Genomic DNA, 115,343 nt, shown 5'->3' on the forward strand with positions numbered 1-115,343 from the left:
AGAGAGTTATTTTATCGTCGCCTCTCAGCGAGTCAACCGTCCGGGAGAAGTTTTTTGAAAAAGTTTTTCAACTCTCTTCGAACCGTTTTTGCCGCAAACTGTTTTGCGACAACCACTTGCGGCCAACAACTTTTGTTAACTTCAAGTGAAGGAGCGGGATCTTAACCTTTTCAAAACTGCCCGTCAACTCATGGAAACCAAAATTTCCAAAAAGTGTTTCAAATCCCTTCGGACAGTTTTCGCCGCAAATCTCTTTGCGACAACCACTTACGCTTAACAACCTTTGCCAAACCCAAGTGAAGGAGCGGGATCTTAACCATTCCGAAACCGCTCGTCAACTCACGGGAACCAAAATTCCCAGAAAGTGTTTTAGAATTTTTAAGACCCGTTTTTTAAAACCTCACAAGGTAAACGTGGTCCCCTAAAACACAAATGGAGACGACCGGGATCGAACCGGCAACCTCCGCCTTGCAAGGGCGGCGCTCTCCCAGTTGAGCTACGTCCCCTCAAAAGACGCCGACAATAGTATTGCCGGCAAATCCCATTGCGGCAAATTAAATTTGCCAGACAAGCGGGATACCTCTTAGAGAGAGAAAAAAATGGGCGTACGTGGATTCGAACCACGGACCTCAGCTTTATCAGAGCTGCGCTCTAACCAACTGAGCTATACGCCCCAATAAGAGGACGCGTATTCTGTCTTCTTATGTGTGTGCTGTAAAGTCACTTTCGGCACTACTTTTACAAAAAATCACTTTTTCTTCACCGTAGTCTGACACACCTATCTCCAGCGAGGTTCAGAGCTTCCCTGCTGTTTTCTTTTTTTCCCGGAATCATCCAACGCCTTCTGCTCCCGGGGCGTAATGTTAGCAGAAGCGTTTAACAGAGAACTTCAACTGCAGAAGCCATCAGAATAGAAAGCTCTGGCCATGTGCTGCTCGCTGTTTAAAATCAGTTTATCGCTGCTGCTGGCAGCCAGCCTGATGTTTCCCGGCAGCTGGTGCTGTCAGGCTCTGGAACAGCATAATCTGCAGGCCGCTGTCCCCCCTACACCGGAACCCCTGACCCAGACAGGTCAGGACCAAAAGCCGGCAAGTACCACGGGCAGCCACCCACACTGTGATGAAACGCTCTTTGCTTCTACGGGTAAATCCCGCCTGTCCGTCAATTCTGCTCCGTTCGTGGGCAGCGAGACCATCGCTGCCGGCACGCACTCCGCCCAGGAATTGATTCCGGCTGGCCTGGATGCCCCCGTTTCCGCTCAACCTCTGCACCTGATGCATTGTGTCTGGCTCTGCTGATCATGGGAGTTCGCTTTCCGGCGACCCACGATTATCTCAACCAACACATATAAGACCATCAACTCAGAGGAGATCCGTCATGTTGACCAAGATCTTTACCGCTACCGTATTGTCTGTCGGCGTAAGTATGTCTGCCACCGCGAGTACGCAGACCAGCACTCACCTGAAACAGAACTGCAATCCGCATCTGAAATCCTGTCAGGCTGGCTCGAATTGTTTCCAGACGCATGCCCTGCCCGACTGCTGCAAAACCAATCTGGCCTGTTGTGAGCAGGCCCTGCAACTCCGAACAGCTCAGAATACATGGGTGGAAAGCCTAAACGCGACCCGATTACCGGGAAACGGATTTCTCATCGCGCGACCACTGGCCCACGGCCCACCCTGCTGAAGCATTCTACCTCCTGAAAGATAGATCGTCTCTATCTTTGCACCGAAATCCCCTGCAGTTTTAAGCTTCCTGCAGGGGATTTTTTTATGCCCTGCGGTTTGAGATTCCCCCACTGCTGCGCTACGATAGAACCGACATTTCCCCATGACGCTCCTCCTGAAAGAAGGTCAGCCATGAAACGTTGGTCCGTTTGTCGTGTTCTGCTCCCCTTAATCATTCTCTCTGGCAGCAGCCCCCTCTTCTTACAAGCAGAACCGATCCCGCGGGAATTACAACGCTGGCTCACCCCTCAAAACTGGCAGCGCGATACCGACGGCCCGATCCTAAAACTGGGACGTCCAGGCACTTTCGACGATACACACATTTTTGCCCCCTGCGTAAGCCTGGAACAGGGAACCTATTCCCTCTGGTACTGTGGTTCGAGCGGTGCCGTGCAGGATCGAATGTTTGTTCTGGGACGGGCGGACAGCAATGACGGCATTCATTTCAACAAGAACCGGCAGAATCCGGTCTTTTCCTTCGGCGATGGCGAGCACTCCGTATTAACGCCAACCCTGCTCCGTTCAGCCAACGGCCAGACGCTGCATGAAAACGGGCGACTGCGGATGTGGTTCTCTGCGACAGACTTCCATGACGAAACCGCCCTGCACCAGTTATACGAAGCGGACAGCCTGAACGGATCGGATTGGAGCGAGGCGGGTTCTGATAATCTCAAACACGTTTACGCGCCGACCATTCTCAAAACCGGACGGACGTACCAGATGTGGTTTACCGACGTGTCGCAGGATCCCTGGTGCATCCGGCATGCGTCGAGTCTGGATGGAAGTAAGTGGCGGGTCTCTCCCGATCCGGTACTGGAACTCGATCAGAACTGGGAATCGGGGCGGCTGTTTTATCCGACGGTTCTCAGGCTGGGCGATGCTTACCTGATGTGGTACGGCAGTTACTGGACGGAGCGGGAGAATACGACCGCACTGGGATTCGCGGTGAGCATCGACGGACTCAACTGGTATAAGCATCCGCAAAACCCGGTGCTGCGTCCTGATCCTGAGCGTCCCTGGGAATCGCATTACGTCACCAGTCAGTCGGTGATGCAGCTGCCCGATGGCCGCTTTCGCATCTGGTACGCCAGCCGCAAGCAGCCCCCGTTTCTGAATAAATATTTCGCCATCAACACTGCACACTGGGCAGGTCCCGCGCAAGCAGAAACGAAACCGCCGGCCCGTCCAGCGAAGGTCGCGTTCCCCGAATGGCAAGCGGAAAGCCAAGCCGAGCTCAAAGCGATGCTGGGGATTCCGGAACAGAAAGTCGCGCTGGAAAGCGAAAAGCGGGGTGAGCTGGAACGGGATGGCCTGGTCATCGAAAAATGGGTCTTCACCAGCGAACCAGGGTCAAAAATTCCTGCGGTCGTGTATCGCCCCAAACAACTCAAAGCACCTGCGCCGGCGATTGTTTTGACCTACGGTCATGGGGGAAGCAAGAGCCAGTGGCAGTACAATTACGCGGCACAAGCCTATGCGAAAGCGGGGCTCGTCTGTCTGGCCATGGATCCGATTGGTGAAGAAGAGCGGCACATACAGGGACGACTGGGCACGCGGGCCCACGATCCGAAGTCTGTGCATGAGCGGGCCTGGAATGCCGGGCGTCCGATCATGGGGAAGCTGGTCTTCGACACGATGCGGGGGATCGATTTCCTGCAGGAACGGAAAGACGTCGATCCCAGTCGGATCGGCGTCGCGGGGAATTCTCTGGGCGGTGCCGTCGCGAGCTGGATGGCGGCACTGGAACCGCGAATCAAAATGGCAATCGTCTCCGGCTGGGCATATGACAATGTTACGCTGCGGAGCAAATATTGCACGAAAGTTCCCAATCAGCGGATGCGCGAACGGTTCACCTGGCCTGAGTTTCTGTCACTGGCCGCCCCCAACTGTGCCGTTCTGGTGATGAACGGCGATGCTGACTGGATCATCGACTCCGACAACGACGGGACCGCCTGGCGCGGCACGCGGGCTGTCGTCGAGCAGGCCGGGCGAGTCTATGCCGACCAGGGAGCTGAGGGAAAGGTGAAGGCCTGGTTCGAAGCGGGAGGCGGTCATCGTCCCTATATGGCTCATCCGGATGCCCTGCGCTGGATTCAGCAGCAACTGGGAACGCCTGCGCTGACTACGGAGCAGATCAAAACTATGCCAACCGTCAATTCCGGGCGCTGGTGTGATGCGCAGCAGATCAAACTGGAGCGATTGTACGGCACCGACCTGCATCAGCGGGGTGCCACTCTGGCGGATTTTGGGCTGACGCTCACCGATCGCAGCCAGCTGGCGTGCCTCAAACCGGAGGAACGAGGCACACCTGCATTTACGCTGGAAGGCTGGCTGTCACAGATTGAACGTAACGAATAGCTGTGATTACGGCGGCTATTCGGCCTGAGCGAGTTTCTGCTTAGCCATCTCGTGGAACTCTTTCCAGGTGATGACTTCGATGCCCAGATCCTTGACCTCTTTGATGACCGCGGGGTCGGTAAACACGCGGCGGTCACCATCGCGGCGGGAGGAACTGTGGGTGATGTTCTGCAGTTCCTGGTTGTTAAATCCACAGTGAATGATGATCTGCGTGACTCCCGGCTTGAGTTCGCGAATCTTTTCGAGGTAGGCCTGTTTCCGCTTTTCGTAGTCGGGTTCGCCATAAAACTGAACCAGTTCATCGAGCACGGGGAGCCCGTTCTTTTCCAGGACTTCCTTGAGCTGTTTGCCCTTCTCTGCGATCACGCCGTACTTTTTCGGATCGAGATTGTTCACAAACAGGACCGGCAGCTGATATTCGATGCCCAGGTTGACGTACATTTCCAAGAGGTCAGGCCGACTGACGACTGCTCCCATGTGGGTATCCAGATGTGAGAGAGGGACGCCGAATTTGCGGGCCCGTTCGATCTGTGCCCGCAGTTCCTTCTCGGCATCTTTGACGTTCACATGCTGCATCACCTGTCCGACGTTGTCCCAGAGATAATTCTCTTCATCGAGCAGACTCGGTACCTGATCCCGCGAGGCGACCGGTCCCCAGCGGTAGTTTTTCCACTCGGAATTCAGCGTCAGGTGGATGCCGAAATCCTGTTCGGGGTTCTGTTTCGCGTAGGCAGCGAATTCTTTGAACCAGGGACAGGGTACCATTATGCTGGCCGAGGAGACGATGCCTTTCTGCATGCCTTCAATGGTGGCGAGGTTCACCGAGTGTGACATGCCGGCGTCATCGGCGTGAATGATAACGTAGCGTTTCTCGGAGGGCTTCTTGTTTTCCGCCTGAACCAGGGGGAGAAAACTACAACTCAAGACCAGGAACCACAGCAGGGTCATTTTCCGTTTCATGAATCACCATACCAGTTTAGAAGAAATGAATTGAGAGATTTGCTGTCACGATTTGAATGGAATCGCTTGAAAATGCAGTCTATTCAGTTCAAGCTATAGAAGCAAACTGTTTGTTATGACTTCTCCAGTTTACTCATCCTGCAAGGAACCACAGATGAATTGTACTTCCGCGAAACGACTTGCAGCTACAGTGCTTGCACTCAGCTGTCTGTATCTGATGAATCTCAACGAGGCGCAGGCCAAAATCAAACTGCCTGCCATTATTGGCGACCATATGGTCCTGCAGCAGGGTCAGAAGAACCCGCTCTGGGGCTGGGATGAACCCGGCACGAAAGTGACTGTTACCATTGATGGCCAGTCTCACACCGCTACCGCCGATGACAAAGGGAAATGGCAGGTGAACCTGGAACCACTGAAAGTCGGTGGTCCTTACGAAATCACCATCAAGGGAAGCGACAGCGTTACCCTCAAAGACGTACTCGCCGGCGAAGTCTGGATCTGCTCCGGTCAGTCAAACATGGCCTGGTCTGTCTCAGCCGCGAATGACGCCGACCTGGAAATCATGACCGCCAACTATCCCAAAATCCGATTGATATCGGTTCCGCAGGTGGGAACACAGGAAGCCCAGGATGACTTTAACGGCAAGTGGGAAGCCTGCTCGCCCGCAACCGTACCGAATTTCTCTGCCGTCGGTTACTTCTTTGGTCGCCAGCTGTACCAGACTCTAAATGTCCCCATCGGGCTGATTGACAATGCCTGGGGTGGTTCTTCCGCCGAAGCGTGGGTCAACCGGAAGCGTCTCGAAGACGAACCTGCATTCAAAGCGATGCTGGAAAAATGGAAAAAAACGGAAGAGACCTACAATCACGACCAGGCTGTTGCCGCTTACAACAAACGGCTCGACCAGTGGAAAGCCGCTGCGAAGAACGCCAAAGCTGCCGGCAAGAATCCTCCCAACCGTCCCCGTGCTCCGCGGAACCCGCTGACCGGCAACCATCGTCCGGCCAACATTTACAACGGCGTACTGCATCCGACCATCGGTTACGGTATCAAGGGTGTGATCTGGTACCAGGGAGAATCGAATGCGAGCCGGGCTTACCAGTATCGTAAGCTGTTCCCCTTCATGATTCAGAACTGGCGTGATGAGTGGAAACAGGGCGATTTCCCCTTCTACTGGGTTCAGCTGGCTGACTTCCGTGCCGAAAAACCGGAACCGGCCGAGAGTGACTGGGCCGAACTGCGTGAAGCCCAGACCATGACCATGAGCAAACTGCCGAACACCGGTGAAGCTGTGATTCTGAACCTGGGTGAAGCATCCGACATTCATCCCAAGAACAAACAGGATGTGGCCAAACGCCTGGCCCGCTGGGCGCTGGCCAAAGATTACGGCGTTGATATCGTCCACCAGAGTCCGCAGTACAAATCGATGGAAGTCAAAGGCAACAAAGCCATCCTGACCTTCGATCATGTGGGCGGCGGACTGGATACATTCGACGTCACCACTCCCATCGGCTTCACCATCGCCGGTGAAGACAAGACGTTTGTCAAAGCCAACGCCAAAATCGTGGGCAAAGACAAAATCGAAGTCTGGAGCGATGCGGTCGCCAAACCTGCTTCTGTCCGTTACGCCTGGGCCGATAACCCGGTCTGCAACGTACAGAACAAGGAAGGCCTGCCGCTGACCCCCTTCCGCACCGACGACTGGCAGGGTGTGACAGCCGGTAACGAGTAATTCACTCAACTCTGTTTGAGACAGACGAAACGCCTCGGGATATTCTCCCGGGGCGTTTTTTTGTGGAATCATGCATCAATCCGGGGTTGTTTAAAACAATCGGGAACTCGACAATCTTGAAAGTTCCCAGATCTCAGAAACGGTTCCAGTTATGCCCGAAGAACGAACAGATCAATACGTGGCCGTCGTGGTCAGAATTCCAGAAGACTACTTCTCAGATGAGGATGAGATCTGCCTGGAGGCAGCGACGTACGTTTGCACGTTGCTGGAAGAACACCTGATCCAGGACGGACATACTGTACCGGAATCGTATCAAGGGGGATGTTCTGAGGATTGGGGCGTTTACTTCGAAACCGTGCTGGCTGATGAAAAAATCGAATACGGCATCATGTTCTTTCCGGAAGAAAAGGGAGCCGAACAGCGTTCGATCATGGTCCGCTACCTGCCCTGGCAGGGATTCTGGAAAAGTCTGTTCTTCAAACAACCTGACCTTGCGGCCGCGCATCCGCTGCATGAGTCAATGGAGCGATTCGGGAAGCAGTTCGAGTCATACCGAATGCTGACGCAATCCCAGCTTGACCAGGAATACTAGAGAGTGTTGCTTAATTCGAACGGCCCTATTTCCAACGCCTAATCCAGGCGAACGCCCTGTGGCTTATTCACCTTTACTGCTGTCAATGATTCAAAACATGATCAACAATTTATTCTTACCGAGGTGATGACAACGTTCTCTGAATTTCGCTCGGAATGATAAGTTAACGTTGCCAAACTCACCGAGTCCCCTGCCCGCTTCTTCTTTCTCTGCGCGTGATCTGCTCGACGTTCACTGCTGCCTGATATTCAGCTCGCCCGGGCTGTGCCGACGGGTATTATTCCCGGTTTGTATCGCCAGGCAGCGTTTCTTGCTTCGGATGGCTTATACCAAAATCGTTTTAACCGGAGCTGACATCATGCGTCAGCTTTCGTTTCACCGTTGATGATGTTGGGGATTGTGTGGATCGGCACGGGGAGGTCAAGAGAAAATGGAAGTTGAAATCGAGTTGAGTCATTCTGAATCTGCAGTGAGTTGCCTGCGAAATGCTCTGAAAGTGCTCCGAAATGATTTGAAATCTTACGAGACAATGCGAAGTGGTGCCGTGTGTTCCGGTGAAAACAGTCGGAAATCGACCAGGATTCAGGTGCTGCTGCGTCACTTGTTCGTGAAATTCCAGTGCACGCATCACCCGCCTCGCGCGCGAAGCACAATTGCACAACGATACGATTCGGAAACAGCGGATCAAGGTCAAACTGTTCAGCGAAATCGCCCGAAAGGGTGCGCGAAGATCAGGTGGATATGGGAAGCAGTGAACTGGAGGGGATGCCTGACTCGTCGGTTTCCCACTCGAGGAGCGCAGTACGAATGCCGTATGAAGAATTCGTGTCAAATCGCTTTCACCGGGGCCAGGGTATGCGAAAACATGAATCAATTACCGCCAGGCGGGCAGAAACATGGGTTTGCCCCTACAACGGAGGGTTGAAACTTGTCACAACCACTTTTTCTTTTTGAAATAAATCAACAGCGCGACGGGGATGGTCACGAAGAAGACCCACAACGTGGGGTAGGCCCATTTCCATTTCAGCTCGGGCATGTATTCAAAGTTCATGCCGTAGATGCCGGCGATGAAAGTCAGCGGGATGAAAATCGAGGCAAAGACAGTCAGGATTTTCATCACTTCGTTCATTTTGTTACTGATACTGGAAACGTAAATATCCAGCAGCCCGGCGAGCATGTCGCGGTAGGAGTCGACCGATTCGTTGATGCGGAGCACGTGATCGTAGACATCGCGGAAATAGATGTCGACCTTCTCGCTGAACAGGACATGGTCCGAGCGGAGAATCGCGGCGACCAGTTCGCGCTGCGGCGAGGTCGCCCGGCGGATGTCAATCAGTTCCCGCTTGAGATGCTGGATCGACGTCAGTGTGCAGGAATCAGGATCGTCGAGCAGTTCCTCTTCGATGGCATCGATCCGTTCGTCCATGGTATCGAGCAGGACGAAGTTCTGGTCGACGATGGAATCGATGATGGCGTAGGTGAGATAGTCGGTCCCAAGGGACCGGATTTTCCCGGTCTGGTTGCGGATACGCTGAATCAGGGGAAGAAAGAGTTCGTCTTTCTGTTCCTTGAAAGTGAAGACGAAGTCATTCAGGACCAGGATGCTGATCTGTTCGTAGTTGACTTCGAACTTATCGGGGGCAACGGACTCGTTAGCGACGGACTCATCTGCAACGGTCAGCCCTTTGAGGACGATGTAGAGATAGTCGTCGTATTCCTCGAACTTGGGACGTTGGTGCGTGTTGAGGATGTCTTCCAGAACCAGCGGATGAATGTCGAAGTGCCTGCCGATGAGTTCGGTGACTTCTACATTCTTAAGACCTTCCAGGAGGACCCAGGTGATCGATTTTTTGTCCCGGAACTTAAGCAGATCCTCGACGGTTTCGACCACCGGTTCTTCCAGATCGCCGGGGGAATAGTCGACGACCGAGATCCGGGTGTCTTCTTCATCAAAGTCTCCCACATGGACCAGCGATCCCGGGGGCATCCCCGCTTTTTTGGAGATTCCACTATAAGATTCCAGCATAACACGTTCCCGTTGTACGCGGACCTTTTGTCCGGATTCCATAACCATTTGAAATGCACTTTATTTCTCGGGGACAGGATTGATTTCGTTCCCCTGGATTTTAAAGGATTCCGACTTTGATCGCGAGATTAAACCCTGATTTGCAACGCACACTAGACTTCAAAGGAGTTGCCATCTTCCTGATAAACGACCCGATAGAGTTCCGTGCGGCGGTCGTGCCAGTTCTGGACACTGCCCGATTCGCGGTGACGTCTGAGCTGTTCGAAGTCGAGATCGTGGATAATCACGGTTTCGACATTGGGATTACATTCCGCGGCGACGGCGTCGCGGGCGAACTCGACATCCGCGGGAGTAAAGATCCCGGACTGAGCGTAATGGATGTCTGCATTCTCCACGAAAGGTAGGTTGCCCGTGCAACCGGAAATGGCGACATACAGATGATTTTCCACGCAGCGTGCCTGGGCACAGTGTCTGACGCGGAGATAGCCGTGGCGGGTATCGGTGTTAAAGGGAACGAAGACGATCTGCGCCCCCTTCTGAGCCGCGATGCGGGTCAGTTCCGGGAACTCAATGTCGTAGCAGATCTGAATGGCGATCCTGCCACAGTCGGTGTCGAAGACTTCGACGCGGTCGCCGGGGCTCACGCCCCACCATTTGCGTTCGCTGGGGGTGATGTGAATTTTGTACTGCTTGCCGATCGAACCGTCTCTGCCGAACAGATAGGAGGTGTTATACAGCGTGCCATGCTCGACCACGAACTGCGAACCGCCGATGACGTTGACGTTGTATTTGACCGCCATCTCGGTGAAGAAATCGAGGTACTGGGGTGTAAATTCCGCCAGCCGACGGGCTGCCTGCCCGGGCCGCGTCGGTTCCACACAGGAGAGAAGTTGCGTAGTAAACAGTTCCGGAAAGAGAATAAAGTCGCATTTATAATCGGAGGCCGTATCAAGAAAGAACTCGCACTGCTGGGCGAACTCATCGAAGCCTTTGACAGAACGCATCTGGTACTGGACGACGCAGATACGGATCTGTTCCACCGTGCTGTGGAACTTGCGTTTGGCACCGGGGACGTAATCGAGGTTGGTCCAGTCGAGATAGGTCGCGTAGCCGCAGGATTCGGTATCGGAGGGCAGGTAATTGGGAATCAGCCCTTCCACGGAGAAGCCGTTGGCCAGCTGTGCGGTGAGAACCTGATCGTAAATCGCCTTATCGACCACCTTTTCGATGTATTCGCGTGCCGAGAGGGTTTTGGCATAGTGGTGATAGCCGGGAATGCGACCGGCGATAATGATACGTGCCAGGTTCTTATTCCGACAGAGTTCCTTGCGGGCATCGTAGAGACGACGGGAAAGCTTCATGCCCCGGAATTCGGGATGGACCATAATTTCGATCCCGTAGAGCGTATCCCCCTTGGGATTGTGATTGCGGATATAGCCGTCATCGGCGACGGCTTTCCAGTTGTGCCATTCCAGTGCGGGATCATAGTCGAGGATCAGGCTCGACGAAGAAGCGGCCAGCCGCCCGTCGATCTCGACGCAGAGTTGTCCCTCCGGGAAGGTTTTGAGCTGGCTCTCGATATGCTCGCATCCCCAGGTCTGCATGCCGGGAAAACACTGTTTTTCCATTTCCACCAGTTCGTCGAAGTCGTCCATCGTCAACTGGCGAACTTTGATTTTCCATTCAAACTGCTTCAGATCCAGGGGTTCCATGATGCATCTTTCTAAAATGTTCGGCGTCAGCTATTACGGCTCTATTATCTTCTCTGAACGCGATTTTGAACAGAGGCGTTTTTGTAGATTGCGGGAACAAGGCGTCAGAATTGAAATTGAAGGTGAAAGTCTGCTACGCATCGCTGAGATTCTGTGCGGACATCTGTGGATCAAACAGGGTTCTGATTTCAGAGTCCCGCAGCAGGATCAGCGTCCAGATCCCGAGGATGGTTCCCAGGGGAACGGAGACGCAGACCAGGGCAGCCCCGACCACACACCCGGTGAGGTGACGCGCCTGCAGAATCGAGACGCCGGTCAACAGGCAGATGACGGGATAAGCCCAGAGACAGATCTCCACGAGCGTAACCGCGGTCTGCATGATCGAGCGAAACCGGGCGGAGACCTGTTCCGTCGCCTGCTTCTGTGCGGGCCGTTCAATGATCTGCTGCATCCCCTCATTGATCGCGGAGATCATCGGGTACACAGCCAGCAGCAGAGTCAGATGCAGGACGCCCCAGAGGATCAGCAGCTTACCGGCCCGCTTGAGCCGCGTTTGTTTCTGTTCGTTCAAAAGAACCTCAAGAGTTTGATTTGCAGACAGATTCACAACGGGGGAATTATGGTCGACAGAGTTGTTCTGTCAATGTTCGTGCTGCCACAGAAGCAGAAATATTTCAATCGAGGAAGTCCGTTTCCCCCAGTTCGGTCTGTTCCTGGAACAGCTGTTTTGTGTTCCGGTTACAGAGTACGAACAACGCCCAGCCGCTGAGGATGGTCCCCAGAGGAAATGCAATCAGCGTCACAATAGCCCCGACAATACAGGATCGATGACTGAACCGTTTCAAGATAAAAGCACCGGTCAGGAGACTGATTACCGTGAAGCCGATCGAGAAAATCAGCATGCCCAGCAGAAAGCTCTGCTGCACCGCACGCTGCTCTTTAAAGCCGTCATACGGTTTTCCATCGGGAGTGCGGAGATCTGCATTCGCGAGAGAGTTCGCGTTAACCTGCTCCTCAACCCGGCTCAAAAACACCAGGTTGAAGATCGAGAGCATCCCCAGGATCAGAAACAGGGTGCCAATCAGGTTGAGCTGGCTGGCCTTGGTCATGGGCATCAGAGGGATTCCTCAAACATTCAGTCCAGAAAGTCGGAGTCGCCCAGATCGGTCCGCTCAGCAAACAGGGGACGGGTGTGCTTATCATACAGGGTCAGTAACGACCAGATTCCCAGAGCCGTCCCCAGCGGAAAGGAAATACAGATCAGAGCAGAACCGACGACGCAGAACGTGAAGTGCCTTCTACGGCGGATGTTGATGCCGGTTGCCAGCAGAAAACCACCTAAGACGAGAGATAAGACACCGACCAGGACGTACAGGACAATAAATGCAGACTGCATCTCCCGGAACATTTTCCGGGGATCGGGGCCCTCACGAGGACGCGGAAAATCCATATTCATGACAGATTGCATCATCATGAAGTGGACCGGAATAAACAATACCATGAGCAGACTGAAGCCGGCCAGTACCATAAACAGGATACTGATGACATTGAGCTGTTTCTCAATCTTTTCGGTTTCAAGGGATCTCTGCATGGCGGCAATACTCCGGCAATCGGATGAACGTGGGGACCCTTTGATCTTAGTGGACCATTTCCGAGAGAGCAAATCCCAGTGTGAACATTGGATTGAGAAAGTGGATCGATATAGATTCTCTGGGCTTCATAGGACGGGTTTCAACCAGGCAAGTCCACCCCGAACTGGGCCGTCGTGCCCTGCCTGGCGATCTTGGAGGCTTCCCGTACGTAAGCGATTGTCCGAATTTGAATTAGGTATCACCGGCGGTTACCGGGTAAGACGGTCCCCAAAATTTTCCAGAAATTTCCAATTTTTTTCCGTTGCTTTTTAAACTTTGGAGTGTTTAATGTCGCGTCAGCTTGAAAAAGCAATCGCAACAGGCATTTTCTTTTCGTCCCGGCGCTCAGCTATTGGTCTCGCACAGGCTCTGTTGATACGAGTTGCTGTTCCAACACAAATTTTGCGTTCTTATCGTGAGATTTACGAACTACACAGCATCATTCTGCGAGCCCCTCCAGGGCAGGTCCCTTTAGCCTTATTTCTGTCTCAAACCTGCTGCGTATACGTTTTCGGTACCTCCGGAAACAGGATAAGAATACAAGATTCTTGTTTTCCATTTCTTTCTTTTTATCCTTGTTCGGAGACGAAAATGAGACTGCTTAACGTCAAACGTGGCTTCACCCTGATCGAACTGCTGGTCGTGATTGCCATCATCGCCATTTTGATCGCCCTGCTCTTACCGGCAGTCCAGCAGGCACGCGAAGCGGCACGGCGGAGTTCCTGCAAAAACAATCTGAAGCAGATTGGCCTGGCGCTGCACAACTACCATGAAACCCATCGCACCTTCCCGCAGATGCAGGTGGAAAGCGTCCGCACCATCGCCGGCGACATCCCCACCGAAAGCTACCTGGGCTGGAGCGTGATGCTGCTGCCCTTCATGGATCAGACCAACCTTTACAACCAGCTCAACATGAACGCTCCCTGGCGCACCGTAGCCGGTGTCGTTCTGCAGCCGACCGTGATCAATACCGTGATCCCGACATTGAACTGCCCCTCCGATCCAATGGATGGCGTCAACACCAACATCAATTCATGGGGAAAATCGAACTACCCGGCTCTGTACTCCCCTTCCCGGTACCTGACCGCGTCAACCACACAGGGTTACACGGGAGCGTTTAACAACCACGCCGTCACCCGCATGCGGGACCTGACCGACGGTTCCAGCAACGTGATCATGATCGGAGAACGTACCACCGAAGACCGTGGTTCAGGAGCGATCTGGATCGGTTCTTCTCCGCTCAACAGCGCGACAGCCGGTAACTATGGCGACTGGCCTTACCACACGGCTCTGGTCCGCAACTGGCAGGGATCTTCGACTGCACCGATTCCATCAACAATCTACCTGATCAATGGAATCAACCAGACGGACGGCCTCAAATACGCATGGAGCTTAAGCAGCTCGCACACAGGTGGCTGCCACTTCCTGCTGGGCGACGGTCGGGTGAGATTCATCAGCGAAAATGTTGATGCCGAGACGCTGATCTACCTGGCTGCCATCAACGACCACAACGTGATCGGTGATTTTTAATTCACGACACGTGATGACAAGACGATCCCGGTTTCCGCATCTGGCTGAAACCGGGTTTTGCAATATTACTCCAGCACAGGAATGCTATTTTAATGTACCAGGAAACCAAACTGACGCTTCAGGCCGCACAGCCGAGGCGCGTTCTCACACTGTTATTCTTGACCGTCCCCCTGGTCTGCCTGGGATGCTCCCGGGGTGGGGATGACATCAAACTGGCCCCGGTCTCCGGGGTAGTGACGATGGACGGAAAACCGCTGACCAACGCCGTCGTGATTTTTTCACCGCAAAAGGGGAATCCCTCGTCAGGTCGCACTGACAGCTCCGGGAACTACACGCTGACATACCGTGATCAACTGAAGGGAGCCGTTCCAGGCCCTCACAGTATCACCATCATCACTGCCCCGCCGGAAAGCCCCCGCCAGTCTGAAGACTCTGGCGTTGCGGAAGTGATTCCCGTTGACACCTTTGCCAACTCCGATCAGGGGGTTCCCAAGCTGAAACTTCCCAAGGATACTTTCAAGAAAGATTCGATTCCAGAACGGTATAACAGCAAATCCGAACTGAAAAAAGAGGTCGTCGAAGGCAAAAACAAGTTCGATTTTGAGCTGCAGTCCAAGTAGAGTTCCCCTGTAGCGGGAGACTGAATACGGTGATGCAAGACTGTTCGACTATTCCGCTGCAGTCGCTTCGCCATTGCCTTCCGAGTGCTGGCGGAGCTGCTGTGCTTCGTCAGTGGGCTCTTCGACCACGAGGTTGGTCGAAAGCTCTTCAGCGACCTGTCCTTCCAGGCTGTCCACTTCAGAGCGGGAACGCCTGATCCGGGAGAGCCTGGTCTCGGGAGGCAGTTTGCCAAGGTGACAGACCGGCTCACCGGGGCTGATCGCGGGCAGCGTGGTCATCCCGATGACGACCGAATCGAAGGGTGCATACAGCATGCTGCGTTCGCGGCCCAGAATCGTAGTGTTGGTCGCCAGGGGCTGATCTTTTTCGACAATATCACCGGGCTTAACGTGAAACTTGAGGAAGCCTCCCCGCTCGGCACGGACCCAGCTGGCCTTATCGATGATGACCTGGTAATCGGGACTCTCATGTTCCCCTTCAAGCATTTCGAGATCGCGGAGCACGTTCTTCACCCCTCGCACCGCCGACTCCACAATGCCCGGCTCGACCTTCCAGACCTCGCCCCCTTCCATGATGATGGTCGGACAGCCGATGGAACAGGCTTCACGTCGGAAAGCTCCCTGGGGTCCCTTGCCATTGATGATGACTTCGGAGCCAAATGCCTGGGCCAGCCGTCGAACTTCCTTATTGGAGAGGTCACCTCTAACGTTGGGATAGTTGGTTCGCCGCACCGACGCGGTGTGCAGGTCGATTCCATAGTCACTGCGAGAAACGATTTCGTCGAAGATGATCCGCGCCATGCGACTGGCCAGGCTGCCATTCGCGGAGCCGGGGAATGAACGGTTCAAGTCGCGTCGATCCGGAAGATAACGCGAGTGCCGGTCAAAGGCGAGCAGATTCAGTACGGGTACGAAAATCACGGAGCCCCGCAGCAGATGCAATTCTGTATCCTGGATCAGATTACGGATCGCCCCGGTGCCGTTGATTTCATCGCCGTGCAGCGCAGCCGTCACAAAGACTACCGGCCCGTCTTCCTTGGCGCGGCGGATATGAATAGGAATCTTTACATTCATACTGCTGTAGCTTTCGCTGACAGCCAGCTTCACATCACGGGAAGTGCCGGGGGGAATCGGGTCGCCATTCCACTGGTCGATCGATTTACGCGGACGGATTTTCTTCATCTAACGTCAGCCTTATTCAGTGCCTGAGGCATCGCTTGCTCCGTGCCCGGCTTCCGAGAGCACCTCTTCAGCCACCGGCAGATCCGGCAAATCCATGACTTTGGGCCGCCTCTTACGACGGGTTTTAGCAGGAATCAGATCCCGCATGAAGTCGAGTTTTCCAAAACAGAGCAGCCGGTCATTGGACTCCAGTACCCGATCTGAACGGGGGTTGGGGATCACCGTCGTCCCGCGATAGAGCGTCAGGACGTTGATATCCTTATCCCGCAGGCCCGAAGCCTGGATCGTCTTGCCCACATATTCAGAACCTTCGGGAATATAAATCTCGGTCACGCCATATCCACGACTGACGGTGAGCCGTTGCCTGAGATCGATTTCCGGGAAATCCACCTGGGCAGCGATGTAGTCAATGATCGCACCGGCGATATCCAGCTGGGTACATTTTTCGATCCCTTCCAGCCCCGGCGAGGAATTGACTTCCATGATCTGGGGACCGTCTTTGCCCTCAAGCATATCAACGCCGGCGACCTTCAGACCCATGATTTGAGAAGCCCGGACTGCGGTCTTACAATAGGTTTCATCGAGAACGACCGGTTCGGTCAGACCGCCACGGTGGACGTTGCTGCGGAACTCCTGTCCCTGAGCGACACGCCGCATGGCAGCCACAACACGATCCCCGACCACAAACGCCCGGATATCGCGTCCCTTACTTTCCGCGACGAACTTCTGGATCAGCACGTTCTGCTTCTGGTTCTGCAGCAGTTCGATGATAGCCTCCGCGGACTTCACGGATTCCGCCAGCAATACACCGATCCCCTGCGTTCCTTCCAGCAGTTTGATGACAACCGGTGCGCCCCCTACCCGTTCGATTGCGGGGAGCACATCTTTTTTATCGCGAACGAATGTCGTCTGCGGAATGCCGATCTGGTGTCGGCTGAGGATCTGCAGGCTACGGAGTTTATCGCGCGAATTGGTAATACCCGCCGAGGTGTTGGCACAGAAAATGTCCATCTGCTCGAACTGCCTGACGACGGCGGTTCCGAAGTAGGTGATCGAGGCGCCGACACGTGGGAGGACCGCATCGTAATCGGAGATCGATTTCTGTCGAAAAAACAGGTCGGGTTCGGCCTGTTTGAGATCGATGGCAAATTTGAGTGTGTTGAGAACCTTGACTTTAAATCCGCGGTGTTCGGCAGCTTCGCGCAACCGCCGCGTACTGTAACATCTCGGGCTGCACGACAGGATTGCCAGTTTCATGAGTTATCCTTTTCTAACCTGATTCTGCAGTGAATAAGGCTGCACTCAGGTTCGTTTCTCTCGAGGAGGCTTACCGCCATAGTAAGATTTACCCGCATCCACAAAAAAACGCTGACGGAACGCCTCGCGTCCGAGCAGCATTCGGAAGCCCATTTCATCCCGATTGGCCAGCGTCAGTTCCACGGGCCAGTTGAAGCCGAGAAGTTCGATATTGGTCACAATGACAGGTCGCATGGTTGCCTTGCCACTGGAACTGCGAACCGAGCGATATTCGAAGATGCGGGCCTCAGCTTCGACGACTTCGTGTGTCCGGCGCTGGACAGGGTGTACCTTGAAGCGAATCCATTCCTCCTGATCTCGCTCAAACCGATGCAGGTCATAAGCATGCAACGATGAGGAACGTGCTCCCGTATCAACTTTGGCTTTGATCAGGCCAATTCCCAGATCTGGAAGACTGATCCATTCACGCCAACCGATGACTGCGGGATCAGATTTTTGTTTTTTCTTGCTCTGCAGTGTCTTCCTCACTTCGCTGCATCGCCTCCATTGCGTTATTCAAGGGGTCAATATCGTTCGATTTTACAGGACTTTGAGTGTGATCGCCAGTAAAGCCGCCTGAATTCAGCGATTTCCGGCTTTGAATTTGTCTTTATTCACGAAAACGCTGGACAAATCCGTTGGTGAATCTCGCGCTCTGATCCTCATAGTCTCTCTGAAGTGGCTAATCGAATTCGATGTGAAGGTCCGGTTCAGACAAGTTTCTGCAGACCGGCACGAAAACAGGCGATGCCCAAGGTGAACATCGCCTGTGAATTTTTTCGATTAAGCTTAATTCGCTTACTTATCAGAGAGGCTGCCTTCGAAGTCCATGGGCATCGAAGAGTTCAGCTTGGGAGCGTACTCATAAGGAGCCGCATACTGATACTGCATGGGTGCTTTGGGATTGGCAAGATATTCATCATCGTTACCAAAGTTGGCAGCATTCGGAAACTGGGGAGTGAAAGTCCGTGGAGGATTTCCACCAGCAGGAGCGTTGATCCGCTCGGCCCAACCCAGTGTCACATTGACTTTGCTGACAGCGCCTTTTTCTCCCACCTGGATTACAGAGAGGGTCACGTTCTGCCCCGGCTGTGCCTTGGCCAGAAGAGCGTTCAACTGACGTACGGAAGCCAGACGATGCTTGCCGAACGAAAGAATGATGTCGTATTTCATCAGCCCTGCTTTGTCGGCAGGTGAGCCGGGAGCGACATGCATGATGACCACACCATACCCCGGATTGCCATCCAGGTTCGTTCCGACACCAGTCCACCAGTCGGGTGCACCATTTGTCAGATGAGCGGCCAGAGGACCGGAAGCATCTGTGGCAACAACCCCCAGGGTCGCTTTGTAATACTTCGAATAATGCTGATTCAATCGCGCTTTGTGTGCTTCACTCATCAGAGCAGCATACTTCTGGCGGGGAGACAGATTCGGATCAATACTTTGGGGAGCAGCATTGGGAGCAGATTCCTGCGCCTGTGATTCGTAGTTCACGATCAAAAAGAGTGTGAGAAGACAAAGCAAGCCCTTGCTCGTTATAGACTTCTGCAGATTCATCTTGGTAACCCTTTATCTCAAAATATGTACGAGACACATGATATTTCTGATTGCTGAGCTTCTCGACCTGAGGGCAATCAAACAATCGCCGCACTCAACGTATTTACCCTATCCTAGCTTACGCATATACCTTGTCAAACACGGATTCAGAAATATGATGATTCCAGGCAACACTCATTTATCCAGAAGTCCACTAACCGTAATTCCCCACGAATCGGCAACTGATTCTGGAAGCCAGCCCGAGGAGTGGTTAAGCTGAGAAAAGTCGGGATCCCGGCTTCCGAACATTCTTAAGACGCTCAACAGAAAGAATCATTATGCCCTCTGCTCCCCTGGAACGAATTAGCCAGTCTCTGTTCGGCTTGACCTGTCTGCTGCTGACACTGCTGCTCCCCCTGGATCCTCTGTCCGCAGCCCAGCGGCCAAATATCCTGCTGATTGTTGCCGACGATCTGGGATATTCCGACCTTGGCTGCTTTGGTGGTGAAATTGAAACACCGCAACTCGACTCGCTGGCAAAAGAGGGGGTGCGGCTGACTCAGTTCTACAACACGGGACGCTGCTGTCCTTCTCGCGGATCGATCATGACCGGGCAATACCCGCATCGCGTCGGACTGGGACACATGACTCGGAATCTGAATCAGCGTGGTTACCAGGGACATCTCGACGATCAGGCGATCACGATCGCCCAGATTTTACAGCAGGGTGGCTACCGCACGTTTCTCTCTGGTAAGTGGCACCTCGGAACAGAAGATCCGACCAAGCACGGCTTTGAAGAATTTTATGGGACGCTGGTCAGCGCCAAAACGTTCTGGGACGTCGACCATTTCACCCGTCTCCCCGCGACCCGCGATACGCATACTTATCCTAAGGGAGAGTTCTACGGGACAGATGCCCTGGGAGACTATGCCATTGACTTCATGCGGATGGGGCGACGCAATCCCGATCAACCCTGGTTCCTCTACCTCGCTTTCAACGCACCGCACTTCCCACTGCATGCCCCGAAAAAGGAAATCGAGAAATACGCAGATCGCTACCACATCGGCTGGGATCAGATCCGACAACAACGACTGACACGTATGAAAAAGCTGGGGATCGTACCTGAAGAAACAAAACTCTCGCCGCGATCCCGTTACTGGGACTGGGGAGAGGCCGAAGCACGGGTCAACCCGGCCTGGGATTCACTGCCGACTGACCGCCGCGGGGATCTGGCACGCCGAATGGCAATCTTTGCTGCGATGGTCGACCGTCTGGATCAGAATGTGGGACGCGTCTTAACCAGCCTGCGTCAGAACAACGAGTTGGAGAACACGTTGATCATCTTCACGTCAGATAACGGAGCCTGTGCAGAATGGGATCCGTTTGGCTTTGATATCCGTTCCAGTCGCAACAACACACTCTACTGGGGCGATCAGCTTGATCGCATGGGTGGCCTGGATACACATCACAGTGTCGGTTCCGGCTGGGCTAATGCCTCCAACACCCCCTGGCGTCTCTACAAGCATTATAATCACGAAGGAGGCATCGCCTCTCCAGGGATCGTCCACTGGCCTGCTGGTGTGAAGCAGTCCGGCAAAATCATCGCCACGCCCGCACACATTATCGACATTGTCCCCACCCTGCTGGAGGCAGCCCAGGTCGCATATCCGGAAAGCTGGGATAATATACCGACGATTCCCCTGCCGGGACGCAGTCTGCTGCCGTTACTTCAGGGGGAACCTCAATCCGAACGGACACTCTACTTCGAACACCAGGGAAACCGGGCGATTCGCGAGGGACGCTGGAAACTGGCCGCCACCCGGGGTGGACCCTGGGAACTGTATGATGTCTCCCGCGACCGGACCGAGCTGAACGATCTGGCGAAAGCGGAACCGGAACGGGTTCAGCAACTTGCCCGAAAGTGGGATCAGTGGGCACAGGAAAACTTCGTACTCCCCTTCCCTCAGGATTACCGCATCGATTACCTGGCACCGCTACAGAAACCGTAGTCTTTCCCAATCCAGCGCATCAAAAAACCGAACTGGCCAGGTTGACCAGTTCGGTTGCAGGTTATTCATACAGAATCCAACATCGACAGTTAGTTCCCTGAAGTAGAGGTGCTGCTCCCGTCGGTGTTCTTATCTTTCTGATCCAGACGAACCATCAGCCATTGCTCGGTCTTTTCCTTGCCAATGTGAACCAGCAGGGGGCTTCGTCTTTGGTGAGATTATAGATCCCCGTGTCGTAGACCGTGTTTTTATCGTCGCCGACAGTCCAGGCTGCCCGCTGAGTCTTTTTATCAACCGAGCCCTGAATCTGCTGTGTCTTCTTGGTCTTGGTATCGGTGAAATTCCCTCTCAGAATTCCATCCTTGTTCACAGCCAGTTCGACTACATTGTCCGACTTGGTTTCCCCCGTCGGTGAGAGTGCGAAGACCCCTAACGGCATCCATTTCCCCTGGTCACTGACGTCCGCAGAAGCACCGGCCTGAGCCAGTTGGCTGGCCTGCTGAGTGTACTCTTCAGCGGTTCCCACATCCTGATTATTGACGTAGACGCTGTTGTCCTGGTAGACCACGTTATTCCCGTAATCATAGTAGACCGGCTGCATGTTCGACCAGGCAAACCAGTCCATCATCGCCCCCCAGGTACAGACCGTCCAGGCGTAGCCAGCCGGCCAGCCGGGAGCATACCAGACACCGGGGTGAGCAGCGTACCAGCCGGGATAATACATTCCCCAGCCATAAAAACCGCCACGAATCACAGCACCGTGATAGTAACGTGTCGAAGGAGGCACATGCACGAAGCCGGCAGCATAACCGCCATTCGGTCCATGGACGATACCACCTGCGGTACCACCTCCGCCAGGACGACGGACAACACCGCCCGCGGCACCACCACCATTGGGACCGACAACCCGGCCGCCTGCAGCGGAGCCGCCATCACGACCGACAACGCGCCCGCCAGCAGCACTGCCCCCATCGGGGCCAACGACTCTCCCGCCGGCCGCGGATGCTCCACCGGGGCCGACAACGCGACCGCCGGTAGCAGAACCACCATTGTTACCCGTAATGCTTCCGCCCGCGGCATGACCACCGTCAGGACCAATCGCTCCACCGCCTGAAATAGTATTTCCCCGCGGCCCGGTATAGCTGCCTTCACCGGCGATTCCACCATTTGGTCCGTGATAGACGTTACCGGAACCAGAGCCGTTAGCAATCGAGTTGTTCACAGTGTTGCGGCCGGTAAAGTCCTGCACCTGAGGATGCGAGTTGGTGACTGCGTTATGACCGGCGTCTGAAGGGAGCCCCAGAAAATTATCCAGGCCCTGACGCGTCGGTCGCTGATTGAAATTCATGTTACTCATATTGAGCGAACCATCGTTACGCAGACCACGGCCACCGTTCAATTGATTCAGGTTACCCCGGTTGAACTGTCCGTTGTTGAAGCGGTTCAGGTTATCGCCATTCATCCGGTCACCCGAACGGACCGAGTTCATGAAATTAGAGTCGAAGCCGGTTTTATCGTTGAAGCGGCCAGGTTGATCGAAGCGACTTCCGTAATTCGAGAAGCGGCTGCCATCAAAATTACCGCCACCTAAATTGCCACCGCCAAAATTACCACCATTGAAGTTTCGACCGCCGCCCCCGAAATTGCCTCCACCGAAGTTACCGCCGCTGAAATTACGGGCACCTCCACCAAAGCCGCCTCCGCCTCCGAAGCCACCACCTCCGCCGCCGCGAAAACCGCCTCCACCACCACCATGGAAACCACCGCCACCAAATCCGCGGGCCCAGGCAACCGACAGATCAGCCGACACGAAACTCAGGGCTGTAACTGCGATGAGACTGATAAAAATTCTCATACCATTTATCCTCAACTAAAAAGTTTAATTGTCTTAAATCGAAGTGCCGTATCGAGCCTATTGTCGTCGGGAAACAACCTCGAGTGCATCGGGCAGTTCCGCACCATTCACTGTTCGATTCACAGATTGCCAGCGGCAGCCGTTTTTATCGATTTTGGTGATGACATTGTTGGCACTGGTCAGCATGCCGTCTGCAGTCACGCCCCGCGATTCAATCACCCATCCATTTTCCACGGGAGCCCAGATTCCAATCGCATGACTGCCATCGGTGTTGAAGGTCCAGGACATGATGTCCCCCGTAAGCGGGTCCACGCCGATGATCTGAGTGCCCATCACTTGCGGCTTATCGCCGGACAGGGTCTGTGCAGTAAAAGTGCGTTCGATAAATTTGTTGCCCGGCATCCAGCGATAGACGGTCTTGAGTGTCACCCCCACATCCTCAGCTTCCCAGCTGCCGATGAGCCATTCCAGATCCTTCAGGTTGACCTGCGTCGCCGGGGGAATCAGATTCGATTCCTTCACGCTGACCATTTTCCACTTCCCATTCTGCCTGACGTGGGTCGCGGTATATTGACTGTAGTCTGTAGCCCCTTCGGGAACTGCCACCATGGTGCGGCCCTCTTCAATTGCCAGGTCATCACCGATCTGGCGAACGGAATCAACCGAGATCTGAATTTGTGCCTTTTGGTTCGCTTTGAAGTACGCTGCATATGCTTTCTGAATCGCCGGGCGGCCTACCAGTCGCATGCCGCTGGCTTCCACATATTCCCCTTCCGGTGCCCAGAAGGAAGCGACTTTCTCTGCATTCCCCGCGTCAAATGCTTTCTTGAACTCCACCGCGACTTTGCGAATGGCCTGTTCGGCCGCCGATGGTTTTGACCTGGTTTCAGCAGCGGGTGCTTTCTCAACAGCCTCCGCTTCACCAGAGACGAGGGTCCGCTGATATTGCGCAGACGATACAGAACAGTCCAGCAGCAGACCGGCAGATAACACAGAGAAAAAGAGCCCCCAGCGGGCCAGGTGCGGAGAGAGATTCATCCTGATGTCTTTCAGAAAGGAGTTCGCGTTTGCTTAGATTGTGAGAGAGTTTACCCGCTGTTCAGCAACCAACAGCGCCTGGTTTTATTCTATTCCTGTCTATTCAATAATGCACGTATAATCTATGATCTCTTCGAGAAAATTCATGAGCCGTTCACTGTAACGGAGTAATTCTCTGACTCACTACGACCATGACGCCAGGATAGATAAAAATATTCTCATCTGTCGTTCTGTCGAAAGGCCTTTAAGCCAAAAATTGACATTGTTCAGACCGTGATATCAGCCCCCGTGAATAAGACCCCTTGATGCTGCATCGCCTTAAACAACTCGCTCCGTTGCTGGTGATTACCATCTTTGTGGGAGCCATCTGGCTGCTGGTCAGGGAGCTGAAACATTACAACATCCACGATATCCGCTCGGCTGTGGAGCAGATTCCCGCCTGGCGACTCTGGGCAGCCGGGGGCTTGACAGTTCTCAATTACGTCTTGCTGATCGGTTATGACTACCTGGCAGTCCGGGCCATTCAGCATCCACTTTCTCTGGGGAAAATCTCGCTGGCTTCCTTTACCGGTTTTGTCACCAGCTACAATTTCGGCGCCCTGCTGGGAGGAACCTCGGTTCGCTATCGACTCTATTCCGCCTGGGGTCTGACGGCGATGGAAATCCTGCAGCTGATACTCATGCTGGGAACGACCTACTGGGTCGGCGTGTTTGCGCTGGCCGGGGTCGTTTTTCTTTCCCGTCCTTTCCCGATCCCCGCATCGTTACACCTTCCCTTTTCCAGTGTTCAACCACTGGGAGGAATTTTACTGGCTGTTGCGATTGTTTATGCCTCGCTGACACTTATCCGCAAATCACCCATCCGGGTCAAAGGCATTGAACTACGTCTGCCCAGCACCAGGATGACCTTATTACAGCTGGCCGTCTCGGCGGGAGACCTGCTACTGGTTGCCGCGATCGTGTATACCCTGCTCGCGCATAACCTCACCATTGGCTACGGCGAGTTTCTGGGTATCTTCCTGATGGCAACAGTGACGGTGGTACTTTCCCATGTACCAGGAGGAGTCGGCGTCTTTGAACTGGTAATTCTCACACTCGTCGCCTCCCCTTCCTCGGCTCAAATCCTGGCGGGGTTACTGGTCTTTCGGGTGATTTACTACCTGATCCCCCTGTTTTTCGCCGTAATTTTAATGGGCCTTCATGAGCTCTCCCTCAATCGCGGCCTGGCACAACGTACGCTGCAGCAGGCGAATCGCTGGTCGGCGGCAATCGCCCCCCTGATTCTTTCCTGGTGCACGCTGCTGGCGGGGGCAGTCCTGCTCTTTTCTGGTGCTACGCCCATCGTCACAGCCCGCCTGGGATACCTGCAGCAAACGCTCCCTCTGCCCCTGGTCGAGATTTCACACTTCCTGGGGAGCCTGATTGGTGCGGCCCTGCTGGTCCTGGCCCGGGGACTCCAGCGGCGACTCGATTCGGCCTGGTGGCTGATTACCGGCCTACTCAGCCTGGGGATCCTGGTCTCTCTGCTGAAAGGCTTCGACTATGAAGAAGCGATTCTGCTCGGCATCATTCTACTGGCCCTGCTCCTCAGCCGACGACAGTATTATCGCAAGGGAACCCTGATTCACGACCGCTTCAGTCTTCCCTGGGCGGCTACCATCCTGAGCATCGTCCTCTGTTCCCTCTGGCTCGGACTGTTTGCCTATCGGAACATCGAATATTCCCACGAACTCTGGTGGGCGTTTACAATCAAGGGGGACGCTTCACGTTTTATGCGGGGCAGCATCGGCGCGATCTCAGTAGTGTTGCTCTTCTCCTTTGCGAAATTAACCTCCGCCCAGCGTCCCCAGGCACACCCGCCGACCACGGACGAACTGGCACTGGTCAGGCAACTCGTGACAGCTTCACCAGTCACGTCTACACGGCTGGCATTACTGGGAGATAAATCCCTGCTGTTCAATCCACAGCAGACGGCGTTCATTATGTATGGCATCCAGAAACGGTCCTGGATCAGCCTGGGAGATCCAGTCGGGGCCGAAGCGGACCGGGCCGAACTGGTCTGGCAGTTTCGCGAACTCGTGGACCTCTACGATGGCTGGCCCGTCTTCTACCAGATCAGACCGGAAAACCTCTCGATTTATCTCGACCAGGGACTGACCATCCTCAAACTGGGGGAAGAGGCACGGGTCCCTTTAACCGAGTTTGAACTCTCCGGTGGTAAACGACGAAAGCTCCGTCAGGCGATCAATCACTGTGAACAGGCAGAATGTGAATTCACCATCATCCCCAGGGAGCAGGTTCCTGCCATCCTTCCGGAACTGAAGCGGATCTCTGATGACTGGCTGCAGTCTAAGAGTACGAAGGAAAAAGGGTTTTCCCTCGGTTACTTTGACGAAACCTATCTGTCGCAGTTCCCGATTGCTGTAGTGAAACAACGGGGAACGATCATTGCTTTCACCAATATTCTGGAAGGCGCTGACAAAGAAGAACTCTCAGCCGATTTGATGCGTTACGATCAGACAGCGCCCCCGGGTGTGATGGAATATCTGTTTGTGAAACTGATGCTCTGGGGACAGACTGAAGGTTATGCCTGGTTCAATTTCGGCATGGCTCCCCTTTCCGGGATCGAAAGTCGTCCGCTGTCCCCCGTCTGGAACCGGACGGCAAACTTGATCTTCCGCTATGGCGATCATTTCTACCGCTTTGAAGGTCTGCGCAGCTACAAAGAAAAATTCGATCCGGTCTGGACTCCCAAGTACCTGGCAGCGCCCGGCGGACTGGCACTACCTCAGATATTACGAGACCTGGTTGCCCTGATTAGTAAACCCCACACTGATTCGATCCGGAGATCGCACGATGGACCACTGGGATAAAAGAGAAGGCTCTCCCGTACATCTGGGAGAAACCTGGGTTCCTGCAGAGAACGCTTACAACTTCGCCATCTATTCGAAACACGCCGAACAGGTGAAGCTGCTGTTCTTCACCGAGGACAATCTGTTCGAACCGGTCTTCGAATTTGCGTTCGACTATCTGCGGAATAAGTCGGCTGAAATCTGGCACTGCCGGATTCCCAAAGAAAAGATCAAATCCGCAAAATATTACGCCTACCAGATGGACGGCCCCTCGCCGGATGGCATATATGACTGGCATGCCTTTGATCCAGATAAGCTGCTGTTTGACCCCTATTCCCACAACCTTTTCTTCCCCCCCCTGTTTGATCGTCAGCGGGCCTGCCTGCCGGGCTCCAACATCGGACATGCCCCGCTCTCGGTATTACAGTCGATTGAGTGCGCCTTTAACTGGGATGACGACCAGCATATCCATCACACTTCTGACCTGGTCATCTACGAGATGCACGTCAAGGGGTTTACCATACGTGAGAACTCTGGAGTCTCGGCTGATGCCCGGGGGACGTTCGCGGGCGTGATTGAAAAAATCCCGTATCTGCTGGAACTGGGAGTGACCGCGGTTGAACTGATGCCCGTCTATCAGTTCGACGACGACGATGGTAATTACTGGGGATACATGCCCCTGGGCTTCTTCGCTCCGCATGATGCGTACTGCAAATCAGACGACACCTGCGAACGCCACATCGAATTTTGTGAAATGGTCAAAGCCCTGCACACGGCCGGCATCGAAGTCATTCTGGATGTGGTTTACAACCATACTGGCGAGGGAAACGAACAGGGCCCCACCTACAGTTTCAAAGGGATCGACAACACCACTTATTACACACTGACCAATAATCCCCAAGATCCGTTCGCCAATTATTCGGGATCGGGCAACACGCTGCATACCGCCAACCGGGCCGTCCGCAAAATGATCGTCGACAGCATGCACTACTGGGTTAAGGAGATGCATGTAGACGGATTCCGTTTTGATCTGGCCAGCATCCTCACCCGCCGACTGGATGGAAGCATCGACGAATCGAACCCGACCACGATTGGACAGATTGGTTCAGACAACACCCTGACCGACCGCCGTTTCATCGCAGAACCCTGGGATGCAACGGGAGAGTTTCAGCTCGGCTCCCGTTTTCCCGGTCATCGCTGGATGCAATGGAATGCCGCCTACCGAGATACCGTGCAACAGTTCGTGCGGGGGGATGCCGGAAAAGTCGCGGACCTCATGACTCGCATCTACGGCAGTTGTGACCTGTTTCCCGATGACTGCCTGCACGCCCTGCGACCTTATCAGAGCGTCAACTATATCACTTCGCATGACGGCTTCACCCTGTATGATCTGGTCTCGTATAACAGCAAACAGAACTGGGCCAACGGTCACAACAATACCGATGGCACCAACGATTACAGCTGGAACAGCGGCTGGGAAGGCGGAGACGCACCTCCCGAAGTCGAACAGCTTAGAAAGCAGCAGGCCAAAAACCTGTTTGCGCTGTTGATGGTCTCTAACGGCTCGCCCATGTTTCGTATGGGTGACGAATTCCTGCAGACCCAGGGCGGCAACAACAACCCGTACAACCAAGACAACGAAACGACCTGGCTCGACTGGGATCGACTCGAGACGCACCAGGATTTCTTTCGTTTCGTCAAACTGATGATCGCTTTCCGAAAACGGCACTCAACGGTCTGCCGTTCCCATTTCTGGAGAGAAGATGTAAAATGGTATGGAGTTACACGCTATGTCGATCTGACGCCTGCCGCGAAAACGCTGGCGTTCTGTCTGCATGGTCAGAGTGAAGCGGACGTCGATTTGTATGTCATGATCAATGCTGCCACCAACACCTGCATTTTTGGAATCCATGAAGGAACTCCCGGAGAATGGCAGCGAGTGGTCGACACGGCCCTGCCCAGCCCGGAAGATGTGCTGGAACCAGAGTCCCTGAAGCCGGTTTCCGCAGCAACCTACGATGTGCAGGCACGGTCGGTTGTGATTCTGATCAGGCAAAAGCGTATCTTATAAATAATCACTCTTCAGCTGCGAAAGACGAGACGAAATATGGAAGGTTATGCTCAAGTCATCGGCAGTCTGATGATTCTCTTCGTCATTGTGATCATCTCCCGCCGAAGCTTTAAACGGAAACCAGTGTCAGATTCACAGCCCCCACAGAATCAGGCGATCGAACAACCGCCGTCAGATTCAGATCAAAACACAACTTAAATCTGCTTCGCGCTCAGTATTACCGCCAGGATGCAATTCTTTTTACAGTAGGTTACGGGCCATGGATGAGTTTCAACCACCGGCAAGCGGTGCTTCTATTACAACTCGCTGCTGTGTTGTAGGCGGAGGGCCAGCGGGATTATTTCTCGGCTATCTGCTGGGGCGGGCCGGCGTGGAAGTCATCGTACTGGAAAAACACAAAGACTTTCTGCGTGACTTTCGTGGCGACACCATTCATCCTTCTACACTGGAGCTGATGCATGAACTGGGCCTGCTCGATGAATTCCTGGGCATCGCGGACAAACACTTCGAATCTCTGAAACTCAATTTTGAAGGCCAGGATGTCGAAGGGCCTTACTTCACACACCTGCCGACCCAATGCAAATTCATCACCTTTGCACCACAGTGGGATTTCCTGAATATGCTGGCCCGGCATGCCGCTGAATTCCCCAACTTCCAGGTACACATGCAGTCGAAAGCCACCGGTCTGATCTTTGACGGAGACCAGGTCGTGGGCGTCAAGGTGGAAGGAGTGAATGGAGAATATGAAATCAAAGCCGATCTTGTCGTCGGTGCCGACGGTCGAGGCTCGGACATGCGCCACGAAGCAGGTGTCGAAATCGTCGAAAAAGGAATTCCCATCGACGTACTCTGGTTCCGGGTCAGCAAAGCAGGCGAAGTCACCGACAACACACTGGCCCGCATTCGAGATGGGAGAATGTTAATCACCATCGACCGGGGAGACTACTTCCAGACCGGGATGATCATTCACAAAGGTTCCTTCGATGACTTGAAGCAGGAAGGCCTCGAAGCCTTTCGCAAACGGGTCGTCGATATACTGCCCGCCCTCTCTGATGGCATCAACGACATCGACTCGTGGGATAAGGTCCGTCTGCTGACCGTACAGCTGAATCATATTACCAACTGGGCTCGTCCGGGGCTGCTGTTCATTGGAGACGCAGCCCATGCGATGTCCCCTGTAGGAGGTGTTGGCGTCAATCTCGCAGTGCAGGATGCGGTCGCAGCAGCCAACATCCTGGCGGATCCGCTCTATAATGGAACCCTGACTCTGTCAGATCTGAAGCGGGTACAACAGCGGCGTGAACCACCGGCACTCCATATGCAGCGTCTGCAGGTCTTCGCACACCAACGACTGTTCGGTGGTAGCAGTGTCCCCGGTAAACCGATCTCAATTTCCTGGCCGTTACGGAAAATCGCCGGGCTGCTTGCCCCGATTCTCAGACGCAAAGCTGGAAAGATCATCGGACTCGGTTTACTGCAGGAGCATATCGAATGCCCCAGTCGGGCCCCTCGCCCTGCAGAAGCGCCCGCGAAATGAACCGGTTCTACGGGAAGCTCTCTCGTAAAGAGAAACTGCTGGAAACGGCATCGCCATGACTGCTACAATCGAGCAGTACACGATTGAAGTCCGTTTCCTGTGAAGGAGCAGCATGTACTACTCGATTCTGCAGGCATGCGTCTGCTGTCTCATTCTGAATCTCGCACTCTTATCGCCAGCCGGTGAAACCGCTCCCGATCCGGCTCGGGTTCGATCAGCCATTTCCCGTTCCATCCCCCTCATCGAAAAAGCAGCCGCCGGTTCAGCCCGTGAACGAACCTGTTTCACCTGTCATAATCAGGCCCTGGCCGTCCTGGTATTCAGTGAGGCACAGCCGCGGGGATTCAAAATTGATCAGACCATTTTTCAAAGACAGGTCGATCACACAGCAGCTGCCCTCAAGCGGGGGCTGGAAAAATATCAGGCGGGACAAGGTCAGGGAGGCGGTCCTGACATGGCCAGCTTCTCCCTCTGGACACTGGAGCTGGCAGGTAGGAAACCGGATGAAGTCACAGCAGCCGTCACCGGGTATCTGCTGGAACGCAACCGCTCCCGCGATCACTGGCTGCGTAATTCTACGCGGCCTCCGTCCATGTCCAGCGATACCAATACCAGCTATTTCGTGATCCGGGCACTGAGAAATTTTGGAACCAAGGAACAACAACCCCGGATCCAGGAACGTCTCGCTCAAAGCCGCGACTGGTTCCTGAAACTCAAACCGGCTTCCACCGAAGAAAGAGTCTTTCAGTTAAGAGCCTTCCTGGAATTAAGCGTTGAAGAGTCACAAATTCAAACGGCGGCCCGGGAACTGACACAGTTGCAGAATTCCGATGGGGGCTGGTCACAACTCCCCGAGATGACCAGCGACGCCTACGCGACAGGAACCGTGCTGGTGGCCCTTTTACGTTCGGGACAACGGAAGGCAAACGATGTGAGTATTCAACGCGGCATAAAATACCTGCTCGAGACTCAGCTCCCGGATGGCTCGTGGTATGTGAAATCGCGTGCCAATCCATTCCAGACTTACTTCGAAACCGGCTATCCGCACGGGAAAGACCAGTTCATCTCAGTCACTGCGGCCAGTTGGGCCACCGTTGCACTGCTACTGACTCTGCCGACCGATGAATAATCTGTGAGAATCATCAGATTCGATTATGTCCGCGCGCTGCAATCTGTTATAACTCTGGGGAAGTTGCCACGAATGCAAGAGTTTATGACAGCGTCGCACTGTATTGCCAGCCAGATCATCAGGAGGATTCACGATCATGTTTACCCGCATCTCAAACGGATGGGCGCTCTCAAAACAGAGTTTTCACGTCTTAATGCTGGATAAAGAATTGCTGCTGTTTCCCATCATGAGTGGCATTTCCTGTCTGCTGGTACTGGCCAGCTTTGCCCTGCCTCTGTGGAACAGTAAATATGTTGATGTCATCATGAACGATCAACAGGCCCCACAGGATCCTGTCGCTTATGTGATTCTGTTTGCCTTCTATTTCGTAAATTACTTCGTGATGATCTTTTTCAACTCGGCCCTGATGTCCTGTGCCATCATTCGACTGAAGGGGGGCAATCCAGGGATCGGCGATGGTTTTAATTCCGCCCTCAACCGCCTGCCGCAAATCGCCGGTTGGGCTCTGGTCAGTGCGACCGTAGGTTTCATCATCAAGATGATCGAGTCCCGCTCTGAGAGACTGGGACAGTTTGTCGCCGGCCTGCTCGGAATGGCCTGGTCGATTACGACTTATTTCGTGATCCCCGTCCTGGTAGTCGAACGGAAAAACCCCTTTGAGTCAATTAAACGCTCTGTCGGAATTCTGCGCGAGACCTGGGGCGAATCACTGGTCGCCAACTTCGGGATCGGCATGATCATGTTCCTGGTCATGATCCCGCTGATTGCAATGATTGTGGGTGGAGGCTTCTTAATCAGTTCAGGAAGTGTCGCCCTCGGTGGAGCTCTGATAGGAGTCGCCATTTTCGGTATTCTGCTGGCATCCCTGGTTTCCTCCGCCTGCCATTCGATCGTTATCGCAGCCATCTACCTCTACGCTGCAGAGGATGAAGTCCCGGAAGTTTTCGATCATGATCTGATCTCGCATGCCTTCGCTCAGAAATAGAACCGATCGATGTATCTGAAGCAGATTCGAATCAGGAACCCGAATCTGCTTCTCTCCAGATGCGACGGCACTCCAATGGATAATCGGTCAGCATGCCTTCCACTCCAGCCGCACGGATCTGATTCCAGACTTTTGGATTCCGACGGGCCTCCCCTGCTCCACCAAAATTAAACAGCACCTGTTTGCCCTGCTGTTTGAGAGAGTCGACTTCTGACTTTTCGGGAACAAACGTCAGCAGAAAAACATCCAGTTTTCCCTCACTGAGACGAGCTTCCAGATTCTTCCGGCTGACATTTTGTCCAACGCGAAACTTTGGATTCAACTTTTTCAGACGCTGACTCATATCAGCACTCTGATCGAAGCCAAAACAATCGCCGAACAGATCATACTTCTCCAGCAGTTGAATCAGTTTATGTTCGCCTTTCGGATTCAGCTGCTTGATGTTCAAGGCGATCACAGTCTCGCCCCGTTTGCGATCCCTGATCAGCTTCAGAGTCTCTTCCAGAGTGGGAATCCGTGTCTCTGCGAAAGCAGGATCAAACCACTTTCCAGCATCGAGCTGTTGAGCCTCGGCCCAGATGATGTCTCTGATGGAACGTTTGCCTCCGTCAGTTGTTCGCTGCAGACTGTCATCGTGAATGATGACCAGTTCTCCATCTTTTGTCGTTCGAATATCCAGTTCAATGCCCAGCCCGAGATCCAGGCACGTTGAAAACGCGGGGAGCGTATTTTCGGGAGCATGGCGCAGCAGCCCCCGATGCGCGATCAAGATTGGATCCCCTGCGAATAAAACCTCAGAGACGATGCTCAACGTACAGAGCAGACCGATTCCCATCTTTAGATAATTCAAAGCAACGCCCTTTCCGGATTCTGTTTTCATTCGGTTCTGAGTGAGACCAGACAACCAGTTTACATAGCCTTTCAGTTAAAATCAGCCTCCGGGATTAGAATCTGCTTGAACCAGCTTCGCTGGTCCCTTTATCATCGAAAGAGTTCACATCATTATCCGCCAGCTTTCGAATGGTAAAACCCATGCCTTTGAGAATCTTTCTGCTGCTCCTGCTCTGTTTTACAACCAGCTTACTGCGGGCTGCCGAGACAACTTTTGAACTGAAAATGTCTGCGGTAGAGTACCAGCGTTTTGTTTCAGGTCTCGGGAAGCAGGATCTGGCTCTTGCTGAAGTCAGTGTTTTTCCAGGACAGCGATCCATCGAATTTGCAGCAATCGCCGTCCCCCGTGCTGGTCAGCGAGACTGGAAAGCGCATCACGGGCTGACGATCGGTCAGCTGAATCAGAAATTAGAAGAATATGCTGCAGATGGGTTTCAACCCATGGATATCAGCGGGTGTGAACTAAGAGGCTCTGCCCGTTATGCTGTCATCTGGGAAAAGGGGGCCGCTCCCGATTTCATTTTGAAACATTCCCTCGATGATGCCGAGCTCAAGGAAACTCTGGAGACACTGAAAGAAAAGGGGTATAGTCCGCTTTCCCTGGATGGATTCGCTCTCCGCAATAAAGCCTCCCATGCGGGGATCTGGGTTAAACAGCAGGCAAACGCCTGGGAAGCAGAATGTAATGTCCCCGCAGACAGTTTTCCTCAGACCTACGACGAGTTTATAGCGCGTGGTTATCGCCTGGAAGAACTCTGCGGGTTCAGTATTGGTAACACTCCCTTTTACCATGCCCTCTGGTCCAAAGTTTCTGGCCCGATCTGGCAGGCACGATTTCATTCTACTGCCAGTCAATTAGAGGAAGTCGACAAGCAACGCAGAACCGAGAATCTGGAGCTGTCTTATCTGGATGGCTACCAGGTAAACGGCAAGACTTTTTTCAACGCCATCTGGAGAAAACCGGAGCAGAGATCTCGCATGACTCCCTCACCGATCCGCTGGCAGACCGCCGCTGACATACCGGTCACCGGTCTGGAACAGCCGGAATTCGCTTCACTGGACCAGTCAATCAAAGAGTTCCTGCTCGAACACCATCCCCCGGGTGCATCTGTCGCGGTCAGCTATCGTGGTCGTCTCGTTTACGCTCGCGGTTTTGGTTACGCCGATGTTGAGCAAAAGAAAAAGGTCCAGCCAGACAGCCAGTTTCGGATTGCCAGCCTCTCCAAGCCTATCACAGCCGTAGCCATCATGAAGCTCATCGAACAGGGAAAATTGCAGCTGGACACGAAGGTCTTTTCAGTCTTGAAAGATTACCAGAAGGAGCTGGCAGCTCCAGAAGTCGATTCGCGTCTGAAAGATATTACGATTCAGAATCTGCTGAATCATACAGGAGGCTGGGACCGGGATGCCTCCTTTGACCCCATGTTTCGTTCGGTTGCTTTCGCCAGACAACTGGGCAAGCAGCCTCCCGCTGAAGCGGACGATGTAATTCGCATCATGGTACAGAAACCGCTCGATTTTGCCCCTGGTGAAAAGTATGCCTACTCCAATTTTGGCTACTGCCTGCTGGGTCGAGTGATCGAAGAAGTAACGGGAAAGCCTTACGCAGAATATGTGCAGCAGACGATCTGCCAGCCACTGGGTATGAAACACACAGAGCTCGGCAGGACACTGCTCATCAACCGACGTCCCAATGAGGTCAAATATTACAGCGGCAATGTTGGTAGTACAGTCTATTCGAATAATACGCTCTCCGAAGTGCCGCGTCCGTATGGTGCCTGGTACCTGGAAGCAATGGACTCACACGGAGGCTGGATTTCTTCAGCCCCGGACCTGGTACGCTTCGCAACTGCGTTCAACCTGCCGGATGAATGCCCGATCCTGCAGGCTCCTGCCCTTTCCCAGATGTTTGCCCGTCCTGAAGGGAGTGCGGGCTTCACAGAGGATGGCGTCCCCAAAGTTGCCTATTATGCCTGTGGTTGGATGGTGCGGCCGATCGACACAGCGGGCAATGCAAACCACTGGCATATGGGAGCCCTGGATGGCACTTCAACCTTACTCGTCAGACGACTGGATCGAATCAACTGGGCCATCCTATTCAATACCCACCAGGGTGCCGACCAGAAACGACTATCAAACCTGATCGATGCCCCCATGCATCGCTGGATCAACCAGATCGAAAACTGGCCTGAAAAAGATCAGTTTCGAGAAGATTGAATCGCTTCGGTACACCTCTATTTTTTGAGATGCCGATCAAAAAACTGGTAAGCGGTTTCACGCGTCGTGGGTGGAAAATCGTGCTGTGCCTCAGGGTATGTGGCCTGCAGATTCTCTGGGTGTCCTGATAACTGATAGACCGGTTGCGCAATCCGAATCACATCTTTCACCCCCGAGACCTCAAAATTACTGTCGCTCACAGGAGCACATGCCAGAAAAGCCCGCGGCGCAAAGCTGGCCACGATCTCGGTGAAATCAAAGGGAACCTGATTCGGATCATTCTGGTATTTACTGTTGATCAACGGCATATAGCGGTCACTGGTCCAGCCTTTCAGCTTTCCGCCGTAGTACTTATGGAAACGGGTGAAGCCACAGCTTGATACCAGGGCCTTGATACGAGTATCAAAGGCCGCGGTAAACATCGTATTATGCCCCCCCAGCGAATGTCCCACACAACCGATCTGATCCGCGTTGACATAATCCAGTGACTGCAACAGATCAATGGACCGCATATTGTCATAGATCGCCTTCATGGTCCCACTACGGTATTCGGGATGCGCCTTGAAGTCATACGGATACTCACCGAACGAAGGGTAATCGGGGGCGAGTGTGACATAACCCCGCTCTGCCAGTTCGATCGCATACTTCAGATTGGGCAGTCCCCGAATCCCCGCCGGTTCCTCTTTTCCGATCTGCGAATTCGTCTGATGCAGGCAGAGAATGGCAGGCACTCGATGCTCGGCAGAGGCACCCGGAGGAATAAACAGATATGCTTTGACCCGCTGCTGCAGATCGTCGGTGTGATACGAGATTTTCAGTCGCTTCACCCTGCCCAGATCGGTCTCTTCCAGCACTTTCATCTCCTGGGGCACAGGTTGCTTCGGCTGGGGCACTTCGCCCATCACCGTCTGCATATTAGACAGGATGTGCTGTCTCCGAGTTTGCCAGTCGTTCCAGTTTTTGACCGACTGTTTCTCATTATTCTGATCCAGATAGTAAGACAGATCCAGGTGCTCCCGATAAACGGGAGCAGCCTGTTCTGTCTCAGACTGCTGTTCTGCCGCCTGTAACCCGGAGAGACATCCCCACAGACACATCATCCATCCACTTATCCGCAGCATTTCTGATCCGCCTTTCTACAGAAGTTTCTCGCAGATTACATTTGCCATTGAAATAGACGACTACTTGGATTCCGGCTTCACTGGCTCTGCAGCCGCTTCAAGAACATGTTCCACAATCGATTCTTTCAGCAGTTTGTGGTCTGATTCAACATCGATCAGCAGGTTATTCCCGAAGATCACATGGGTCGTTGGTTCGATCACTTCCACTGCCTTGGGACGCACTGAAGAGAACAGGTTGCCGGAAACAGTAATTCCCCGAGTCTTATCCAGTGTCAGACCAGCAGCTTTAAGGTCATTGGTGCGGCGTTTGACCATTCCTTTTCCAATGTAACTGTTGGAGAAGTTATTGCCTGTCACTGTAATCCGGCCGGACTGAGGACCAATCCACAATGCATCTTCTGCGAGCAGTGTGAAGGTATTCGCACTCACAGCACAGCCATGCGCATCTTTGAGAATAATCCCTTTTCCGTTATGCGCGATCACGTTCGCAGACATCGTAATGCCGTAGCATTCCCGGTCGAGGATGATGGCACTCCCGTTACATTCTTCAATCATGTTGGCGCTGACAATAGAGCCATAGGTATTCTCAATGATCACGCCATGCCGCAGGTGGTCATCCAGATTATTTCCGCTCATACACAGGTTAAAACCATCATCGCAGCGCAGGGCATCCTGGTTCTCTTCAAAGTGATTGGCTGAAACAACAATATCATGGCAGCCGAGCAGGTTCAGACCAACAGCCTTGTTGTATGTGATCAGACAGTCTGAAACGCGGGGATCTTCAAAACAGAAGTCCAGAAAGATCCCATCACCGCCGTGGTAGCTGCTGGTAACTCCATGGATATAGATTTCCTGCACCCACTTGGCATTGATACCCCGTCCACTCTTTTCATTTCCGGTCACACGAAAGTTCTGCAACTGCACACGCCAGATACGGGGCTTCGGGTCTTTTTTCCCGTCAGGCAGTTTCATATCAGCCGGGGGATGGATCTGAATTGCATCCAGGCCCTCTTCATTCTTGTTATGGATATGCGTTGCTCCCCCTGCACCGACCAGAGTAAAATCTCCACTGGTAATCACAAGCGGTTTATCAATTTCAAATTTACCGGGAGGCAGCATCACAATCCCCCCCTCAGCAGGAACCGCATCAATGGCTTCCTGAATTGTGGAGTAATTGATTGCGTGGATCACAGGTCGTGCACCAGCCAGTTTCGGCTCTGCCGCTCCTGCTGAAACCGGGCGATAATTCAGCTGAAAACTGAGTGTAAATGTCAGCATTAAAAACAGAACCATTCGTTGTAAACTCATCATGGCAGGCAGGACCTCTCTTGAACAGAAAAGCGGATTGCAGGACTGAGGACCCAAACGACAACGTTGATCCTCACGATCAGATTGCAGGAAATCACTGAGAAAGCACAACTTAACTTTCTTACGTAATTAGTACTATCTCAACGGAATCGACGAGGTTAGTCAAGCAGTAGAAGCCAGGCGGCGCTGAATTGATCTGTATTTAGGAGAGCCTGCTGCCCTGCTTTGAGCGTCAAGCATTATCTGTCACAATGACGAGATCCATTCTGAGTACCATCACCTGTGATCGCGCCAGCGGCTTGTTTTTTATGCTGGGATTGCTAGAATGCGTTCCTGCGACAGTTGCAACCAGATCACATTTCAGTAACATAAACTGAGACAACAGGTTGCATCTGAATCATCACAGATACGACAGCCGGAAAGAGAAACTTTCCGTTTTTGTCAGTAACCTGTGTCGCGATTATCTGGTCTAATCCATCAGATCTGCACCCGTAGCTCAACTGGATAGAGCACCGGTCTTCGGAACCGGGGGTTAGGGGTTCGAATCCCTTCGGGTGTATATTAAACACGGCCTACATTTTTGTAAGCCGTGTTTTTTCACGTGCTTACAAAATTATCTACTCTTGGCCCCCCTCTCTGTGGCCGATAAAATGGCCGATAAAGCAACCTAAAGTGGCCGATAAGCACGCGAAAGGCAAAAATGTCTGTTACCCGCAAAAAGGAAATGAAACCAGATTCAGCGGGTCGATATCGACCTCGCATCGGGTATATCGATTCCAAACGTCAAACTCAGAAACGCTTTAATCTGGGGACCTCAAAAATAGAGGCAGAAGCCAAGCGGGCTAGAATCCAATCCATATACGACCATCAATGCAAAAGATATGGGCAGGATTATTGGGACCAGATAGTCTTACAATTTGCCGAAGCCGTTGCTAAAGACCAGCCAGTTCATTGGACCGTTTTTTCCAATGACTCAACAAGCAATGACTATGAAGCTGCGTTGGAAGTATCCATTCTCAATGAAATGTCTGAAACATATGGAGTCTCCATAAAGTTTGACGATGAGGAACAAATTCAATACGGCAAAAAAGTCTTACGAGAAATGCTTTCCGAAGATGTCCAAGAAGCAGTTTCAAATGTACTTTCTCGATACAAAAGTGAATTTGGGCCTCTCTCAGAGAAAATTCGCCTGTCAGATGATCCACTTAAAACTGACTTTTCAAAACTCGAAGATGCAATACTCGCTTACATAACAAATATAGAAACCACAGGACAGAGACTCGAAAATGGCTCTCTGTCACTCGGCTCCCTCAATAGAGTTCGATTGATAAAACAAGTGAATGAACAGTTTGGACATTTAACTTTAGCAGAGCTATCACTCCAACAGATTGACGAAATCGTCGGAATCTGGAGAAACCGTCCTCCCTCAAAATATCAGAATCGCTGCTCCATCGATCACGCCCAAGGTATCATCAAACAGATCTTTCGATTTTTGGATTGGCTTGATACATCTAAATACAGATGGGAAAAACCCAAAGGGGTCGACAAGATCAATCGCAAAGTGGTTGTGTTTCCGTCTGAGAAACAAAATTCCGCTGTCACAATCGATACTTACACACCTACTCAGTTGGCGGAACTTATTAAAGAATGTGATGATTTCCAGAAAGCCATTATATTACTATGCCTTAATTGCTCGTTCGCTCATAGTGAAGTTGGCAGAGTTACTCTTGACAGATTCGTATTCGACACTCCCCATCCATACGCTGAAACACTAGGCATTGAATCAAGTAATCAAGATTCTTGGCTTCATTTCAATCGGCCCAAAACTGGCGTGTATGGTGAATGGTACTTGTGGCCTGAAACAGTCCGTTATGTAAAATTAGCGATAGACAGAGCTCAAAAATTGGGGGCGAATCTCATTTGTGTCAATGGTCGTGGAAATCCCATGTATAACGAATCATGGAAAGCTCCACAGTCAGCCATCAACACGTGGTGGAACGGTAAAGCGACCAAAAGTACAAGAAAAATTGGAGTAGTTACGAAAGTCGGAAGACGAATTGATAATTTTCCACGGTACCCCTTCAAGTCAATCAGAAAAACGGTCTCAAATGAACTTCGCAAAAAATTTGGTGGCGAAGTAGCGAGCCTAATGCTCTGTCATGGCAATCCAACGAACGATGATCTTCTTAACATTTACGCAGATCGTCCATTTGGATTACTGCATGACGCATTGAGAAAAATACACTCTCTCTATGAGCCAGTCTTTAAAGAACTGAAAACATAATTATCTCTCTTGAGGTCGTGATCGAAGATTTGATAGAGAGAAATTCCCCTCATTGGAGTGGATTGTAGTCTAACTCGACTGTAATATAAGTACAGTGCTTCGTCTTTAGATCGAAGCCCAACTTACAAAACTATTAGGAGATATTTAGACGGCCTCTTGAGGCCATATTTTGACAATTTGATACGACGTGCGAACGTCAGTTCTGCTTCTCTCGAAACGACCAACCTGAACCACTATGTGGTTCCTTCAATACAAGAGGCAGTACTTGGACGAACGCTCCCCGAACGGGGGGCGTCGGCCTTGTGCTGTTCTTGTATACCCCTTGGTCGGGGTCGAGAGAGCGGTCTTGGTTTGACGCTCCCTCTTTTCTTGTCGTTGCTGACACCCGAAAGAGATGCTGAGACGATTTATCGCACAGTAATTTCTTCTAAAGGGTCACCGCAGATGGCAAAATCACTCACGCAAAGAATGGCACTCGTCCACTTCTTCTCCTCCCTGCTCTTCCTGCTTCCACTCCACAATCTTAAATCCACAGTCGACTCTCCAGTCACATTCATCTCTCTACAACTTTCAGTTATTGATGATGGTAGCTGCACGCCCACGGTGCATAACCGGGAGCTCTCCGCATTTCATAAAGCGACATCCGAGTAGATGGTACTTCTTGGTTTGACCTCACGTTTCGGATTAAAAACTTCTTGAATGATTAAGGTGATAGCAATGGCACGTGAATGGTATTTCAGCCAAGGGAGTGAGCGTCAAGGACCAATCGATTCTGCAACATTAAAGCAGTTAGCTTCCACTGGAAAAATCCAACCAGAGACTCTCGTGTGGCGAGCGGGTATGCAAAATTGGGTTAAAGCCAAAACTATCAAATCACTGTTTCGTTCTATTCCACCTTTACCTGATGCACAAGAAGTCAGGTTTGATGATCATGAGTCACAGGGTGCATCTCAAAGGCAAAACGAAAAGCATGGAATCTTCGATACGTTCTCAGCTATCAGCCCTCGCAGAAAAATACTGTGGTTGTTCTGTGGGAGCTCAGGGGCATTTTTCATCGCCTGCTGTGGTCTTTGTGGGATTGCAGGTCTTATCACTGAGAGATCATCTAATTCAAGCATTTCATCTAACGCAACTTCTGGAGGTGATTATGCTGAGAATGAACCGTCCCCTGAGAATAAAGACGAGACACCCTCTGAGGATCAAATGGTGCAGTTGATAGCAGAGTTTGCAATTCTTACGTCCGGGAACGTTAGCAATATGCAAGAAGCAAATGAAACCAGAAACCGTCAGAAATGGATTGATGGATGGAGCAAAACTTCTCCAGAAGATTTTCAGCTTCGAATGCGTTCTTTGGCAAAGGAACTTGGTGCAGATAAGTATGAACACAGCCGTCATCTGTTAGAAATCGAACCTACTTCCACTAAGGAAACAGTCGTTGAAGGTACTCCGGCTCGTATTATCGTTTACGGCCCATGGAGTGCCAAAGTTACGATCTTCTTCATTGGACACCAAGGCCGCTATCGTCTTTACATGGCGACAGTCGGTGACAAGCAATATACAACTGTTGGCATTTCAGAAGGGTGAAATCAAAGGTCATGAGTAAGATGTGGTTTATCATCAAAAATGGCATTGAGGTCGGTCCGTTATCCAACCGGCAGCTTCGTGAATTGGCTTTAACTAAACGTCTTTTACCCAGTGACGTCATTAGAGCTTCTGATTCTGTAGATGTTTTGCGTGCTGATTCGCTCAATGGTCTGTTCCAGCCGGACACGAAGACCAGCCGTCCAACGCCTCCTCCGCCCCCGTTGCCTCAATCCGAACCATCCACTCCAAGGAATCCATTATTTTCTGTGTCACCGTTCATGGTTGCGATGATCGGTCTCGGGTTGTTGACGGTATCCACGGTTTTTGCAGTCATTGAACACAACTCTTCACCGCAAACAGCAATAGCCATCCAGCAAGGCGATGACGTGTTGGATGGAGAAAAGGATGATGAATTCATTGCTGGGAACAATGCAGTCAACACGCCACCTTCGGTCTCTGATCTCCAAGAGCAGGATTCCTCAAAACATCAAACAAAGAATTCTGATACACAGAACACCGCTCCCAAAGTTGCTAATAAAAGGTCGCGTGCTACAGGTAGTGAACCTTACCAATTGGATGGAATAGAAAACCTGACAATTCAAGTTCACAATGATGCCATCTCTGCAGAGTGGCTGGGAAGACTTTGGGAGGAGCGAATCGAATATGAATCAGTTGCGTTTTCCCCAGATGGCGAGATTCTGGCAGCAGCAGGTGCTCTTCGTCATGGACTTGTCCATTGGGAAGGTGTGATTTTATTGGCCGAGGCTGCCACAGGTCGAACGATAGTGGCGATGCGTAAGGTACATGATCGGCCTGTTATTTCGATGGCGTTTTCTCCTGATAGCCAGATGCTGGCGAGTGGTAGCAATGATGGCGTAGTGAAAATCTGGAAACATGATCCACCGAACGAAGTCTCCAAAATGGTGTTCACTCACCCGATTTCCGGTCTTGGGCGTGCCCCAGATCGACCTGAGCGATTGTTTTGGACTGGAAACGGAACAGGGCTGATTGCTACAGGTGGCGTCGACTCTTCTCCCCCACTTTATGGCAGTATTGTCCGATGGGATTCAGCAGGATGGAACGAAACGTATGCGTTACGTCTTGAAGGAAGAGTGACTTCTGCGGGCCTCACCCGAAATAACGAAATCATTACAGCGTCCACATATGGCATCGACATGTGGAATGCTGATACCGGTAAACCAGCAATATTCACTACTGATTCAGAGTTGCTTAAACGGGACGAGTATCCTCATGGCAAAGGTTCTAACTGTCTGGTTTCATCATCCGAGGATGGAGCAGTCATTGTTGCTCGCCCATTCGGAGGCAAGCGTGGTCAATTAAATGTCTATCGCAATAATTCACGACTCACAACGATTCGAGTTGGAGAAGAAGCGGATAGGGCGGTTGTTTCTTCGACCGGCAATATGGTAGCCACCTACAGCCATGGCTCAGATGTCGTGATCTGGGACACTGCGACGGGGGCTAAGTTAGTGACGATTTCAGGGATTCGTCAATACCTCTCAGCAATGACATTCTCACCTGATGACCAGATGCTTGCGATCTCACTTTCCGGTGGGGATAACGTGGGTCGCCTCCTTGTTTTGCGAGTGAAACAAAAATGAAAGTACCGGTGCACTTCTATATTTCAGCGGGTGGTGTGGGCTTTGGTCCTTTCAGCAGCGAACAACTCACGCAATTCGTTTTAGCCGGGATCGTAGATGAAGATAACCTCGTGTGGCGAAAAGGTGACGAGACTTCGCAGCGAGCAGCCACTGTGCTCGATGAGAAGTTCACGGTTTCTGCTATCGAAGATGAACTAGCTCCTTCGTTGGCTGCAACAGGTTTAATGTGGGGTATTGCTTTTGCGATCTGGTTGGCGGCTGCCGGAATCTTTGCATATGCCGTCAGCGGTCGATTTTTGGATCAGCAGTTTGCGACATCCGATGGGAGTAGAGAATCCCTCAAGGATGATCAGCATACCACCAATGGAAACTCGAAACCGGAATTGAAGTCTCCTGCGATATCGAACGGCAAGCAAAAAGTCATTCTTCCCCAACCAATCTTTTCTCTGACATTTGATGATGATGTGATTCCTGCAAACCGCATTACAGAAAGTGGTGCAAGACTTGTTAATGGAAAGATCGGTAAAGCTATTGAGTTCGATGGCAGGAACTTTATCGAAACCCAGTGCACTTTGCCGTCTGGAAACTCCCCCCGCACATTGACTGCATGGATTCAGAATTCAGGAGATTCACGGATTATGAATTCTCATGCCATCGCATGTGGCAGCGATGTTGAGGGAAAGCGAGTCTGGGGCATATATCATGCGAATGGAAATTGGGCGACGTATGGCTGGGGACACTATTTGGAAGCGAACACTCATGTGGATCGTGAGTGGCATTTTCACTGCATTTCATTTGATGGCGAAAATGTCGTTTATTATGTCGATGGTGAAAATGTAGGTGAGAAAAAAGCAAAACTGGATACAACTGCTGGTCCTATGATTCTTGGGACTTATGCCAATCGGGCGATGGGCTTCTGTTTCAAAGGGCTCATTGATGAAGTGAAAGTCTATGATGTTGCACTTGATAAACAGCAAGTCGAAGAGCTTTATGGGAGCTACCGTCATAAATGACACCCGCAATCATCTTTAGATATGAGATTCATCAAAATGAACTGACTTTGATGAGTGCTATCAAACAGTCTTCAATCTGAGGTCTTAGAATGAGCGGACAACCAAGAACTTCAAAGACGACAATCATCGCCAGAATCCTCGCTTTGGGAGCATCACTCGGTACGACTTTTTTCTACGTTCTTGCAGCATTAGGAATGAGTGCAGCCATTGGTCCAATCTGGATCGGTGCTGTGATCGGCATCAGTCTTTTTGTGTTCGTTATGTGGGCGATCATTCGATTTTTAGGATGGGTCATGTCTGGCGATGATCCCAGCTATCAACAATACATCGCTGAGGGTGGCGATCCATATTTTGATGGGCTGCCTCCTCCCTTTAACACAGACTCTTGGACGCAACGCGTAGGCGGACTTAGCGAGCCTGACACCGACTTTGTTCCGCCAGACAATTGGGAATTCCAATGCCTGAAATGCGGAGCACGGAGAGAGCATCAAATCGATATCTGCTGGAATTGTGGACACGGAAACGATGTGCGGCAGTGTCATGGCTGCGGAATGCTTGTGAAAGAACCCAGTTTTGGTGCGTTCGAAACTACAGGTGTGATTTGTCCTGAGTGTGGAACAATTCTTAAATCCTGAACTTAGCAGAAAAGGATGGAATGATATGAATAAAATGTCAGCTTGCTCGTTAGCCTTTCTGGTACTTTCTCTTGCTACTGGGCGGCAAGCGTTTTCGCAAAAGGTGTTTTCTAATTGGCCAAGACCCTCCGAAATCAAAGTAAGGTTAGGAGCACAATCTGTCGGTATTCCACCGGGACGACTACCCGGACATGGATATCCCGACATGCCAATTTCAGTGGTGGCTAAACAGCCTCTCAAGTTTTTAATGGTATGTGGAAATGATACCTATTTGTGGAGTGGCAGGACTCTGGGGCAATCTACGCCTGTTGCAAAAGTTCTATCACCGGGGAGATCTGGAAGCCTAGATAATAATTATGCAGGCATTTCTTCTGTTTTTCATGACAAGAATAACAATAGGATTATTGCGTTTTATCATGCTGAGGATAGTGAAGGAATCGGTAAGGTTGGTATCAACGGAGTCCAAGGATTTTACGGTAGGATTTGTGTTGCAGAGTCTCCTGTTGGCAATTTGAATTTTAATAAAATCGGTGCAGCAATTACTGCCGACCAACCCAAAAAACTGCGAGCTTGGGAGACAGAAGGTGGGCCTAAAGCCGCGTGGTTTGCCCAAGGAGTCGGTGATCCAACTGTGTGTGTTGATTCAACAGGGCAATATTTACTTTGCGTATATAATGAATTGAGCAACAGGCTCAAAGCTGGAAGAGGAGTCCAATTATGTATTGCACGCTCTCCTGTTGGCTCTGGTGGCAGGCCGGGATCATGGAAAAAGTTCTATCGTGGTTCATTTAAAACTCAAGGTATTGGAGGGCATGATACTCCTGTGATCTCCGCCGCTCCCAAAGGTGACGCGATCAGTCCGCATATACAGTATGTTTCAGAATGGAATAGATACCTTCTTGTTTTTTCGGTTGGAATATTTTCCGAAATAAATGGAAATCCTCCAAGAGTTTCAGAGAGTGGCGTTTATATCTCGACTTCAAAAAATGCAACTGACTGGACGAAACCAATACAGATCAAAAGGATCTTCGCTATCTTTATCAATGGTCAAGAATGCTTGATGCATCCCTTTCTGGTCATAGATCAAGTTAAAGATGATGAAATTACCGGCCAGTTGATGTATCGCTACACTCATCTATGGCCGAGAGAGCAAGGATATCTGGCATCGACACCAATTCATATTTCAATGAATTCCCAAACAGGTTCTCAAAGTAGTCGCTCGTCAATGAAAAGACGAGAGTCGAAACCCAATAAACCTCTGAGGCAAAAACTGGCAGATACGAAATGGAAAAATGATTACCAAGGTGATTTCCACTGGAAGAAAGACGGTCGTCTTTTATTGAGAGGTGTAGAAAGAAAGTGGAAGGTCATTGGTCCAAACCGAGTAAGAGTTTTCTTTGATAAGCACACCAATGATCTTATTTTCAATGATGATTTAACCAGTTTCAAACAAATAAACGGCAAAGAAACTATATCTGGAAAGCGGCAGTAATTGATAAGTCGGAAAACCAATAGAATTAGTATAAAATTCCAATCGCCGGTATTTACAGCCCCGCCCGTCTCAAAAACTTTTCAGGATAATTTTCCCAGTATCAGCCCATAAGAAAATCCAATTTTTGCAACCAGCTTCGCATAGACAAATCTTTGTCCGATGAACGTCATATAAGACAGGTAGGGGGTTTAGTCCTATATAAGTGCCCACCGGGGGTTACTTTTTCACATAAACTATCCAACAATTCGCTTAAACAATTTTTGTAAACCAACACCCCATCTGAGCTGAATCTGATGCATGATTCAGCTCAGATGAAAAACACAACTGGATCGCAGGTGTCTCAATCTCAGAGGTCGACCTGTCGCATCGTCTGCTGATACTTCTCTTCCAGTTGTTTATCGAGAGCTACGTGCTGGTAGATGCTGAGAGTTTCCCGGCGTGCGTGGCCAGTAATCAGTTGTAGTTCAGCGTCTGCCAATCCTGAGTGCTTGGTGAGCCAAGTGATTGCTTGGTGTCGGAACGTGTGAGGTGTGGCTTTAACCCCAGCTTCCTCAGCATATTGTTTCACGATCTGTTGAACACGACGGGTTGAAAACTTGGATGCCCGTTTCGTCTGGAACAACCAGCGGTTTGTAGGGCGGTTGGCTATGTGAGTTTTCAGGGCTGTGGCGAACGTCTTCCCGAACAGAACATACCTGTCCTTACTCCCCTTCCCCTGTTCGACGAAGATCTTACAGTTCTCCAGATCGACATCAGATACTTTGATGCCACACAATTCTGATACACGAACACCAGTGTAGAACAGAAGACGTAACATCAAGGCGTGCTGTATATCCTCGGCCCGATCTACGATCTGGTAAAAATGTCTGAATTCCTCTGCCGTCAGTACGCGGGGAAGTTTCCGCCCTTTCTTCTTTGGCTTGAGCTCACACTGCTCACGAACACGGCGACTGACATATCGCCAGTCCTCATAATCCAGACCAGCTTTTCGAACGATCCGGACAACCTGTGAGACAAGCTTTGATTTCGCTTTTTCGTTTTGTGATACGCAAGACGTACGTTTTTGATCGGATTTATGGTTGCCCATGGTATGATTTCCCCTGTTTAATTTCGTGATCTGCCTATTATGCGAAATTGCACGTTTTCACTTCGCCTTGAATACATCTCTCTTCCGGGTGTCGCTAATCTGAAATAGACTCAGTAAAATCATCTTCTGGTGTCGTCATGTGGTAATTCCCAATCAGAAATGGGTAAAAGGAAAGATAAATGGATCAGGAAACGTGGCAGAAATCCGAAGAATTAATTTATGAGATCGAAGATTCTCTGGATGAGTTACTGGATTCGCCTGAACTGGAGGGACTGCGGTCCAAGCTGTCTGAGTTGGGAAGGCGATTGGGAGAAAGATATAGCGTCGGACTGAATTGTGTTGTGGATATAATGGATTGGGAGAAAAATCAAAGTCTGCCATTATTGAATACTGGAATCGCAACTAATGATACTGGAGATACGAGTCGAACTTGGAATTCTGCTTCGTTTCAAAGGTATGTGGTCAATGGAGAGATTAAGGTTGTCCCACATGATCACTGCCCCAGTTGCTGGGGGATTGGTTATTCAAGACGGAAATTCCGACATGTCCTGAATGTAGCATTGAACTGGGGAAGGAATGCAAGATCCTGCTCGATTCAGATGAGTGTCCCCACTGTGAGAAAGGGAAACTGTCGATGAATGATGCTCAATGTGATAAGTGTGGGTTTTCAATCGATCCTAAGTTTGTTGTGTGGGGTTGAGTTCAATTCGAAGCAATCGACACAGACTTTTACTGCTGAGTAAGATGAGGACCTGAGAATATTCATCTTTCTTAATTGGTACGTGTGAGGACTGAGAAATGAAAAAATTCTTAGGCTTGTCACCTGAAAATCAAGTGCTTCGAGCAACTGTTGCAATATTATTGCTTATGGTTTCTTGTTGGTCGATTCTAGGTGTAACTATATTGACAAGTCTTGATATCCTTCTCTCAAATTCACCAATGCAGAATTTGAATAACGATAGCTACTTACTGATCCTCGCGTATGCTTTTACCATGTCGATGGTTCTTCTCATTACGATAATTGATCTCTTGTCCATGAAAAAATTTAAGGATGCATTACCGCAGTTGATTGCAATTATCTTTCTTAATTCATTGGCTATAATTGCTTATTGGGTTTATCAGTTAGTAAACGCTTTAAAACATTTAAATGATACTGCAGATAATAATTGAGAAGATGAAGAGGTGACGGATGAGCGATGTGGACCTGAGTTATTAAGACCACAGCCATTTTGGCGATCAATGTTGAGACTGAAAAGCCAACAAAACAAGGGGTTTCAGAGCAGAGAATCCGAAGAACTCTACTTGTCACATTGACAGGTTGAATTCGGGTGTCTTTCCCTCAGATTCTCATCTGACGCCGAATACCTTTTCCATAGTAGGTTCTCTTGGGAAAACGAAGGGGATTGCATTTAACTATGGCCCGGATTTTTGGTCTTCGTTTTTTACTGTTCACATTCAGATCTCCCGTAAATTAATAGATGGTGTCCGGGAGTCCTCCGTGACTCCCAGACACATGTCGATGATTACTCTGGTTCGAAACCGAAGTAAAACCGGGGACTGTGTTGAAAAAACACGGTCCCCTTCTGAGAATTAGAACGACAGCGAACAATACAGCATGGACTACAAAATCCCAACACTTCGAATTCCTGCTGGAGTTCTGTGGTGTCCCAGACCTGTCCGTGCTTCGCTTCGAGATATTCTCGACTTCCCTCAACCGCGTTGATGTTTCGTGTCATTTCCCGACGAATGGATTCTGTTCGATCAGTCATTAACATCTCCTGAAAAAGTGAAAAGCGTTTGTTTCAGAGTTCATGCGGGTGTCATTTCATTTCGTGAGACCTTGAGACTTACGTTGACGCCTCTTTTTCAGTCTTTCTTGGTGGCGGAATCTCATCTGAGATCGCTGTTTGATAGGTCCAGCCCATATCGCTCTCCCCTTAGAAAGAAAAAGCTGATGCAAGAATCACTAAGATTCTCACACCAGCTTTGTGGGTATCTGGTTTCTGGAAATCAGGGTTTAGAATTCGTCATCTCCGAAATAGCCGAAATATTCATCTGCCTGCTCGAAATCTTCCAATTCCTGTTGCTGCAGAATTTCATCCCACGGCTCGTCATACGGATATTCTCCGTCGTTCTTTTGGGCGAACTCGTCAGCCGCCTGCTCGTCGAGCATATCTCCGTATCCGAAGCTCAGATGTCCCTCCATAAACTGATCCAAGTTGCCATCCATCATGTGTTTCTCCCGATAAGAATATTGATGCTGTTAACACAGTGATTGAGGGTGTCAGAATCAGTATTCTTCTGGCAGGAAAATGGTTGTGGCTGATCGGTCAGCTTCCGTAATTACCCAGATCTTAGTGTCGTCATTGAGATGGTAGACTGAGAAAATCCGGTCGCCGTCTTTAAGGGCTTGTTCATTGGTCTGGCGATCTTCTTCGCACAACACGCTCCAGTCCCCATGCTGATGTCTCTTGAAAAACTCAAGCGGGGACTGATTGTTTTTCTGGAGTGCATCGAGAGCACCATGCGTAGATACGGTTCGACCGAGTTGGAAGAGAGGTTTACTTTTTTGGATCATCTCGTTTCCTTCAAAAATGATTGTTGGTTACTCGAACAATCTTCTGATGGGTGTCAGATATGATTCAGTTGCAGTCATGCTACAGGGGCATGAAGAGATGTGGTGCCAGTTCATGCAGGACCTGATCTGTTTGATTGAGAAGATCTGGAGAATTATGGTCCAAAACAAAATTTTGTGTCCAAAAATCACAGACTGGCACTCTTATATATTGCCATTCCCGAAAACAGGGAAATTTGATAGACTACGATCACTTTGAATTACTAAGACATACCGTGCATTACCATGATTTACGACGCATTACCTTCGCTGAGGTAAATAAATTATTGCCGTTTGGTTACGGCCTCTTGCACGGGCTGATGTGAAAAGATCATGCAAAAAAGTCTTAGGACAAAAGATGGCCGCAGGGATCACGCTGATTCCAGTCAAAGTGTGTTAAATCCTCCACACTTTAAGTAGTCTGAGTCTGAAATGGAAAGTTTTCCCTATAAGGGTTTTCTCCGGGCAACGGACTGGTACTTGATCCAGTATAAACGCCTACGTCCCGGTCGATATATACACTCTAAAAACTGCCTGTAATTAAGATGATGTCAGTAGGTTTTGATTAAGTTGTACTACTGGTGACTGCTTTTAATTGATGAAACAAACAATAATGAAAAGCGAAATCCCTAAAGAACTACACATAAAGGGAAATGAAGAATCATGGAATAAGCATTACTTCCAATTACTTCAAAATCCCTTGTGTGTGGTAGGGATGGCGTTTTAAATATTGCTTTATAAATAGCCTCTTTTTGTTGTCTTTTGAAACAACATTTCCCTGAGACAACATGAACATTTACCAGACAACAATAAAACACATTTGAAACGCTCTGTATGCCCCCAGATTTAAATGTCTTTATTCAGAGTATTGAAACCATTCCACAATAGATAACCATTTATTGTGTTTTGAATGTTGTCTTCTGCTCCCCTTTCATGTGTCAGATGGGAATCACTTCATATTCAGCTGCTTCTCCATTAGCCAGTTTTTCAATGGCCCCAAAGGCTTTAGTTTCTCTGTCTGCTGTCATCCTGCACAGACTGGAAATCTTACTGGCGAAACAGATCGTGACTGGATGATTGTTGATTTCATCCCCTGACATTCCAGTTTCTCGCATGGCCTTGAGGTGTCTGTGAAGAGATCCCACAACAGCGATGAGATTGACTGCATCCTGAACTGCAATGGCATCGCTGGCAGCTTTTTGAAGACGCTCATTATTGCCGTCTGATATGGCGAGTTGATTAAGCATTTTATGCTCCTTGCTGGAGATGTGTGGTAATGGTTTGAAGGCAGGTGTCACTCGGATTCTTCCGTCTGTTCTTTGAAACGAGCTAACACTCGATAAAACGATGCCCTGCTCTTAGTCGTTTTCTCCATATAATACTGACACTGCTCCAAGGGCTGATCGGGATATTTACGCAGAGCAATTTGAAGAATCCGAAAATCTCTCTCTCTATTTGAAATTCTCTTTGTTGCTGAGGCTGGTCTGCCAAGTGTTTGAAGCTGGGCATTCAGAACAGGCCGCCAATCAGTCCCTTCCACCGTACAGAATTTGTAGATACGAATGGCCGGTGTCAGTAATCGCATTGAGAGTTGCTTTTCACTTCCCTGTTCTTCAATGTAATCGATTATTTCGGCAGCAGCCTCTGGAGGGCATCCGGGATATCCATCGGTAGCCATTACCCGAAATTGTTCGATTATCTCCTGATTGCTGAGGTCCAGTCTATAAACCAGACAACGACTCAAGACTGCATCAAACATCGGATTCTTTTTAGGAATCTGATTGGCACAGAAAATGAAACGTGACGTGGTTTCGAAACGTGTCGGAAGATCGTCCGGTAATTGTGAACTATTGTAAGTAACAATTCGATTTGGCTGACCATATAGAGCACTTCGCAGAATGCCTAATGCACTGGCACTCGTGTAAAGAGAGTCGCAGTCATCAAAAAACAAAACGGCATCATTGTTTCTATTTTCATACAGCACGCGATAGAGTTGAAGAGTCGTACAATGACTATTGAAAAGCACCATGTCCTGACCTTCCTCCTCAAGCGTTCGTGTGATTGTATATGACTTTCCAGTTCCGCCATTTGAAATAATAAAGATGCTGTGATACTGAAATTGGGAAATCATTTTTATCATGTTTTTTAATGTTTGTTGCTTCTTTTCGAGGCGTGTCAAGGAGCGATTAATCGATTCCATTTTTCTATCCTTTCACAATAATTGCGGGTGTCATTTTTAAAGGATCGCCGCCCTGATCTGGCATTGTCAGTGGTCTTCAATCCGAACTGAAAGACCACTGAGATCTGTAATGATCAGTGACGGCGATCACTCCAATTGCGGGTGTCAGCCAGCGACTTCGACAGGCTTTTTGCTGAATGACATGATGTAGTCAGCAGCCTTAGAGGCTTGTGAAGAAGCTTGAAAGATGAATGACGAATCCTGCTTCATTCTTTGAAGCCATCCATTGAGGTATGCGTGGTGGTTTTCTTCATTGGTGGGAATTCCAAGTTCTGAGCAGAGATAGCACGCTCCGATCTCCGCGATCAATTCGCCCAGTGCATATCCACCACTCTTTCGATCCCAATTGAGACGGTTGGTATGTTCTGCCCAGTGCACAAGTTCATGCAGCACCGTGTCATAGTATCCCGATCCTGAAAACTGATCTCGATTTGGAACTTGGATATAGTCTTGTGCGAGATCGTAAAAAGCTTGGTTGCCACCGTGTCGAATATCAGCTCCGGTTGCTTCGATCAGGGCGTCAGCTTCATCAAAAGTGTTACTGACCTCATTACGGGTGTCAGTTTTGAATCCGACACGAAGATAATCCAGATGATCTCCCTCAACTTGATCAACACAGAAGACGGTATAGGTCCTAAGCAGGAAATATGTCTCCTCTTCGTCGTGGCCCTTTTTCTTTGTTACCGCTTTGCAGAAAACGATCTTGGTGCCCCACTGACCTTTTGATACACGCGAAGGCCGTCGCATGATTTTGCCACCGAGCTGTTCCCATTGCCTGAACGTCCCCCAATACCGAGATTGAAATCCATGACGCTCGCTGGCGAGCCCCAAAAGAAGTGGATTAACTCCTGTGTATAATTCACCGGAGACTATATTTTTTCCCATCCCACTGTTGCGATCACGGGACCACGGTTTTCGCCACGGCAGAAGCGAGCCACTCTCTAAAGCGGTAATGATTTGATTCGTGATTTCTTCGCGAATTTTCTGATTGTTTGACACTAGTAGCCGTCTCCTTATGAGGTTGATTGGACGGCGTACTTAAGGGTGTCAACCAGAATTACTTGGCGTAGAAGCGATTATCAGCGAGAAATGATACAATGCTCTGAAAATTGAGAATTCAGAAGGTGAGACGGAAGAAAATGAGACCGATTTTTGCCAAATGTTTACAGAGGAATGTCTTTATTTCAGCTAGAAATAGCGTGTTTTATGAAATCCGAATGAGCTCAGTCTCAAATCTCAATGAAATTCAGCAATGTAAATACACAGACTCATTTCAGGCGAGACACCCAACAATAATTCATTCCTTATACAGGATGAACACGAATTATTACGAATGAACGAGCGGGAATAATTTTTTGGAATATTCCTTAACTCAAGCAACCTGCATTCCAACATTCGTAATGAACCAGACACAACATTATTTAATCATGAATGCAACATTTGGATCATCCAATATTGTATTTCGATTGCTCATGAAATCTGTGATGGGGAAAAAATGATTTCTGAAATTTTTGCTTCGAAACAATTTTGGGCCAGAAAACGGGAGTTGATTAAATTACCCAAATGTTGTTTTAAGATTCCCCGGACTTTTGGGCCGAAAGAAATAATTTGGCACTTTAATCTGCGGCACAGAATCATTTCATCCCACAAAAAAATCCCGGTAGAGTACAATGCTCTACCGGGAAGTCATTAACTGGTGACAGACTAGGATCTGCACCATTTTATAATTCTTCTGTCTTGTCATATCCCATCTGAGATGCGGTCTTATCAAGTGTATTCCATCCTGCAGACAACATCGCCTCTGATACATCTTCAGTTGATTTGCTCAATAATTCTGCTGCCTGTTCTTCAGAAATATTGTATCTCGATGCGATATCAGATAACTCGAAACTAAATGATAAGGACTGGCACTCATCGATTGGGAAAAACTGTGATTTTATTAGCCAAGCCAAATCAGCATATGAGTCGCCTTCCGAAAGCAGAAGATATTTATGCGGATCTGGCAACTCATGTTTTCCACCATACAGAATACCGGCTTCAATCAATTTTTCGGAATCCAGCTCTATAATATTTCCTTCTTCTGGCTCAATGACTACAGATTTGATGTTAAGTCCCTTGTTGGCTCGATCCCATAACAAATCAAGTCCTTCAAATAAACACGGTGGGCATTCCCCATCGACTGCGTTTTGAAAGCACTCTAATAGACCCTTAAATTCGCAATCATCTTCGGGTTCTATTTCCAACACGGTTTGAGCGATTTGTTTAAGCCAAAAGTCACTATTCTCAATGATTGGCTGCAACAATTCTGCAGTTATTTCAGGATGATCACTCAAGAGATCCTTGAGAGCGTCAGCAGCTACTTCAGTCGCTGTATGATTCCATTTATGACAAGTCCACCAGGCAACCTCTTCTCTGGGTTGGCTGTCTATATCCAATAAATCCTTCATTTCTTTCTCCATAGTATTTTTTGTTAATCCACAGCAGCAATCTGACAAAAGATAGTGCTGAGTTAAATTCCCGCTCGGAAGTAAATCGATCATCCAAATATTGATGGATAGTCAAATACGATATCGAGTAGCTTGAAAGTCGCCCAAAACGATTAAGCGAATCTGAAATTATCAGATTTCAAAAGAGGTGCCTAGGAGAGTTGAAGAGTATCTTGAGCCGTTAATTTAGCTCAGGATGTTTCAGAGAAAATGGTTTTGGGGCCAAAAATCGGCAACGGTGAATTTAGATTTATCGAAGAGTATCAAACTGCTGCGAGACTATCCGTATATACGCAGTTTCATTGATTGAAATTCAGTGTGAACGAACCAAATCGTTCTGGTTCTCGACCTGAATCTTCCCAGCCGTAAGCATACATCCCAATGTGCCACAGGCGAACAGTTGTATCTGCCATGATTTGAAAGCCACAGTCCCGTGCTCGCTGCGAGAATGAATAATCCTCTGCTAAGTAATCATAGCCATCATCACGCTGGTAAAGCATCGGGTGGAAAAAGGGAATCATAGTCTCCCCAAAACGCTCATTGCACATTGGAAGTTTCAGTTCTTCCTGAATCTTGCGGTAGGCATCCCGGCGGATATGGAGAAAACCAGTTCCCGCATACAGGATTTCTATCAGACCCCCGCCCTCTCCAAAAGTCATCTTTGGTGTGCCCGGCAGCACATGGCAGGCCAGTTCCCGTTTTCCTTTTTTAGGATAGATACCACAGGAAATTGGCAGGTTATGTTTTCGCAGTTTCTCGATGGCATCGGGAAAGAATCCAACATCAGAATCGATCCACATCGTTTCTTCAAAGCCATCTTTCAGAGCATTTGTGGCCATTTGATTGCGTCCCTGATCGATGGCAGCGTACCCACGAACACGACGCACGGCATAACCTCGTCGTTCCAGTTCCTTCAGGGACTGTTCGCATTGAGGAACAATGCTCCCCGTGTAAGGCACAAGTATAACGCATTTTCGTGGGTCCATCGGATGAGCAGAAGCACGATTTCCCACTGGTTGTGTTGGAATCTGCCCCGATTTGTGTGTATGGTGCCCAGCTTGATTGACTTGCTGGTCATTGGGGATTCCGACAAAAGATAATAGCTCACTGACTCCAGCCTCATCATTCAATTGTTCCATCTCGACAATTCGGAGATGATCCGGAAATTCTTTGGCGAGTATTTCTGCCCGCTCGTTGTATTCATCCCAGTACCGTGCGATACCTGATTCCCTGCTCTGGATGTCGTATTTGGGGAAAATACGAGACCAGTTGGGTTCGTAATGCCATCCCGGTGGAAGATCTTTAGCCCAATGGTTTGTGGGAAGAGGATGGACCAGATCCAGCCAGCGGCAGAAACTCTTAACGACGGCATCTTTATCTCGTTTTAGACAGATGATGCGAACGTCGGGCTCTGCTTTAATGATTTCTTCTGTGTAGGGAAGGTAGAAGGATGCGATGTCACCTATAAATTCAGCATTCCGTTTCCGCCGCATTCGGGCAAAACGTTTGGCAATGATGCCGCTGTTGTGTTCATGATCCCACGGAAGCAAAGGGGCTTCTTCATGGGTGACATACGTGTTCGGTTGAACGTTTAGGATTTCTGCCAGAGAAAGCGTTCCACACCGTCCTGTTCCCATGCCGAGGATGATCTTAGATGTTTGTGTCATTGATTTTATTTTTTAATGTGTTTTGTTGAAATGTGCCAGCTCTAATCTATCCTGACAAGCATTAAACGGCATTCCTTGAATAGGGGGCAGTTTATGAAACATGCGAACTTTTTTCTTGTTATTATTTTGTGCGTTTTTTTACGTGCTACGCATACAGGACAGCTAGTTCCACTGAGCAGTATCAAAGGGCAATGGAGTGGTAAGGCTCCAGATGGAACCGAGATTTCTTATACTTTTACAAAGGGGCTTGTCGGGAAATACAGAATTACGGTTGCAAAACCTTACACCAAAATTGATGTCGAATAACTTCGAGCATCCAACTTTCAAAAACTTTACCTAGTAGGGGATTATCGAAAATATAGACAGGCAACGTTTTCGCGTTGAAGCAGTTCCGAGTCATCCGATTAGACAAAGTAAACGCCTTGGCAAATTCTCGAAGGCTGCTGTCGTCTTTGCAAAAGTGAAAGAGAACTAATGTCGGTTATTTCAGACAAATCCTCTCTCTATGCTGAAATGTCTTAGGGCACATCTTTATGTAGATGTTAATTGTTTTAAAAGGAAGTGAGGGGGAACTTTGTTATTTTCCAACCCTGATTCCCAATTATCGAATAATCTCAGCTACGTTACTAAGCTGATTTTCGTACCAATAGGGATCTCTTTTTCTGTATACTCCTCGGGTAGCACCAGTATGATCCCAAAAGCCTCCAGTTCTTCCAGGTTCTTAACGGCGTCAGGTACTCGCATATAATAATCCGCAATCTTGGTGATTCTGGTTTCGCCATCAGGAAATATCAGTTGTATCTCCGTTCCCTGAATGATCTGACCGATTTCAGGGTTTGAGATAACTGAGCGTGGAATTCCTGGTAATATTCCAAGTTGATTTTTGTTGTTGTAGTGATAGTCTTCTACAGTATATAGTTCGATGGACATTCAAGTACCAAGTGAAATAATTGTAATGCTTTAGAATCGATGAAAACTATTATGGGGTCCAAATTGCTATTTATTCAATAATGAGACTCATTGTCGAAAATCCTCTGCCACTTCGACCACATCCAGATTATCGTGCTTTGCTGCTCGATCTAATAAACGGTTCAATAGCCCATCATCTAATTCATAATATAATTCTGCAAATCTCCTATAATACTCATCGGGTTCTGTCTTTACATATGCATCGTTTTCATCGGTTAGGATTTGATCGACAATCGGCTCAATGTGTTCAATCACCCATTTTCGAGGCATTGTTTTGATTACAGCACGATTTAGGGCAATGGATCTGTGTGCAACAGATGCTAGCTTAACAAGCGTTTCGAATAGTTCTTTTTTTAAATCATCATTTTGTGACAAAAGAAGAATTGATAACGTGAGGCCGTGTTCTGTCTGTAACCCATATCGACTAACTTCCAACTGATCTTCTAGTGCATTCCATTCAGCCAAGATCACTGACATCGCACTCTGATGCAAAGACTTAATTCTCGCCCAGCGTTCTTTGTCGGTGTTACTTATCATTAATTTTATCCCACAATGAATAATGATCACTTTTTCTTAACATAATCCCACGGTATTTTTCGGTAAAGATCGATATATTCTTGGATTGTCATTGGCCGATCTGGATGTATCGTATGATGTGTTGGAAACCGATCAGGTGGTCCACCTAAATCGGATCCATCAGGCGTAACCACGAGTCCTGACGGAAGCTCAGTTCCTTCGTCAATTTTCCAATAGTGACCGGTTAACGGAGCTGTGTCAGGGTTTCCAAATGCTGAATTTCCTTTTGGCCATTCACCAGGCTGAGGCAATGGGTAATCAGAATCTAAAGGTGTGTCGGGGGGAAGTCCAAGGTCCGTATCTAACCTAATATCCTTGGGATGATTTTCCGTTTTCGGCGATCTACCAAATGCGTGTAGCTTTGTTGGTGCCTTATCTAAGGGCTCGTTTACTTTGTTTTCCAACTCTTCTAATTGGTCAGCATCCGCTTCATCCGGTCCACTGTCACCATCGTCTCCATCTTGATTAGCAGCTTCAATGAATCCTGCAACGATAATAGTAAACGGAAGATAATCTCTAATTGCCTGAATAAAGTTATTAGCCTGCTGATTTGCATTTGGCAACTGTTTCTGCTGCCTTTGTTGGCCTATTACCTTATTGACGTGATCAGCTCCTCCTTCAATCAGAATTTCCTGTGCTTCCTCAGGTAACTGGTTAACCTCGTTCGGATCAAGCGGCAAGGCAATCCCTCTCGCCCTCACCGGTTCAGGGGGAGCATCTTGCATCACCTGGTTATGTAATGCATTACCTTCAATCTCTTCTAAAGCTGTAGATGTCACGATACCAAGAGGCCCTGTGACATGAAGAGCCTGATGAGCCACACCAGCACTAGCTGCATACGATTCCCCTCCCGCATTAAGTGCATCCTGGTAGATTTCGTCGGGAGCATTGAAATCACCAGTATAGAGCCATCTGTACAAATTGCCCGGATGATACCACGTGGGATGTCCTCCCGGCTGCAATCCAGGATTTGGTGGAGGAGGAGCTTCAACAAACCCTAAGGGTTCTGTTTCCATCTCGGTAGTACCACCGGATGACGTCTCTCCACTTCCAGAACTGGAAGAGCTACCTGATGAACTACCTGAACCAGAAGAGGAAGTCGATCCGGAACCGCTGTTTGAAGTTTCTCCGCTTGTGGAGCCTGAGCCAGTACCCGACCCTGAGGTAATGTCCGAAGTTAAACCAGCCCCCGAAGAAGATCCACTTCCAGAGGTTGTTCCCTGCAAGTTGTCAATCCATTCCTGAACCTCAACTACGATAGAACCAAGGGGGATGCCGAAATCTAAATAGAGACCGTTAGCATAATAGTATGCCTCTCCTACAAAATCGAAAGCATTTTGGTACTGATTACCATCCAGATAGTAATCAGGATCACCGCTATTGTTCGTTACATTGTCGAGATGGTCTTGTGCAGTTTTGATCTGTGCATCACGGTCAAGAGCTGCCCTTTGCTTGCCAAGAGCCGCAGACACATTGGCCGTTCCGATCCTAAAACTGGTCCAGAGAGAGATAAAAGCATTATCCCAGTCTGCATTTGCGGATGCCATTGCATTTGCAAGACCCTCGTCTGCTGCAATCTTCGCCCCCCAAAGATCTGCAGAAGCATCTTTCAAACCATTAGAATAATTTCTTCCCGAATTTGCCGTAGACTGAGCGTAGGTGTTACTTGCTCCAGAAAGTCCTCCTGTCGCCCCTGATACTGTCCCGATGAGTGAGATACCAAAACTTGTCTGGATACTGTTAACTGTATTCCCGTATGTGATATTAGCATTGGAGATCGCAGATTCGTATTGTTCGCCCTCATATGTATCGGCAATTTGATTTGGAGTGGCATTGGAATTTTCTCGTCGATAGGCATACCACGATGTTGATTCGGCATTCAAAAGTGCTCCCCAACTATTGTTTTCAGCCTGGAGCCAAGCTAAGCCTGCGTTACTGTTTGCAATCGTTAAATTCGCATCATTCGAAGCTTGCGTTGTGACAAAGCCTGATACTGCTGCTGTTATATCAATCATATAATCAACATCAGCATCAGTTAATGCTTTACCATAGGCCGCATTCAGTGATGCAAGTCTGCTGTCGAGTGATGCCGTCGCGGTGTTAACCGCAATGTCATAGTCTTTTTCAGCATTCCGGACTGCGATATCGTGTTCTTTATCGGCGTTTGTTGTTTCAGTATAAAATGCCAACCATGCATCCCATTCTGCGACAACATAAGTATATTTGGCATTTGCATATTTAGTTTGTAAGTCCATATTGATCGTTGCGATCGTAACTGCCAAATCATGTTGTTTAGCTGTAGCAAGGTCCGGTCCACCGGGAACTTCATAGATTCCATCACCATCTAAGTCTTCCCCACTATATCCATGTGGGTACGGTTCATTTTCATACCAGTCCTGATAAGCATAAATTGCCTGTTCCATTAAATTTTTTGCGTCAAGTGCTGCCTGGACTACCGTCGTCTCATAAGCTCCCCAGGCAGCATTCACAGTGCTGATATAAGTTTTACCAGCAGCTACAGACCGTGTGACCCATGCCGTTTCGGCTTGTGTCACAGTTGAATTGTATGTTGTAACTGCCGAATCTCTCTGGTCAACAAAGTCACTAAATGCTTGGAACGTTCCAGAAACATAACTGATGATTGCCGTCCCAACCGAATTTGCATAAGTGTCTTCTGATGCACTGATAGAATCTACATAACCATTGATATTATTTGAAGTGGAATCAATCCAAGTAGTTGCTGCAGCCGTCACTGCAGAATCGAATGCATCGCTTGCGGCAATCAAATTAGAATTGTAATCAATCCATGCATTGACACTCCCATCTACGTATGTGTTACCAGTTGAATTTGAAGAGAGTGTTCCATCAGCAGAAACCGTGACCAGACTTCCAAAGGGCGAAGCGGTCGAACTACTTCCGGAACCAGATCCGCTATTAGAACTCGATCCACTGGTGGAGCTGGAACCGCTTGAAGAGCTAGATGAACTTCCAGATGTGGATCCACTCGTCGAGGATGAGTTGCTACCGGAAGCGGAACCAGAGGCACTTCCGGAAGTAGAACTACTTGATGATGAAGATCCACTACCAGAGGTAGAAGACGAACTGGAAGTGCTACCCGAAGTTGAACTGGATGAACTTCCAGACGACGAGCCTGAACCGCTCGTATTGTTCAGATAGGCAGCCACGGATGGATAGTCAAGATTAGCTTGTGCAACGGCAGCATTGTATGCATTTGCTGCTGCAGCGAGATCTGAAATAGCCTGCTGTTTATCTGCGTCTATCTGATTACTTGTATTGGATATGATTGTATCTACTGCGGTGTTGAAAACATTTTCAGCTGCAGCAATTTCTGTTTCGTAAGCACTTAGCAAATTTGAAAAAGTTGTGTTGTAGTCAGATACCGCAGCGTCAATCTGTGTTTCGTGTTCACTATTCGCAGTGGTGGCAGCTTGGTTCCACGCATTTGACGCAGCTTCTGCCCCTGAGTTAAATGCATCAATTAAATCTACATATGGATCTTCTCCCGATGCCGAACCACTTGCTGATCCTGAACCACTAGACGAACCTGATCCACTATTCGATCCAGAACTCGAACCACTACCCGAATTTGATCCACTGGAAGAGCCAGAGCCGCTTCCTGAGCTGGAAGTGCCACCGCTTGAAGAACCACTCCCCCCTGACGAAGATCCGCTTGACGAAGCTGAACCAGATGAACTTCCAGATGTTGATCCACTCGTAGAGCCTGAGCCGTCTGTTGAGCTGGAGGAGCTACCCGAAGTAGAACCGCTTGTTGAAGCCGATCCACTAGTAGATGTTGAAGCAGAACTGGATGTGCTCCCCGATGTGGAACCACTGGTTGAAGAAGAACTACTTCCAGAGGAAGAGCTGCTGCCGGAAGTGGAGGCTGAACCAGACGTACTACCCGATGTGGAACCACTTACGGAACTAGACCCACTCGTAGAACTGGAAGAACTACCCGATGTTGAGCTACTTCCAGACGTGGAGGAACTAGCAGAAGAGGAGCCACTCGATGACGACGAACCGCTCCCAGAGCTGGATGCTGAACTGGAAGTAGAGCTGCTCGATGATGATGATCCACTGCCAGAAGTAGAAGACGAGCCAGACGTACTGCCCGATGTAGAACCGCTGGTCGAACTCGATCCGCTGGATGAGCTTGAAGAACTTCCAGAAGTGGAGCTACTACCTGATGTCGATGAAGATCCAGATGTGCTGCCACTGGTTGAAGAAGATCCACTTGTGGATGACGAACTACTTCCAGACGTGGACGAACTTCCGGTAGATGAGCCACTGGTCGAGGATGAACCGCTTCCAGAACCAGACGTGCTGCCAGAGGTTGAACCACTCGTTGAAGAAGAACTGCTTCCAGATCCACTACCTGAACCTGAGCTGTTATTATGCGACTCATTTTCGACATCATCAATAGTTACCTGAGTCCAGATAGTTGTACTGTTCCCATTGGTATCGCTTGCCTGAACTGCAAAGAGATCGAAACTGCTGGTTTCATAATCAAGGGCTGCCAGCAAGGTGACAACACCGGTTGTGGCATCGATACCAAACGTATCTCCACCGTAGGTGATTGTATATGTAATAGCATCGCCTTGAGCATCAGTTGCTTGCATGACGCCAATCTGTGTACCTACAGCAGCATCCTCAGACACAGTCAGGTAGTTGGTTGTTTTACCAAACTGCGGAGCATCCTGAATCTGTTCCACAACAACATCAACTTGAGCATTTGATATATTTCCATCCGTATCGATTGCTTGTACAGAGAAGACAAGATACATGGCGGTTGCATAATCCAGTTCAGCGATTAAGGTTACTTCACCAGTCGAAGAATCAATGGAAAACGTTTCTGTTCCTGATGTTAGACTGAAAGTAATGACTTGATCCTGAGCATCGGTGGCCTCAACTTTTCCGATAACAGTGCCCACTGCCGTATCTTCCGACACTTTCCAGTAGTAATAGCCTTCTCCCTGATAGTTCGTGCTGAACTGGGGAGCTTCCTCTTCAACAAAGCCTGAACCACTGGAAGAACTACTTCCGCTGCCTGATGAACCACCGGACATCGTTGAACTTCCCGATCCTGAGCTGCTACCAGAAGAAGAGCCGCCAGAACTGGAACTACTACCTGATGTGGATGAAGAACCGCTGCCCGAAGATGACCCGCTGGTCGATGAGGAACTGCCACCTGACGATGAACTTCCGCCGGAACCGCTTGAAGAACTGCTTCCTGATGTTGACCCACTGGTTGAGCTGCTTGATGAAGACGATCCGCTGGTGGAAGACGAGCTACTGCCAGAAGTCGATGATGATCCGCTCCCAGATGACTCAGATACGTTTTCAACAAAAATGTTCCCCCAAGTTGTTGAGGAATTTCCATTAACATCTGTGGCACTCACTTCGAATGTGGCGACAGCACTTACTTCGTAGTCGAGAGCTGCGATCAGCGTCACATCTCCAGTGGCGGAATCAATAGAAAAAGTTTGAGTACCGGATATTAGTGCGTATGTAACGGAATCGCCTTGAGGATCGATTGCTGATACGGTTCCAATAACAGATCCAATGGCAGTATTTTCAGCAACATTCCACGAATATCCCATTCTGTTGTCTGTGAATTCAGGGACCTCATTTACGTCGGTTATAAGTACGTAGACCGAAGATGAAGCAATATTCCCGTTAGAATCTGTTGCACTAACTTGAAACGAAGCAGATTGACTGGTTTCATAATCCAGAGCAGCAACCAATGTTACAGCTCCAGTAGTGGAATCGATCGAAAAAGTATTCGTCCCGGAAGTCAGAGCATAAGTGATGCCATCACCATCAGGATCGGTGGCTGAAACCGTTCCAATGACGCTGCCTATGGAAGTGTCTTCGGCGACAGTCCACCAATAACCAGTTTCTCCTGCACTAAAGGTCGGGGCTGAGTTACTGCTCGAACCTGAAGAACTCCCTGATGTTGAACCACTTGTCGAGGAAGATGAACTGCCAGATCCAGAGGATGAACCACTTCCAGAGGCAGAACCAGAGGTGCTGCCCGATGTTGAGCTGGAGCCACTTGATGAAGCAGAACCGCTTCCAGAGGATTCAGTTACATCGGTAACAGTTACTTCTCCCCATGAAGTAGCGACATTACCTGCGGTATCAATTGCGGAAATGCCAAACGAGACGAATGAACTTGTTTCGTAGTCCAGTGCGGCAATTAAAGTAATTTCACCTGAAAGTGTGTCGACAGCAAAATACTCAGCTCCCGAAGTCAATGCATATGATACTTCATCTCCATCAGCATCTGTAGCAGAGACCGTTCCGATTACGCTTCCTACAGGAGCATCTTCGGCCACAGTCCACCAGTAACCCATTTCGCCTTCGCTGAACACTGGAGCTGAGTTGCTACCTGATCCAGAGGAACTTCCTGATGAAGAACCGCTGGATGATGCTGTCCCACTACCAGAACCCGAAGAAGTTCCACCGGAAGCAGATCCTGAACCGCTGCCTGATCCACTAGAAGATGCTGAACTGCTACCAGAGCTTGAACCACTCCCAGATGATTCTGCAGCATCCTCTACATAGATCTCTCCCCAGCTTGTGGCAAAATAGCCATCAGCATCGGTAGCTTTTACACCAAATGACGCAAATTCACTCGTTTCATAATCCAGTGGGGCGATCAGGGTAATTTCACCAGAGTTGGCATCAACGGCAAAAGTGTCACTGCCCGATGTGATTTCGTAAGTGACAGATCCTCCCTGCGGATCATTGGCAGATACAGTCCCGATCACTGTACCAATCGTCGTCGCTTCTGAAACTGTCCACCAATAGCCCATCTCCCCACTAGAGAAAATAGGAGCTTCCACTACGTCAGTGACGCTGACTTCTGCCCAACTGGTGGAATAATTTCCGTCCGTATCCGTTGCCTTCACCCCAAAGGATGCGTATTCGCTAGTTTCATAATCCAAGGCTGTGATCAGCGTAATTTCGCCGCTGGATGAATCGACAGCAAAGGTCCCGCTTCCAGAGGTTAGTTCATAGGTGACAGCATCCCCCTGTGGATCATTGGCAGAGACTGTTCCTACGATTGTCCCCACTGGAGTGTCTTCTGGTAAACTCCACCAGTATCCCATCTCTCCGTTTGAAAATTGAGGTGCTTCATTTACATCAGTTACATTGATTTCACCCCAACTTGATGTGGAGTTACCATCAGTGTCGGTAGCAGTGACTCCAAACGAAGCATATTGGCTGGTTTCATAATCGAGTGGAGCAATTAAAGTGATTTCTCCAGTAGTGGAATCGATGGAGAAGGTTTCAGCTCCTGCGGATAATGCATATGTGACAGAACTACCTTGAGGGTCTGTTGCGGAAACAGTACCAATCACAGAGCCAATGGCAGTGTCCTCTGGCAAACTCCACCAGTACCCCATTTCACCATCATTGAATGCCGGAGATTCAGCAACATCCGTTACAGCAATCTCACCCCATGAGTTAGCAACATTTCCCTCCGAATCGGTAGCACTAACTCCAAATGATGCGTACTCACTGGTCTCGTAATCGAGACTTACAATGAGGGTAATTTCGCCAGTAGATCCATCGATGGAAAAGATGCTGGCACCAGATGTCAGTGCATAGGTGATGGAGTCACTCTCAGGATCTGTTGCTGAGACCGTTCCAATTACAGATCCTACGGCTGTGTCTTCTGCGACACTCCACCAATAACCCATTTCTCCATTATCAAATTCTGGTGGCTCATTGGTACCGCTTAGTAACTGGCGTTGCTCTAAGCTTTGGACTGTAGCGTAATGCTGATGGGTAAGCTTTTTACGCCGACGGAGACTGCGTCGTACCCGCCTCTTTGGGTTAAATTGGAAGTTTAGACGTAAAGAGTACAACCAGTCCTTCAACACCATGGCCACATATCCTTCAATGCTGCTACCCGAGCGAAAAGTAGTGATACTCAGTGCGTACCTGATCTTTCGGAAAGTGCCTTGATTATAAAATGCACTTTCAGGAGTTCAGTTTTAGACTGAAAATATCAACACATTGTTTGTCAAATTGACAGTTAGGTGATAATGCTTCTCAAAATTGAAGTGACTCGTCCTTGAGTGAGGAGAGTTGAATCGTTCAACAAAACACATTGCATTATCTTGTGCCTGCGTGTTTTAGAGGTGAGGAAAAGAATACAGGAGGTATTTCTCCGGTTCAAGTAAAATATCAGAAAAATATGAAAATGTGTTTATAGTGAAAACTGCTCTTATTTCCAGTTGCCTTTGTTCACTTTTAATGTTCATTTTGCTAATCGAGTAGTGCAAGCGATTGTGAGCGTCCTAATATCTCACACCATTTCCTGCTCGGAGATAAAGATTACGGCAAACAATAGTTGGATTAGCATACATCAGGAGAATCATAAATGGGTGAAATGACTCACAAAGATTATGAGGAGCTCATTGAGCTGCTTGATGGCCGGATTGACGAACTAACGAAGCCAATTCACAGCAAGCAGATTCTGAGATTTGCCGAGGCAATTCGATCAGCGGATGTTGGTGACGAGGACTCAGAAGGGACTTACTCCGAAGAGGATTACTCTAATCTTGTTGAGGCACAGAATATTGTAAATCAGCTACTTCCTCGGATTCTTGAGAATATTCGAGGTCGATCTATAAATCCAATTTCTGGATGGAGATTTGAATCAGTTACTACCGGAGTGAGTGACCACGGATTGTGTACCATCTGTGAAAAACCTTATCAACACTTCAAACATACGGTAAAAGCTCACCATTTCGACTTACATCCAAATGCTTATGGAGGAGTATGTCGTGAATGTGTGAGACGATATCCCCCATTAGAATTTGTTGAACGAGTCGATGTCAGTGAATGGCTTGATCAGAACCTAGATGTCTGTCCCATAGTTGAATCAGATAATAAGCGTGAAGGTCAGCGTGTTGATCTGATTGACGCAATTCGTCGTCATGCTCATTCAACTCATTATTTTGGTGAGATAGTTCAGGTAGCACCTGAATGGTCACGAGGTGCATTCGGGGAGTGGCGATAGTGTTTCTTGATAGCACAGAAATTTCGACTCCTTGCCCGCTATGTGATTTCGAGAATCCTTTCACATTGAAGCAGGCTCGATTACGGGACGTTATCATCTGTCGTGGTTGTAAAGCTAACATTCAGTTAGATGACCAAATGAATGAGTGCAAGAATGCGGTCCGTCGAACAGAACGGATGATCTCTGAGTTGCAGAGCTCATTAAAGAATATGAATTTCAAGTTCGAATTATAGCAGGATTTCAAAATGAATACGGATATCGTTCAGCGGCTCAGATATAAACTCCAGAAACGGGCTAGGAAAGTAAATTCAGCCGGTTATCAAACATTTCATTTTGCATTGCAGAGATGGTGGGGATTTCTGCATAGCAATGAATTATTACTTGGAATACTAGAACAACTGGCCGATTTAGTTCCTACAGCAAAAGAAGATGCAGAAAGAATAATCAATGGTGAACGGCTTCATGGAGAATCCGAAGAAGAGGAGTCATCGTTGGCATACTGGATTATCAAATTATGCATAGAACCGGAAGATGTTAAGGATAGGGAGATATATATTGCACACAGCTACTCACAATCTGGAAACCATAATGAAGCCCTCGAAATATTCAAGGATATGTTCGTAGATCCCCTTTATGAATATATTGACGAGCAAATTGATGACCAACGTGCTGTTCTGGGATTACTTCGACGCTATAAACACACCTGCGAGTGGTTTCAGCGAAATGATCTTTTAGACATCTACCAAAAGGAAGTAGAACGAGGTGCTCAAGAAGGAAAGAAAGGCCGGGGTGAAAAACAACTCGCACTTCATCTTTATGAATATCTATACAATCAAGGGCTTTCGTTCTCTATCGAACCAACCTCGGTAAGTGGAGAGGCAGACCTCATTGACTCCCAAAATACAGATGACCCATTAATTGCCGATATAAAACTATTCGATCCTTCATCAAGTAAAAATAAATCCTACATCATAAAAGGATTTCAACAGGTCTACCAATACACACTCGATTTCAATGAACCGTTTGGCTATCTGGTGATTTTTAAAACCTGTGAAGATGGGCTTGCCATTTCCGCAGCCAATCAAGAGCAATCTACATCCTTTGTTACCGTGAATGGAAAGACAATTTTCATTGTGATTATCGATTTGTATCCACACGATAAATCCGCTTCGAAACGAGGGAAATTGAAAATCCACACGATTTCTGAGGATGAATTGGTTACTCAAATAACGGAGGACCAAGAGGCTCTTCGGTGAGACCTTAATCTCAATTCAGGAGTCAGGAGAACAAGCTTTCCACTTTCAAAACCAAATATCACAATTGGGAAGCGAGTTCTTCAAAAAGATTTTGTCGCTATCACTCATTGGACAACTTTTATCAAAATTCATGTGGCCGACTTTTTTTAAAGTGGCGAGTATTTTGACCGATTCACTATCAAAGGGAATATCGCAGAAATGGATGTAGTCTAAGCGTGGAAAAAGCGTCAAAGAAGATGCAACCTCTCCCGTCACCAATTGCTTAACACCATCCTTCGTAACCCGCTGCCCTGAGAATCCGAGTGTCGTTAGATTATTCAAGTCTCCGAGAAAATTAAAACCTTCATTCGTGACAAGTGTGTGGCTGAAAAAGAGTTCTTCCATGTTCAGGAGATGACCAATCATTTCCAGTGTGCTATCATCCGCCTGTGTTTCTGAAATGGTTAGTTCTCTCAGATTCTTGAAATTCAGAAGAGCGTGGAATCCCTTAGAGATTGGTGCTCCAGTAATATCGATTTTTTCCAAATGCTTTAAATCGCTAAGTGCTTCAAAACCCATATCACTTATTCGCACTTGGAAGAGACCCAGATTTTTGATCCCCTTGTTCTGCCCAATATATACCATTGCCTCATCAATACGACTTATAGGAGAACAATGTAGTTCTTCTAGCTTTGGAAATGATTTCAAATATTTATAATCGAGACCAGCGATCATTGTCCGAGAAAGATCAATATACTTTACATTTGGTAATCCCTGTAGCTCTTGCAGTCCAGATCCCCGCAATGCAGTGTTACTAAAATCGAGCTTTGATATACGCTCCAATTTACAAATTTGTTTGCAGATATTTGCTATTGCGTCTGAACTCTTTTCAGATCCTTGCATCGTGATAAAAAGCGACCCATCTTCCTTAACTGGAAAACAGCTGACTCGCTCCTGCTCTAATCGCTTGATGATTTCTTCTTCGGTCATTGCTCTGCAATCTCATTTACTTGGTGATATTGAGCTGTTTCAATTCATTTAACTATACAAGATCAGCACCATTGCCCTATTTTCAATGCACCTTCATTAGGCAGCATAGAAAGTCTTGTCAGGAAATTCTTTATTCTTCCAATGCAAATATAGTTTTCTTTTTGCACATAGTGCGGAAGTCATTTTGTCATCGCTGGGGACATTAGAGAGTATTTCAATCTCACCAGTTCCTTTATTGATTTGGATCTGGCCGACACAATCTTCATTTGGGCCATATTCGTAAATGGCAAATGAATCTGACTCAGAAATCTTGTATATGGTTACGTAAATTGCCATGAGCTTGGCCAGTTATTTTGTAAAATCACTAGGTTTTATACTTAACGCAATTTGATGATTATGTTCTCGAAAACCAAGAACGATAGCTTCAATCTGGGAGCCAATTGCTGGAAAATCAGTGGGTGACACTCTTTTTTTATTCTTAATGTGCATGATTTCGACAAGGCCTTCATATTTTGTGTCAGGAATATCAACGAAGAAACCAAAATGTCTCTGCTTTGTGACAGTGACTTTTAAGATGTCTCCCACTTTAATTGTATTGATTACTTCAATCCAACTATTGTCATGATTCTTCATTGCCCAATTCTTCTACCATTCTGTCCAAGTATTCTCTTAATTGAGTCTCAGTCATTTCAAACTGAGGTCCTTCTTCCATCACCGCTACGCCCAATATTTCGTTATGATACTCTGTGGATATTTTGGCTCCTAAATCCTGCATAATACCAAAAGCAACTTGAGCTACTCGAACTGGATCATAGCCCCTTTCAATCTCACAGATTAAATCATTTCGGAAATCATCTGGTGTATATGTCACGTTAATTCACTTGCGATTGATAGGGCCTGTAGTTTTTTGCAGATTCCAATAGGATGACAATCTTAATGTAATTCTACCTGACTTCAATTAGACGTTGCCCGGTCATTAAGGGGTCAGATGAAGCGTTTAAATTCTTGAGACCAAGCATTAAGACTGGGGGATCGGCATTGAGAGATTCGATAGGAACCATGCCATAGCCTGTGACCTCCCATTCACTTTCAGGATTACCATCCTTCAATTTCATCTTCATTGTTGGGCAAGGAGTCAGGCCATTTAGAAGGTGGACGACTACGCTGACATCCTCACTGGAGTGAGTCTTGTGAGCGTAAAGAATTTCGATTTCACTTAAAGTCATATTTACAATTCACTGACTGGTAAAATCTTTTAATTTATTGATCCAAGATATGTGATCTGCATCTCCAAATCGAAGAAGAATTGAAATTCAGAAGGGAAATTCATGTCACGGTAAATCCGAATCTCTCATGGCATTATTCAAGAATGAACTTTACCTCTTTGGGGATTATACAACTCAAAACCTTCGGAATGCCAAAAATCTTTTAGCCCAATTTGATTGTAGACCTCAATCTCTTCATCGTAGAGAGGATACATTCCAATGAGGTGAATGGTTCGATCAGGAAGGTTAAAAGTAGAGTTCTCCTGATCAAGAAATGAGGGAGCGAACGCCAAAAATACATTCATATCACTTTCATCTGAAAACGGATCGTCCAGTTTAAAAATATCTCCATAGGAGAATGTATTTTTGCCAAACAATGCAGAAGCGAAATAGCCTGCGGCAAATCCCCAACTCTTGTCAGAAGTATCCAACGAAACTATCAATTCAGGCTTACCGCCAATCCAGTTGGGATGAGATGCATTAGATAACCCACAGGTAACTGCCGTCAATATTCCTTCTTTTGGCAAGTCCTCAAAATAGAAAATTTTGATTTTTGGACAACCTTCTGATTGAATTTCCAAAGTATCATCAATCGTTCCAAATCGTTCTTCAAGAGCCTCTCCCCATTGCTGGTCAAAAGCGTTGTCCATAATACTCATAAGCCTCTGTAAGAAATAATATGAATTCTTGGGTATACATTCTTTAAATAGATTTGAGTTTAGTTCGAAGTAATAATATCGATGGCTTCATCATCGCCTCTGTCTTTGGCCACATCAAAAGGTGATTTTCCAAACTTGTTTTTTTGGTGTGCATATTTTGCACATCCATACTCAGCTAATAACCTTAAATACTCATATGATCTCTTCGGATTTTGAACAGCGATCCAAAGTGTAGTTCTCCCGAATTTATCTGAGATGGAAAGATCGCCTCCGGCATCAAGTATTGCACGAGTTAATTCAAGATCCTGATAAGTCCCGCAATAATGCAGAGGTGTATCCCCTTTCTTTGTTTTTGCATTAACGTCTATACCTCTTCTAATCAGTTCCAGTCCAATCGGTGCGTTATCGTAAGCTATAGCTGAATGTAATAAGTTTGTTCCATCATCCTCTCGAATATTTATATCATCAAGAGAATTAATTATTTTGAGTGCATCTGGTTTCTTATTTCTTATAGCACTAAATGCAATTGACGTCATTCTTTAATTCCTGTTATTCATAATTTTCTGATGCTGCTTCGGACTCATCCTCACGTTGACTGCCCTTTGTCGTCATCGTCATTCAATTATGAGACAAAATCGATTGCCTGTTCTGAGGCGTTGAGAATGAGTCTGTTCTAAAAAATTGCCTGATTAGGGCAAAGCAAAGAATCGCTTTTTTATCACAGGAAGGTGAATTGAAGTCCAGTCCTGTTGATTTCATAATATTGGATAGAAAGCTGAATCGAGTAATCCCCAGATCATTTGAAAGTGCAAGATAGTATGGTTGGTCGTGTAGAAAAGCAACTTCTTGAAAAAATAGCTTCACAGATAGAACAACTGCGATTATTAAATCCAGATGATTTATCGCATAGAGAAGGGCTAACCGACGAAATTAATTTTGACTCTGCAATCCCAATCATTAAAGAAAATCTGGAGCAGTTTCAGCCTCTTTATAATCGAGATTTATCTAAGCTTCCTTCGAAAGAACTCGATAGAATCGAAGAATCGTTTCGGTTGGTTATTGATTCAGCGGATCAAATTGCAAATTTTCGAATTGGAGATGGAGTAAATCCAAAACAAAGATGTAATGAAATCATTGTTGACATAGAAAAGAAAAGAGGCCAAATACTTTCTGGAATTCTTCTCCCGTTAGCTGTAACTGGAATTTGGGAAATAGATGTTGATTCGATTCAAAAGAAAACCAATAAAGTAATTGACCAAATCGAAAACAAAAATCAGGAATTAGATTCTTTATTAGAAGTGAGCCAAAAAGAGACATCAGCAGCTCTTAATGCTATTCGTGAATCATCAGCTTATGCAGGAGTGACTGCAAATGCAGAGGCATTCCATAAACAATCCAATAAGCATTTCTGGTCATCATTTCGCTGGCTCATTGCAACATGTCTGAGTGTTTTATTGACAGCGGGGGTCGCGATTTACTTTCTCAATTCTATAACCGGGGATACAACTATACCAGCAGCACAGAAAACAAACATGCCCCAGTCAATTCCAGAAGCTATCCAATACATATTTGCTAAACTAGTGATATTTTCAACTCTCACTTTTACGATTGTCTTGTGCTCTAAAAACTATAAGTCACACAAGCACAATCAAACTTTATACGATCATAGGGCAACAACATTAGACACGTTTCAAGCCTTTTATAACGGGTCTAATGATGAGCATGTTAAAGATGCGATCTTGTTGCAAGCTGCTTATGCTGCGTTTGGAAATCGGCAAACAGGGTTTGAATCTATTCAAGAAAAGGATTCCCCGCCACCAATGCAAATTGTGGATGTTTTGAATAAAACTGTTAAAACAGCAGAAAGTGTTGGAAAGGATATCAGTCATTCATCATAAGGTATTGAAATCTATATGATGACTACTTTTCTCTTCCCAATCTCGCATGACCAATTTCAACACATTCAGCATCAACATCACAGCCAACGAACTTCCTTCCATTTCTACGACAGGCTATCGCCGTTGTGAAACTACCTGCCATACAATCGCATACGAGATTTTTAGGCTCAGAAAAATATTGGACCAGCATCTCAACCTCAGTTTCATGTTGCTGCCAGTCATGAAGTGATTTGTCTTTTCCCTGAACCAGCGAAACATCAGACCAACGCTTCTTTTTCTTCCATTTCCCTTTGGAAAAAATCCAGATCGGTTTCCATTGGCTCGCAATCTGGAGCGGATGAATCATGTTAGAATCGCCACTCCAGATTGAGGCCATCTGCCATCGGTACGTAAGGTGTTCTCCCAGACGCTCCAGCACCTCTGGTAGATGATATTGGCCGCTGTAGGTTACTAGCAGACCACCGGGTTTTAAGACCCTATCACAGAACTCACTCAGTTCGGAAAGTTGTGGAAGGAATTCTTTATTGTATGGAAAGTCGGTCAGCACGAGAGAAACACTATTTGGTTTTAGTTTTGCCTGTTTCTCAAGATTCTGAAACCGACAATTATACAGTCGAATGTCCTTAGTAGATGATGGCTTAACAACGCTGTTGATGTTCCGGGCGAGTGACTTAACGTTTCGTCTGGCACGTCTTTGTGCCGAGATCGTGTCGAGAATTCTTCCATTCTCAGACGGCAAATCTGAAATCACTGAGCGGGCAATTTCTAGTTCCTTGGGAGTATTGGTGATGATCTGATTGTAACGTGCACTTCGATGCTTACCGTCCTTACCCCTTAGCTTTTCCAACTTTGGAATTTCCAAAGTTGAGACCAATTTTCTACGAACTGTCTGAACTGTTTTTACGTCGGCCCCAATGATTTCCGCCAGCCAATTATTGGCGATATCAGGAGTGCGTTTGAGCTCTTGTTTTATCAAATCACGCTTTTGGGCTGATGTGAGGTGCCTACGCTTAACATTGACGCTCAGTGCGTATTGCCACTTCTCTTCCTCGCTTAGGCCACCAATGACTTGGACTGGGTAATTCTTAAATTTCAGTTCTCGTAATGCTCGCTCACGTTGGTGACCATCTAGCGTAATCCCATATTCATCTTGGATGATTGGATACTGAAGGCCATTCTCTTTTATGTCAGCTTTCAGAAGAGCGAATTCGTCTGGAGAGAGATCTGGCATTGGCTGGTATTTCGGGGTGTCATTTCTCTTAGGACTGGATCCGGATTTCTTTTTCGCCATGTTCAATTCCACTGAACTTTATGACAACTTCATTTTTTCTTGGCACGATAGGAAGGCTTAACATTACGACACAGTTGTTCTAACTGGTGGGCGATCTGTTGCATCTCGGTAGCACTAAGAGTGATATGATTATTCACAAAGAAGCGATTGGGCTTCGTAGGATTGATGACAGTAACTAAGCCACGTCCAATGCGTTCTTTGATAAACCATCCGGGGAGTGCAAGAATCGGTTGTACTTTGACTTGATTGCCAATTGCTGATGTTAAATGTTTTGAAAGCCAATTAGATTCTGCTTCCAGTTGGTTATGAGGGATCGGATGCTCATAGTCAGGAAATCGTAAGACATTGTTCTGGTAATCAACGATTAGTTCTGCTCTGCCGTCACCGTGTTTTGGTTTGCCTCGCATTTTAGTGTTGATTGAAAATACTCCGCTTGGACTCACCACCACATGATCTATATTTCCATAAGGAAATTGGATGTCATGAAATACTCTACAGCCATCAAGCATTAATTGGTTTAGTTCTTCCCCTGTAAACATCTCGCCTTGTAAGCCAAGGGCATATTTTTTCTTTTCGTCTAAGGTCTTTGAAAGTCGATAACCCAAAAATCCCACAACTCCCATCCCCATGGCGAATGATATCGCAGTACGAAGGGCCGACTCCGGCTCACCTCCAAAATATGATTCACTTAGATGAAACGAATAGAGAAGAATCGGTGCTCCCAGCATGAACATCAAATAGAGTGTGACCTCATCACCCAGTTCATTTACTTTTAATTGGAGCGAATAACCGGGGGGCCTCATTAGATCTTGGGTTAGTGGGGATTCTCGATAATGCCTGTTTTGCTTTCGAAGCCAGCAATAAATAATGGCAACTGCTACCCCCATACTAAGAATTGAAAGTAGTAAGGGAATTAGAATTAATGAAAAGTCCGCCCACATCTCTTTATGACCGTTTTTCTACCTGATCAGAGTTCAAGAATGTCCTTTAAACCGTCTAAATCCACATGGGCTCAATTATTGAACATAATTGCATCATATGGTACTCTGGTAACAAATGATATATGCCTTTTATAGAGAATTTATTATCACAAAACATACCACCTATCTCCAATTAAAATATGATCTTAGGTTGCTAAGGCTCAAGGTATTGGATTGGGTTCTTGATTCAAATCTTCGTAATAGAATTTACAATTTTCTTAGGAATAATAGTTAACCCCAAAAATGGCGAACGGAAACGGTAAACAATCCGAAACAGTCTCTCAGTCAGAGATTAACGGCATTCTCTGGAAAGCATGCGATACCTTCCGGGGAGCGGTCGATCCTTCAGAATACAAAAACTACATCCTTGTGGTGTTGTTTGTGAAATACATCTCTGATGTATGGCAGGATCATTATGATGTCCTCGTTGCCGAATACGGTGATCCCAAAAGCAAGACCGCACGGGAGCGGATCGAGCGGCGGCTCAAGCGAGAGCGATTTGTGCTGCCAGCACATTGCACTTTCAATGCTTTATATGAACAACGGAACGAAGCTAACATCGGTGAGATCATTAATACTGCTCTCGATGAGATCGAAGACTCGAACAAGGAGAAACTCGAAGGCGTCTTCCGAAATATTGACTTCAACTCGGAAGCCAGCCTCGGTCAAACGAAGGAACGCAACAATCGGCTCAAATCATTGTTGGAAGATTTTAGCGATCCCCGACTCGATCTGCGTCCCAGTCGGGTCGGAAACATGGATGTCATCGGTAATGCTTACGAGTATTTGATCGGTAGGTTTGCAGCCGGTGCCGGCAAAAAGGCAGGCGAGTTCTACACCCCGCCAGAAGTTTCACAACTGATCGCTCGGCTGGTCGATCCTCAACCGGGAGAGCGAATTTGTGATCCAGCTTGTGGCTCAGGTTCTCTGCTCATCAAGTGTGGTCAGCAGGTCGGCTCTAAGGACTTCTCCTTGTGGGGACAGGAGAATATTGGGGCGACATGGGCACTCGCCAAAATGAACATGTTCCTGCATGGGATGGATAACGCCCGCATTGAGTGGGGCGACACAATCCGCAATCCCAAGTTGCTTTCTAACGATAAGCTGATGAAGTATGAAGTAGTGGTTGCTAATCCGCCATTTTCACTCGACAAGTGGGGGGCCGACGAAGCTGCCGCTGACCATCACAATCGATTTCATCGTGGTGTGCCCCCGAAAAGCAAAGGCGACTTTGCCTTCATCTCACACATGATTGAAACGATCACTGAAACTAGCGGACGAGTTGGCGTCGTTGTTCCTCATGGTGTTCTTTTCCGTGGATCTAGCGAAGGAAAGATTCGTCAGCAATTGATTGAAGAGAACCTACTGGATGCTGTAGTGGGGCTACCGGCAAACCTGTTCTACGGGACAGGCATTCCAGCAGCCATTCTGGTCTTTCGAAAACAGAAGCCTGACAAGACGGTCCTCTTCATCGATGCCAGCCGGGAATACGATGACGCCAAGACTCAGAACCGATTAGCTGATGAACACATCGAGAAAATCGTCGCTACCTACACGGCTTGTGAGAACGTGGACAAGTACGCTTACGTCGCTGATTATGAAGAGATTAAAGAGAACGACTTCAATCTGAATATTCCCCGGTATGTTGACACTTTCGAGGAAGAGGAGGAGATTGACATTCGGGCTGTGCAGGAAGAGATTGATTCTCTTGATGCCGAACTAGCCCAAGTCCAAGAGCAGATGCAAGTGTATCTGGAGGAGTTGGGGTTACATGGATAGGCCCGAAACTTTGTTAAATGGTTGGAGTTTTGTGAAACTGTCGAAGATTATTCAAGATCTTCCATCAGGCGTTAGCGTCAATGGGGAAGATCGCTCCGCTGACCCCAGCGAAGCTGGTGTATTAAAGGTGAGCAGCGTGTCGAATGGCCGTTTCTTTCCTTCTGAGAATAAAGTTATACGTGGAACGGAAGTAGAAAGAGCAAGAATGCCAGTCAGTCGTGGCGATTTGCTCATTAGTCGCTCGAACACCTTTGACTTGGTGGGAGCATCGGGAATGGTTAAGGAGAACGCCCCCAATTTGTATCTCCCCGATAAATTATGGAAAGTAGTTCTCAAAGATCCAACAAAAGACAACTTGGAGTGGCTTCTTCAATTGCTTAACTCATCTTCAATGAGGCAGTCGCTCAAGAATATTGCCACTGGCACCAGTGGAAGCATGAAGAACATTTCCAAGCCATCATTTCTCTCTATTCGAGTGTTACGTCCGACATTTCCCGAACAGCAGAAGATAGCCGCCATTCTTTCGACGTGGGATCGGGCGATTGAATTGACCGAGAAATTGATTGTAGCCAAGCAGAAACGCAAACAAGCCCTTATGCAGCAGCTTCTCACCGGCGATTTTCGGCTTTCTAAGTTCGCAAAGGGCACTCAAACTGACTTCGATGGCATTGTCAGGATTCCCGCTGCTGTTCGCAGAGGCATTTACCCTCCTAGCGTCCAGCCCGGCATTCCAAAACTCGCAGACCCGCCCAACGGCTGGAAGCGGAAGAAGATGGCCGACTTGCTACACATCGAGAAGCGATCAGTTCGTTTGGAGGACGATACCGAATATCAACTTGTCGTTGCAAAGAGGAATCGTGGGGGGATTGAACCAAGGGAACGCCTTCTTGGTCGAGACATCAAGACTCCGACGCAGTTTGAAGTTCGTGGAGGTGACTTTTTGATTTCTCGACGACAAATCATCCATGGTGCATGTGGGGTTGTCCCCGCCAGTCTCAATGGTGCCATAGTTTCGAATGAATATTCCGTTTGCACCGTCAACGGGGAACTAGACATGACCTTTCTAAAGTACCTGACGCACTCGCTTTATTTTCAGCAAACGTGTTTTCATGCCAGCGTCGGTGTTGCATTAGAGAAGATGATTTTCAAGATCGAACAATGGCTCATGTTTCCATTTCTCATCCCTCCTATTGAGGAGCAGAGAGCAATTGCTGCTGTTTTGGTTACAGCAGATCTGGAGATAGACTTGCTAAACAAGCGTTATTTACTTCTCAATACTCAAAAAAATGGACTCATGCAACAGCTTCTTACTGGGAATACTCGAGTAATACCTGTAAGCGAAAGAAAAACAGATGCTTGATATTTCTAGTTACGTCAAACAAATTAAAGATGATGCTGATAAGCCTCTTTTTCAAGAGGCAGTTAGATGTGCAAAAGAAAATGCATTTCGAGCAGCTTATGTGATGATATGGATTTCATGTGCTGAGTCTTTGAAACGAAGATTTAAAGAAGCCTCAAAAAGAGATGGCAATGCACTGAAAATTCATGCGGAAGTAGAAAGAAGAGAAAATCTACATAATTCGGTAGATAAATATTTATTAGATCAAGCTAAGTCTTATGGGATGCTTTCTGATAGTGCGTTTACGATTCTTTTTCATATTTATGAGCTTAGGTGCATTTATGGTCATCCATATGAATCAAGTCCGACTGCTGAGCAAGTGACACATGCTGCATCTGTTGTTGTGAAAGAGTTATTGTCACACCCTGTTCGTTTACGTCATGGATTCTGCGAATCGTTACTTACATCTCTGCTCGAGGAAAAAAATTATCTCGATAATCAACAAAAGGCTGTGGAAAGTTTCACAACTGATACGCTACCGAGAATTGATGAGCAGGTATTGGATTGGTTGTTTTTGAATTATATGAAAAAACTAGAACTAATTGCTGATGACCCATCCATGAAAATATTCTTCTGGAGGGGGGTATGGTTCTGTCGTTCCATGCTTTCAATAGCTGGGGTGGATATTTTCTCGAAGGACGAATGGCATAAGCATGCTGTCAAATACCCTAAGACTCTTATTCACATATGCAAAAGAAGTTGCATCTTTATTGCGATAGGAAAAAGAGCAAGGTCAACTCTTGTTGGAAAGACTCTTGATATATCTTCAACAAATCCAACTTTACTTCAAATACTGGAGAAACTTAGTTGCAAAGGTGCTTTATCAGACCGTTTAGAAACAATATTTACAGATCACCTGCTGGAGATAGCGGACTCCCCCAGTGGTGCTAAAACTATCCGGGCCTCCCACTTGACCACGAAAACATGCTATCCAGCAGTTATTAAAGCCTTGCAGTCCTATCACTATTACACACAGAGTCCGATTGTGGATTTTGTTGTTACTAATGGGGGCAGTGGTGTTGAAGAATTAGAAGTAGAATGTCAGACAGAACTTGGAAGAAACATTCTTCAAACAGCTCAAGGAAATGAGGGAGCTGCTAGACAATTCTTAATCAGCGAAGGACTTCATAAATGGCCTCAACCATTTTTGAGAGGAATTCTTCTCGAATGCTTCACGAATGAGAAGAATGAATTACGATTCAAAACAGATCGACTCAAGGCTGTGATGCATGCAATTGAACAATGTGATTCAGAAGATTGTGAGAAGCATTCTGATGCTGTTGTTGATTCACTAAAGTCTGCAATTCCGAAGAATGATTGGTTTGATGAAGATGATTTCGATGAGGTAGAAAAAATTGTTAGAGAATATGATTGGGCCGATAGAATTGTGACTGAGCTTTCAAGAAAGAAGGTCTCTTTGTTTGGAAACAAATCAGATAGCAGAGTTGAAGAAGATAACTGAAATGGCAGTTTCGGAGTTCCTTGAAGATTTGGTCTCGCACCTGCCGGCGTTGCAACTTTTGCAACAGGTCGGCTACCAGTACCTCACTCCGACTGAGGCACTCGATCTGCGAGGCGGCAAACGCAGCCGGGTCATATTGGAATCAATTCTGCACGATCAACTCCGTAAATTAAACCAGATCAACTTCAAGGGACAAACACACGACTTCACTGAATCCAATCTCAAGAATGCCGTCGATGCCCTGACCAATATTCCCTTCGATGGTTTGGTGAAAACTAACGAACAAGCATTCGATCTGCTGACGCTGGGAAAAGCTCAAGAACAGACCATCGATGGAAACAAACGGAGTTACACGCTCCAGTACATTGATTGGGAACATCCTGAGAATAACGTCTATCACATTGCCGACGAGTTCGAAGTTGAGCGAACTGCTTCCCATGAACTACGGCGTCCTGACATTGTGCTGTTCGTAAACGGGATTCCGTTGGCTGTGATCGAGTGCAAGCGACCTGATGAACATGATGCAGTTGAGGTCGGAATCAGCCAGCATCTTCGTAATCAGCGACAGGGCGAGATTCCCGGTTTGTTCGTTTATTCCCAACTACTCGGTTCGATCTGCCAGAATGCAGGCAAATATGCTACAGCCGGAACTCCCAAGAAGTTCTGGTCTACATGGAAAGAAGAACACGCTGGCGATCTTGATGTAAAGTTGGCAAAGCTGATCAATACTCCACTTTCTCAAGAACAGATTGGCCGACTGTTCGAAAGCCGTAAACCATCGATTGTCTCCAAAATGAAGGAGATTCTGGCAGCAGGAAAGCGACTCCCATCGCCTCAAGATCGAATGCTCTACTGTCTATTCCGACCAGAACGACTACTGGAGATGACGCATCGGTACATTGTCTTTGATAAGAATCAAAAGAAGATTGCCCGATACCAGCAGTATTTTGCGATTGGTGAGACACTGGCTCGTGTCACTAAAACGAAGGGAGATGAACAAAGGCCGGGAGGGGTGATCTGGCACACGACGGGTTCTGGAAAATCTTTAACAATGGTAATGCTCGCCAAGGCGTTGTCACTCGAACCATCAATCAAGAATCCAAAAGTTGTCATCGTCACCGACCGAGTGGATCTTGATCGACAAATCTGGAAGACGTTTCTCGCCTGCCGTAAATCGGTTGAGAGAGCAAACAGCGGGAAGCATCTAGTGGAACTGGTGTCACAGGGCAAAGCCGACATCATCACCACGATCATCGACAAGTTTGAGTCAGCGGCGTCTTCCCACGAACTAAAAGACGAGAGCAATAATGTCTTTGTTCTGGTTGATGAAAGCCATCGTAGCCAGTACGGACTGGCTCACGCCAAGATGAAACAGGTATTTCCCAATGCCTGCTACATCGGTTTCACCGGCACACCATTATTGAAGAAAGAAAAAAGTACCGCCACGAAGTTTGGTGGCTTTATCCACAGTTATCCGATGCGAAAGGCTGTTGAAGATAAGGCGGTCACTCCAATTCTATACGAAGGGCGGATGTCGGAGCTTCATGGTGACCAGAAAGCCATCGATAAGTGGTTCGACCGAATTACCAAGGATCTGTCCGATGAGCAAAAAGCTGATCTCAAGAAGAAGTTTCGCCGGGAAGAGGAACTCACAAAGACCTCCGAACGGTTGTATGAAATCGCTTTCGATCTGGTGTCTCATTTTTGTGAAAACTTCAAGAGGACGCCTTTCAAAGGTCAGTTTGCTGTCAGTAGCAAAGCGATGGCTTTGAAATACCACCAGTTGTTCGAGGAAATCGGGAAAGAATCCCCGGACAGAAAGATTTCCTCTCGTGTGATTATCTCGCCACCTGACACACGGGAGGACAACGAGACCATTGAAGAAGAAGATATTCCAGAAATTCAGCAGTTCTGGAAACAGATGATGGATCAGTTCGGCTCAGAGAAAAAATATCTCGAACGAACCATTGACGACTTCGAAAATAAACCGGCCCCAGAAATCATCATCTGTGTGGATAAACTCCTGACTGGCTTCGACGCTCCCTGCAACACCGTTCTTTACATCGACAAGCGACTCCGGGATCACAATATCCTGCAAGCCATCGCTCGTGTGAATCGTCTGTTTGACGGAAAAGACTTTGGTTTGGTCGTTGATTACCGGGGGATTTTCGGAGAACTGGATGAGGCCGTTAAACAATATGACTCGTTAAGTGGATTTGATGAGGAAGATCTTGAGGGTACATTCACAAATGTAGAAGAAGAGATCTCCAAGCTGAAAGAGCGACATACAAATGTCTGGTCTGTCTTTAAGGGAGTCCAGAACCGGCAGGATTTGGAAGCAATGCAGCAGCATCTTCGTCCCGAAGATGTGAGGCAGGATTTCTATGATGCCTTGAATGAATTCTCAAAAACGCTCCAACTGGCGATGTCATCAGCTAAATTTCATGACGATACTCCGAAGGAAGCAATCCAGAATTATCTGAGTGACATGAAGTATTTCCGTAATCTCCGGGCAGCCGTCAAACAACGGTATAATGAAGCGATTGATTACAAAGAATATGAAGACCAGATTCGGAACATGGTCGACAAATATATTGGGGCCGATGAAGTCAAACGCATTGCTGAGCCGGTCAACATCTTTGAAGTGGATAATTTGGAAGAAGAATTAGAAGGAATTGAAGGCACGGCTGCCAAGGCGGACTACATTGCCTCACGTGTCAAAAAGACCTGTACCGAGAAGATGGATGAAGATCCGGTTCTCTATCAGAGATTATCAGAAGTCATTGACGAAGCGATTCAGGAATACATTGAAAAACGAATGAGTGAGGAAGCTTACTTCCAGAAAATGTTCGACCTTTGGAATGAGGCAAAGGAGCAAGGTTCTTCTAACGTTCCGGCAGAATTACGAAGTGATCCAGAAGCCAAAGCATATTTCCGACTGTTTCAGGATGGATTTGAGAAAGCTGCTGGTGAAGAAAGAGACGATCTGGCTGGGATCGCTGCTGAAACTGCATTAAAAGCCAAGAAAATCATCGATGAGAAAAAGATTCGTGACTGGACCGACAACCGGGATGTTGAGAACGCAATTCTGAATGACCTCGATGATCTGCTATTTGCCGCAAAAGGTCGCTACGATTTGAATCTGACAGGCGAGGATATTGACGAAATTCTCGAAAGTATCATCCGTGTCGCCAAACGCCGGGAGGTTCAGAAATGACTCCCCGGAACGGAGCCACCACGCTAAAATCACGGCGACTGGCTATCCAGTATGGTCGCAAGAAGATCGACTATGATCTTTCTTATTCATCACGCAAAACATTGGCAATCGACGTTCATCCAGACCTGTCGGTTGCCGTGACTGCTCCAAAAGATGCTACAGATTCTGCTGTAAAAGAGAAGATACAGAAACGAGCATCTTGGATCATTAAGCAACAGAGATTCTTCGAGAACTATCTCCCTACTATTCCTCCCCGACGATACGTCAGTGGTGAGTCACATCGCTATTTGGGGCGGCAATATCGTCTTCGTGTCCATAAGGGAGACGAAGACGCTGTGAAAATGGCACGGGGCCAGATCAATGTCTATATCATCAATGCAAAAGACAAAAGCCGGATCAAGCCTCTTGTCGTTGGTTGGTTTCGCCTGCGTTCTGAGGTCGTTTTTCGAGAGATATTTGATTCAGTGGTGACTAAAGCCGTTCGGTATGGGATTGAGGCCGATGGCTTCGAAATCCGACGTATGAGAAATCGTTGGGGGAGTTGTACGCGTGAAGGTCGAATCCTGCTGAATCCTGACCTCATTATCGCTCCCAAAATGTGCATAGAGTATGTGATCATCCACGAACTCTGTCATCTTCAAGAGTATAACCATAGTCCAAAATTTTACCGATTACTGAAAAAGATCATGCCGGATTGGGAACAACGGCGTGAGCGATTGAATGATTGTGTGGTGGAGTGAATCGTCTTATGGTACTTTTCAGAATTGCAAATGCCATCTGCCTTGTCTTCACAGCGGTATGGTGGTTACTGAACCGTCACAGCGATATGGCTGAGCCTATCGTTTTCATTATTGTATGTTCGATAGCTGTTTTTGAAATTCTCGGAGAAATCGTCGCTAAACGAATTAAGAATTATAGAGAATCTCAAATATCATTAGAAAATCAGATTCTGCCGGAGGTTCTTGACAGAATTGAGCGAGAGGAAAGCAACATTCAACAGGTGATTAATGGGAGGAGAAAAGAAGACAAGATCATCGAAGAATATCCGATTGAGTTGCTTGAGCCACATGTTTCCAGTCTCAAGGAACTAAGACGATTCTCGCAACTTGCAGATCGATTAGAAACAGAGCTTTCCCGAAACAAAGAGCTACCAGCAGGGCAGAAAGAATTCCGAGAACTTCAAGAAGTGCTTTCTGAAATAAAGTCACTGGCGAAAAGTCCTCAAACGAACAATCGACTTTGGCTGTTGTGGTTATACTTAATGCTTGTAATGATTAATGGTGTATTTGCGGTCTGCAAATTACAGCTTCCGTTTCCCAAAGAAAGCATTGAGGCTGGTGATAATTTTCCAGTCATAAATGTTGAGTTGCCGTAAAGAGAAATCCTCAAATCGTGGATAGCAAGCCAGATGAACACAAACAAATCAGGACCACAAGAAAATATAGATCTTGGTAATTCAAAAGTCGTGAATATTCGGGACAAGTTTGACAACAAAACCAAGGAGATTCTTGCTAAGAGAGTTGGGTATCTTTGTTCAAATCCTGATTGTAAAAATACAACCAGTGGTCCTCATACAGATCCTAAACTAACAATAAATATCGGAGTTGCAGCACATATTACGGCAGCTTCTCCCGGCGGACCTAGATATGACTCAAGTTTGACACCAAGTCAACGAAGGGATTCCTCCAATGGAATCTGGTTATGCCAAAACTGTTCAAAGCTGATTGACAGCGATACCAATTATTATTCGAAAGACCTTTTACAGGGCTGGAAACATAACGCTGAAAATCATGCAAAGCAATTGATTGAGCGGGAGCTAAATCAAGGGTGGGCTACGACACTACCGGAATATTTCGAGAGTCTGATTAGTCTGGAATTAACGACCTCGCCACCCATAGGTCGAAATATTGGACAATCCAGTGATGGCCAATTCTGGTTAGTTCTTTGGGATTCAAGGAACGCAAAATACCAATGGAGTAAAATTACGGAAAAGTATGCTGAGCAGGAATTGCAGAGTGTGTGCAAATATAGAAATGTAACCAACTGGCAAGATTTGTTTGAGAAATAACAATATTTATGGCAAAGCATTTGCTCTTGCCACTTCGAATCTGGTTGACAGCTCTTTCCAAACTTCTTCAAATTTGGGTTCGTGATAGACCGCGTCAATGACTGACAGAAATTCAAAGGGGCGAACAAAAAAAGCTCCCTTCCACGCCCAGTCAAAAGCAGCCGAACTATCTAAATGGATTGCATAGACAGTTCCTCTCCCCTGCTCGGATAGGCTGCTGATTTCTTTACAAATGAGTCTTTGCCATTTTTGCTTTGTATCGGAACTCCTGCCTTACGGCATAACTGGCGTCTTCCAGAATAGAGACATCTGCTGGCGGTAGGTTTAGATCTGAACTGAATCTGGCAGGTTGAAAATAGGTGATTCCATAGATTCAGGCCGTCTGAATCTTCATCCATCTCTAACACCTCTGTTTCTTCAGGGGTAGCCAAGAAAACTTCAAGTTAAAAGTGTACATCCTCATTGAAATGGTGTATTTTTATGCATTATCAAAAGGTACACATAATCTGTTGGTTTCTCAACAATTTCGAATCTTGCGTCATCCCAAACAGAACAATTCATCAAAATGAGATTTGCGGATTAAGAGATCGCACCATGCCAGTAACACACCTACATAGTTATTTGATTTATCCCGGCAAAAACGTTGAGAAGTCAGAGTTGCACTCAATTCACGGTACAACTCTGGACTTATCAGGGAAATTATTTGACATGCTGAATCAAATTTACAATCGTACAGCAGATGAATGTAAGACTGGTGTCCGTTTTGAAAGTACCAACCAAACGAATCCTGCACGTGATCTAATTGTTGGCTACGCACAACGCCCACGAAAGGATACAGGACTCAAATTAGCAAAACGTCTTCAGCTCTTCACAAGTGGTACCCCGGGAATGGGGTTACTTTTTTTATTGAGAGGTAAAGAAGGTAAAAAAACCAAGACCCTAATTTCAAGATTCCCCGCTGATGTTGGGATATTAGCCGAAGAACAGACGAGTGGATTGAACATTGAGTATCTCGAAAAGGTATTTATGAAAAACTCAAACAAGTATAAAGCTGCTTGTTATGAGGATGAGTCACTGAGTAAGAAAACGGGATACTGGAAAGGGATCATTGTTGATCATCAAATACACTACGGAGTTGTACGAACTGTATCTGATTATTGGGTTAAAGATTTTCTGGCTTCTGATTGTTTGACAACTCCAGCAATGGGGTCATCCAGACTTGCTAAAATGATTGGTGAAGCAGTCAAAAAAACAGCTAATCCCAATATTAAAAGCGAGTTAGTTAGTGTAGCACGTCTAATCCCAAACTTAGATGGAAAAAAAGTGAGTGGAGAAATTATCTCAAAGCAGTTTTCCCTTTCAGATTCTGCTGCAAAAGCGTTTGAAGAAGAAGCCAAATCAAATGAATTATTTAAAGAAGAATTCATGCTTGACGCGAATGCATTCAGAGATGTGTTGTCGTATGAGTCACGTGAATTGAATACTGGGGCAATTCTGACTGCACCTGCAGGGCAATTTAAAGAATTATTTACTGAAAAAGTTGTAAACAAGGACAAAGGAATAAGTCTCTATTCAACTGAAGGAGAACTCGCTGATTTGAGATTGAAGAAGACTAAGCCATGAGCAATTTAAAATCCAAATACACGAAACGATACGAAAAGTTTCTATTACCTGCATCTGCTAAGCTTAAAGAATTTTTAGAAGAATTATTTTTGGGTAATGACAATATATGTTGGATTTCAGTGCGGCCCAAGAGCATTAAAAGATTTTTAGCGAAAACAAAAGCTAAGCTAGGAGAAGATCAAAAATATAATGACCCCATGAATGAAATTCAGGATCAGTTAGGGGCCTTGATCACAGTACGATATCTTTCTGATGTTAAAATAATACAAGATAAAGTTGATCAATTTATTTCAGGAATAGAACGGCAGTTTATAGAGCCTAAATCTGCGTCTGAGTTTGGATATATTGGATATCACTTCATTAAATTTTTACCCACTGACATCACGGCAAACATAGACTCTGATGACGGACCGGATTTTTTTGAATTACAAATCAAGACACTCTTCCAATATGCATGGTCTGAAACGAATCACAAAATTGGTTATGAGCGTCATCAGGAATTAACCGAGGAGCAAAAAAAAATGACCGCATATATAGCTGCTCAAGCATGGGGAGCAGATCGATCAATAGAAGAATTAAACAATCAATTGAATAATGGAACCCCTGATGTTTGAATATGTGAAGGATGCCATAAAATTTCTCTACGATCGACGAACACGTAAACGAATATTGGGATATCGCCCAACTGTCATCTGCCTGATTCAAAATACAGAAAACGAAGATTTGTTTTTGTTTATTCGTCCCGCTCAGAAGTCTCATGCTTGGATGGCACCACAAGAAGGGATTGAGGCAACTGAATCAATCGAGGATGCAGCAATACGGTGTCTTGAAGATGAATTAAGCATAACGGAAAATAAGGTACACTATCGCAGGTCAGTCTGGTTAGGTGTAGAAAAAATACCTGAGCAAACTGGCGAGCGTGATGTAGAGCATTCCGTTTTCAAAATGCGTGGCAAGGCTTATTATGCTGCTCTTATAAAAGTGTCATCATCCGTAATGATTTCATGTAATCCTTCTGAAGTTGCCGAGAGTGAATGGTTATCTATTGAAATGATTCGGGCACGCTTAAACACAAACTCAGATCGAAAACAGAAATTGATCAAATTGATGTTCAGTAAGCTTTTGAATACTAACATCAACTCCGCTTGAGTCACCACATTTCTTTCGACGAATAAATACGTTTGGAGGATCTCGTCGATCAAAGAAAAGACTGGAGCCATCATGGAACTCACAAAACGTCAAAAGACTCTATTCGACTGTCTGGTTATGAAATCGGCTTACTCCTTTATATATAGGAATTAGAAAATGACGAATGACAAAGCAAAGGCAGACTCCGAAAGTTCTCACGACCAAAAACAATACCATAAGCCTCCTGATCGCTTGCTGGGCTTTCCTAACTCAAAACCTGTGAGGAAAAAAGGCGGGCGAAAGCGTTGGAAAGACACAAAAACGAAAAAGATTTATGAGTGGGATTACCAACATGGTGATGTAGAAGGCTGGGACAAAACAGGTAAAAGACATTTAGGGTCCTTCGACCCCAAAAAAGGAAACCAAGTGAAGCCCCCCGATCCTTCAAAGAAACCGATTACACCAACGATTGTAAAATCAATGAATAAAGAGCGATATACACTAGCTTGGTATTCAGTTGAAAATGAGTCCCTTATTGGAGAAGAGGATATTCCGCTTACTCAAGACACTATTCGTAGCTGGTTCTACCTATCTGAAGAGGACACAGCAATTGAATGTTATGATGTGACTGCAAGCCAGAGGAGAGATTTGATGAAACTCGTAAAACACAAAATCGATTTGAACGAATTTAATTACCAACTTGAGGGGAGGGCCGATAAACTTACATGATATTTAGCTCTGATTCATTATCGAAGTTGTAAAGTAACATTTACGTAGCAATCGTATGTGATAAACCAGAAGAAAGTAGCACCTTGATTGTAAAGATTGGCTATGGCTTTGGTTTCAAACCTGATGAAAATGTGTGGGGGGGCTCGAAACGTTTGGGAACGGGTACGCTGTATGGATCAGGAAATCCAAGAAGGATTCTTCTAAAGAATATGTAGAGAAAACAAACCTGTTCAGATTCTGGTTACTCTGGTGGAATCAGCAGATCAGTCATTTGTCGGATACTATGCTAATCAAGATCTTGGCTCCAAGAAAAATTGATTGGTTTTCATTGATCACAGCTAATTCCTGAATGCATTCGCCTTATGCTTGGTAAGAATACTCATGGCCAGAGCACTGAGTGGGTTCGTCATGAAAACGTTCACAACAGAGGTGTGGCTGTTATCGGTAAACGCAAAACCACTCTGACAAAACGGATTAAGCTTTTGGGATATTCACCAGAAATATCATCTGTATTTTGACCAAAAACATCCCACGGTTCGCCCTCTGTATATCGCATTCAGAGTAGATGGAGTTGTTGACTCGATTTATCGAGTCCTTGAGATAGAACATTCAGTTTGGGTTTTTGATCTCATTCTTGAACTTGTCAATTTGACAGATGACTGGTCACAAGAGACTCACGCAATTTGGCGATTCGGCCCGGCAATTCCTCTTGTAAAGCCTTTGCGAACTGGAAGCGGAATGTACAATCGGTGTGTCAGGTGTGACTTGGATTTACTATTGACCTGCGAGACAGTTCAGGAAATTGAGACAGAAATGGGGCAGTAAAGATAGTATATTTCTTGCATCCGAAAGAGTTGTTGCATGTCACGATATAGCAAATGGGTGAAAAATGATTATGAAAAACTCAAAGCACTTCGTGCTACCGATTTGTTTCAAAATCACCTTCTTCCCGATATTAAAAAAGGAATTGTCTTTCCTGCAGTTCGTGGAGGGAAGATTGATTTCTACCATCTAGGACGAAAGCTATTTAGTTTTGATGGAAAGTCATTCAGATCAAATATAAAGTACCTCGTTGTTTTGGATCAAAACAGAAATGGTGAAGTGACTGAAAAAGGATTTCAAAAACTAAAACTATGCCAATCCTTTGAAGACGGGTATCAACAGATCAAAAAGAATACGAAGTTATATGTTGATCCTGAATCGGAACAAGTATCGAAAGTCTGCAAAAGGCATTCTTATTTTCTTGACAGTACTGGACCAATAATAGTCTTAGATATCGAGTTGTCACTGACCGCACAAGAGGAAGATAGAACAGCAGATCGAATTGATTTGATCCTCTTAAATCAAGAGTCAAAACAGATTCGTTTTTTTGAAGTTAAGACTTTCAAAAACAAAGAACTAAAAGAAGCAAATGGGCACATTCCTGTTGTGGGTCAAATTGGGCGATATAAGGAACAGTTAGCCAATGAAAAGAGATATAAATATTTACTAGAAAGCTACCTAGAATATGTTGAGATCATCAATATGCTATTTGGTATCAAAATACCTCAACCCGAATCCATCGACCGTGATGTCGATCTATTGATATTTGATTTTGGGAAACCGGAGCAAAAAATCCTTGAAGAGAATATTCTGCCAGCATTTAGTGATAAATTCAGAGTCAGCGTAAGGGGGGATGCTGGAGGTTTAAGTCAAGGAACACTTCAAAAATGGTGGGATGAGTAGACGGTGTCGAGCAGCTAACGATTAGCCTGACATTGAGAGTGTGCGATTATTATGGAAGGTGTAGAATGCTGGCTTATTTTTCCTTCACCCAAACATCGTCCTCAAATTCGCCACCAATTCATACTCACCTTTCAGGTACTTAATCATAGCCAACTGAGCCTCAAGTTCATCCAAAATCTGGGGATGCTCAAACAGGATGTCTGCCGAATAATTGGGATCATTCTCTTCCAGCGTACAGTCAAGGCCATCAATCACTGACTGAGCGACAGTTTGAGCCAACCCAACATCATTTCTGCGGCAACAGAGAATGCACATCCCGACGCTGTGCTGCACGATAGATACAATAGGATGAATGTCTTCCATCAGAGCGTCCAGTCCATCATCGATTGTCATGAAATCCATTTCGAGGGCATTCAAATGATCTTTCTTAGGAATCACACCACTCAACAATGCATCCCAAAGCTCGTTCAAAACATCTTGTAAAATTCGCAGGTCTTGTTCTAAAAGATTTTCTTCGAGGAGATCGGCATAAGATGTCAGCAGGCGGTCGGCACACCAGACGGAAAATAAGCATCGCTCAAAATGACGGAGGGGGCGAAGTTGTTTCGTCATGAATTCGGAGTAGTCGTCCATGTTTTTGACCGGATTCTTCATACATTCTATTTCACTCACTTCCCCTAATTTATAAATGTGGGCGTGCAACGGTGGATAAATTTGAAAATATGTTGAAGCTATTGCGGCTAGTTGAATTGTTTAGATTCATTTGGAATGAACTAAATGGGGGGCCTTTAAGTGCCACAAAAAGTAGAACTTAAAAATACTCATATATGGTAGGGACAAAGTAATAAATATATACTTAACAGTAGAAAGGTACTAAAACTATTTTGGTAACAACAATTAATCTGGAGCAATTCGATGCCAAACCTGACAACGGGCCAGACTGTCTTTTGGGATGGCTGGAGTACAACTGAAGGATTCTATGTAGTCGAAGCTGAGATTGTTTCGATTGACGACGAGTACGTTGAAGCACGCCCTAACCGAAAATATTATCCGGGTGGTCAGTGTACTGACATCCCAGCCGATGTCGCACAGCCAGCCCATCTTAGAAGCAGTTACTTCGACACGCCATTGCACGAGCGATTACAAGAGAACGTCGAGTTCGTTCGCAGTTTGACTCAACCGAGCGAAGGAGCATGAGGCTACCCTGCCAGATATCATGGCAACGGCGGCAGACCAGAATGAGCCAATCCTCGTTATAAAATCCCGTATCGTATCTCAGATGATGGGTATCGATTCCGGGTCTGCCGCATAGTTGGCACAGCCCATGATCACGTTGATAAACGCGTTCGCGAGCTCGTTGCCTTTTAACAATTTTTAAATAGTGTAAATCATTTCAGAACCCTTCATTAATCCAGTCGTCTGCAATGTCTACACTTTTGACCATTCGGCTTTTATGTAGCAGTGTATCCAAATCAAAGATTAGTTCATCTGAGTCTTCTGGTAAGATAGAAATAGATCTTCCATTTATTGAAATACGCTTTGGGGTTCGGTGCTGCTCCACATCCATAGTTGCAGGTGAGAAAGCAGTCCCAACACTATCCCGAAATGACTGAGCTTCACCTATGGTGAGGATTAGTCGGCCACCTTCGCTTGAGTGGACTTCAATTCTATTATCGTTTTGGGTTACGTAAATACTCATCGGTTGATACCTATAATCTCTTTTTGCTTTCAATCGTATTCAAAATCATCGAAGTGAATCCAAAGCTTCTGTGGTCGCTCAGATCATGCAGTTCACTGGCTCCATTGAATTCCAAAACCTTACGAGCGTATCGTCAATTGCACAGCGAATCCTTCTGTTGTGATTCCAATATCATCTAGTGACGCGACACATCGTCCTGACTCAGAATCAAACAGAATCAGATTTTCCATGATTATCATGTCTTGAAGCAGTTCTGCTATATCCTCCAGAGTTAAATCGACACTGACGCCATCCTTCTCGATTGTCCATAATGTTGTAGTTTGGATTTTCATTTCTGTATTTCTACCTTCTTCATAACATGTGGGCGTAAAATCAGCCCGGAAAATCAAATAATGGGATGCCAAATCAAGCGATGAATTGGCGGACGCTTTTGAGCTCAAACCATAGAGCCGAAGCATTCCAGTAGAAGAAGGTAAATCAATGTAATTCTTAGTAATTGAGAGAGCGAATAATAGCAGAACTGAAAGTTCTAATCCAGAGGAGTTTCAATCATTCAACTTTTGGTTCCAAAGTCTGAGATCGTTTTTAATATGCAAAAATTATCCAGAATAAGATCTGGGTGGCTTTTGTTTCAAATTGTGAGGCGTTCCATCACTCTCAATGTAAACCGATTGTATTGAGTGTATACAAAATCATGAGGTACTACTTATAGGTTACTGAAATTCTATTAAAAAGATCTCTGTAACTGATAATCTCTTGCCCTTGAAGTCTAATATACTGGTTGCCCCATATGGAATTCACTATAGTTTCGATTTTCCTTTTTTGAGAAACAGGGAACTGGAGCCCAAATTCTGGATATCCATATTTGCCATGCCGGGCATAGTCGAAAACATAGGAACGTAAATCTTCTTCTATTGAAAGGTAGCGAAATTTCTCTTGACCATCCTTAATTTTATATGCCACTTCATAAAATACTTTTAATTGTTCCTCATTATGTTTCTTGAAATTTGGTGGTAGAATTTGCTCATGATAGGCATGAATCAATTTGTTGATCTCAATCTCAACTTTTGTGGCAGACTCACTTAACTCATAAAGCGTTTTTACTTTCTTTTTAACCTCTGTCGAACCGTACTTCAAATTATCCAGTTTTTTTACTTTCTTTTTCTGCTCTTCATTCAACCAGTTAAATGATATACTTATGGGTTTTTTATCTTTATCCGAGAGCAAGTATAGACGTTTCACATCTTTTAACTTTTCGTCTTTTTCTAAAAAGTTTTTACCATTGGCAAGATACTGCCCCGAGAATTTAAAATGATATCCATCCTCAGTTTCGACATCCCATTCATCACTGAATGTTAATTGAGGGATTAAACAAAATAAAATAAAGCCCATGAATGTACGCACTAAATTCTCTCTATTAAATGATCGGATAGCATGATTACTGGACTATGTTACTCTTCTTAAATCTGGGAGTGAATCAATTATATTCCGCTATTTGGGCAACTCCAACTTTGTGATCTCTGCCAGAAATGCGTATTGGGGTGAACCAAATGAGGATGGGTTTGCATTAACAACATTCACGGTAAAAGTAATACGCATCTTGTGATAAGATGAAATTGAAAGCTTATCTTTCAATCCTCTAGCAACGTCATTTGAAGCAATATATGGATTAAGTCGATCACTCATCAAAATGTTGCCATTCCCAATGGGATCTGCTTTATGGGGATCCCGTTTCGCCGACTTGATCGATAATAGATATCCATCGATGATATATTCACCGGCATAATTTTTACTTTTATATCGATGTATATCTGATCCTTGAATCCACACATCGAATTGGTACGTGAGGCCAACGTATCTTTCTGGATAATCAGCAATATCCTCTAATGATGCAAATGGAAGTTGAGCACGAATAACCCTCTCCATTTCCATACGTTTCTCTTCTTCCCGTTTGAGTCTTTCCTGTTCTGCTTTTAGCTTATCTTTTTCTGCTTGGATTCTATCCTGTGCTTTACCAATTTTTGCCCTTCTCTCAATAGCAGAATCGAGATTTCGTTTTATCGTATCTGCCCTAACAGCAATCAATGCTTCATTTTTGACCTTTCCGTCAGGGATACTGTAGTGTGTCTTTGCCTTATTAAACTCATCGTCATTCAAGGCATTTAGAGCCTCTAGGGTTACTCGATCAGAATTGGCTAATTCTGCCTCTGTTAGAAGTTGTTTTATTTCTTCTTTTTCATTGGCATGAGGATGTTCTAAATAATCCTTGAGTAATTTAATTCCATCTGAAACATCTTTGTTCTTGAATTTATCTTTGGCGGTTTCCAGAAGAATTTCAGCTTTCTGCTGTGATTCTTGAATTCGAACTTGTCGAGCTCGATCTTCTTGCCATTGGCGAAGTTTTTTGAGAGCTTCCTCCCCGTAGTGATCGTGATCTCAGTTGCATTCTCATCAGTGATTGCGGCAACTAAGTCATTTTCAATTTTTTCTTCATCAAAGAATGACTTCCCAGCGATCATCTCATTCGCCGCATCAACGGCTTTAGAAATGCGTGTATTAGCTTCTGCAACTTCTTTCTTATGAATGGCAGCAACTCGTGATCGATAAGATGAGTAAGCATCCCAAGAAATGAAAAGAACGATGGCAAGAGCGACCACTCCAACCAACAACCAAAGTGAATAAAACACCTTCGTTCCATTATCATCTTCCGCATGCTTATCACGCCGAGGAGAGCTATTCTCGGCGATTTTGTAGGGCTGCGACAAATCAATTATTTTACCGCAACTGGGGCATCTTAATTTATTGGCGGAGCCACCAGCTTTGGTAGAAAAGCGATTTCCACAGGGGCAAGTGATCCTGATTCTCTGTATACAATTTGTTCGATTAGCATTTGATACCATTTCTCAACCTACTATCAATACCTGTTAAAACAGTACGGTTTACTAAGTCTCTTTAGTATACTATGGCTGGCGAACGTAGCAAGACGGACACTCCCTACTGTCTCTATGAAATGTCAATTTGACATCTTGTTCAATCTGGGATATTTCATCGGTAATTTCTGTTCCGAAATACTCCTCGATGGAAATACCTGAATTACATGACAAGTCCAGCAGATAATTTATTTTCACTCTCCCCTGCTACACACCAAATCTTCCTTTCTGATTCCTTTCATTAATCTTTCATTTTGATCCCAAAAAATGCCGCCGAAAACTCTACTTAAATTGGAAGCAGTGTTTTTGTTAAACTGCTCGTTCACTGAATTATGAAAGGAAAAGGGGGAGCCACTCAGAAAAACAGCTCCCCCACAAAATAAAAAAATGCTTACAGAATATAATAGTGCTGATAGCACATTTTCAGATCACGTATCTGAAGGATTTCAGAACAATCTTTCGGCTCCAAAACCAAAAGTCCCCGTTTTCGATGACTGGCAGTCCGTCCCGAGAGAATACGCCACCAGAAATAAATGGACTCTGCGGTTCAGAAAAATAAAACCCAAACAATCCCCTGCAGCAGTATTTAAAATCATCCAAACCCGCAAGCTGGAGACAGTAGATCATGAATTCGAGTCTGAAAAGTACATCAGCCTGTATCACGTCAGCCAGACATCAGAAATCAAACAAACTCCTCTAAATGTGGCACGACATCTGTATTACCGTTGTTTCGTTGAGCCTGCTGATCGCAATAAATTAATTAAGTGGACTCAGGGAGCGTGGGAACATGATGGAGATGAAAAATACTGGGATGCAGAGAGTGACAACTGGGGCTGGCGACATTTCAAAGAAAACTTTGGTCTCCAAAGTTCCATAGATCACATTCGTGGAAAAGATATTTACGGAATTTTTGGGTCCAAAAGTTCGTACTGTTTAATCATTGACCTCGACTACCACAACAAAGGTCTTGTTTTATTTTTAAAGCGTCTGAGTGCCCTGCTAGAGCTGTTTCATGGGCAACACCGATGTCACTATCAGGTTTCTGAAAACAACGCGGGAGGCGTTCATCTAATATTGTTTTTCGGGGTCAATTCATCTTTGAAATCACGTCGTCGCTGGCTGTGGCGTCAGTTGGCTGATGCGGACCGAAAAGATCCAGAACTGAATTTCACCAGAGGTAATCTGTATGAGACTCAATTTAATATTGAGGTTTATCCCGACACGCAACGAGGTGTGAGACTGCCATTGGCTCGCGGCAGGACAATGTTGCTAGATAGACCACTGGATTTAATCACCAGTCGTGGCAAAGCAGTACAAGATGTTGTCGGTTACATTCAGTGGTTAGGTGATTCCTACAGACAATATATTCCCAAAGAGGATGTGTATCGCTATGTTGTTGAGCGACTGGATGTAAAACCTGTTGAAATTAAAGAACGGAAACAACAAAAGACGGCTGTTCAAAAAGCAACAAAGCCACAAAAACAGGAAAAAAGATCGTTAAAAGGAAAGACGCGTGGTGCCATTGTTGGATTCTGGGAAAATGGAAAATCTGAATATTTCATTCATTTGAATGCTGCTATTAATACAACATTGCAAGCGATGCATGCTGAAGGGCTGGCAGAAGAAGACGCTGTTGATGTTGTGATGTCTTATGTTGAGGACCTGCCAGATAAAACGGTCAGTTCCCGATTGGATGATTTGCCAGAAGTTAGGCGTGTTGCTGAGAGGACCGCAAGAAAGATCTGGAGTTCTCCTATTCCAGTGAAGTGGCGAAAGTCACAGGAGAGATGGAGCGATATTGGATTTCGTGTTTCTGACAAAAACACGTGGAATGTTTCTCAGAAGAAGTATGAAGATGTTGTAGTCGATTGTCCCGAGTTAGAGTTTACGGAAGTGGAAAAGTCTCAGTTAATAAGGGAAATGGCACCATTATTGGTCGGAAGGAAACAGGCACAAAAACAGGAAAAGCAGGACGAAGTGATTCGGGCTGTTGCTTATTTATTGAGGTACGTTCTGTGTTGTCAGAGAGAAATACCAGTTACTGCACTGCCTCATATTCTGACTGATTTTCAGGTCAAAATGAAAAGTCATGACAAACAAACCCAGTTTTTGAGACTATTAACTGAATGGGACTGGATTTACGTACGAGTTGAGTATTGTCATCCCGAGAAACACAGGACTAAAGCTGGAAATAATCGAGCTAGAGCATATGGTGTAGGTAAAGCATTTACGGAGCGATTACAGGCTGTAGTGGAAGAGTCAGAAACAGTAATTACTAACCATACAACAGAATACAAAAGTGATCTATATACTGTCTCCTACTTTTTCAGGAGACCAGAAAGTTTATATATTTCTTCCTTTGATGATCAGCTTAATAGCCAATTTTTGGATACAAATCAGCCAGTAACGCACAGGAAGTCTTTGACCTGATGAGAAATTGTATATTTTAGAACAACATTCTGAACTCAATTCAGGTTGGTGCTTTTTTCTCATTTCCATGCCGGCCCCAGACAAACACCAACTAGGGTTAGTACCACATCATTTTCCCACGCACATCCAGCAAGAATTAGTTCACAGTACAAAAAATGCTTTACCTACAGTCATTCTATTCTGTGAACAGTTTCCGTGGCATCAACCTCCATGAAAGCGGTTAGAAGTTCGTAATTAATCGAATCCCTGATGTTTTCAGGCTGTTCAGGAACTAAAACAACTAACCCCCTTGATTACAATGATAAAGCCCCTGTGAAAAATGAATTCACAGGGGCTTTTGAAACTTTAAGTTTCTCATATACTTCTCGTTGCAACCCACACGCTATTAAATAGCGGACTGTCCACATTACAACCCACTGCCCGCAATAAAGCAGGCAGAATACTTTTGGCACAAAAATCAATAATCCAAAATAACGCCATCATCCAAACCATCAATCAATTGATGATAAAAATGCTCGATTGGATCCCCGTTACCAACCATAATTGTGAAAGCATCATAATCACTATCGGTAACCTGATCACACATCGTGTTTACTGATGCTCTCACCATATTATATACGTCACTACGTATTGTGCAGTGATTTTTGCCCATGCCACTGCAATAGGTTGCTTCCCATCTGCCATTATATTCATCTACCCACTCACGATATTTGCAGGGTTGATTGACTTCGGTTTCATGCTCCAATACTTCCCCGCTGTCATCAGCCCAATCAGGCATTGATAGCACCTTTTTAGGCTCACCAAGCCATGCAAAGTAATCGTCTATTACTTCGCAATGCAGTTCATATAGTGCATTGGCGATGATTCGTTTTTGTTTTTTTGTCAGGTTGTAAAACATCCAGTCATTGCAATATTTTTTGATCTGTTTTCTTGTTGGCTTTTTTGGCTTTTTGATTTTTGTTTCCGTTTTTGTCATCTCTCAAATTCCCCTCATAAAAATTAAAGTATGATTGTCTGCCCCAAAAGCAGCAGGGCAACCTTATCACCAATTTGAGGAAGTGGTGCCCAGAATCATTTTTGACTTTTTGTGCTCAAAAGTTTCTTAGTTCCTCGACACATCTATTATCTGATCATTTACAATCTGCTTTATTTGCCAGACTAAATAAGCTTCCATATCTTCATCAACTTCTGAAGCTGCATCCTCTGCGGCTTGATATAAACTGCTAGTGATTTTTTCATAAATCTTTTTTTGCTTTTGCACCTTCAAACCCGAAAAATCTAATATTTGAACTAGAATAACAGTTAATTTCTCTCTGTCTGTCATCATTTTTTCCCTTTCGTTGAACGAGACTACGTGTAAGACATAACCAATGCAGGAAATCTACAGAAATCCAAGTTGAGGGACGACCGAACAAAATGTTGCTAACGTCCCTCACTCTTTGCGGGAGGTCAGGTGATAACCTCTCCAACTGCCCTCGATATAATCGCCGATACCTGATTTGTGAGTATAAAGCTTTCGACGAATCACATTATCGACACGGTTGTTCACAATGTATTCAGGATATTTCTTCTGCATTTCAGCAGTTGTGATCCAAGCCCCCTTGGCATCAAGTATGCATTTAACAATCGCAGCCATTTCCTGATCGACACGGTAATTCACTCCATTCATCTGTATGATTTCTTTTTTGATATCGACTCTCGCGGGAATCTCCAGTCGTGGTTGCTCTGAGATCTGTAGCCACTCATTCCAAGCTTTGACTTCACTTTTGGGAATAACTGAATTCGATTCCAGATCGAGCCCAGCTTCAACCATCCTCTCCATTGCTTCGTCCCCAAAAAAATCGAACAGTTCACTTTTGGACCAAAAGTCTGGCAGCCCTCCTTTCTGTCCAAAAGGTTTTATAAATTCCAGCACTCTATTTTCTTTGTTCAGAACACGCATGTTGGAAACAACATGCCCATCTAAATAACTGATGAACTGGGACGGTATGTTTAAGATGTCCCGTAGTTTTTCGGCTACAGTTTCAATCGGTAGACCGGACAACTCCAACGACGATTCACTCGCACCATGAACAACTCTGATTGGCATTACTTCCTCCTTTGAATTGATAAAAAGTGGAACTCAGAATGAAAAGAGAGCTTGGTTCCTCCCAAGCTCTCTTTACAACACACCTCCAGCACGATTCAGTTCTCAGCATCAAAACGCATTCTTGAATAACTGGTGATTGTGTTGCCTCCCTCATCCGCTCCAGTCTCACCCTGATGTCTCTTGCCTTGTGAGACTGCATCGTACGGAATGGGCTGAATGAATCGATGTGATGAACGCCATCGCTACAGGACTATACAGACGAAAAAAATAATTGTTAAGCAATTATTTTGATCTCGCCAGAATATTGGTGGCGATAAGCTCCAGACAAATAAGGCATTTACGGTCGTGCGAAATATTTTTGGAACACTCATGAACGACCTTAAATTCAGAAATAGGTTGGCTGGCCCCAGATAAATCGAAAGCAGGTCACACGTAAGGTGTGTCAGATTTCGATTAATTATTTTAATGATTTTAAATGGTGGCTCTGTGGAGGGCCTAGATGCGACGAACGCTATTGTCAGAGCAGCGGTTTGAATTGAATATTTAAAATCAGAAGCTTGTTTTTTCGGAGATCTCACCAGCCTCACCGCATTCAGTGTTTTTGGGCACTGAAAAATAATTTGCCCCAAACACCCGGCTGACTAAAATTAAGTTCGAGCATCTTCAAAATGCTCATTCTGCTCTTCATTGAGCAGTGGATTGCAATCTCCTTTTTTTTACCCCAGTGCTTTCCTGCCGTAAAAGGTACGCACATTTACAAGGTCTCAAGTCTCACAGAAAAGGAGATGAACCAATGCGTGGTCACGATATCCCACAAGCGGCCAAAAATAATACCATCAGGGCATATGCTGATTTGCACCGCAAATTTGATCTCTTTTTGAACGGACAGATTACGAGCAACCTGCTTATCATCGCTCGTTCTGGAGTCGGAAAAAGTTTTTACCTCAAGCAAAATGCTGATTGGAGAATCACAGCTTTGCTCGAAGGAAACGTAAAAGCTCTAAAGACATACATCAAGCTGTATCAACATCGGCACAAATTGATTGTGCTTGACGATGCAGAAAATCTATGGGAGTCAAAAAACGGACGTGTTGTTTTGAGGGAGCTAACGGAAACTTCATATCCCAAAACAATGTCATGGGAAAGTACAGCAAAAGAGCTTACCGAAACTCAGACGCCAACAACATATCAGACAAACAGCAGAGCCTGCATCATCTGCAATTCATTTCGTTTTGGCCGTACCGACGAGACGGCTGCAATCATAGATCGATGTCAATGCTACTGTTTTAATCCTACTAATGAAGAGGTGGTGAGATATGTAGCTGAGTGGTTCTGGGATCAGATTGTTTTTGATTATGCCACATCTAATTTGCATGTAATCGACAATCTCTCCGCTCGTATGTTTGTCAGGGCTTGGGAGCGTAGGATAAAGCAGGATGAAAACTGGAGAAATGAATTCCCTTTGCTATCGGGTATTGATGCCATCGTAAAGCAGGTTTGTAATGATCAAAATCTGACGACTGCAGTAGACAGGGTAAAAGAGTATGAACGTATTGCGAAGCTAAATGATCTCCCTGCCAGTCGAGCGACTTTTATGCGACATCAAAAGGAGCTGAGAGAACGCGGAATGCTATCACTCAGCCCTCCAGATTTAAAGCTTTTGGTAAAAGGCCGCCCCCCTGCCATACCGATGGGCATTGAGGCTATTCTGGCGGAAATCGAAGCAGCCGAGTTGGAACAGAAATACTTTGGCTCAAATTGCTTTTCTTGAGACTTGAGACTTTTCCTACCGTAGGGATATTGGACTGTATTGAGGATCTGTGTCTCTCGATCCCAGAAGAGCCGATAAGGTGGCCGATTAGGCATACTAAAGTGGCCGATATGATTTTCACAGATCTCAGAAAACCCTATTTTTAATGTGTCTTTTGAAGTTGACCTCGAATCCCTTCGGGTGTACTTGACCATAAAACTGAGAAAGCTATCGTGAGTCCTATTGGAAACACGATAGCTTTTTTTCATGGCAAGTCTGATCATTTTCCATTCGGAAATCTCATGATCCAGCAAAGGAACATCATTGCGAGAGCTGGAGGTCATCAATCCAGACCTCCGCATCAGCATCAGCCTGGCTGATGAAGCCAATCCAGTCGAGAGTTCGCCATTCAGGATGAATGCAGGGTAGATCCTTGAAGCGACGTGGCTTCTGACCGGGAAGAGTGACGACCAGATCCCACTTGCCAGCCTTATCTCCCAGCGGCGCGACGATTTCCACGTTGACCCACTGCCCCACAGGGAGTTCCATCAAAGTCTGCCGGTTTGCCGCACGGAGTTTCCCCTGCTCGATCCAGAGTGTAGGACCAATTCGATAGGGATTTGCATGATCTCGCCACTCATGCTGAAACACAGCCCCTGATCCCAACTTAAGCGCAAAAGCGCAGCGGCCTCTGCCTTCAGCATATTTGGGAGCAACCGTAATCATGGGGTAATAACGACGCTGTTGTCCGGGAGTGTCTCTGAGCCTCAGTGCGTGTTGACCAGATGGTGCGTCAGCGATTTCCACGATGTCGACGCCACCCCGTTTTTCGTCCTGCCCGATAGAAGTTCCGGGAGGCAGCCCCCCCTCTTCAAAGTCTTCCACAAACGCCAGCGCTGGCGTGGGCGGGGGATCTTTCATTTCGGGAAATGTCAGTGACCGCGCTTTATTCACCCAGTCTGAATCTCCATAAACCCCTGCCCGCCCGTAATCAAACGGTTTAAACCCGATTTTGTAAGCCGGTGAATTCTGGGCCAGGTGATAGTTACCCTCTGCGGGATCAATGAAATGGGGATTGGCAATGATGGAACCCTGATCTTTTCCGGTGGCCTGCCATTCCGCAAAGGTCTTTCCCTGAAAGTCAATCGGCTTTCCATCGGTGCGCCAGTAGAGATTATGATTCAGCTTGACATTCTTATCAGACCAGTTGCCATGAAAGAGTTCTCCTGAATCAAAGATGACGAGATTGCGTTCGAAGGTAAAGGAAAGATGCTCTTCGACCCGACTGCGTTTTACCTGGTACTCGCGAGAGAAGGCGAAAATATTATTTCGAATCAGGTTCTCTCGACCGTAATGCTGATGATAGCCACCGGACCGGGTACGATACACGAGGTTGTTTTCCATCAGAATGTCTGTACTGCCCTCATCGTTGTAAAGCCCCCAACCACCATAACTCCAGGAGAGAATATCGTGAATCACGTTGTTACTGACGGTGGTTCCAGGTGAAGGACCGAGAGTGTAAACGCCCCCCATGTCACTCAACCAGCCCCAGCCTAGATGGTGAATGTGGTTAAATTCAATTTTATTGCGAACAGCGAGACTGTCCGTGTAGCCCCATCGCCAACCGACTGAAACTCCTGTATAGAAGAAATCCGCGATTTCGTTATGGGTCACCGAATTATCGCCGGACTGACCAATCCAGACTCCAACCGCACAGGGGAATAACCGACCTCCGTGACGAATGAGATTATTGTCGACATTGATCTGTTGAGTGCGTTCCTCTGCCTTGGAGGCAATCCGGGTTTCGCCAATCCGGATCCCCCCAGCTCCCAGATCGTGCAGATCACAATGTGTCACACTGCTCTCACTACACCCCTTGCGAAACCAGAGTCCATAAGTGGCGACATGTCCAATTTCACAATCCTCGAATGCGATAGAACGCCCGCCATCGACCATGACTGCAGCCTCAATCGGTGAAGCAGCCTGTGAAGGTTCAAACCCCTGAGGAGGTGTCTTCCAGTCGGTAAATCGAAAAGCGAGGCCTCGAAAAGTCAGGTGTTTCACAAACTGACCGGTGGCAGGGTCTCCCTGCAAAATCAGCAGTTTTTCAGCCACTGGTGCAAATGCTTCAGCTTTGTCAGGAGTCTCGCCCTTGCGGGGCCAATAATACAGCTTACCTTCGGGAGCGAGATACCATTCGCCCGGCGTATCGAGTGCAGCCCGATAATTTTCCAGGTAATAGGCTGTATTTCGGGTGAGCGGATTCCAGTGCTTCATCTGCCGACCGGAAGTGAGCAGCTTACCCGATGGGACATCATACCCGTCCAGGTATTTGCGGGTATTGTCCCATTTATGAAAGAAGAGTGCCTGAATCCCATTTTGTTCCGCTTCAGGAACCTGTTTCAGGGAAGCCAGATCTGCAGGATCTGCGTAGAGCGTTTGCCGGGCGATTTTCTGAGGTCGAGGGCCATCTGTTTTTCCCATTTTTTCCCGGCTGTTCCGGAGATAAAAGAAAAACTCATCCGGTTCCCGAGCCCGCACAGCCCGCTGTCCATTGACCCAGAGCTGCTCGAATTTCCAACCGGGATCGATGGTCGTAGACCAGACCCCATCCGGATCAACTTTGAATCCGGAAATCTGCTTTCCCCCCGAAATGACAGTGTGAGATCCCGGAGCCGCCTGATATATGATGGGGGCTTTCTCGGTACCGGAATCCTCATGAGTAAACAGAACAGGTTTCGTAACAGGATAAACGCCGTCCTGCACGATTACCTTAACTGGTTCTTGTGGCTGACGCTTTCGGATTTCGTCACGGGCCGCGTCAAGAGATTGAATCGGCCCGTCTGGTGAAACCTCAATCACGATTTCCGCCCGGGCTGCAGAACTCACTAAAGTCGTTAAAATCAATAGAAAGACAAACTGTTTTAGATCAAATAACTTCATCACTCTTCCACCTGTGCCCACTCTGGCTGACATCAGTTCATTTTCATCAGTCGCACTACAATGATTAAAGACCTGTGAGCTCAGGCTCGCAGGTACTACTTCCTGCATTTTAGCACAGGCATGTAGTATTCGCACCGCATCAGTGTGTAAGTTGGATACCACCAAGGAAAACTAAAATAACTCAATCCTAAAACTCAGCATGAGAGTTCAAAATTGAAAGTCTTGCAGAATATTAATCTCAGTCGCACCATCTACTCTATCTTACATGACTAATCCCCATCATAGCCTGGCAGTTCTGGATAATCTCATTGACAGCTTCTGTCTTAAGAATAATAGAATACAGTGTAATGCGTCGGCTGTCATTCATTGGAGCATGTCAGAGTACGGCACTGAGCGCCGGCGATGATTGTCTTAAACTTCTCAACCCACTGCCTGTTAACGTATCTGAATCCCGCTTGAAACAGAGTTCAAACGGGATTCAGTTCAGAAAGTCAGAGAAGAATACGTCTCATCAAAGAGAGAATAATCGCGGGATCAAATCGGAGATCCATTTAGAATGAAGTCAGACAAAGGCTCATTCAGCCCCCCAGGTGAAGCAATAAAACCGAAGGAGATCATCCCGCCGGCTGAAATATCTTCATTCCACGAGGCACCGCGAATGACGTAGGTATCCCCCACATGCGAGACAATTTCAGCATTCCAGATATCAGTAATGTCCCCTGCAAAAGTGAACTCCAGCGTCCACTCTTCCAGGATGTCATCACTCTCATTCCGAATCTCAACCGCCCCCTGGAACCCACTGCCCCAGTCATTGACGTTGGTAAAGTTGACTTCCGCAGAGGGGGTGGGAGCATCATTATCCTGTATGGATCCAATCCCTGTATCAGTAACCAGAGTCGCTCCCACAACCTGATCAAGCACGACCTGGAATTCTTCTCCGGACTCAATCATTACGTCCCCCAGAATCGGGACTGTGATTATTTTCTGAGTTTCTCCAGGCTGAAAGATCAGCTGACCACTGACAGCCTGATAGTCCATGCCTGCAATTGCAGTTCCGTCCTGAGTATTGAACTGCACCATCACAGTCTCTGTCGCAGGCTCACTCAACGCAACGGTAAATACGGCTTGAACGATACCGGTATCCCCTTCCGTGACTGTCACATTGTTGATGAACATCTCGGGAACGACAGCAACATACTCTTCGACGGTCACTGACACAGTCGTCGTAGTAACACTCCCCGACTCAGAAACGGTCGTATAAACAAAACTGTCTGCCCCCGAGTAGCCAGCATCCGGAGTATAGGTCAGCGTGCCATCCTGATTGTCGACAACTTCACCATGCGCTGGTTGAGTAAACGACTGCAGCGTCAACCCGCTACTACCCATCCCGTTGACGGGATTGATGTAGTTCCCGGACATAACCAGCATACTCAGCATTGAAACCGAATCTGCATAGTAATTCGAGTGTGTCGTAGCCACACTGTCAAACACCGAGTTCAGCCAGGTTTGGTCTGCCGTATCAGAACCGGTCATGGCTGAAACGCCGACCGCTGCTCTGAAGAAGGGATCACTCCAGTTATTCAATGGTGTTCCATCCAGCTGGTATCCTCCCAGAATCTGAGAGGGATTCCCTCCCGATGACTGCTGAAAGAACTCAGAAAGCATCTGTGCCTGAGCCAAAGAGACAGAGTCACCACTGAAAACGGCATCCGCACCTAAACGCCAGGGCACACGTCCCGCGTTATACCAGTAGTGTTGATCGTTGACCTCAAGAAATCCAGAAGGAGCCGGTGACACTGCACCAGTCTGAGGATCAACGGTCACAAAATCCGGAACCAGTCCCGTCCCTGATTGCTCCTGCAGCTTCGTCATTACGTCCTGTGTTGCGGTGATAACTGCGTCCCAGGCTCCGGTCTGAGTCGCGGCTTCAAAAGCCCGAAAATGACCATTCATGAAGTCGCTGGTACGCACTGACCATTGATTCCGCTGACCGCCGTTGGGATCAACCCAGTCTCCCAGCATCGGCAGATGACTTTGCGGACCGATCGTCGATTCATACATCGCATTAATAATGGTGATCGCTTCCTGAAGATAATTGATCTCACCATCACTGCCCCATTGTGCGTCAGCCACCAGCAGAGCATAGGCAATATCGGCATCACCGTCGAAGGCACTGCTGTTTCCATACGCATCCGGTTGTGCCCAGTCCATCAGGTCAGGATTCCCTTCGCTGGGGTTGGCACGGGAATAACGGAACAGGCCATCAAAAATGGTCTGTGCATTCGGATCGTAACCATCCATATGCGACAGGACCAGCATTCCATAGCCCTGGGCTTCTGAAGTAGTGCGTCCCTGTGAATCCATCACTACCCGATAGCCATTCCCGCCTGAATCGACTCGCAGCCAGTCCGACTTCCATTGGTCGTAGTAGTTGGCCACAATCTGATCCAGTTGCTCCTGGCTATACTGGCTGGGTAGCAGTGTTCCATCCACATATTGCTGAACGTGACTGCCAAAATCTGGATCACCAGATGAAGTTCCAATCGAAATCGTGACAGATATTTCAAAGAGAGTTGTCACTGATATTTCATTTTCATTGGTCACTACATCATCATTGGTAATCGTATTAGTTGCGGTTGCAGTCCCCCCATCCAGTACCGCACCGACGGGACTGCTCAGAGTCACATAAAACTGCTCGTCCGCTTCCACCTGTGTATCACCATAGATGCGAATCGAGATCGTTTTCGAAGTCTCCCCCACAGCAAATGAAACCTGACCGCTGGAGGCTTCATAGTCTTCTCCTGCAGTCGCAGTTCCATTGGAGGTATGATAATTAACCGTAACAGGTTGTGTTGCCGCCTCAGACAACGAGATGACCAAAGTCGCCAGTACAGAACTACTTTCGCCCTCCACAACCGTGGCCCCAGCGATACTCACCACAGGCGTTACCTCTTCAGGAGGCTCTACGAGTCCCTCCCAGGCGACGGGATCCTGGTAATACTCCTGCACTTTGGTAATCCACCAGTAATCGTCGGTGGGCTCGCTACCTATGGAATCAGTACTGATCCCGACACCCGCCCCGAAGAGAATCTGCCGGACTCCTGCCGCTCGTGCCTCTTCCACATGCGAACCCCAGGTAATCGTATTACCGTTAACCGTCAGTTTGCTGTCATTCAGTGCATTGGTGGAAAAGTAAGCCAGACGATCTCCACTTGCCGTAAACGTATCCCCCAGAAAAAAGGTTGGGGCAGAATCTTCATACTGACGAGTCGTGTTGGTAAGTGGATCGAAGACACCATTCTCATCATACGGGTTATCGGCCAGGCTGTCGTTGATGTGCCCGACCGGAAGTTGCCAGAGCACCATTTCACGCTCTGTTGTCTGCGTGAGTGTCTGGACGATCAACAGATAATTGTGCCAGTGGTCACTGTTCCAGAACCAGGTACTACCCGCCGGATCGTCAGCTGCACCATTCTGCGCCCCGGCATCCAGCCCATATTTATCCAGCGAGATAAAACCGGCTCCATAACTGAGAATACCGGCATCCATATAATACTGGGCAATCAATTCCGCTTCGCGGGCGATCGCGGCTCGCCCGGCTTCGATACCCAGCGTATCAGTCAGGTGCACGATACCTGTACCCGGAATCGGTGTCTCAATTCCCGGTGATGCCCAGAGGTTAAACTGCCAGCCGAATTCCACATTCGGTGCATACTTGCTGATGCTGTAATTGATCGCTTCGATCAACCCGGTTACCGTATTATCGAATTGCGGATCCACGCCTGTTTGCAGGACACCACTACTGTAAGCGGCACTCGTCATCGCGGAGATATTACCCGCAGAGGTACCTGCGTTTTGCATCAGGTACCCAATAAAATCAGGCTCCATAATCATCTGTACCAGTTCGTCCCCTGCTTCGGTGCGAATGGTATCTAATGCAAATTTCAGATCCTGGAAATAGCTTTCCATATACGACAGGCTTTGGATATGCGCCAGATCAGTCGTATAACTTTCTCCGCCATCCGGAATGTTGTAGTACACGAACTGAGGTATCATGCCCAGCTTCATACTTTCGCGCACGTAACTGCTGACCCGGTCCGGATCCCAACTGCGCCACCCCGCAATCGGGCCCCCATTGAGATAGATATAACGCGAGTCTACATACTTGTTGGTCGCATCACTGTTACCATAATCCTGCCAGAACGAGAGGTCGCCAGAAGTATCTTCACTCACCGAGCCAATAGTCACATAATCCGGCAGGCCCGGAAGCTGGCCATCGACAGTCCGCACACGGATCCCGATAAACCGTTCTTCACCGGAATCAAGATCCATGATGCGCAGCGAAGCTCTGCCCGCCTCCAGTCCGGTGATCCGTAACGTGTCCCCGTCCACCATCTCGGCCTGGATCACGCGTGAATTATTTGTCACCACGCTGAATTGCGCCGCCTGGTTAGGTGAGGTCAAAGTATAATCATAGGCCGCCTGATCGATCGTTACCTGCAAGGCCTGCCCTGCCAGATCCACGCCCTGAATTCCGATTTCACTGGCATCTCCGGCAACGTAGACGACTTCATCACTCAGCGCAGTTCCGGCTGCATTACTGACTTCAACCTGATAACTGAATACGCCATAATCCCGATCCGTCAGCAACAAGCTGTCGGTCTGAGGCGTGGAACTGCCTGACAAGTCTGCCTCGTAGATCAGCGTCCCGTTCTCATACAGCTTCCAGTGATCTGCCGCATCCCCGGCCCAGAGATTCATCGTCACTCGAAATCCTCCGGAACTGGCGTCCGCCAGCACACTGACACTCGGTTTATTGGGTGCATTGATGACCGGATCAGGATCACTTGGGTCGTTCGGATCCGTTGGATCACCATTTCCCATAAATACAAAATCAGTGGGTTCACTGTGAGTTCCTCTGGCGACAAATCCGATCGCCAGTGATTCTCCAGGATCCAAAGTATCATCCCAACTGGGAGGTGTGATCCGGTACTGGCCTCCACCCAGGTTCTGTACCTCGGCGTTCCAGAGTGACTCAATCGTGCCACTGTATTTGAATTCCAGTTTCCAGTCCGTGAAAGCAGTAGATTCATCATTGTTCAAAGTCAGAATCGCGGTTCGACCGGAGCCCCAGTCATTATCAACTTCGAACTGAATATCGGGCGCATCGGCCAGCGGATGCGCAGCCAGAAGCGTTCGTACTTCAAGCGATTCGGTCTGTTGAGAAATTGTGGCGCGAGACCGCCGGGGGGTAGAGTGCTGTGTAGAGAACCAATGCAGCAGGGTCGCATAAAGTCGTCTCATTTCATCTGCTCTGCGAATACAGAGCCCTTTCAGTCTGTGCCAGGACAGTGCTTTTCTCATGCAGCAGGCCAGCATGAGAAAACAATGATGTTGGCACGGCTTCAGGATTCAGATGAAACTGAAACGTGCAAAACTCATCGTAACACTGCTTATCGTCGGGCGTGAGCAGAAGACCTGAAGGGAATCAGTCGGCCACATGCTCTATAGGTTCCCGCGAATCTCTTGGCGCGGAAGCTGTTTCGGCCCAGAACAAACAGCAATGTCCGATTTTTAGAAATGCTTTTAACCTGGAACCAATCCAGGCTCAGAACAATTCGATTTAAACAGGTCCCCCTCCCCTGTGTCCAGATGAAATTTGAAAAGCTTTTTTGAAAAGCATGGACAGACTGGTGTGCTTATGAGGCTTTTGTGAAGGAAGGACAGACTTTCTGCTTCTCATCTAATTAGAAAAGTTCGTGAACCGGCTTTCCGGTCCCAACAATGCTGGTCGGTCGGCCTGAGGCATCATCGAAGTGAGTTTCCAGAGAGATCCCCATCTTCTGATAAATTGTTGCCAGCAGATCCAGGGGAGTAGTTTTGCGTTCGACCACAGCACCACCGAATTTTTCACTGGCCCCCACCACGCGTCCTCCTTTGATGCCGCCGCCAGCGAACATCACGGTGAAACAGTTTGACCAGTGATCCCGTCCCGCGTGGCCGTTGATCATAGGCGTCCGGCCAAACTCACCCGCGCAGAAAATCATCACATCATCCAGCATACCTCGTGCTTCCAGATCTTCGATCAGCGTTGCCATCGCCTGATCGAGGGGAGGCAGATGTGTCTCCAGCCCTTTTTCGATATCGTTATGATGATCCCAATAGCCGGTATTGATGGTCACGCAACTGCTGCCTGCCTCGACTAGCCTTCTTGCCAGTAATGCGCTTTGACCATACTGATGCCGACCATATTGATCTCGCAACCGGTTGTCTTCACTATTCAAATCAAAGGCTTTACGAACCCGTTCGCCCGTTACCATTTCCAGGGCCTGCTGTTTAAAGGTATCCAGCCCCTCGATGACTCCCGACTGATCAACCTCACGATTCAGAGTGTCAAACTGCTTCAGCAGTTCCCGCCGCGATTCGACACTTTTTAAAGTCAGACCGTCGGGTAGAGCCAGGTTGGGAATTTTGAAGTTTTTGGAATTTGGATCCGTCCCCACTTCAAACGGGTTATACGATTTCCCCAGGTACACGGCCCCCTGATAGCCAAAGGCTTCTGACTTGGGGATAGTAACATAGGGTGGCATATGCTCGGAATGCGCACCAATGGTACGCGCGATCACAGAACCAAAGGACGGTTTCTGAGGCGCATTTCGGGCCAGCGTGGGACCGAAGTAACCGGTCTGCATCCAGTGCGCAGAGGGCGCATGGATTCCGTTTTCATGATGCACCGATCTGACCTGCGAAATGTGATGCATCACCTTCGCCTGCAGGGGAAAACGCTCCGTCACATGAATATCCGGTACGGACGTGGAAACGGGTCGATACATCCCGCGATATTCAGCCGGAGCATGCGGTTTCATATCGTACGTATCCTGTTGGCTCATGCCTCCATGAGTCCAGAAGACGATCAAAGATTTATTGGACTTCGGCCGCACCGTTTCTGCTGCCGTGGCACGGGCTTGAAACAGGTCAGCCAGTCCCAGACCTAACAGGGGTGCTCCCAACTGCAGGAAATTACGACGACTTACGCCAACACAATTGGAATATTGATTTCCTGACAAGGATAACATCAAACGCGTCTCCCACATTAGTCCCAGCTGAATTCTGCCCGGGACAACAATCTGTCAATGATTCATCATAAACTCATTCGTGGCCAGGAGCGCCCAGACCAGTGAACGATACGCCTCATGTCGGTTCTTTTCGCTATTGAGATATTTCACAGCCATTTCGACTTCCGATGTTCTCGGGGGCCGCGATAAGGTCCGTACAAAGATCTCACGAACATTATCTGAATGCGTTTTCTGATTTGATGCCAGCAGTTCGATGTAACCATTTTTATCGGTCAGTTTTCGCTGGATCTCCTTCGAATTCACCAGTTCGAGCGCCTGCGACAATGCGGGATCCACGGTCCGCTCACACTCACAGGCCGATGTGCGGGCAGGTCGCCCAAAGACATCCAGGAAATTGAAACGTACATTTTCATCGGGTAGATTCACCGCCCGCATCCCTTCAGGGAACACCCCCGGCCCTCCGGGGAAAACAGTGGGAACATCTAAAACCTGGCTGATCCCATCCAGCAGTACTTCCGCAGAAAGTCGCTTGGGGTAATACCGGGCAAAACACTGACTGTCTTCGGCATTGGTCTCATTCGGATTCGCACTGAGCCGATAGGCATAGGAATTCGTAATCTCTCGAATCAGCTGCTTCACATCATACCCATTCGCTGCAAAGTCATAGGCCAGCTCATCGAGCAGAACCGGATTCGTAGGCGGATTCGTGCTGCGGGCATCATCGATCGGGTGAATGATTCCCCGACCGAAAAAATGCCCCCACATCCGATTCACCATCGTCCTGGCGAAAAAGGGATTTTCCGGACCGGTCATCCATTTTGCCAGGTTGCGGCGGGGATCGTCAAAACGTGACACCTTAAAATCAGGACCTCCCAGCGGTCGAGGCTGCATCAGTTTTCCGCTCCGTGGGTTATGCACTTCTCCCTCATCTTTGAGATAAATCACTTCATTGGTAGGTACCTCGGCATCAGCAAAGCCCCCCTTGCGTCCTACGCGACTGAAGATGGCAGCGAAAGAATAGTAATCGTCCTCGCTCCAGCGTTCTGCAGGATGATGATGACACTGGGCACATTGAACCCTGACACCTAAAAACGCCTGTGCCACCGACTCCACGTAATCTGGCGTCGAACGGACCGAGCGGTACCAGATCGCGGGCGGATTCTGAGCCTGTCTGCCAGTGGCAGTCAGTAGCTCAGTCACAAAGCGATCGTAGGGCTTGTTGGCTGCGATGGAATCACGAATCCAGGCAGAGAACAGCATCGTCCCCGCCCGTTGATTGCGAGTGCCATAGCCGCTCCCCCGGTTCTGTAAAATATCAGCCCATTTTAAAGCGAAGTAACTGGCATACTCGGGACGCTCCAGCAGTCGATCGATCAATCGCTCCCGTTTGTCAGGTCGGGAATCCGCCAGATACTGTCTGACTTCGTCGACCGTAGGCAAGGTACCACAAATATCCAGAGTGACCCGGCGGATGAAGGTCGCATCATCTACTGGTTTCGAGGGTAGAATCCCCAGTTTTTTCCATTGGGCTACCAGGTGTTGATCGATCTTCGAGAGTTTCTCTTCCGAAGGATACCCTGCGAAATTTTGCTGCCCCGTGGAATGATAGGGAACCACTCCCTGGAAAACAGTAATCTTCTCTCCAAAGCGGGCCATCACGGCAAAGACTCCGCCACGCGATTGAGTGGTAATCAGACCTTCCTGATCAACCTTGCCGATTTCCGGATAGTTTGATTCGTAAATAGACTGGTGCGTGACGTCTCGCTGAGTCTCATCTGAAAAGTGAGCTGTCACCCGCAGCTTCAGGCTGGAGCGCTGCTGAAATACACGGTTACCGGGCGACAGTTCAATTTTGATGATTTCAGGATCATCAGGATGTGGGCCAGCGGCTCCCTGTTCGATCCAGTCATGCAGCAACGCGTAGTCCGCGGAATCTCCTTCCAGTAACCGCCCTCCACCATGGGGCACCAGACCTGTTGCCTTGAGCAGCAGCAGACTTCGATCGGGATCACCGGGAAAGATTCGCCTCCCCCGTGATTCCCGCGCAATTGCAGAATAATCCATTGCAGGATCAAAACCGAGCAGGGAAATTTTAAACCCATTCTGCCCAGTCGATTTTCCGTGACAGCCCCCACTATTGCAGTTCAACCTGGTCAACAGAGGTACCACATCCGTAGTGAAATACACCTTCCGTTTCGCTGAATCCGCAGCCAGAGCTGGCGTCTTATCAGCAGCGTCCAGCATGCCCTGTCCTGAAACCAACAGGCAGACGATCATCCAGATCAGCTGATAACTTCGTGTTATTGAATTCTGCTCATACAGGAGACGGAACATGAAATCTCGATTCGCTCTTATTCAGTTGAATTGGTTATTTCCAGATTCAGGAAACAGCTTCCATGATAGACCGCCTGGTCTTCCACAACACCGACCGCAGACAGACGTATGAAAGGCTGTTTCCCTAGAGGTGCATCCTCATTGGCAATGATCTGCAGAGTCCCTTCTTCGGTCTGTCCGACGAACGTCACTCCCCGCACGCGCAGCCCGTCTACCTTGACCGCAGGGGCTTCCACTTCGGTATGAATTTTACTGATGAAACCATTAATCCGCCGGGCCGAATATTTCACCTGAATCGTTTCACCGCGGCGGATCTTCCTGGGAGCGTCTGTATCTACGGCAACCACAAACGCAGCTGGTTTTACCTCGAAACTGACAGGATTGCTGAACAGCATGACAGACGTCTTCTTTTTCGTCTTGGGGTGCGTCACCTCCGTCTCTGCCTGAATCGTCAGCGTGTGGCGCCCTTCTGGAAAATAAGGTGGCAGGTAAAAACTGAGATAACCCTTATTCACTCCCGCAGGAATCACGGCACTCTGATTTTGAATCATTTGCGGGAGCCCCACTCCCTGCAGCTTCACCTCCGCCTGATCACTCAGATCCCGCCGATCTACTTGAACCGCCACATCCAGTACAGAGCCGGGAGCATGCCGTAGTTTCATCTCACCAAACAGATCGTGCTTACGGGTCAACTGGGGGTTGGCGGTAATCTTAACCGGCGCCGTATCGGTAACAGCCAGGGGAATGCGTGTCGTCAGTCGACTAGTGGCGTTCGGTAAATCCGTTCTGACCAGAGTTCCGCCGCTGATTCTTCCGCCCGCGCCCTGCGCAGAACTGACTTTCAGCTGCAGATTTTCAACAAAAGCAGGTGCAGATTCGGAAGCACTGAAGGTCAGCAGTGCCCGCTCTGTATGGGGCCCCAGCCAGACATCGGGACACTCAATTCCCGGGGGAAGATTAACAGCACTTACTCGTATGGAATCTGTCATCCCCCGTTTTCTGATGGCATACACATCCAGTAAAGCGCGGCCTCCTCGCTCAATATTGAGAGAAGCCTGCTTTTGATGGTGTGGGACGACCGCCAGGTGGAACTCCGGCTCCTGTCGTCGGAGACTGAAGCGGTACACACGACGCGGGTCATCATCCAACCCGCCGCGCAGATTCCGGACCATGATCAGATAGCGTCCATCCTCCGGCACCACCCATTTACCAACAGGATCGAGATGACTCAGAGAAAACTGCCTGCTCCCGCTGTTACTGATGTGATCCGTAAATCGTGCCAGGACCTTCTGCCCCGCTCCATCCAGCAGGCTGATATCAAGATCCACGGGAGAATTGATCCGCTGTCCCCAGGCCTCAAACCAGAGTACTTCCCCCCGCCGGGCCTGGAAGGCATACCAGTC

88 protein-coding genes and 3 tRNA genes (1 of these 91 only partly in view) are annotated in these 115,343 nt (G+C 47.6%); 41 read left to right on the forward strand and 50 right to left on the reverse strand.

Features of this window, described 5'->3' with window-relative positions; genetic code table 11:
* Positions 1 to 433: 433 nt before the first annotated feature.
* Together F1728_RS06305 and F1728_RS06310 are read right to left on the reverse strand one after the other, a co-directional pair.
* Positions 434 to 506: transfer RNA gene (locus tag F1728_RS06305), tRNA-Ala, on the reverse strand.
* 94 nt (positions 507 to 600) lie between these two features.
* Positions 601 to 674 (reverse strand) — tRNA-Ile (locus F1728_RS06310).
* A gap of 252 nt (positions 675 to 926) precedes the next feature.
* Here F1728_RS06310 and F1728_RS06315 point away from each other — a divergent pair.
* The 3 genes from F1728_RS06315 (at position 927) to F1728_RS06325 (ending at position 4,085) form a co-directional block, all read left to right on the forward strand.
* Positions 927 to 1,298, forward strand: coding sequence for a hypothetical protein (locus F1728_RS06315; RefSeq protein ID WP_155363384.1), 372 nt, complete (start codon positions 927 to 929; stop codon positions 1,296 to 1,298).
* A gap of 79 nt (positions 1,299 to 1,377) precedes the next feature.
* Positions 1,378 to 1,686: a hypothetical protein gene (locus tag F1728_RS06320; protein WP_155363385.1), complete on the forward strand. Its 309-nt coding sequence runs from the start codon at positions 1,378 to 1,380 to the stop codon at positions 1,684 to 1,686.
* Positions 1,687 to 1,859: 173 nt separating this feature from the next.
* Positions 1,860 to 4,085 carry an acetylxylan esterase gene (locus F1728_RS06325; RefSeq protein ID WP_194242705.1) on the forward strand — a complete coding sequence of 742 codons (2,226 nt, stop codon included), beginning with the start codon at positions 1,860 to 1,862 and terminating at the stop codon, positions 4,083 to 4,085.
* A gap of 15 nt (positions 4,086 to 4,100) precedes the next feature.
* Here F1728_RS06325 and F1728_RS06330 read toward each other — a convergent pair whose 3' ends face one another.
* Positions 4,101 to 5,045, reverse strand: a complete 945-nt coding sequence (locus tag F1728_RS06330; protein ID WP_228030531.1) for a polysaccharide deacetylase family protein — start codon at positions 5,043 to 5,045, stop codon at positions 4,101 to 4,103.
* 154 nt (positions 5,046 to 5,199) lie between these two features.
* Here F1728_RS06330 and F1728_RS06335 point away from each other — a divergent pair, with 154 nt between their 5' ends.
* Positions 5,200 to 6,777, forward strand: a complete 1,578-nt coding sequence (locus F1728_RS06335; RefSeq protein ID WP_155363387.1) for a sialate O-acetylesterase — start codon at positions 5,200 to 5,202, stop codon at positions 6,775 to 6,777.
* A 151-nt stretch (positions 6,778 to 6,928) separates the two neighbouring features.
* Entirely contained in the window at positions 6,929 to 7,369 is a 441-nt protein-coding gene (locus F1728_RS06340; RefSeq protein WP_155363388.1) for a hypothetical protein, read from the forward strand.
* A gap of 931 nt (positions 7,370 to 8,300) precedes the next feature.
* Here the strand turns inward: F1728_RS06340 and corA are convergent.
* From corA to F1728_RS06365, 5 genes are all read right to left on the reverse strand, one after another.
* Positions 8,301 to 9,395 (reverse strand): magnesium/cobalt transporter CorA, encoded by a 1,095-nt coding sequence (gene corA, locus F1728_RS06345; RefSeq protein WP_155363389.1) that lies wholly within the window; start codon positions 9,393 to 9,395, stop codon positions 8,301 to 8,303.
* 152 nt (positions 9,396 to 9,547) lie between these two features.
* On the reverse strand, positions 9,548 to 11,107 hold the full coding sequence (locus F1728_RS06350; RefSeq protein WP_155363390.1) for a bifunctional GNAT family N-acetyltransferase/carbon-nitrogen hydrolase family protein: 1,560 nt from the start codon (positions 11,105 to 11,107) through the stop codon (positions 9,548 to 9,550).
* Positions 11,108 to 11,240: 133 nt separating this feature from the next.
* Positions 11,241 to 11,678, reverse strand: a complete 438-nt coding sequence (locus tag F1728_RS06355) for a hypothetical protein (RefSeq protein ID WP_155363391.1) — start codon at positions 11,676 to 11,678, stop codon at positions 11,241 to 11,243.
* A gap of 103 nt (positions 11,679 to 11,781) precedes the next feature.
* Positions 11,782 to 12,222 carry a hypothetical protein gene (locus F1728_RS06360; protein ID WP_155363392.1) on the reverse strand — a complete coding sequence of 147 codons (441 nt, stop codon included), beginning with the start codon at positions 12,220 to 12,222 and terminating at the stop codon, positions 11,782 to 11,784.
* A 20-nt stretch (positions 12,223 to 12,242) separates the two neighbouring features.
* Complete coding sequence (locus tag F1728_RS06365) at positions 12,243 to 12,698, reverse strand: hypothetical protein (protein WP_155363393.1); 456 nt, start codon at positions 12,696 to 12,698, stop codon at positions 12,243 to 12,245.
* Between the two features lie 631 nt (positions 12,699 to 13,329).
* On the opposite strand from F1728_RS06365, the gene F1728_RS06370 reads away from it, so the two are divergent.
* Together F1728_RS06370 and F1728_RS06375 are read left to right on the forward strand one after the other, a co-directional pair.
* Positions 13,330 to 14,268: a DUF1559 domain-containing protein gene (locus F1728_RS06370; RefSeq protein ID WP_145181989.1), complete on the forward strand. Its 939-nt coding sequence runs from the start codon at positions 13,330 to 13,332 to the stop codon at positions 14,266 to 14,268.
* A 92-nt stretch (positions 14,269 to 14,360) separates the two neighbouring features.
* Positions 14,361 to 14,888 (forward strand): Ig-like domain-containing protein, encoded by a 528-nt coding sequence (locus F1728_RS06375; protein WP_155363394.1) that lies wholly within the window; start codon positions 14,361 to 14,363, stop codon positions 14,886 to 14,888.
* Between the two features lie 48 nt (positions 14,889 to 14,936).
* Here F1728_RS06375 and F1728_RS06380 read toward each other — a convergent pair whose 3' ends face one another.
* The 4 genes from F1728_RS06380 to F1728_RS06395 form a co-directional block, all read right to left on the reverse strand.
* A complete protein-coding gene (locus F1728_RS06380; protein ID WP_155363395.1) occupies positions 14,937 to 16,070 on the reverse strand; it encodes a succinylglutamate desuccinylase/aspartoacylase family protein in 1,134 nt (377 codons plus the stop codon).
* A 12-nt stretch (positions 16,071 to 16,082) separates the two neighbouring features.
* A complete protein-coding gene (locus F1728_RS06385; protein ID WP_145439687.1) occupies positions 16,083 to 17,327 on the reverse strand; it encodes a RimK family alpha-L-glutamate ligase in 1,245 nt (414 codons plus the stop codon).
* Between the two features lie 45 nt (positions 17,328 to 17,372).
* Positions 17,373 to 17,855, reverse strand: coding sequence for an ATP-dependent zinc protease family protein (locus F1728_RS06390; RefSeq protein WP_228030532.1), 483 nt, complete (start codon positions 17,853 to 17,855; stop codon positions 17,373 to 17,375).
* A 309-nt stretch (positions 17,856 to 18,164) separates the two neighbouring features.
* A complete protein-coding gene (locus tag F1728_RS06395) occupies positions 18,165 to 18,923 on the reverse strand; it encodes a PDZ domain-containing protein (RefSeq protein ID WP_155363396.1) in 759 nt (252 codons plus the stop codon).
* Between the two features lie 317 nt (positions 18,924 to 19,240).
* Here F1728_RS06395 and F1728_RS06400 point away from each other — a divergent pair, with 317 nt between their 5' ends.
* Complete coding sequence (locus F1728_RS06400) at positions 19,241 to 20,911, forward strand: arylsulfatase (RefSeq protein ID WP_155363397.1); 1,671 nt, start codon at positions 19,241 to 19,243, stop codon at positions 20,909 to 20,911.
* 154 nt (positions 20,912 to 21,065) lie between these two features.
* On the opposite strand, the gene F1728_RS31200 is transcribed toward F1728_RS06400, so the two are convergent.
* Both F1728_RS31200 and F1728_RS06410 read right to left on the reverse strand, forming a co-directional pair.
* Positions 21,066 to 22,766 carry a protocadherin gene (locus tag F1728_RS31200; protein ID WP_194242706.1) on the reverse strand — a complete coding sequence of 567 codons (1,701 nt, stop codon included), beginning with the start codon at positions 22,764 to 22,766 and terminating at the stop codon, positions 21,066 to 21,068.
* A 57-nt stretch (positions 22,767 to 22,823) separates the two neighbouring features.
* Entirely contained in the window at positions 22,824 to 23,804 is a 981-nt protein-coding gene (locus tag F1728_RS06410) for a YybH family protein (RefSeq protein WP_155363398.1), read from the reverse strand.
* Between the two features lie 305 nt (positions 23,805 to 24,109).
* On the opposite strand from F1728_RS06410, the gene mprF reads away from it, so the two are divergent.
* The 5 genes from mprF (at position 24,110) to F1728_RS06435 (ending at position 32,378) form a co-directional block, all read left to right on the forward strand.
* Complete coding sequence (mprF, locus tag F1728_RS06415) at positions 24,110 to 26,677, forward strand: bifunctional lysylphosphatidylglycerol flippase/synthetase MprF (RefSeq protein WP_155363399.1); 2,568 nt, start codon at positions 24,110 to 24,112, stop codon at positions 26,675 to 26,677.
* Positions 26,661 to 28,727, forward strand: a complete 2,067-nt coding sequence (locus F1728_RS06420) for a glycogen debranching protein (RefSeq protein ID WP_155363400.1) — start codon at positions 26,661 to 26,663, stop codon at positions 28,725 to 28,727. Before mprF ends, F1728_RS06420 begins: the two co-directional genes overlap by 17 nt.
* 259 nt (positions 28,728 to 28,986) lie before the next feature.
* On the forward strand, positions 28,987 to 30,264 hold the full coding sequence (locus tag F1728_RS06425; protein WP_155363401.1) for an FAD-dependent oxidoreductase: 1,278 nt from the start codon (positions 28,987 to 28,989) through the stop codon (positions 30,262 to 30,264).
* A 112-nt stretch (positions 30,265 to 30,376) separates the two neighbouring features.
* The gene (locus F1728_RS06430; RefSeq protein WP_155363402.1) at positions 30,377 to 31,393 is read left to right on the forward strand and encodes a prenyltransferase/squalene oxidase repeat-containing protein; all 1,017 of its coding nucleotides are present in this window, start codon (positions 30,377 to 30,379) and stop codon (positions 31,391 to 31,393) included.
* Positions 31,394 to 31,529: 136 nt separating this feature from the next.
* Positions 31,530 to 32,378: a DUF6159 family protein gene (locus F1728_RS06435; RefSeq protein WP_155363403.1), complete on the forward strand. Its 849-nt coding sequence runs from the start codon at positions 31,530 to 31,532 to the stop codon at positions 32,376 to 32,378.
* A 31-nt stretch (positions 32,379 to 32,409) separates the two neighbouring features.
* Here F1728_RS06435 and F1728_RS06440 read toward each other — a convergent pair whose 3' ends face one another.
* Entirely contained in the window at positions 32,410 to 33,258 is an 849-nt protein-coding gene (locus tag F1728_RS06440; protein WP_155363404.1) for a glycerophosphodiester phosphodiesterase, read from the reverse strand.
* A gap of 152 nt (positions 33,259 to 33,410) precedes the next feature.
* Between F1728_RS06440 and F1728_RS06445 the strand changes: the two genes are divergently transcribed.
* Positions 33,411 to 35,486, forward strand: a complete 2,076-nt coding sequence (locus F1728_RS06445; RefSeq protein ID WP_194242707.1) for a serine hydrolase — start codon at positions 33,411 to 33,413, stop codon at positions 35,484 to 35,486.
* 17 nt (positions 35,487 to 35,503) lie between these two features.
* On the opposite strand, the gene F1728_RS06450 is transcribed toward F1728_RS06445, so the two are convergent.
* Both F1728_RS06450 and F1728_RS06455 read right to left on the reverse strand, forming a co-directional pair.
* Positions 35,504 to 36,607, reverse strand: a complete 1,104-nt coding sequence (locus tag F1728_RS06450; RefSeq protein WP_228030533.1) for an alpha/beta hydrolase — start codon at positions 36,605 to 36,607, stop codon at positions 35,504 to 35,506.
* Positions 36,608 to 36,667: 60 nt separating this feature from the next.
* Positions 36,668 to 37,918, reverse strand: coding sequence for a right-handed parallel beta-helix repeat-containing protein (locus tag F1728_RS06455; protein ID WP_155363406.1), 1,251 nt, complete (start codon positions 37,916 to 37,918; stop codon positions 36,668 to 36,670).
* Positions 37,919 to 38,400: 482 nt separating this feature from the next.
* Between F1728_RS06455 and F1728_RS06460 the strand changes: the two genes are divergently transcribed.
* From F1728_RS06460 to F1728_RS06490, 7 genes are all read left to right on the forward strand, one after another.
* Positions 38,401 to 38,474 (forward strand) — tRNA-Arg (locus F1728_RS06460).
* Positions 38,475 to 38,615: 141 nt separating this feature from the next.
* Entirely contained in the window at positions 38,616 to 40,199 is a 1,584-nt protein-coding gene (locus tag F1728_RS06465) for a hypothetical protein (RefSeq protein ID WP_155363407.1), read from the forward strand.
* A gap of 717 nt (positions 40,200 to 40,916) precedes the next feature.
* Entirely contained in the window at positions 40,917 to 41,783 is an 867-nt protein-coding gene (locus F1728_RS06470) for a DUF4339 domain-containing protein (protein WP_194242708.1), read from the forward strand.
* Between the two features lie 20 nt (positions 41,784 to 41,803).
* The gene (locus F1728_RS06475) at positions 41,804 to 43,405 is read left to right on the forward strand and encodes a WD40 repeat domain-containing protein (RefSeq protein WP_194242709.1); all 1,602 of its coding nucleotides are present in this window, start codon (positions 41,804 to 41,806) and stop codon (positions 43,403 to 43,405) included.
* Positions 43,402 to 44,418 carry a LamG-like jellyroll fold domain-containing protein gene (locus F1728_RS06480; protein WP_155363410.1) on the forward strand — a complete coding sequence of 339 codons (1,017 nt, stop codon included), beginning with the start codon at positions 43,402 to 43,404 and terminating at the stop codon, positions 44,416 to 44,418. The genes F1728_RS06475 and F1728_RS06480 overlap by 4 nt, the downstream gene beginning before the upstream one ends.
* 89 nt (positions 44,419 to 44,507) lie before the next feature.
* A complete protein-coding gene (locus tag F1728_RS06485; RefSeq protein WP_155363411.1) occupies positions 44,508 to 45,053 on the forward strand; it encodes a Yip1 family protein in 546 nt (181 codons plus the stop codon).
* A gap of 25 nt (positions 45,054 to 45,078) precedes the next feature.
* Positions 45,079 to 46,545: a hypothetical protein gene (locus F1728_RS06490; protein ID WP_155363412.1), complete on the forward strand. Its 1,467-nt coding sequence runs from the start codon at positions 45,079 to 45,081 to the stop codon at positions 46,543 to 46,545.
* A 346-nt stretch (positions 46,546 to 46,891) separates the two neighbouring features.
* Here the strand turns inward: F1728_RS06490 and F1728_RS06495 are convergent, their stop codons facing one another.
* Positions 46,892 to 47,632, reverse strand: a complete 741-nt coding sequence (locus F1728_RS06495) for a tyrosine-type recombinase/integrase (RefSeq protein WP_155363413.1) — start codon at positions 47,630 to 47,632, stop codon at positions 46,892 to 46,894.
* Positions 47,633 to 48,430: 798 nt separating this feature from the next.
* On the opposite strand from F1728_RS06495, the gene F1728_RS06500 reads away from it, so the two are divergent.
* A complete protein-coding gene (locus tag F1728_RS06500; protein WP_155363414.1) occupies positions 48,431 to 48,802 on the forward strand; it encodes a hypothetical protein in 372 nt (123 codons plus the stop codon).
* A 353-nt stretch (positions 48,803 to 49,155) separates the two neighbouring features.
* Here F1728_RS06500 and F1728_RS06505 read toward each other — a convergent pair whose 3' ends face one another.
* From F1728_RS06505 to F1728_RS31205, 8 genes are all read right to left on the reverse strand, one after another.
* The gene (locus tag F1728_RS06505) at positions 49,156 to 49,401 is read right to left on the reverse strand and encodes a hypothetical protein (protein ID WP_155363415.1); all 246 of its coding nucleotides are present in this window, start codon (positions 49,399 to 49,401) and stop codon (positions 49,156 to 49,158) included.
* 248 nt (positions 49,402 to 49,649) lie between these two features.
* Positions 49,650 to 49,865 carry a hypothetical protein gene (locus F1728_RS06510; protein WP_155363416.1) on the reverse strand — a complete coding sequence of 72 codons (216 nt, stop codon included), beginning with the start codon at positions 49,863 to 49,865 and terminating at the stop codon, positions 49,650 to 49,652.
* A 57-nt stretch (positions 49,866 to 49,922) separates the two neighbouring features.
* Complete coding sequence (locus F1728_RS06515; RefSeq protein WP_155363417.1) at positions 49,923 to 50,210, reverse strand: hypothetical protein; 288 nt, start codon at positions 50,208 to 50,210, stop codon at positions 49,923 to 49,925.
* A gap of 974 nt (positions 50,211 to 51,184) precedes the next feature.
* A complete protein-coding gene (locus tag F1728_RS06520) occupies positions 51,185 to 51,493 on the reverse strand; it encodes a hypothetical protein (protein WP_155363418.1) in 309 nt (102 codons plus the stop codon).
* Positions 51,494 to 51,540: 47 nt separating this feature from the next.
* Positions 51,541 to 52,446 carry a hypothetical protein gene (locus F1728_RS06525; RefSeq protein WP_155363419.1) on the reverse strand — a complete coding sequence of 302 codons (906 nt, stop codon included), beginning with the start codon at positions 52,444 to 52,446 and terminating at the stop codon, positions 51,541 to 51,543.
* Positions 52,447 to 52,590: 144 nt separating this feature from the next.
* Positions 52,591 to 53,484, reverse strand: a complete 894-nt coding sequence (locus F1728_RS06530; protein ID WP_194242710.1) for an ArdC family protein — start codon at positions 53,482 to 53,484, stop codon at positions 52,591 to 52,593.
* Between the two features lie 722 nt (positions 53,485 to 54,206).
* Positions 54,207 to 54,932, reverse strand: coding sequence for a hypothetical protein (locus F1728_RS06535; RefSeq protein ID WP_155363421.1), 726 nt, complete (start codon positions 54,930 to 54,932; stop codon positions 54,207 to 54,209).
* 338 nt (positions 54,933 to 55,270) lie between these two features.
* Positions 55,271 to 56,638 (reverse strand): sulfotransferase, encoded by a 1,368-nt coding sequence (locus tag F1728_RS31205; protein WP_194242711.1) that lies wholly within the window; start codon positions 56,636 to 56,638, stop codon positions 55,271 to 55,273.
* Positions 56,639 to 56,731: 93 nt separating this feature from the next.
* On the opposite strand from F1728_RS31205, the gene F1728_RS06545 reads away from it, so the two are divergent.
* Positions 56,732 to 56,944, forward strand: coding sequence for a hypothetical protein (locus tag F1728_RS06545; protein WP_155363422.1), 213 nt, complete (start codon positions 56,732 to 56,734; stop codon positions 56,942 to 56,944).
* A gap of 312 nt (positions 56,945 to 57,256) precedes the next feature.
* On the opposite strand, the gene F1728_RS06550 is transcribed toward F1728_RS06545, so the two are convergent.
* The 3 genes from F1728_RS06550 to F1728_RS06560 form a co-directional block, all read right to left on the reverse strand.
* The gene (locus tag F1728_RS06550) at positions 57,257 to 57,568 is read right to left on the reverse strand and encodes a hypothetical protein (RefSeq protein WP_155363423.1); all 312 of its coding nucleotides are present in this window, start codon (positions 57,566 to 57,568) and stop codon (positions 57,257 to 57,259) included.
* A gap of 87 nt (positions 57,569 to 57,655) precedes the next feature.
* Positions 57,656 to 58,144: a hypothetical protein gene (locus F1728_RS06555; RefSeq protein ID WP_155363424.1), complete on the reverse strand. Its 489-nt coding sequence runs from the start codon at positions 58,142 to 58,144 to the stop codon at positions 57,656 to 57,658.
* A gap of 26 nt (positions 58,145 to 58,170) precedes the next feature.
* Positions 58,171 to 66,099: a cadherin repeat domain-containing protein gene (locus tag F1728_RS06560; protein ID WP_155363425.1), complete on the reverse strand. Its 7,929-nt coding sequence runs from the start codon at positions 66,097 to 66,099 to the stop codon at positions 58,171 to 58,173.
* A 500-nt stretch (positions 66,100 to 66,599) separates the two neighbouring features.
* Here F1728_RS06560 and F1728_RS06565 point away from each other — a divergent pair, with 500 nt between their 5' ends.
* Both F1728_RS06565 and F1728_RS06570 read left to right on the forward strand, forming a co-directional pair.
* On the forward strand, positions 66,600 to 67,241 hold the full coding sequence (locus F1728_RS06565; RefSeq protein ID WP_155363426.1) for a hypothetical protein: 642 nt from the start codon (positions 66,600 to 66,602) through the stop codon (positions 67,239 to 67,241).
* Between the two features lie 245 nt (positions 67,242 to 67,486).
* Positions 67,487 to 68,497: a hypothetical protein gene (locus F1728_RS06570; RefSeq protein WP_155363427.1), complete on the forward strand. Its 1,011-nt coding sequence runs from the start codon at positions 67,487 to 67,489 to the stop codon at positions 68,495 to 68,497.
* 45 nt (positions 68,498 to 68,542) lie between these two features.
* Here F1728_RS06570 and F1728_RS06575 read toward each other — a convergent pair whose 3' ends face one another.
* From F1728_RS06575 to F1728_RS06600, 6 genes are all read right to left on the reverse strand, one after another.
* On the reverse strand, positions 68,543 to 69,466 hold the full coding sequence (locus F1728_RS06575; protein ID WP_155363428.1) for a leucine-rich repeat domain-containing protein: 924 nt from the start codon (positions 69,464 to 69,466) through the stop codon (positions 68,543 to 68,545).
* 96 nt (positions 69,467 to 69,562) lie between these two features.
* Positions 69,563 to 69,802, reverse strand: coding sequence for a hypothetical protein (locus tag F1728_RS06580; protein WP_155363429.1), 240 nt, complete (start codon positions 69,800 to 69,802; stop codon positions 69,563 to 69,565).
* A 12-nt stretch (positions 69,803 to 69,814) separates the two neighbouring features.
* Positions 69,815 to 70,099 (reverse strand): S1 RNA-binding domain-containing protein, encoded by a 285-nt coding sequence (locus tag F1728_RS06585; RefSeq protein WP_155363430.1) that lies wholly within the window; start codon positions 70,097 to 70,099, stop codon positions 69,815 to 69,817.
* Positions 70,086 to 70,337 (reverse strand): hypothetical protein, encoded by a 252-nt coding sequence (locus F1728_RS06590; RefSeq protein ID WP_155363431.1) that lies wholly within the window; start codon positions 70,335 to 70,337, stop codon positions 70,086 to 70,088. Before F1728_RS06590 ends, F1728_RS06585 begins: the two co-directional genes overlap by 14 nt.
* Positions 70,338 to 70,829: 492 nt before the next feature.
* On the reverse strand, positions 70,830 to 71,381 hold the full coding sequence (locus tag F1728_RS06595; protein WP_194242712.1) for a suppressor of fused domain protein: 552 nt from the start codon (positions 71,379 to 71,381) through the stop codon (positions 70,830 to 70,832).
* A gap of 68 nt (positions 71,382 to 71,449) precedes the next feature.
* Positions 71,450 to 71,926 carry an ankyrin repeat domain-containing protein gene (locus tag F1728_RS06600; RefSeq protein WP_155363433.1) on the reverse strand — a complete coding sequence of 159 codons (477 nt, stop codon included), beginning with the start codon at positions 71,924 to 71,926 and terminating at the stop codon, positions 71,450 to 71,452.
* A gap of 282 nt (positions 71,927 to 72,208) precedes the next feature.
* Between F1728_RS06600 and F1728_RS06605 the strand changes: the two genes are divergently transcribed.
* Entirely contained in the window at positions 72,209 to 73,288 is a 1,080-nt protein-coding gene (locus tag F1728_RS06605) for a hypothetical protein (RefSeq protein WP_155363434.1), read from the forward strand.
* A gap of 22 nt (positions 73,289 to 73,310) precedes the next feature.
* Here F1728_RS06605 and F1728_RS06610 read toward each other — a convergent pair whose 3' ends face one another.
* The gene (locus F1728_RS06610; RefSeq protein ID WP_155363435.1) at positions 73,311 to 74,579 is read right to left on the reverse strand and encodes a DNA methyltransferase; all 1,269 of its coding nucleotides are present in this window, start codon (positions 74,577 to 74,579) and stop codon (positions 73,311 to 73,313) included.
* A 29-nt stretch (positions 74,580 to 74,608) separates the two neighbouring features.
* Positions 74,609 to 75,520 carry a nuclease-related domain-containing protein gene (locus F1728_RS06615; RefSeq protein ID WP_155363436.1) on the reverse strand — a complete coding sequence of 304 codons (912 nt, stop codon included), beginning with the start codon at positions 75,518 to 75,520 and terminating at the stop codon, positions 74,609 to 74,611.
* Between the two features lie 282 nt (positions 75,521 to 75,802).
* Here F1728_RS06615 and F1728_RS06620 point away from each other — a divergent pair, with 282 nt between their 5' ends.
* From F1728_RS06620 to F1728_RS06675, 12 genes are all read left to right on the forward strand, one after another.
* Positions 75,803 to 77,338 (forward strand): type I restriction-modification system subunit M, encoded by a 1,536-nt coding sequence (locus F1728_RS06620; RefSeq protein ID WP_155363437.1) that lies wholly within the window; start codon positions 75,803 to 75,805, stop codon positions 77,336 to 77,338.
* The gene (locus tag F1728_RS06625) at positions 77,331 to 78,698 is read left to right on the forward strand and encodes a restriction endonuclease subunit S (RefSeq protein WP_155363438.1); all 1,368 of its coding nucleotides are present in this window, start codon (positions 77,331 to 77,333) and stop codon (positions 78,696 to 78,698) included. Before F1728_RS06620 ends, F1728_RS06625 begins: the two co-directional genes overlap by 8 nt.
* On the forward strand, positions 78,691 to 80,199 hold the full coding sequence (locus tag F1728_RS06630) for a hypothetical protein (RefSeq protein ID WP_155363439.1): 1,509 nt from the start codon (positions 78,691 to 78,693) through the stop codon (positions 80,197 to 80,199). The genes F1728_RS06625 and F1728_RS06630 overlap by 8 nt, the downstream gene beginning before the upstream one ends.
* A gap of 1 nt (position 80,200) precedes the next feature.
* Positions 80,201 to 83,416: a type I restriction endonuclease subunit R gene (locus F1728_RS06635; RefSeq protein ID WP_155363440.1), complete on the forward strand. Its 3,216-nt coding sequence runs from the start codon at positions 80,201 to 80,203 to the stop codon at positions 83,414 to 83,416.
* Positions 83,413 to 84,156 carry a M48 family metallopeptidase gene (locus F1728_RS06640; protein ID WP_155363441.1) on the forward strand — a complete coding sequence of 248 codons (744 nt, stop codon included), beginning with the start codon at positions 83,413 to 83,415 and terminating at the stop codon, positions 84,154 to 84,156. Before F1728_RS06635 ends, F1728_RS06640 begins: the two co-directional genes overlap by 4 nt.
* Positions 84,157 to 84,164: 8 nt before the next feature.
* Positions 84,165 to 84,791, forward strand: coding sequence for a hypothetical protein (locus F1728_RS06645; RefSeq protein WP_155363442.1), 627 nt, complete (start codon positions 84,165 to 84,167; stop codon positions 84,789 to 84,791).
* Between the two features lie 33 nt (positions 84,792 to 84,824).
* On the forward strand, positions 84,825 to 85,484 hold the full coding sequence (locus tag F1728_RS06650) for a hypothetical protein (RefSeq protein ID WP_155363443.1): 660 nt from the start codon (positions 84,825 to 84,827) through the stop codon (positions 85,482 to 85,484).
* Between the two features lie 594 nt (positions 85,485 to 86,078).
* Positions 86,079 to 87,107, forward strand: a complete 1,029-nt coding sequence (locus F1728_RS06655; RefSeq protein ID WP_155363444.1) for a hypothetical protein — start codon at positions 86,079 to 86,081, stop codon at positions 87,105 to 87,107.
* A complete protein-coding gene (locus tag F1728_RS06660; protein WP_155363445.1) occupies positions 87,104 to 87,721 on the forward strand; it encodes a RelA/SpoT domain-containing protein in 618 nt (205 codons plus the stop codon). Before F1728_RS06655 ends, F1728_RS06660 begins: the two co-directional genes overlap by 4 nt.
* The gene (locus F1728_RS06665) at positions 87,714 to 88,256 is read left to right on the forward strand and encodes an NUDIX hydrolase (RefSeq protein ID WP_155363446.1); all 543 of its coding nucleotides are present in this window, start codon (positions 87,714 to 87,716) and stop codon (positions 88,254 to 88,256) included. Before F1728_RS06660 ends, F1728_RS06665 begins: the two co-directional genes overlap by 8 nt.
* Positions 88,257 to 88,412: 156 nt before the next feature.
* Positions 88,413 to 88,964, forward strand: coding sequence for a colicin E3/pyocin S6 family cytotoxin (locus tag F1728_RS06670; RefSeq protein ID WP_155363447.1), 552 nt, complete (start codon positions 88,413 to 88,415; stop codon positions 88,962 to 88,964).
* 861 nt (positions 88,965 to 89,825) lie between these two features.
* Positions 89,826 to 90,689 (forward strand): hypothetical protein, encoded by an 864-nt coding sequence (locus F1728_RS06675; protein ID WP_155363448.1) that lies wholly within the window; start codon positions 89,826 to 89,828, stop codon positions 90,687 to 90,689.
* 84 nt (positions 90,690 to 90,773) lie between these two features.
* Here the strand turns inward: F1728_RS06675 and F1728_RS06680 are convergent, their stop codons facing one another.
* Positions 90,774 to 91,343, reverse strand: a complete 570-nt coding sequence (locus F1728_RS06680) for a DUF416 family protein (RefSeq protein ID WP_155363449.1) — start codon at positions 91,341 to 91,343, stop codon at positions 90,774 to 90,776.
* A gap of 261 nt (positions 91,344 to 91,604) precedes the next feature.
* Between F1728_RS06680 and F1728_RS06685 the strand changes: the two genes are divergently transcribed.
* Entirely contained in the window at positions 91,605 to 91,886 is a 282-nt protein-coding gene (locus F1728_RS06685) for a hypothetical protein (protein WP_155363450.1), read from the forward strand.
* Between the two features lie 196 nt (positions 91,887 to 92,082).
* Here F1728_RS06685 and F1728_RS06690 read toward each other — a convergent pair whose 3' ends face one another.
* The 4 genes from F1728_RS06690 to F1728_RS06705 form a co-directional block, all read right to left on the reverse strand.
* On the reverse strand, positions 92,083 to 92,388 hold the full coding sequence (locus tag F1728_RS06690; RefSeq protein ID WP_155363451.1) for a hypothetical protein: 306 nt from the start codon (positions 92,386 to 92,388) through the stop codon (positions 92,083 to 92,085).
* Between the two features lie 702 nt (positions 92,389 to 93,090).
* Positions 93,091 to 93,792 (reverse strand): hypothetical protein, encoded by a 702-nt coding sequence (locus F1728_RS06695; RefSeq protein WP_155363452.1) that lies wholly within the window; start codon positions 93,790 to 93,792, stop codon positions 93,091 to 93,093.
* 87 nt (positions 93,793 to 93,879) lie between these two features.
* Positions 93,880 to 94,545, reverse strand: coding sequence for a hypothetical protein (locus F1728_RS06700; protein ID WP_155363453.1), 666 nt, complete (start codon positions 94,543 to 94,545; stop codon positions 93,880 to 93,882).
* Between the two features lie 98 nt (positions 94,546 to 94,643).
* The gene (locus F1728_RS06705) at positions 94,644 to 95,153 is read right to left on the reverse strand and encodes a hypothetical protein (protein WP_155363454.1); all 510 of its coding nucleotides are present in this window, start codon (positions 95,151 to 95,153) and stop codon (positions 94,644 to 94,646) included.
* Between the two features lie 552 nt (positions 95,154 to 95,705).
* Here F1728_RS06705 and F1728_RS06710 point away from each other — a divergent pair.
* Positions 95,706 to 97,748, forward strand: coding sequence for a hypothetical protein (locus F1728_RS06710; protein ID WP_155363455.1), 2,043 nt, complete (start codon positions 95,706 to 95,708; stop codon positions 97,746 to 97,748).
* Between the two features lie 457 nt (positions 97,749 to 98,205).
* Here the strand turns inward: F1728_RS06710 and F1728_RS06715 are convergent, their stop codons facing one another.
* From F1728_RS06715 to F1728_RS06725, 3 genes are all read right to left on the reverse strand, one after another.
* Positions 98,206 to 98,724, reverse strand: a complete 519-nt coding sequence (locus tag F1728_RS06715; RefSeq protein ID WP_155363456.1) for a hypothetical protein — start codon at positions 98,722 to 98,724, stop codon at positions 98,206 to 98,208.
* 126 nt (positions 98,725 to 98,850) lie between these two features.
* A complete protein-coding gene (locus F1728_RS06720; RefSeq protein WP_155363457.1) occupies positions 98,851 to 99,075 on the reverse strand; it encodes a hypothetical protein in 225 nt (74 codons plus the stop codon).
* Positions 99,076 to 99,180: 105 nt separating this feature from the next.
* Positions 99,181 to 99,837: a hypothetical protein gene (locus F1728_RS06725; protein WP_155363458.1), complete on the reverse strand. Its 657-nt coding sequence runs from the start codon at positions 99,835 to 99,837 to the stop codon at positions 99,181 to 99,183.
* Positions 99,838 to 100,630: 793 nt separating this feature from the next.
* Between F1728_RS06725 and F1728_RS06730 the strand changes: the two genes are divergently transcribed.
* Positions 100,631 to 101,608 (forward strand): hypothetical protein, encoded by a 978-nt coding sequence (locus tag F1728_RS06730; protein ID WP_155363459.1) that lies wholly within the window; start codon positions 100,631 to 100,633, stop codon positions 101,606 to 101,608.
* 300 nt (positions 101,609 to 101,908) lie between these two features.
* On the opposite strand, the gene F1728_RS06735 is transcribed toward F1728_RS06730, so the two are convergent.
* The 5 genes from F1728_RS06735 to F1728_RS06755 all read right to left on the reverse strand — a co-directional run.
* Positions 101,909 to 104,530, reverse strand: coding sequence for a right-handed parallel beta-helix repeat-containing protein (locus F1728_RS06735; protein ID WP_155363460.1), 2,622 nt, complete (start codon positions 104,528 to 104,530; stop codon positions 101,909 to 101,911).
* A gap of 534 nt (positions 104,531 to 105,064) precedes the next feature.
* Positions 105,065 to 109,834, reverse strand: coding sequence for a glycosyl hydrolase family 8 (locus F1728_RS06740; RefSeq protein WP_194242713.1), 4,770 nt, complete (start codon positions 109,832 to 109,834; stop codon positions 105,065 to 105,067).
* 443 nt (positions 109,835 to 110,277) lie between these two features.
* A complete protein-coding gene (locus F1728_RS06745) occupies positions 110,278 to 111,606 on the reverse strand; it encodes a DUF1501 domain-containing protein (RefSeq protein WP_194242714.1) in 1,329 nt (442 codons plus the stop codon).
* A gap of 54 nt (positions 111,607 to 111,660) precedes the next feature.
* A complete protein-coding gene (locus F1728_RS06750) occupies positions 111,661 to 113,940 on the reverse strand; it encodes a DUF1549 and DUF1553 domain-containing protein (RefSeq protein WP_155363463.1) in 2,280 nt (759 codons plus the stop codon).
* 17 nt (positions 113,941 to 113,957) lie between these two features.
* A protein-coding gene (locus F1728_RS06755; RefSeq protein WP_155363464.1) for a PPC domain-containing protein crosses the window boundary here: on the reverse strand, positions 113,958 to 115,343 show its 3' portion. 1,173 nt of this gene lie beyond the right edge of the window; only the last 1,386 of its 2,559 coding nucleotides appear in the window; the start codon falls outside the window, past its right edge; its stop codon occupies positions 113,958 to 113,960.

It is taken from the genome of Gimesia benthica, assembly GCF_009720525.1.
In the GTDB taxonomy this organism is placed as follows: domain Bacteria; phylum Planctomycetota; class Planctomycetia; order Planctomycetales; family Planctomycetaceae; genus Gimesia; species Gimesia benthica.

Coding starts and splice junctions, on each gene's coding strand:
- F1728_RS06670 (WP_155363447.1), top strand. CDS start 88,413: ATGACGAATGACAAAGCAAAGGCAGACTCCGAAAGTTCTCACGACCAA.
- F1728_RS06725 (WP_155363458.1), bottom strand. CDS start 99,837: ATGCCAATCAGAGTTGTTCATGGTGCGAGTGAATCGTCGTTGGAGTTG.
- F1728_RS06520 (WP_155363418.1), bottom strand. CDS start 51,493: ATGCTTAATCAACTCGCCATATCAGACGGCAATAATGAGCGTCTTCAA.
- F1728_RS06635 (WP_155363440.1), top strand. CDS start 80,201: ATGGCAGTTTCGGAGTTCCTTGAAGATTTGGTCTCGCACCTGCCGGCG.
- F1728_RS06745 (WP_194242714.1), bottom strand. CDS start 111,606: ATGTTATCCTTGTCAGGAAATCAATATTCCAATTGTGTTGGCGTAAGT.
- F1728_RS06650 (WP_155363443.1), top strand. CDS start 84,825: ATGAACACAAACAAATCAGGACCACAAGAAAATATAGATCTTGGTAAT.
- F1728_RS06620 (WP_155363437.1), top strand. CDS start 75,803: ATGGCGAACGGAAACGGTAAACAATCCGAAACAGTCTCTCAGTCAGAG.
- F1728_RS06685 (WP_155363450.1), top strand. CDS start 91,605: ATGCCAAACCTGACAACGGGCCAGACTGTCTTTTGGGATGGCTGGAGT.
- F1728_RS06735 (WP_155363460.1), bottom strand. CDS start 104,530: ATGAAGTTATTTGATCTAAAACAGTTTGTCTTTCTATTGATTTTAACG.
- F1728_RS06410 (WP_155363398.1), bottom strand. CDS start 23,804: ATGAATCTCTCTCCGCACCTGGCCCGCTGGGGGCTCTTTTTCTCTGTG.
- F1728_RS06655 (WP_155363444.1), top strand. CDS start 86,079: ATGCCAGTAACACACCTACATAGTTATTTGATTTATCCCGGCAAAAAC.
- F1728_RS31200 (WP_194242706.1), bottom strand. CDS start 22,766: ATGAGAATTTTTATCAGTCTCATCGCAGTTACAGCCCTGAGTTTCGTG.
- F1728_RS06465 (WP_155363407.1), top strand. CDS start 38,616: ATGTCTGTTACCCGCAAAAAGGAAATGAAACCAGATTCAGCGGGTCGA.
- F1728_RS06500 (WP_155363414.1), top strand. CDS start 48,431: ATGAAAAAATTCTTAGGCTTGTCACCTGAAAATCAAGTGCTTCGAGCA.
- F1728_RS06535 (WP_155363421.1), bottom strand. CDS start 54,932: ATGAAGGATTTATTGGATATAGACAGCCAACCCAGAGAAGAGGTTGCC.
- F1728_RS06710 (WP_155363455.1), top strand. CDS start 95,706: ATGCTTACAGAATATAATAGTGCTGATAGCACATTTTCAGATCACGTA.
- F1728_RS06365 (WP_155363393.1), bottom strand. CDS start 12,698: ATGCAGAGATCCCTTGAAACCGAAAAGATTGAGAAACAGCTCAATGTC.
- F1728_RS06570 (WP_155363427.1), top strand. CDS start 67,487: ATGAATACGGATATCGTTCAGCGGCTCAGATATAAACTCCAGAAACGG.
- F1728_RS06665 (WP_155363446.1), top strand. CDS start 87,714: ATGTTTGAATATGTGAAGGATGCCATAAAATTTCTCTACGATCGACGA.
- F1728_RS06480 (WP_155363410.1), top strand. CDS start 43,402: ATGAAAGTACCGGTGCACTTCTATATTTCAGCGGGTGGTGTGGGCTTT.
- F1728_RS06555 (WP_155363424.1), bottom strand. CDS start 58,144: ATGATAAGTAACACCGACAAAGAACGCTGGGCGAGAATTAAGTCTTTG.
- F1728_RS06505 (WP_155363415.1), bottom strand. CDS start 49,401: ATGACTGATCGAACAGAATCCATTCGTCGGGAAATGACACGAAACATC.
- F1728_RS06430 (WP_155363402.1), top strand. CDS start 30,377: ATGTACTACTCGATTCTGCAGGCATGCGTCTGCTGTCTCATTCTGAAT.
- F1728_RS06375 (WP_155363394.1), top strand. CDS start 14,361: ATGTACCAGGAAACCAAACTGACGCTTCAGGCCGCACAGCCGAGGCGC.
- F1728_RS06585 (WP_155363430.1), bottom strand. CDS start 70,099: ATGAAGAATCATGACAATAGTTGGATTGAAGTAATCAATACAATTAAA.
- F1728_RS06545 (WP_155363422.1), top strand. CDS start 56,732: ATGAAACATGCGAACTTTTTTCTTGTTATTATTTTGTGCGTTTTTTTA.
- F1728_RS06400 (WP_155363397.1), top strand. CDS start 19,241: ATGCCCTCTGCTCCCCTGGAACGAATTAGCCAGTCTCTGTTCGGCTTG.
- F1728_RS06495 (WP_155363413.1), bottom strand. CDS start 47,632: ATGGGCAACCATAAATCCGATCAAAAACGTACGTCTTGCGTATCACAA.
- F1728_RS06645 (WP_155363442.1), top strand. CDS start 84,165: ATGGTACTTTTCAGAATTGCAAATGCCATCTGCCTTGTCTTCACAGCG.
- F1728_RS06565 (WP_155363426.1), top strand. CDS start 66,600: ATGGGTGAAATGACTCACAAAGATTATGAGGAGCTCATTGAGCTGCTT.
- F1728_RS06370 (WP_145181989.1), top strand. CDS start 13,330: ATGAGACTGCTTAACGTCAAACGTGGCTTCACCCTGATCGAACTGCTG.
- F1728_RS06490 (WP_155363412.1), top strand. CDS start 45,079: ATGAATAAAATGTCAGCTTGCTCGTTAGCCTTTCTGGTACTTTCTCTT.
- F1728_RS06615 (WP_155363436.1), bottom strand. CDS start 75,520: ATGTGGGCGGACTTTTCATTAATTCTAATTCCCTTACTACTTTCAATT.
- F1728_RS06440 (WP_155363404.1), bottom strand. CDS start 33,258: ATGAAAACAGAATCCGGAAAGGGCGTTGCTTTGAATTATCTAAAGATG.
- F1728_RS06380 (WP_155363395.1), bottom strand. CDS start 16,070: ATGAAGAAAATCCGTCCGCGTAAATCGATCGACCAGTGGAATGGCGAC.
- F1728_RS06450 (WP_228030533.1), bottom strand. CDS start 36,607: ATGCTGCGGATAAGTGGATGGATGATGTGTCTGTGGGGATGTCTCTCC.
- corA (WP_155363389.1), bottom strand. CDS start 9,395: ATGCTGGAATCTTATAGTGGAATCTCCAAAAAAGCGGGGATGCCCCCG.
- F1728_RS06600 (WP_155363433.1), bottom strand. CDS start 71,926: ATGACGTCAATTGCATTTAGTGCTATAAGAAATAAGAAACCAGATGCA.
- F1728_RS06455 (WP_155363406.1), bottom strand. CDS start 37,918: ATGATGAGTTTACAACGAATGGTTCTGTTTTTAATGCTGACATTTACA.
- F1728_RS06515 (WP_155363417.1), bottom strand. CDS start 50,210: ATGATCCAAAAAAGTAAACCTCTCTTCCAACTCGGTCGAACCGTATCT.
- F1728_RS06435 (WP_155363403.1), top strand. CDS start 31,530: ATGTTTACCCGCATCTCAAACGGATGGGCGCTCTCAAAACAGAGTTTT.
- F1728_RS06750 (WP_155363463.1), bottom strand. CDS start 113,940: ATGTTCCGTCTCCTGTATGAGCAGAATTCAATAACACGAAGTTATCAG.
- F1728_RS06325 (WP_194242705.1), top strand. CDS start 1,860: ATGAAACGTTGGTCCGTTTGTCGTGTTCTGCTCCCCTTAATCATTCTC.
- F1728_RS06720 (WP_155363457.1), bottom strand. CDS start 99,075: ATGATGACAGACAGAGAGAAATTAACTGTTATTCTAGTTCAAATATTA.
- F1728_RS06320 (WP_155363385.1), top strand. CDS start 1,378: ATGTTGACCAAGATCTTTACCGCTACCGTATTGTCTGTCGGCGTAAGT.
- F1728_RS06640 (WP_155363441.1), top strand. CDS start 83,413: ATGACTCCCCGGAACGGAGCCACCACGCTAAAATCACGGCGACTGGCT.
- F1728_RS06425 (WP_155363401.1), top strand. CDS start 28,987: ATGGATGAGTTTCAACCACCGGCAAGCGGTGCTTCTATTACAACTCGC.
- F1728_RS06630 (WP_155363439.1), top strand. CDS start 78,691: ATGCTTGATATTTCTAGTTACGTCAAACAAATTAAAGATGATGCTGAT.
- F1728_RS06420 (WP_155363400.1), top strand. CDS start 26,661: ATGGACCACTGGGATAAAAGAGAAGGCTCTCCCGTACATCTGGGAGAA.
- F1728_RS06360 (WP_155363392.1), bottom strand. CDS start 12,222: ATGCCCATGACCAAGGCCAGCCAGCTCAACCTGATTGGCACCCTGTTT.
- F1728_RS06510 (WP_155363416.1), bottom strand. CDS start 49,865: ATGATGGATGGCAACTTGGATCAGTTTATGGAGGGACATCTGAGCTTC.
- mprF (WP_155363399.1), top strand. CDS start 24,110: ATGCTGCATCGCCTTAAACAACTCGCTCCGTTGCTGGTGATTACCATC.
- F1728_RS06610 (WP_155363435.1), bottom strand. CDS start 74,579: ATGGCGAAAAAGAAATCCGGATCCAGTCCTAAGAGAAATGACACCCCG.
- F1728_RS06680 (WP_155363449.1), bottom strand. CDS start 91,343: ATGAAGAATCCGGTCAAAAACATGGACGACTACTCCGAATTCATGACG.
- F1728_RS06525 (WP_155363419.1), bottom strand. CDS start 52,446: ATGGAATCGATTAATCGCTCCTTGACACGCCTCGAAAAGAAGCAACAA.
- F1728_RS06675 (WP_155363448.1), top strand. CDS start 89,826: ATGTCACGATATAGCAAATGGGTGAAAAATGATTATGAAAAACTCAAA.
- F1728_RS31205 (WP_194242711.1), bottom strand. CDS start 56,638: ATGACACAAACATCTAAGATCATCCTCGGCATGGGAACAGGACGGTGT.
- F1728_RS06595 (WP_194242712.1), bottom strand. CDS start 71,381: ATGGACAACGCTTTTGACCAGCAATGGGGAGAGGCTCTTGAAGAACGA.
- F1728_RS06715 (WP_155363456.1), bottom strand. CDS start 98,724: ATGACAAAAACGGAAACAAAAATCAAAAAGCCAAAAAAGCCAACAAGA.
- F1728_RS06340 (WP_155363388.1), top strand. CDS start 6,929: ATGCCCGAAGAACGAACAGATCAATACGTGGCCGTCGTGGTCAGAATT.
- F1728_RS06580 (WP_155363429.1), bottom strand. CDS start 69,802: ATGGCAATTTACGTAACCATATACAAGATTTCTGAGTCAGATTCATTT.
- F1728_RS06690 (WP_155363451.1), bottom strand. CDS start 92,388: ATGAGTATTTACGTAACCCAAAACGATAATAGAATTGAAGTCCACTCA.
- F1728_RS06385 (WP_145439687.1), bottom strand. CDS start 17,327: ATGAAACTGGCAATCCTGTCGTGCAGCCCGAGATGTTACAGTACGCGG.
- F1728_RS06625 (WP_155363438.1), top strand. CDS start 77,331: ATGGATAGGCCCGAAACTTTGTTAAATGGTTGGAGTTTTGTGAAACTG.
- F1728_RS06485 (WP_155363411.1), top strand. CDS start 44,508: ATGAGCGGACAACCAAGAACTTCAAAGACGACAATCATCGCCAGAATC.
- F1728_RS06395 (WP_155363396.1), bottom strand. CDS start 18,923: ATGAATCTGCAGAAGTCTATAACGAGCAAGGGCTTGCTTTGTCTTCTC.
- F1728_RS06475 (WP_194242709.1), top strand. CDS start 41,804: ATGTGGTTTATCATCAAAAATGGCATTGAGGTCGGTCCGTTATCCAAC.
- F1728_RS06560 (WP_155363425.1), bottom strand. CDS start 66,099: ATGGTGTTGAAGGACTGGTTGTACTCTTTACGTCTAAACTTCCAATTT.
- F1728_RS06445 (WP_194242707.1), top strand. CDS start 33,411: ATGCCTTTGAGAATCTTTCTGCTGCTCCTGCTCTGTTTTACAACCAGC.
- F1728_RS06730 (WP_155363459.1), top strand. CDS start 100,631: ATGCGTGGTCACGATATCCCACAAGCGGCCAAAAATAATACCATCAGG.
- F1728_RS06575 (WP_155363428.1), bottom strand. CDS start 69,466: ATGACCGAAGAAGAAATCATCAAGCGATTAGAGCAGGAGCGAGTCAGC.
- F1728_RS06330 (WP_228030531.1), bottom strand. CDS start 5,045: ATGAAACGGAAAATGACCCTGCTGTGGTTCCTGGTCTTGAGTTGTAGT.
- F1728_RS06335 (WP_155363387.1), top strand. CDS start 5,200: ATGAATTGTACTTCCGCGAAACGACTTGCAGCTACAGTGCTTGCACTC.
- F1728_RS06605 (WP_155363434.1), top strand. CDS start 72,209: ATGGTTGGTCGTGTAGAAAAGCAACTTCTTGAAAAAATAGCTTCACAG.
- F1728_RS06350 (WP_155363390.1), bottom strand. CDS start 11,107: ATGGAACCCCTGGATCTGAAGCAGTTTGAATGGAAAATCAAAGTTCGC.
- F1728_RS06470 (WP_194242708.1), top strand. CDS start 40,917: ATGGCACGTGAATGGTATTTCAGCCAAGGGAGTGAGCGTCAAGGACCA.
- F1728_RS06550 (WP_155363423.1), bottom strand. CDS start 57,568: ATGTCCATCGAACTATATACTGTAGAAGACTATCACTACAACAACAAA.
- F1728_RS06660 (WP_155363445.1), top strand. CDS start 87,104: ATGAGCAATTTAAAATCCAAATACACGAAACGATACGAAAAGTTTCTA.
- F1728_RS06740 (WP_194242713.1), bottom strand. CDS start 109,834: ATGAGACGACTTTATGCGACCCTGCTGCATTGGTTCTCTACACAGCAC.
- F1728_RS06315 (WP_155363384.1), top strand. CDS start 927: ATGTGCTGCTCGCTGTTTAAAATCAGTTTATCGCTGCTGCTGGCAGCC.